The 115,343-nt window shown below is 37.2% G+C and carries 104 protein-coding genes and 2 riboswitches (1 of these 106 running past the window's edge); of the genes, 44 read left to right on the top strand and 60 right to left on the bottom strand.

Annotated features, from left to right (window positions below):
• Positions 1-242, bottom strand: the start of a protein-coding gene (locus ACN9MR_RS10860) for a galactokinase (protein ID WP_426329707.1). Its footprint begins 925 nt before the window's first position; the window shows 242 of its 1,167 coding nt (coding positions 1-242); the start codon lies at positions 240-242; the stop codon falls past the left edge of the window.
• A 76-nt stretch (positions 243-318) separates the two neighbouring features.
• Between ACN9MR_RS10860 and ACN9MR_RS10855 the strand changes: the two genes are divergently transcribed.
• Together ACN9MR_RS10855 and ACN9MR_RS10850 are read left to right on the top strand one after the other, a co-directional pair.
• The gene (locus tag ACN9MR_RS10855) at positions 319-1,368 is read left to right on the top strand and encodes an aldose epimerase family protein (protein WP_426329706.1); all 1,050 of its coding nucleotides are present in this window, start codon (positions 319-321) and stop codon (positions 1,366-1,368) included.
• Between the two features lie 2 nt (positions 1,369-1,370).
• Positions 1,371-1,766, top strand: coding sequence for a DUF1398 domain-containing protein (locus tag ACN9MR_RS10850; RefSeq protein ID WP_426329705.1), 396 nt, complete (start codon positions 1,371-1,373; stop codon positions 1,764-1,766).
• Positions 1,767-1,893: 127 nt separating this feature from the next.
• On the opposite strand, the gene ACN9MR_RS10845 is transcribed toward ACN9MR_RS10850, so the two are convergent.
• From ACN9MR_RS10845 to ribD, 4 genes are all read right to left on the bottom strand, one after another.
• Positions 1,894-2,754, bottom strand: a complete 861-nt coding sequence (locus tag ACN9MR_RS10845) for a nucleoside phosphorylase (protein WP_426329704.1) — start codon at positions 2,752-2,754, stop codon at positions 1,894-1,896.
• Positions 2,755-2,830: 76 nt separating this feature from the next.
• Entirely contained in the window at positions 2,831-3,445 is a 615-nt protein-coding gene (locus ACN9MR_RS10840) for an IMPACT family protein (protein WP_426329703.1), read from the bottom strand.
• Positions 3,432-4,301 (bottom strand): EamA family transporter, encoded by an 870-nt coding sequence (locus ACN9MR_RS10835; protein ID WP_426329702.1) that lies wholly within the window; start codon positions 4,299-4,301, stop codon positions 3,432-3,434. Before ACN9MR_RS10835 ends, ACN9MR_RS10840 begins: the two co-directional genes overlap by 14 nt.
• Positions 4,302-5,354, bottom strand: coding sequence for a bifunctional diaminohydroxyphosphoribosylaminopyrimidine deaminase/5-amino-6-(5-phosphoribosylamino)uracil reductase RibD (ribD, locus tag ACN9MR_RS10830; protein WP_426329701.1), 1,053 nt, complete (start codon positions 5,352-5,354; stop codon positions 4,302-4,304).
• An 80-nt stretch (positions 5,355-5,434) separates the two neighbouring features.
• Between ribD and prmC the strand changes: the two genes are divergently transcribed.
• Complete coding sequence (prmC, locus tag ACN9MR_RS10825; RefSeq protein WP_426329700.1) at positions 5,435-6,295, top strand: peptide chain release factor N(5)-glutamine methyltransferase; 861 nt, start codon at positions 5,435-5,437, stop codon at positions 6,293-6,295.
• Between the two features lie 74 nt (positions 6,296-6,369).
• On the opposite strand, the gene ACN9MR_RS10820 is transcribed toward prmC, so the two are convergent.
• Positions 6,370-6,891, bottom strand: a complete 522-nt coding sequence (locus tag ACN9MR_RS10820) for a hypothetical protein (RefSeq protein WP_426329699.1) — start codon at positions 6,889-6,891, stop codon at positions 6,370-6,372.
• An 18-nt stretch (positions 6,892-6,909) separates the two neighbouring features.
• A complete protein-coding gene (gene xerD, locus ACN9MR_RS10815; RefSeq protein ID WP_426329698.1) occupies positions 6,910-7,809 on the bottom strand; it encodes a site-specific tyrosine recombinase XerD in 900 nt (299 codons plus the stop codon).
• A 49-nt stretch (positions 7,810-7,858) separates the two neighbouring features.
• Here xerD and aroQ point away from each other — a divergent pair, with 49 nt between their 5' ends.
• On the top strand, positions 7,859-8,275 hold the full coding sequence (gene aroQ / locus ACN9MR_RS10810) for a type II 3-dehydroquinate dehydratase (RefSeq protein WP_230149900.1): 417 nt from the start codon (positions 7,859-7,861) through the stop codon (positions 8,273-8,275).
• Between the two features lie 11 nt (positions 8,276-8,286).
• Positions 8,287-9,006 carry a TlpA family protein disulfide reductase gene (locus tag ACN9MR_RS10805; protein WP_426329697.1) on the top strand — a complete coding sequence of 240 codons (720 nt, stop codon included), beginning with the start codon at positions 8,287-8,289 and terminating at the stop codon, positions 9,004-9,006.
• Here the strand turns inward: ACN9MR_RS10805 and ACN9MR_RS10800 are convergent.
• Both ACN9MR_RS10800 and ACN9MR_RS10795 read right to left on the bottom strand, forming a co-directional pair.
• Positions 9,003-10,016 (bottom strand): glycosyltransferase family 2 protein, encoded by a 1,014-nt coding sequence (locus tag ACN9MR_RS10800; protein ID WP_426329696.1) that lies wholly within the window; start codon positions 10,014-10,016, stop codon positions 9,003-9,005. The two genes, ACN9MR_RS10805 and ACN9MR_RS10800, sit on opposite strands and share 4 nt — an antisense overlap.
• A gap of 5 nt (positions 10,017-10,021) precedes the next feature.
• On the bottom strand, positions 10,022-10,894 hold the full coding sequence (locus ACN9MR_RS10795; RefSeq protein ID WP_426329695.1) for a lysophospholipid acyltransferase family protein: 873 nt from the start codon (positions 10,892-10,894) through the stop codon (positions 10,022-10,024).
• 39 nt (positions 10,895-10,933) lie between these two features.
• On the opposite strand from ACN9MR_RS10795, the gene ACN9MR_RS10790 reads away from it, so the two are divergent.
• From ACN9MR_RS10790 to bioB, 4 genes are all read left to right on the top strand, one after another.
• On the top strand, positions 10,934-11,545 hold the full coding sequence (locus tag ACN9MR_RS10790; RefSeq protein ID WP_426329694.1) for a WbqC family protein: 612 nt from the start codon (positions 10,934-10,936) through the stop codon (positions 11,543-11,545).
• A gap of 3 nt (positions 11,546-11,548) precedes the next feature.
• Positions 11,549-12,670 carry a magnesium/cobalt transporter CorA gene (gene corA / locus ACN9MR_RS10785; RefSeq protein WP_426329693.1) on the top strand — a complete coding sequence of 374 codons (1,122 nt, stop codon included), beginning with the start codon at positions 11,549-11,551 and terminating at the stop codon, positions 12,668-12,670.
• Between the two features lie 345 nt (positions 12,671-13,015).
• A complete protein-coding gene (gene mgtE, locus ACN9MR_RS10780; RefSeq protein WP_057935270.1) occupies positions 13,016-14,365 on the top strand; it encodes a magnesium transporter in 1,350 nt (449 codons plus the stop codon).
• A 20-nt stretch (positions 14,366-14,385) separates the two neighbouring features.
• On the top strand, positions 14,386-15,387 hold the full coding sequence (bioB, locus tag ACN9MR_RS10775) for a biotin synthase BioB (protein ID WP_426329692.1): 1,002 nt from the start codon (positions 14,386-14,388) through the stop codon (positions 15,385-15,387).
• 268 nt (positions 15,388-15,655) lie between these two features.
• Here bioB and ACN9MR_RS10770 read toward each other — a convergent pair whose 3' ends face one another.
• Positions 15,656-16,066 (bottom strand): organic hydroperoxide resistance protein, encoded by a 411-nt coding sequence (locus tag ACN9MR_RS10770; RefSeq protein WP_426329691.1) that lies wholly within the window; start codon positions 16,064-16,066, stop codon positions 15,656-15,658.
• Between the two features lie 402 nt (positions 16,067-16,468).
• Here ACN9MR_RS10770 and ACN9MR_RS10765 point away from each other — a divergent pair, with 402 nt between their 5' ends.
• Both ACN9MR_RS10765 and ACN9MR_RS10760 read left to right on the top strand, forming a co-directional pair.
• Entirely contained in the window at positions 16,469-18,886 is a 2,418-nt protein-coding gene (locus ACN9MR_RS10765) for a hypothetical protein (RefSeq protein ID WP_426329690.1), read from the top strand.
• Positions 18,886-19,884, top strand: coding sequence for a PorP/SprF family type IX secretion system membrane protein (locus tag ACN9MR_RS10760; RefSeq protein ID WP_426329689.1), 999 nt, complete (start codon positions 18,886-18,888; stop codon positions 19,882-19,884). Before ACN9MR_RS10765 ends, ACN9MR_RS10760 begins: the two co-directional genes overlap by 1 nt.
• Positions 19,885-19,964: 80 nt before the next feature.
• Here the strand turns inward: ACN9MR_RS10760 and ACN9MR_RS10755 are convergent, their stop codons facing one another.
• Positions 19,965-22,124, bottom strand: coding sequence for an FUSC family membrane protein (locus ACN9MR_RS10755; protein ID WP_426329688.1), 2,160 nt, complete (start codon positions 22,122-22,124; stop codon positions 19,965-19,967).
• A gap of 754 nt (positions 22,125-22,878) precedes the next feature.
• On the opposite strand from ACN9MR_RS10755, the gene ACN9MR_RS10750 reads away from it, so the two are divergent.
• Positions 22,879-24,231 carry a PhoH family protein gene (locus ACN9MR_RS10750; protein WP_426329687.1) on the top strand — a complete coding sequence of 451 codons (1,353 nt, stop codon included), beginning with the start codon at positions 22,879-22,881 and terminating at the stop codon, positions 24,229-24,231.
• Positions 24,232-24,387: 156 nt separating this feature from the next.
• Here ACN9MR_RS10750 and ACN9MR_RS10745 read toward each other — a convergent pair whose 3' ends face one another.
• Positions 24,388-25,599 carry a TCR/Tet family MFS transporter gene (locus ACN9MR_RS10745; RefSeq protein ID WP_426329686.1) on the bottom strand — a complete coding sequence of 404 codons (1,212 nt, stop codon included), beginning with the start codon at positions 25,597-25,599 and terminating at the stop codon, positions 24,388-24,390.
• 599 nt (positions 25,600-26,198) lie between these two features.
• Between ACN9MR_RS10745 and gyrA the strand changes: the two genes are divergently transcribed.
• The 3 genes from gyrA to ACN9MR_RS10730 all read left to right on the top strand — a co-directional run bounded on the left by gyrA (position 26,199) and on the right by ACN9MR_RS10730 (position 31,149).
• Positions 26,199-28,790 (top strand): DNA gyrase subunit A, encoded by a 2,592-nt coding sequence (gene gyrA, locus ACN9MR_RS10740; RefSeq protein ID WP_426329685.1) that lies wholly within the window; start codon positions 26,199-26,201, stop codon positions 28,788-28,790.
• Positions 28,791-28,817: 27 nt separating this feature from the next.
• Positions 28,818-29,906, top strand: a complete 1,089-nt coding sequence (locus tag ACN9MR_RS10735) for a tetratricopeptide repeat protein (protein WP_426329684.1) — start codon at positions 28,818-28,820, stop codon at positions 29,904-29,906.
• A gap of 97 nt (positions 29,907-30,003) precedes the next feature.
• Entirely contained in the window at positions 30,004-31,149 is a 1,146-nt protein-coding gene (locus ACN9MR_RS10730; protein ID WP_426329683.1) for a tetratricopeptide repeat protein, read from the top strand.
• 108 nt (positions 31,150-31,257) lie between these two features.
• Here ACN9MR_RS10730 and ACN9MR_RS10725 read toward each other — a convergent pair whose 3' ends face one another.
• Positions 31,258-32,337: a hypothetical protein gene (locus tag ACN9MR_RS10725; RefSeq protein WP_426329682.1), complete on the bottom strand. Its 1,080-nt coding sequence runs from the start codon at positions 32,335-32,337 to the stop codon at positions 31,258-31,260.
• Between the two features lie 173 nt (positions 32,338-32,510).
• Here ACN9MR_RS10725 and ACN9MR_RS10720 point away from each other — a divergent pair, with 173 nt between their 5' ends.
• Together ACN9MR_RS10720 and ACN9MR_RS10715 are read left to right on the top strand one after the other, a co-directional pair.
• The gene (locus tag ACN9MR_RS10720) at positions 32,511-33,212 is read left to right on the top strand and encodes an endonuclease V (RefSeq protein ID WP_426329681.1); all 702 of its coding nucleotides are present in this window, start codon (positions 32,511-32,513) and stop codon (positions 33,210-33,212) included.
• An 18-nt stretch (positions 33,213-33,230) separates the two neighbouring features.
• Entirely contained in the window at positions 33,231-33,431 is a 201-nt protein-coding gene (locus ACN9MR_RS10715) for a PLDc N-terminal domain-containing protein (protein ID WP_426329680.1), read from the top strand.
• Between the two features lie 47 nt (positions 33,432-33,478).
• Here ACN9MR_RS10715 and hemF read toward each other — a convergent pair whose 3' ends face one another.
• From hemF to ACN9MR_RS10695, 4 genes are all read right to left on the bottom strand, one after another.
• Positions 33,479-34,393: an oxygen-dependent coproporphyrinogen oxidase gene (hemF, locus tag ACN9MR_RS10710; protein ID WP_426329679.1), complete on the bottom strand. Its 915-nt coding sequence runs from the start codon at positions 34,391-34,393 to the stop codon at positions 33,479-33,481.
• Between the two features lie 99 nt (positions 34,394-34,492).
• Positions 34,493-35,725 carry an MFS transporter gene (locus tag ACN9MR_RS10705; protein ID WP_426329678.1) on the bottom strand — a complete coding sequence of 411 codons (1,233 nt, stop codon included), beginning with the start codon at positions 35,723-35,725 and terminating at the stop codon, positions 34,493-34,495.
• Between the two features lie 102 nt (positions 35,726-35,827).
• A complete protein-coding gene (locus tag ACN9MR_RS10700) occupies positions 35,828-36,049 on the bottom strand; it encodes a coproporphyrinogen III oxidase (protein ID WP_426329677.1) in 222 nt (73 codons plus the stop codon).
• A 127-nt stretch (positions 36,050-36,176) separates the two neighbouring features.
• Positions 36,177-36,485, bottom strand: a complete 309-nt coding sequence (locus tag ACN9MR_RS10695) for a phosphoribosylpyrophosphate synthetase (protein ID WP_426329676.1) — start codon at positions 36,483-36,485, stop codon at positions 36,177-36,179.
• 80 nt (positions 36,486-36,565) lie between these two features.
• Here ACN9MR_RS10695 and ACN9MR_RS10690 point away from each other — a divergent pair, with 80 nt between their 5' ends.
• From ACN9MR_RS10690 to ACN9MR_RS10680, 3 genes are all read left to right on the top strand, one after another.
• A complete protein-coding gene (locus tag ACN9MR_RS10690) occupies positions 36,566-37,051 on the top strand; it encodes a DUF4442 domain-containing protein (RefSeq protein ID WP_108198671.1) in 486 nt (161 codons plus the stop codon).
• Between the two features lie 11 nt (positions 37,052-37,062).
• Positions 37,063-37,692 carry an AlbA family DNA-binding domain-containing protein gene (locus tag ACN9MR_RS10685; RefSeq protein WP_230141197.1) on the top strand — a complete coding sequence of 210 codons (630 nt, stop codon included), beginning with the start codon at positions 37,063-37,065 and terminating at the stop codon, positions 37,690-37,692.
• A gap of 296 nt (positions 37,693-37,988) precedes the next feature.
• Positions 37,989-39,353 (top strand): MATE family efflux transporter, encoded by a 1,365-nt coding sequence (locus ACN9MR_RS10680; protein WP_426329675.1) that lies wholly within the window; start codon positions 37,989-37,991, stop codon positions 39,351-39,353.
• 480 nt (positions 39,354-39,833) lie between these two features.
• Here the strand turns inward: ACN9MR_RS10680 and ACN9MR_RS10675 are convergent, their stop codons facing one another.
• The 8 genes from ACN9MR_RS10675 to ACN9MR_RS10640 form a co-directional block, all read right to left on the bottom strand.
• Positions 39,834-40,568 (bottom strand): hypothetical protein, encoded by a 735-nt coding sequence (locus ACN9MR_RS10675; RefSeq protein WP_108198676.1) that lies wholly within the window; start codon positions 40,566-40,568, stop codon positions 39,834-39,836.
• 38 nt (positions 40,569-40,606) lie between these two features.
• Positions 40,607-41,290, bottom strand: coding sequence for a pseudouridine synthase (locus tag ACN9MR_RS10670; protein ID WP_426329674.1), 684 nt, complete (start codon positions 41,288-41,290; stop codon positions 40,607-40,609).
• Positions 41,291-41,331: 41 nt separating this feature from the next.
• Positions 41,332-42,234: a histone deacetylase family protein gene (locus ACN9MR_RS10665; protein ID WP_426329673.1), complete on the bottom strand. Its 903-nt coding sequence runs from the start codon at positions 42,232-42,234 to the stop codon at positions 41,332-41,334.
• Positions 42,234-43,094 carry a bestrophin family protein gene (locus ACN9MR_RS10660; protein WP_426329672.1) on the bottom strand — a complete coding sequence of 287 codons (861 nt, stop codon included), beginning with the start codon at positions 43,092-43,094 and terminating at the stop codon, positions 42,234-42,236. The genes ACN9MR_RS10665 and ACN9MR_RS10660 overlap by 1 nt, the downstream gene beginning before the upstream one ends.
• Before the next feature lie 34 nt (positions 43,095-43,128).
• Entirely contained in the window at positions 43,129-44,418 is a 1,290-nt protein-coding gene (kynU, locus tag ACN9MR_RS10655; RefSeq protein ID WP_426329671.1) for a kynureninase, read from the bottom strand.
• Between the two features lie 63 nt (positions 44,419-44,481).
• Positions 44,482-44,970: a pyridoxamine 5'-phosphate oxidase family protein gene (locus ACN9MR_RS10650; RefSeq protein WP_426329670.1), complete on the bottom strand. Its 489-nt coding sequence runs from the start codon at positions 44,968-44,970 to the stop codon at positions 44,482-44,484.
• Between the two features lie 54 nt (positions 44,971-45,024).
• On the bottom strand, positions 45,025-45,630 hold the full coding sequence (locus ACN9MR_RS10645) for a DNA-3-methyladenine glycosylase (protein WP_426329669.1): 606 nt from the start codon (positions 45,628-45,630) through the stop codon (positions 45,025-45,027).
• Between the two features lie 13 nt (positions 45,631-45,643).
• On the bottom strand, positions 45,644-46,123 hold the full coding sequence (locus ACN9MR_RS10640) for a GAF domain-containing protein (RefSeq protein WP_426329668.1): 480 nt from the start codon (positions 46,121-46,123) through the stop codon (positions 45,644-45,646).
• Between the two features lie 129 nt (positions 46,124-46,252).
• Between ACN9MR_RS10640 and ACN9MR_RS10635 the strand changes: the two genes are divergently transcribed.
• Both ACN9MR_RS10635 and ACN9MR_RS10630 read left to right on the top strand, forming a co-directional pair.
• Complete coding sequence (locus ACN9MR_RS10635; RefSeq protein ID WP_426329667.1) at positions 46,253-46,960, top strand: DUF3291 domain-containing protein; 708 nt, start codon at positions 46,253-46,255, stop codon at positions 46,958-46,960.
• Complete coding sequence (locus ACN9MR_RS10630; RefSeq protein ID WP_057934688.1) at positions 46,961-47,212, top strand: hypothetical protein; 252 nt, start codon at positions 46,961-46,963, stop codon at positions 47,210-47,212.
• A 716-nt stretch (positions 47,213-47,928) separates the two neighbouring features.
• On the opposite strand, the gene ACN9MR_RS10625 is transcribed toward ACN9MR_RS10630, so the two are convergent.
• The 13 genes from ACN9MR_RS10625 to ACN9MR_RS10565 all read right to left on the bottom strand — a co-directional run bounded on the left by ACN9MR_RS10625 (position 47,929) and on the right by ACN9MR_RS10565 (position 62,290).
• Positions 47,929-48,270 (bottom strand): Dabb family protein, encoded by a 342-nt coding sequence (locus ACN9MR_RS10625; RefSeq protein WP_426329666.1) that lies wholly within the window; start codon positions 48,268-48,270, stop codon positions 47,929-47,931.
• 236 nt (positions 48,271-48,506) lie between these two features.
• Positions 48,507-49,001 (bottom strand): YMGG-like glycine zipper-containing protein, encoded by a 495-nt coding sequence (locus ACN9MR_RS10620; protein WP_426329665.1) that lies wholly within the window; start codon positions 48,999-49,001, stop codon positions 48,507-48,509.
• Between the two features lie 129 nt (positions 49,002-49,130).
• Complete coding sequence (locus ACN9MR_RS10615) at positions 49,131-49,856, bottom strand: diphthine--ammonia ligase (RefSeq protein ID WP_426329664.1); 726 nt, start codon at positions 49,854-49,856, stop codon at positions 49,131-49,133.
• Positions 49,846-50,532 carry an SIR2 family NAD-dependent protein deacylase gene (locus tag ACN9MR_RS10610; RefSeq protein WP_426329663.1) on the bottom strand — a complete coding sequence of 229 codons (687 nt, stop codon included), beginning with the start codon at positions 50,530-50,532 and terminating at the stop codon, positions 49,846-49,848. Before ACN9MR_RS10610 ends, ACN9MR_RS10615 begins: the two co-directional genes overlap by 11 nt.
• Positions 50,533-50,540: 8 nt before the next feature.
• Positions 50,541-51,482, bottom strand: a complete 942-nt coding sequence (locus tag ACN9MR_RS10605; protein WP_426329662.1) for an ABC transporter substrate-binding protein — start codon at positions 51,480-51,482, stop codon at positions 50,541-50,543.
• Between the two features lie 208 nt (positions 51,483-51,690).
• Positions 51,691-52,278, bottom strand: coding sequence for a DUF6580 family putative transport protein (locus ACN9MR_RS10600; protein ID WP_426329661.1), 588 nt, complete (start codon positions 52,276-52,278; stop codon positions 51,691-51,693).
• 39 nt (positions 52,279-52,317) lie between these two features.
• A complete protein-coding gene (locus ACN9MR_RS10595; protein WP_426329660.1) occupies positions 52,318-54,183 on the bottom strand; it encodes a TonB-dependent receptor plug domain-containing protein in 1,866 nt (621 codons plus the stop codon).
• Positions 54,184-54,280: 97 nt separating this feature from the next.
• A riboswitch (cobalamin riboswitch) is annotated at positions 54,281-54,472 on the bottom strand.
• A 274-nt stretch (positions 54,473-54,746) separates the two neighbouring features.
• Positions 54,747-55,850, bottom strand: coding sequence for a DUF5074 domain-containing protein (locus tag ACN9MR_RS10590; protein ID WP_426329659.1), 1,104 nt, complete (start codon positions 55,848-55,850; stop codon positions 54,747-54,749).
• Positions 55,851-55,864: 14 nt separating this feature from the next.
• A complete protein-coding gene (locus tag ACN9MR_RS10585) occupies positions 55,865-56,800 on the bottom strand; it encodes a PKD domain-containing protein (protein ID WP_426329658.1) in 936 nt (311 codons plus the stop codon).
• A gap of 8 nt (positions 56,801-56,808) precedes the next feature.
• On the bottom strand, positions 56,809-57,942 hold the full coding sequence (locus ACN9MR_RS10580) for a PKD domain-containing protein (RefSeq protein ID WP_426329657.1): 1,134 nt from the start codon (positions 57,940-57,942) through the stop codon (positions 56,809-56,811).
• A 56-nt stretch (positions 57,943-57,998) separates the two neighbouring features.
• The gene (locus tag ACN9MR_RS10575; protein ID WP_426329656.1) at positions 57,999-59,114 is read right to left on the bottom strand and encodes a YncE family protein; all 1,116 of its coding nucleotides are present in this window, start codon (positions 59,112-59,114) and stop codon (positions 57,999-58,001) included.
• 9 nt (positions 59,115-59,123) lie between these two features.
• Positions 59,124-60,257: a YncE family protein gene (locus ACN9MR_RS10570; RefSeq protein ID WP_426329655.1), complete on the bottom strand. Its 1,134-nt coding sequence runs from the start codon at positions 60,255-60,257 to the stop codon at positions 59,124-59,126.
• On the bottom strand, positions 60,254-62,290 hold the full coding sequence (locus ACN9MR_RS10565; RefSeq protein ID WP_426329654.1) for a TonB-dependent receptor plug domain-containing protein: 2,037 nt from the start codon (positions 62,288-62,290) through the stop codon (positions 60,254-60,256). The genes ACN9MR_RS10570 and ACN9MR_RS10565 overlap by 4 nt, the downstream gene beginning before the upstream one ends.
• Positions 62,291-62,385: 95 nt before the next feature.
• Positions 62,386-62,581, bottom strand: a riboswitch (cobalamin riboswitch).
• Positions 62,582-62,664: 83 nt separating this feature from the next.
• On the opposite strand from ACN9MR_RS10565, the gene ACN9MR_RS10560 reads away from it, so the two are divergent.
• Together ACN9MR_RS10560 and ACN9MR_RS10555 are read left to right on the top strand one after the other, a co-directional pair.
• Positions 62,665-63,912, top strand: coding sequence for a serine hydrolase (locus tag ACN9MR_RS10560; RefSeq protein WP_426329653.1), 1,248 nt, complete (start codon positions 62,665-62,667; stop codon positions 63,910-63,912).
• Between the two features lie 106 nt (positions 63,913-64,018).
• Positions 64,019-65,422: a sigma-54-dependent transcriptional regulator gene (locus ACN9MR_RS10555; RefSeq protein WP_426329652.1), complete on the top strand. Its 1,404-nt coding sequence runs from the start codon at positions 64,019-64,021 to the stop codon at positions 65,420-65,422.
• A 163-nt stretch (positions 65,423-65,585) separates the two neighbouring features.
• On the opposite strand, the gene ACN9MR_RS10550 is transcribed toward ACN9MR_RS10555, so the two are convergent.
• The 6 genes from ACN9MR_RS10550 to ACN9MR_RS10525 form a co-directional block, all read right to left on the bottom strand.
• Positions 65,586-67,376, bottom strand: coding sequence for a chloride channel protein (locus ACN9MR_RS10550; RefSeq protein WP_426329651.1), 1,791 nt, complete (start codon positions 67,374-67,376; stop codon positions 65,586-65,588).
• Positions 67,377-67,450: 74 nt separating this feature from the next.
• Positions 67,451-68,173, bottom strand: coding sequence for an RluA family pseudouridine synthase (locus ACN9MR_RS10545; RefSeq protein ID WP_426329650.1), 723 nt, complete (start codon positions 68,171-68,173; stop codon positions 67,451-67,453).
• A gap of 241 nt (positions 68,174-68,414) precedes the next feature.
• Complete coding sequence (locus tag ACN9MR_RS10540; RefSeq protein ID WP_029274338.1) at positions 68,415-69,104, bottom strand: response regulator transcription factor; 690 nt, start codon at positions 69,102-69,104, stop codon at positions 68,415-68,417.
• Between the two features lie 103 nt (positions 69,105-69,207).
• Entirely contained in the window at positions 69,208-70,320 is a 1,113-nt protein-coding gene (locus tag ACN9MR_RS10535; protein ID WP_426329649.1) for a redoxin domain-containing protein, read from the bottom strand.
• Complete coding sequence (gene gatB / locus ACN9MR_RS10530; RefSeq protein WP_426329648.1) at positions 70,320-71,783, bottom strand: Asp-tRNA(Asn)/Glu-tRNA(Gln) amidotransferase subunit GatB; 1,464 nt, start codon at positions 71,781-71,783, stop codon at positions 70,320-70,322. The genes ACN9MR_RS10535 and gatB overlap by 1 nt, the downstream gene beginning before the upstream one ends.
• A 94-nt stretch (positions 71,784-71,877) precedes the next feature.
• Positions 71,878-73,026: an ATP-binding protein gene (locus tag ACN9MR_RS10525; RefSeq protein ID WP_426329647.1), complete on the bottom strand. Its 1,149-nt coding sequence runs from the start codon at positions 73,024-73,026 to the stop codon at positions 71,878-71,880.
• 358 nt (positions 73,027-73,384) lie between these two features.
• On the opposite strand from ACN9MR_RS10525, the gene ACN9MR_RS10520 reads away from it, so the two are divergent.
• The 3 genes from ACN9MR_RS10520 (at position 73,385) to ACN9MR_RS10510 (ending at position 75,223) form a co-directional block, all read left to right on the top strand.
• Positions 73,385-73,987, top strand: a complete 603-nt coding sequence (locus tag ACN9MR_RS10520) for a hypothetical protein (protein WP_426329646.1) — start codon at positions 73,385-73,387, stop codon at positions 73,985-73,987.
• A 100-nt stretch (positions 73,988-74,087) separates the two neighbouring features.
• Positions 74,088-74,594 carry a hypothetical protein gene (locus ACN9MR_RS10515; protein WP_426329645.1) on the top strand — a complete coding sequence of 169 codons (507 nt, stop codon included), beginning with the start codon at positions 74,088-74,090 and terminating at the stop codon, positions 74,592-74,594.
• Between the two features lie 125 nt (positions 74,595-74,719).
• Positions 74,720-75,223, top strand: a complete 504-nt coding sequence (locus ACN9MR_RS10510) for a hypothetical protein (RefSeq protein ID WP_426329644.1) — start codon at positions 74,720-74,722, stop codon at positions 75,221-75,223.
• Between the two features lie 94 nt (positions 75,224-75,317).
• On the opposite strand, the gene alaS is transcribed toward ACN9MR_RS10510, so the two are convergent.
• Positions 75,318-78,020 carry an alanine--tRNA ligase gene (alaS, locus tag ACN9MR_RS10505; protein WP_426329643.1) on the bottom strand — a complete coding sequence of 901 codons (2,703 nt, stop codon included), beginning with the start codon at positions 78,018-78,020 and terminating at the stop codon, positions 75,318-75,320.
• Between the two features lie 116 nt (positions 78,021-78,136).
• On the opposite strand from alaS, the gene ACN9MR_RS10500 reads away from it, so the two are divergent.
• The 6 genes from ACN9MR_RS10500 (at position 78,137) to ACN9MR_RS10475 (ending at position 86,668) form a co-directional block, all read left to right on the top strand.
• Positions 78,137-78,472: a MerR family transcriptional regulator gene (locus tag ACN9MR_RS10500; protein WP_029274329.1), complete on the top strand. Its 336-nt coding sequence runs from the start codon at positions 78,137-78,139 to the stop codon at positions 78,470-78,472.
• A 401-nt stretch (positions 78,473-78,873) separates the two neighbouring features.
• Positions 78,874-80,859, top strand: a complete 1,986-nt coding sequence (locus tag ACN9MR_RS10495) for a helix-hairpin-helix domain-containing protein (protein ID WP_426329642.1) — start codon at positions 78,874-78,876, stop codon at positions 80,857-80,859.
• A gap of 3 nt (positions 80,860-80,862) precedes the next feature.
• A complete protein-coding gene (locus ACN9MR_RS10490) occupies positions 80,863-82,950 on the top strand; it encodes a ComEC/Rec2 family competence protein (RefSeq protein WP_426329641.1) in 2,088 nt (695 codons plus the stop codon).
• Position 82,951: 1 nt separating this feature from the next.
• A complete protein-coding gene (locus ACN9MR_RS10485) occupies positions 82,952-83,728 on the top strand; it encodes an enoyl-CoA hydratase/isomerase family protein (RefSeq protein WP_426329640.1) in 777 nt (258 codons plus the stop codon).
• 22 nt (positions 83,729-83,750) lie between these two features.
• A complete protein-coding gene (locus tag ACN9MR_RS10480) occupies positions 83,751-84,398 on the top strand; it encodes a DUF4412 domain-containing protein (RefSeq protein WP_426329639.1) in 648 nt (215 codons plus the stop codon).
• A 98-nt stretch (positions 84,399-84,496) separates the two neighbouring features.
• A complete protein-coding gene (locus ACN9MR_RS10475; protein ID WP_426329638.1) occupies positions 84,497-86,668 on the top strand; it encodes a S9 family peptidase in 2,172 nt (723 codons plus the stop codon).
• 32 nt (positions 86,669-86,700) lie between these two features.
• Here the strand turns inward: ACN9MR_RS10475 and ACN9MR_RS10470 are convergent, their stop codons facing one another.
• Positions 86,701-87,411 carry a DUF3307 domain-containing protein gene (locus tag ACN9MR_RS10470; RefSeq protein ID WP_426329637.1) on the bottom strand — a complete coding sequence of 237 codons (711 nt, stop codon included), beginning with the start codon at positions 87,409-87,411 and terminating at the stop codon, positions 86,701-86,703.
• On the bottom strand, positions 87,411-88,022 hold the full coding sequence (locus ACN9MR_RS10465; protein ID WP_426329636.1) for a SatD family protein: 612 nt from the start codon (positions 88,020-88,022) through the stop codon (positions 87,411-87,413). Before ACN9MR_RS10465 ends, ACN9MR_RS10470 begins: the two co-directional genes overlap by 1 nt.
• Before the next feature lie 155 nt (positions 88,023-88,177).
• Here ACN9MR_RS10465 and ACN9MR_RS10460 point away from each other — a divergent pair, with 155 nt between their 5' ends.
• The 4 genes from ACN9MR_RS10460 to pdeM all read left to right on the top strand — a co-directional run bounded on the left by ACN9MR_RS10460 (position 88,178) and on the right by pdeM (position 94,269).
• Positions 88,178-89,206, top strand: coding sequence for a ligase-associated DNA damage response exonuclease (locus tag ACN9MR_RS10460; RefSeq protein WP_426329635.1), 1,029 nt, complete (start codon positions 88,178-88,180; stop codon positions 89,204-89,206).
• Positions 89,207-89,208: 2 nt separating this feature from the next.
• Positions 89,209-90,798 carry an ATP-dependent DNA ligase gene (locus ACN9MR_RS10455; protein ID WP_426329634.1) on the top strand — a complete coding sequence of 530 codons (1,590 nt, stop codon included), beginning with the start codon at positions 89,209-89,211 and terminating at the stop codon, positions 90,796-90,798.
• Between the two features lie 278 nt (positions 90,799-91,076).
• Positions 91,077-93,554: a ligase-associated DNA damage response DEXH box helicase gene (locus ACN9MR_RS10450; RefSeq protein WP_426329633.1), complete on the top strand. Its 2,478-nt coding sequence runs from the start codon at positions 91,077-91,079 to the stop codon at positions 93,552-93,554.
• A gap of 76 nt (positions 93,555-93,630) precedes the next feature.
• Positions 93,631-94,269 carry a ligase-associated DNA damage response endonuclease PdeM gene (pdeM, locus tag ACN9MR_RS10445; RefSeq protein WP_426329632.1) on the top strand — a complete coding sequence of 213 codons (639 nt, stop codon included), beginning with the start codon at positions 93,631-93,633 and terminating at the stop codon, positions 94,267-94,269.
• Here the strand turns inward: pdeM and trxA are convergent.
• The 5 genes from trxA to ACN9MR_RS10420 form a co-directional block, all read right to left on the bottom strand.
• A complete protein-coding gene (gene trxA / locus ACN9MR_RS10440; protein ID WP_426329631.1) occupies positions 94,266-94,562 on the bottom strand; it encodes a thioredoxin in 297 nt (98 codons plus the stop codon). The two genes, pdeM and trxA, sit on opposite strands and share 4 nt — an antisense overlap.
• Positions 94,563-94,768: 206 nt before the next feature.
• A complete protein-coding gene (locus tag ACN9MR_RS10435; RefSeq protein ID WP_426329630.1) occupies positions 94,769-95,383 on the bottom strand; it encodes a hypothetical protein in 615 nt (204 codons plus the stop codon).
• 65 nt (positions 95,384-95,448) lie between these two features.
• Entirely contained in the window at positions 95,449-96,801 is a 1,353-nt protein-coding gene (locus ACN9MR_RS10430) for a dihydrolipoamide acetyltransferase family protein (RefSeq protein WP_426329629.1), read from the bottom strand.
• Between the two features lie 56 nt (positions 96,802-96,857).
• On the bottom strand, positions 96,858-98,102 hold the full coding sequence (locus ACN9MR_RS10425; protein WP_426329628.1) for a competence/damage-inducible protein A: 1,245 nt from the start codon (positions 98,100-98,102) through the stop codon (positions 96,858-96,860).
• A gap of 3 nt (positions 98,103-98,105) precedes the next feature.
• On the bottom strand, positions 98,106-100,766 hold the full coding sequence (locus ACN9MR_RS10420) for a putative LPS assembly protein LptD (RefSeq protein WP_426329627.1): 2,661 nt from the start codon (positions 100,764-100,766) through the stop codon (positions 98,106-98,108).
• 29 nt (positions 100,767-100,795) lie between these two features.
• On the opposite strand from ACN9MR_RS10420, the gene ACN9MR_RS10415 reads away from it, so the two are divergent.
• From ACN9MR_RS10415 to ACN9MR_RS10405, 3 genes are all read left to right on the top strand, one after another.
• Complete coding sequence (locus ACN9MR_RS10415; protein WP_426329626.1) at positions 100,796-101,704, top strand: N-acetylmuramoyl-L-alanine amidase family protein; 909 nt, start codon at positions 100,796-100,798, stop codon at positions 101,702-101,704.
• A gap of 12 nt (positions 101,705-101,716) precedes the next feature.
• On the top strand, positions 101,717-102,493 hold the full coding sequence (locus tag ACN9MR_RS10410) for an N-acetylmuramoyl-L-alanine amidase family protein (protein WP_426329625.1): 777 nt from the start codon (positions 101,717-101,719) through the stop codon (positions 102,491-102,493).
• 168 nt (positions 102,494-102,661) lie between these two features.
• Positions 102,662-103,615 (top strand): MlaD family protein, encoded by a 954-nt coding sequence (locus ACN9MR_RS10405; protein ID WP_426329624.1) that lies wholly within the window; start codon positions 102,662-102,664, stop codon positions 103,613-103,615.
• 214 nt (positions 103,616-103,829) lie between these two features.
• Here ACN9MR_RS10405 and ACN9MR_RS10400 read toward each other — a convergent pair whose 3' ends face one another.
• From ACN9MR_RS10400 to ACN9MR_RS10385, 4 genes are all read right to left on the bottom strand, one after another.
• Entirely contained in the window at positions 103,830-104,735 is a 906-nt protein-coding gene (locus ACN9MR_RS10400) for a ribonuclease Z (RefSeq protein WP_426330224.1), read from the bottom strand.
• A gap of 69 nt (positions 104,736-104,804) precedes the next feature.
• Positions 104,805-105,182 (bottom strand): STAS domain-containing protein, encoded by a 378-nt coding sequence (locus ACN9MR_RS10395; protein ID WP_426329623.1) that lies wholly within the window; start codon positions 105,180-105,182, stop codon positions 104,805-104,807.
• A 43-nt stretch (positions 105,183-105,225) separates the two neighbouring features.
• Positions 105,226-106,170, bottom strand: coding sequence for a phosphoribosylaminoimidazolesuccinocarboxamide synthase (locus ACN9MR_RS10390; RefSeq protein ID WP_426329622.1), 945 nt, complete (start codon positions 106,168-106,170; stop codon positions 105,226-105,228).
• A gap of 134 nt (positions 106,171-106,304) precedes the next feature.
• Entirely contained in the window at positions 106,305-107,264 is a 960-nt protein-coding gene (locus ACN9MR_RS10385) for a PhoH family protein (protein ID WP_426329621.1), read from the bottom strand.
• A gap of 104 nt (positions 107,265-107,368) precedes the next feature.
• On the opposite strand from ACN9MR_RS10385, the gene ACN9MR_RS10380 reads away from it, so the two are divergent.
• The 3 genes from ACN9MR_RS10380 to ACN9MR_RS10370 all read left to right on the top strand — a co-directional run bounded on the left by ACN9MR_RS10380 (position 107,369) and on the right by ACN9MR_RS10370 (position 109,053).
• The gene (locus tag ACN9MR_RS10380) at positions 107,369-108,148 is read left to right on the top strand and encodes an SAM hydrolase/SAM-dependent halogenase family protein (protein WP_057934213.1); all 780 of its coding nucleotides are present in this window, start codon (positions 107,369-107,371) and stop codon (positions 108,146-108,148) included.
• A 181-nt stretch (positions 108,149-108,329) separates the two neighbouring features.
• Positions 108,330-108,854: a hypothetical protein gene (locus ACN9MR_RS10375; protein ID WP_426329620.1), complete on the top strand. Its 525-nt coding sequence runs from the start codon at positions 108,330-108,332 to the stop codon at positions 108,852-108,854.
• A gap of 52 nt (positions 108,855-108,906) precedes the next feature.
• On the top strand, positions 108,907-109,053 hold the full coding sequence (locus ACN9MR_RS10370) for a hypothetical protein (RefSeq protein WP_426329619.1): 147 nt from the start codon (positions 108,907-108,909) through the stop codon (positions 109,051-109,053).
• A gap of 108 nt (positions 109,054-109,161) precedes the next feature.
• On the opposite strand, the gene ACN9MR_RS10365 is transcribed toward ACN9MR_RS10370, so the two are convergent.
• The 4 genes from ACN9MR_RS10365 to rpe form a co-directional block, all read right to left on the bottom strand.
• Entirely contained in the window at positions 109,162-110,112 is a 951-nt protein-coding gene (locus tag ACN9MR_RS10365) for a D-2-hydroxyacid dehydrogenase (RefSeq protein WP_426329618.1), read from the bottom strand.
• Positions 110,113-110,189: 77 nt separating this feature from the next.
• Entirely contained in the window at positions 110,190-111,263 is a 1,074-nt protein-coding gene (gene serC / locus ACN9MR_RS10360; RefSeq protein ID WP_426329617.1) for a 3-phosphoserine/phosphohydroxythreonine transaminase, read from the bottom strand.
• A gap of 211 nt (positions 111,264-111,474) precedes the next feature.
• Positions 111,475-113,901 (bottom strand): TonB-dependent receptor, encoded by a 2,427-nt coding sequence (locus ACN9MR_RS10355; RefSeq protein ID WP_426329616.1) that lies wholly within the window; start codon positions 113,899-113,901, stop codon positions 111,475-111,477.
• Between the two features lie 85 nt (positions 113,902-113,986).
• On the bottom strand, positions 113,987-114,658 hold the full coding sequence (gene rpe, locus ACN9MR_RS10350) for a ribulose-phosphate 3-epimerase (RefSeq protein ID WP_426329615.1): 672 nt from the start codon (positions 114,656-114,658) through the stop codon (positions 113,987-113,989).
• A 257-nt stretch (positions 114,659-114,915) separates the two neighbouring features.
• On the opposite strand from rpe, the gene ACN9MR_RS10345 reads away from it, so the two are divergent.
• On the top strand, positions 114,916-115,281 hold the full coding sequence (locus ACN9MR_RS10345) for a hypothetical protein (RefSeq protein WP_426329614.1): 366 nt from the start codon (positions 114,916-114,918) through the stop codon (positions 115,279-115,281).
• Positions 115,282-115,343: the final 62 nt, after the last annotated feature.

The following is a 115,343-nucleotide window of genomic DNA, read 5'->3' as shown; positions in this document are numbered from 1 at the left end:
TTTGCGATGTTACTTTCAACTACGGTTTGAACTTCAAAGTTTAAGCTTTTAAACCTGAATTTATGATCATTATTTGGGGCAATAGCTACCCAGGTTCCCAGGGTAATGGCACAGGGCATAACCAAACCGCCATTATAATCGATGTGTTCGCCAATGAGGTTAACACGCCCGGGGGTAAAATAAACGGCATCAGCTTTTTTGTGGTATTGCTCAGCAAATTTTTCCTCAAGGTTAATGTTCATTTGGCTAAAATATATTTATAAAAAGCATTAATAATAGTATGTTTGTTTAGGAAACAAAAGCCCTAAGTTACAATTTATGAGCGTTCAGCAAATACCTACCGGAAAAATTATTGATGGCGAAGAAGTTATCGCAATCGAACTAACCAACAGTAAAGGCACTTATGTGAAAATATTCAATTATGGTGCGATTATTAACAAATTTGTAGTTAAAAACGCTAAAGGCGAAAAGCAGGATATCGTTCTTGGCTTCGACACTTTTGATGAATATCTTGATCCGGCTTATCTGGCAAATGGGGCCTATTTAGGTGCTGTAGTCGGTCGTTATGCAAACCGCATTAAAAATGGCAGGTTCACCATTGATGAAGAAACGTACCAATTGGCACAAAATGCAGGTACCGATACCTTACATGGCGGTATAGTAGGATTTGATAAAAAAGTTTGGGATGTTATTGAAATTGGTGATGGACCACAATCGTCAGTTACGTTACAATATGAAAGTGTAGATGGCGAAGAAAATTTTCCTGGAAACCTGATCATTGATTTAACTTTCGAACTTACCGAAAATGATGAATTGATTTTAAGCTATGAAGCAGAAACTGACCAGGCTACTGCAATTAATTTAACACACCATGGTTATTTTAATTTAGCACCAAACGGAGGTAATATTAAAAACCATAAACAACAGATTTTTGCTTCAAATTACCTTGAGCAAGACAGTAACTATTCTGTAACAGGCAAATTGATCCCTGTTGAAGGTACACACATGGATTTTACAAAATCTAAAGCGATAGGTCAGGATTGGGATGAGGAAGAAGGTTACGACCAAACCTACGTTCTGGATAAAATCTATGGCGATTTATCGTTAGCAAGTAAAACAATTGAAGAAGAAAGTGGTTTAGTTTTAAGCGTATATACCACAGAGCCGGTAGCGCATCTGTATACTGCAAAATATTTAGATGTTAAAAATGGTAAAGGTGGAAAAGATTATGGAAGTTACGGGGCTTTTTGTGTAGAAACTCAACATCATCCAAATGCAGTTAATATTCCAACTTTCCCGAGCACTATTTTGAGGCCAGAGGATCTGTATACGCAAACAACTATTTACAAAGTTTCACTAATCAAATAATTATGTTCACCATCGAAGACATCCGGGCAGCAGAATCAAAAATTAAAACTGGTGCAGATTTCCCGCAGTTTATTAAAGAAATTAAGGAAATGGGTGTTAAACGAAACGATGTATATGTATCCAATGGCTTGTCGATTTATTTTGATGATGAAGATAATGTACAGCAGATCAGTCCTGATGAATATCCGGCTTTGATTATAAATGATGAACCATCTGCTGGTAAGTTAACACATGCTTTAAAAATACATCAACAGGGAGAAACCGATTATTTTACCTTTTGCAAGCAAGCTGCAGATGCGGGAGTAGAGAAATGGGTAACCGACCTGGAAGAAATGACCTGTACGTATTTAGATGCTGAAGGCAATGAATTGGTAAAAGAAAATATCCGTAAGGTTTAACCATACATGTAATGGCAATTGTTTGTGGTTTTTTGATTTAATCATTGACCATAAACAATTGCTATTTATATTTAAGCTACTTAAGTGATCTTAGATAGAAACCTCTTAGATTCAATAGATTTTTTATTTAAATTCTTTCAAGCACCATTTCTATCGCTTGCTCTACAATTTTGTTTGGCTCTTTGCTAAATTCGAAATTTACACGACTGGCTAAAATGGCATTTACTGAAATTGCATTGTGACCTAAAACTTTGGCTAGTGCATAAATCCCTGCGGTTTCCATTTCCAGATTGGTAATGCGGTGCTGATTGCTTTTAAAACTGTTAATCAAGCCAATAAAATCGGGAACCGCGTTTGTAGCACGTACAATTCTACCCTGTGGAGCGTAAAAGCCAGGCGCTGTAATGGTTATGCCTTTCGCCATGTCTTTTCCAATCGTATTCAATAATGTTTCACTCGCTGCGGTTAAATAAGGATTGATATTTTTAAGATGCCCAAAGTGTGCTTTGATATCATCCATTAAAATCTGTTCATCACCAGATAATTTTTGAAGGTAATAATTCATTAAGGCATCCATCCCTAGGCCGTAAGAAGAAGCTAAAATCGTTCCCATTGGAATATCCGGTTGAACAGCACCAGAGGTGCCCACTCTGATAATATTTAATGTGGTCAGCTCATTTTTAATTTCACGGGTTTCGAAATTAACATTGACCAGCGCATCTAATTCATTAAAAACGATATCAATATTATCGGTGCCAATCCCTGTTGAGAGTACGGTAACACGTTTTTTGCCTAAATAACCAGTATGGGTGATAAATTCGCGTTTACCTTTTTTAAATTCTATTTTGTCGAAATACTTGCTTACCTCGCCAACGCGGTCAGGATCGCCAACGGTAATTACAGTATCGGCAATATCACCAGGTAAAAGGTTTAGGTGGTATATGCTGCCATCAGGATTGATGATTAAGTCGCTTTCGGATATTTTCATATTTGGTTTATCTTGCCCGTGGATTTTGCTGATCAACACAGATTTTATCTGTGTTCACCCTTTTAATCTGTGGTTATTAAATCGTTTGCAGGTATTTTAATTTAACACCTTCAATTTTATCAAATTTACTTAAAACCTGATTGAGTTGTGCTTTTCTCACTTCAAATTTCAATATACAATCCGTATCAAATTGTTGTCCTAAGATCTGCAAATTTTCTTCTTTACTTAACTTCATCACCTCGTTCATTTGCAGGTATTCGAAATGTGCTTCATAAACGTCGTTAACCGTTTTGTTAATAACTGTAGATGCTTTAATTGCTTCTATACTAGATGTTTTGTATGCGTTAATTAAACCGGGCACGCCAAGTAATGTACCGCCAAAATAACGTACCACAACAATTAGGATATTAGTCAGGTCTTCAGATAATAAACAGTTCAGGATTGGCCTGCCTGCAGTACCAGAAGGTTCTCCATCATCATTCATTCTATAAACAGATCGATCAGGTGTTAAGCGGTATGCATAACAAAAATGATTGGCCTTAACATGTTCTGCGCGAAGTTTGTTAATAATCGGCTTTAATTCTAATTCACTACGGATTGGATAGGCATAAGCAATAAATTTGCTTCCTTTATCTCGAAAGATACCCTCTGAGGCACTTTCGATAGTTTTATAAGAGTCATCGAACAGCATTTTGTGATAATGTAATGAAAATAATAGCAGCAATAGCGAAGATGATGCCTGCGTAATTTAACTTGCTCAGCTTTTCTTTAAAGGCAATAACACCAATTAAAGTGCCTACTATGATTACGCCTAAATTCATCGCCGCAAAAACAGTAGATGGATTTTCTGCCAGCGCTTTATGGGCTTTCATGTAAAAAAGAATATTCCCAAAATTGAACAAGCCTAAAATAAATCCGCAAACTACATTAACCAACTGTAATTTTGTTTTGCCGGCCACTACCATCGAAATTACAATAAGCAATGAAACAATAAATGCCAGGCAAAAAACAGTAAAAAGCGAGGTGGTATAGGGTAATTCTTTATATAATGCAATTTGTTTAAAAAGGACATCGATCACCCCAAAACCGATGAAAACCATAATGGGGTAGAGCAGGTTTCCTTTACGACCTTCTTTTTGATCAGATTTTCGAAGAAAAGTTAAGAAAATAGCCGCAAAACCGATCGCCAGGCCTATAATTTTCAGGTTATTAAAATCTTCTTTAAAGATGAAATAAGCCGCTAGTATCGGGATAAATAGCGATAAACGTTGTGCAATATCGGTTTTAACAATGCCGAGGTTTTTTACAGATGCTGCAAGGAATAAAAATATCGACGGTAATAAAATAGCCAAAGCAATATAAATAGGCCATGGTGCGGCAGGGGTGATCAGTTTAACATCGGGCTTAAAAAAAAGAAAACATAAGCTTAATGCAGTAAAATAGTTAATGGTAACGGCTTGAATAATGCTGATTTGGTACCGTTTTGCCAGCTTTAATAAAACAGCTACGGTAACACTACAGCAAATGCTTAAAATAATGTAGATCATTTATTTGATGTCGTTTAAATAGATAGAGAGTTTGTCATTTCCGATTTGTACTGATTCCTGCAGAATTCCATTAATGTTTGGAGAAGAAATCCCATCGCCCCAACTTGTAGATGAAGTAAAAATACGTGCTTCATCCCATAGGTTAGTATTTAAAAATTGATTTAAAATATTGGCGCCACCCTCAATAATTACCGATTGTATATCCATCAGGTAAAGCTGAAAAGCAATTTTTTGCGCTAAATAAAAGTGCATATCTTCCATCTGGATATAATGGATATTTTCAATAACATCAGTTTTAACCTCATTAAAGATAATGGTTTTGGCTGCTGTATTGAAGATATGGTTTGTTATTGGCACTTGAAGGTTCTTGTCGATTACCAAACGGATAGGGTTTTTGCCTGTCCATTCCCGAGCGGTCAATTGCGGATTATCCATAATGGCAGTTTGCTTGCCGATCAGGATTGCATCTTCTTCACCACGCCATTGATGTGCCAAACGTTTGGCCAAAGCTCCGCTGATCCATTTCTGGTGACCATCTTTTGTTGCAAAATAACCATTTGCAGTTTCAGCCCACTTTAAGATAATATAAGGTCTTTGTTTTTGTATCCTGGTAAAAAACCTTCTGTTGAAATAGCGGCATTCATCATCCAAAATTCCACTCACCACTTCAATTCCTGCATTTCTGAGTTTTTCAATGCCTTTACCATCAACACCCGAAAAAGGGTCTCTATTGCCAATCACTACTTTCTTTAGCTGATGTCTTACCAATAAATCGGCACAGGGTGGTGTTTTGCCAAAATGGGCACATGGCTCTAGGTTAACATAAGCAGTAGCCTGTTTCAAGAGATTTTCGGCCTCATTACCATGTTTATCAAAAACAGCTTTAACGGCATTGGGTTCGGCGTGCGATTTTCCATATTCCTGATGATATCCTTCTCCAATAATTTTGCCGTCTGCAACAATAACACAACCAACCATTGGGTTCGGACTAACATTCCCTAAAGCCAGGGCTGCAAGGTCAAGACAGCGTTTTATATAAAATTCATCGCTCATTAAGGCAAAAGTAGTAAAAAAAGAGTCATGGCCTTATCAAAAGAGAGCCGTTATCATCCCAATTAAGTAATTTTGTAAATATGAAGATAGGAGAATTAGCGGCGCATTACGAACTCGAACTTGAGCCTTTATACGATAGTAATGAAGCAAAAGCATTATTTAGTATTGCGGCCGAGCAAGTTTTGGCTTTATCTTCAGCTAAACTGATCATGCAAAAAGATACTGATATCAGCTTTATCAATATACAGAAACTTTTAAGTATCCTTAACGACCTGCAAATCGGAAAACCCATTCAACATATTTTGGAAGAAGCCCATTTTTATGGCGGTGTATTTAAAGTTAACGAACAGGTGCTTATCCCGAGGCCGGAAACAGAAGAACTTGTAGATTGGATTATTTCAGATAACAGTTCGCAGTTTTCAGCTAACACTAACCATAAAATCAGCATTCTTGATATTGGAACCGGCTCTGGATGCATTCCCATCACACTTAAAAAACATTTGTCAAAGGCTGAAGTAGCTACATTGGATGTTTCTGCTAATGCCATTGCCGTAGCCAAAGAAAATGCGGAACAGATCAATGTGAAGATCAAATTTATTGAAGCAGATATTTTGAATTTCAAATCTGAAGAAAAGTTTGATGTTATAGTAAGTAATCCGCCTTATATCAGAGATTTAGAGAAAGCGGATATGCATAATAATGTGTTGGTATACGAACCACATTTAGCATTATTTGTTCGTGACGAAAACCCCTTAATATTTTATAAAGCTATTGCTGATTTTGCAAGAACAAACTTAAAACCTAGTGGACAACTTTATTTCGAAATCAACGAATATTTAGGTAATGAAACAATTGAAATGTTAGCTGCTAAAGGATTTATTGACATTGAGTTAAGGAAGGATATGCAAGGAAAAGACAGGATGGTGAGAGCAGGGATTTAAGATGCTCTAAGGCTGAGGGTAGAGGTCAGAAGATAACGTTTCCAATTTAACTTTAATGTGGTAAAAGATAATTGTTAAACTTTTTTGAAGTTTAACTTTGACTTAGTTAATTCAATAATGTCATTAAATTGCTGTTCACTTGTTTTAGACTTATGCAACATGAGAAATATTCTGTTGTCAATGAACAATATAAAAAAATCATTGCTAATTGAGTAATTTGAGAATGCTTCCCATTTTAAATAATATCTTTTTTCTTTATCAAAATAATTAAACTCATCATCAGTAAATTCGTAAGTATAAATGAAATTCTGTTTCTCGTGTTTTTCACCCAGGGCATCCATTTCTCTAAAAAAAAGAGTTCGCGCATTTAAGATTCTCAGTATATAATTAAAAGTCAATATGAAAAGTATCATTCCAACTATTCCGTAAAAAGAGGAGGTTGGCCCCTTATCGATGGCAATTAAAATCATTAATCCTACTGTTAGCACAATATAGATGAGCAATTTTATATAGCTCTTCCTAATTTCTAATCTAAATTTTAGTCTATTAGTTTTAATGAAAATTGATTTATCAAATGGAATTGTAATGTTGATCATTTTTAAATTTAATTATCGTTAAGCCCGTGGATGAAATTGCGTAATTACCTCTCTTAAATAATCTCTATCAATGTGCGTATAAATTTCTGTGGTGGTAATACTCGAATGACCAAGCATTTCCTGTACGGCGCGTAAATCGGCACCACCTTCAATTAAATGCGTGGCGAAGGAATGCCTTAACGTATGCGGACTGATCGTTTTCTTTAATCCGGTAGATATAGCCAGACTTTTAATCAGGTTAAAAATCGAAATACGCGAAAGTTTAGCGCCAAAGCGGTTTAAAAAGATGAAATCTTCGTGCCCTTTCTTAATATTGGCATGCACACGTACTTCTTTAATGTAAATATCGAGCAGTTTTAAGGCTACGCTTCCAATGGGAACTAAACGTTCTTTATTGCCTTTTCCAATTACTTTTATAAATTCTATCTGTGGGAACAAATTTGAGATCCGTAGTTCGGTTAATTCTGTTACACGCAAGCCACAGCCGTATAACACTTCCATAATGGCTTTATTGCGCATGCCCTCAGGCTTTGAGGCATCTATGGCCGCAATAAGTTCATTAATCTCGTGAATGTTTAATGTGTCTGGTAGTTTTCTGCTGAGTTTCGGTGCTTCAAGCAATGTTGTAGGATCATTTGAAATTACATCTTCGAGCATTAAGTAGGCGAAGAAAGCTTTTAATCCTGATATTACCCTCGCCTGTGTGCTGGCTTGCATACCCAGTTCATTCAACCAAGAGATAAAGGATTTTAGATCACTTATGTTGATGTCAGTTAGTTTGGGTTCTTCATTTAGAGATTGAAAATACTGGATCAGTTTATCAATATCATTCAGATAGGCATCAACAGAATTACCAGATAACGACCGCTCTAGCTTTAAATACGATTTAAATCCTTTAATATATGATGGCCAAAGCATGCTTTTATTTGAGATTTTTTATAACATTGCAACGTTACAACATTATATTATGAAAATACAAATTATTAACGGCCCAAACTTAAACTTACTAGGTGTACGCGAACCATCTATTTACGGAAACACCAGTATTGAAGATTATATTAAAGAATTAAAAACGGTTTATCCGGATATCGAAATTGAATACTATCAGAGTAATGTTGAGGGCGAAATTATTAATAAACTCCATGAAGTTGGTTTTAGTTATGATGGAGTAGTGCTTAATGCTGGCGGTTATACCCATACTTCCGTTGCCATTGCTGATGCGATTGCAGCTATTAAAACGCCAGTAGTTGAGGTGCACATATCCAATATTTATGCCCGCGAAGAATATCGTCATGTTTCTTTAACCGGTAAAAACTGCCAAGGTGTTTTAACTGGTTTTGGCATAAAAGGTTATCGTTTGGCTATTGAAAGTTTGTTGATCTAGATTTTTATAAAATGCTCAGAAATCTATTATTAATCGCTCTGTTATTTACTTATCTTTTTTCTTCCGCGCAAGATAATAATCCTAAGAAAAATGTACTCAACGAGCAATCGGTTGTGAGGGGAGAAGATGGCTTAGTTTACCCTTATCAAGTTTGGAAAAAGCTGATGGCCACGGGGAAATATGGATTACGCGATCGGAAAACAAAAACCGAAAGCGGAAAGCCAGAGTACGTAATTGTTGAGTTAACCCAATCCCAGAAAGTTGCCTACTTTGAAAATATAACAAAGCCAACGCCAAGCGATGTTTTTATGCTTGATCAGGTTTTTACAGGAGTAAAAGTTACGGATATGAATGGTCAAAAATTCGATCTAAGAAATTTGGACGGAAAGACATTGGTGCTAAATTTTTGGTTTATCGGCGGAAATACAGGGAAAATGTTAATCCCACAATTAAACGATCTTTTTGATGAGTTTAGAGACAATAAAAATGTTGTTTTTTTATCAATCTGCAATAATGATAAAAATCAAATCAAAGATTTTTTAAAAGAAACTCCATTTAAATTTAACATTGTTGATGATGCGCGTAATATAGCTGAAAAATATAATGTTAAGCGCTATCCGACAACTGTTGTAATAGATAAAAATAATCAAATAAAATTTAGTAGTTTAGGTGTTTCTTCAAGTACAGGCTACTGGATAAAAAAGGCCATTGATGAATCGTTAGTACGCTAAGTCAACTTAGAAAAGTATTTAATCTTCTTAATAAAAAATGCCCAAACAACACTGTTGTTATACACTCCAGTATGTTGGCTATACGCTTTTTGAATGGCTTTCCGCTTTTTGTTGGTTTTAGAAAGCGATTTAAGGAAATGCCAATGGCCTTTACTCACCGCCATGGTGAATTTTGGTTTTCCGGTAAGCAAAAAGTGCCACCATGCAATAAAATCTATAAACATCCTAATCGTAATTCGGAAAATGGCATCACCTGCAGGTAGGTTTTTCTGCATGATGATGAGGTTGTTTCTGAAGTTGAGATAAGTTTTAAAAGGATTCTCTGTTTGCAGTGTTCCACCTCCAACATGGTAAACTTCTGCATCCGGACAGTACATAATCTTGTAATTGAGATTCTTTAAACGCCAGCACAGATCTATCTCCTCCATATGGGCAAAAAGATCGGCATCTAAACCACCTGCTTCTTGCCAGCATTTGCTTTTAATAAAAAATGCAGCTCCGCTGGCCCAAAAAACTTCCGTTTTATCATTGTACTGGTCATTGTCAAACTCATATACATTAAACAGTCTGCCACGGCAGAAAGGAAAAGAATAGATGTCCAAATAACCTCCGGCAGCACCCGCATACTCAAATTGTTTCTTATTTAATTGCCACTTAATTTTAGGTTGTGCTGCAGCAATCTGCGCATCGCTTTCCATTAAATCAATTACCGGCTTTATCCAATTGGGAGTTACCTCAACATCCGAATTGAGCAGGATAAAATAATCAGCCTCAACACGCTCTAAAACCTTATTATAGCCTCCGGCAAAACCGTAATTCTGGTCGTTTTGAATAATTTTAACGGTAGGAAAGTTTTCCTGTAAAAATGAAACAGAATCGTCGGTGGAGGCATTATCGCCCACAACAATTTGCAGATTATCATATTCAGAAAGCAAAATTCCGGGTAAAAATTGCTTTAAATATGCTTTTCCATTCCAGTTTAAAATTACAACGGCTACTGAAGGGTTCATTCTTTTTATTCGGGTTTAAATTTCCAGCGTTTATGGCTCCAAAGCCAGTATTGAGGCTGTTCTTTAATGATATTTTCTAAAAACTTAAAATGCAGATTCGTAATTGCGAACTCATCCATGTTAGCTGGATCGAGGCACATAGGCAAAACTTCTACATGGTAATAACCTTTTTTTACTACGTTAACCTTGAAATAGTATACCGGTCTTTTAGTAGATCTCGCAATTTTTTCTACGCCTAAAAGCGCGGCAGTTTGCTGGTGTAAAAAATCTACGAAATATTTGGTTTCTTCTCTGGTTGGTGATTGATCGCTTGCAAAACACAAAAGTGTAGGCTCACTTTTATAGGTGGCCATACCACGGAGCGTTTGCCTCATGGCTATGAAAACATTGCCATATTTTGTACGCATACAATCAAACCAGGTTTCAAAAATTTTGTTGTTGATGGGTTTATAAATCACCATGGTTTTGGCGGAAATACTAAGTCCTAAAGCTAAAGTGCCTAATTCCCAGTTACCATAGTGACCAGTACAGGCAAGTACACTTTCTCCAGTTTTAAAATGAGTTTCTAGTTGTTCTAAGCCCGTAAATTTTACCCGTTTTAAAGTTTCAGCCTTCGAAATGCTGGTCATTTTAATAATTTCGAAAATAAGTTCAGCCAGATAGCGGAAGAATTTTTTCTCAATAGTTTTAATTTCGGTGAATGATTTCTCAGGAAAGGATTGCGTTAAATTCTGTCTGACAACTTTTTTTCTATAGCCTATTACATAATAAAGCAGATAATATAGTAATCTTGCAAAAAAAAAGAGCAAAGACAAAGGCAGCAGCGATAACAGGTATAAAAAAAATACGCCAACGTGCGCAATCCCTCTTTTAATCATTATTTTTAAAACGTTTCAACTACAAACATAAATTTTCAAATGCAGAATACAGCTATACTTCCATTATTTTATCTTCCACCAGTGGGCTATTTTAGTTTATTACAAAAGCTGGAGGTAGATTTTTTAATCGAAAAACATGAACATTTAGCTAAGCAGACTTACCGTAACAGGGCCAGTATTTATTCGCCAAATGGGAAACTCGATATTACAGTTCCTGTGGTTAAAGGTTCAAAAACACATACGCAAATGAAGGATGTGCGGATTAGCTATGATTTTAAATGGCAACGTTTACATTGGTTGAGTTTAGAAAGTTGCTATAGAAGTTCAGCCTATTTTGAGTTTTATGAAGATGAACTTTCGCGGTTTTATAATCAAAAATTTGAATTCCTTTTCGATTATAATCTTGAATTGGTAGAATGGCTCTCCAAGAAGTTAAAGTTCAATAAAAGCTTCGAAGTTACCACCGAATATTTTGATGATATCGCTCCTGAACTTGATTTTCGTACCATTATGAATCCTAAAAAAGAGGAAGATATTGTAAAAAATAAGCCATATTATCAGGTTTTTGAAGATAGACATCAATTTTTACCCAACTTAAGTATTGTTGATTTGTTGTTTAACCAGGGTCCGCAAGCCCGGCTATATTTATAAAGTATGGGAAAAAACAAGCCGCGTAACCGCCATAAACACTATAAAGTTCCAGCCCCGGGTACCAGTCCGGGTTTATACACTATTGATGAAGATGCATTAAAACCAATTATTGTACTTCATATTTATAACGATAAGAGTTATAAAAAAATGGAATTGGAAAACATTAATAATATCGATAAACTGATTGAAAATAAAGACTTCTGCTACTGGTTTGATATCAAAGGATTAGCAGATCCTAATATATTCGAAACACTTTATTCAAAATTAGGTATCAGCAGGCTTGTATTAGAAGATATTACCAGTTCTTACCAGCGGCCCAAGCTGGATGAATATGATAATGACAAGTACATTTTCGCAGTGAGCAGGCATCTGTTTTTAAATGAGGAAAATATTTTAAATAATGATCAGGTCTCTTTTATCCTGTCCGAACGTACATTAATTACCTTTCAGGAAACTTACGCCGATTGTTTTGAGCCCGTAAGAAAACGTTTAGAAATAGGGAAGGGAAACATTCGTATTGGTGGTATTAGTTACCTGATGTATGCCATTATGGATGTGATAGTGGATAATTATTTTTCCTTGTTAAATTTTTGGGGCGAAGAGCTGGATGCTATTGAAGATCGTTTATATGATCATCCTGACCGGAGAATCATGTACGATACACAAGCGATTAAAAGGTCGTTAATCATGATCCGAAAAGTAGCCTGGCCGGAGAGGGATAAGCTGAATGATATTATCCGTACGGATAGTCCGTTAATATCAGATCTCACCAAAACCTACATGAAGGATGCCTACGATCATTGTATCCAGATTATTGATTTTATAGAATCATTAAAGGAGATTGCTTCAGCCAATATTGATATGAATTTATCAATCATCAGTAATCGGATGAACGAAATCATGAAAGTTTTGACCATCATTTCATCCATATTTATTCCATTAACCTTTATTGCAGGGATTTACGGAATGAACTTCAGTAGGGAAGACCCTACAACCGGAAAGATATTGAAAGCTAATATGCCCGAATTATACGCTGAACATGGTTATTTGTACACCTGGATCGTAATGATTGTAATAGCGATTTTGCAGGTGATTTACTTTTGGCGTAAAGGCTGGTTTAAATAGTGTTTCATTCTTTTAAGAATGTGTTTCAAGAATGTTTTAGCCTATATTCGTCATCTTGACCTTTAGCCAAGCGGAAAGCTGCGAAGTAAATTTATTTCAGGGCTATTCTGTAAGAAAGATGCTGCAACAAGTTCAGCATGACGATTGCATCAGGCAAATAGGCTATATTTAATGGTATTGGAAAGATTGAAATCTCTGATCCTAAAGATACCTTGAAATGTGGAAGGCGAAAATAGAGGCCCCATTAAGTTCTTACTTAATAGGGTGGAAAAGATTAAACAGAAATTTTAATAAAAATCAATTTTTAATATTTGTAGCTTTAGGGGATTTTTGGTTAGGTTATAGATGCAGTCATTCGAAATAGATAAAAGCGACGTACTCAAGGTTAAAAATGCAATTTTAGCTGGTGATGAAACTTTAAAAATAGTTTTAGAGGAGTATCATGCCTCAGAAATCGCGATTTTGTTTGAGCGTTTGGATAAATCCGAACAGCGGCATATTATCAACCTGCTTCCGGCAGAAATAGCTTCTGAGATTATTTCTGAGATGGATGAAGAGTCCCACCCGGAGGATTTACTTTTTGAGCTCCACCCCGATAAACGTACCGAAATTGTTGAGGAACTGGATTATGACGATGCAACTGATATCATTTCCCAACTGGAGGATCATGAACAGAAAGAAATTTTAGAAGACCTTACCGAAGATCATGCTTCAGAAATCCGGAATCTTTTAACTTACGACGAAAAAACCGCTGGTGGTTTGATGAATACGGAGCTGATCTGTGTAAATATCAACCTCACTAAAAAAGATGCGATCGACGAGATTATCCGCCAGAGTGAAGAAATGGAGGAGTTTTATACCATTTACGTGGTTGATGATGACGAGATCTTTAAAGGTATTGTTTCGTTAAAAGACATTATTAAAGCAAAGCACAACGCCAAAATAACCGAATTAGTTAAAGTAGATGCGGTTTATGTACATCCCGATACTGATCAGGAAGAAGTGGCGAACCTAATTTCACAATATAACTTAACCAGTATTCCTGTTATTGATGATCACCAGAAATTACTCGGCAGGGTAACATTCGATGATGTAATCGATGTAATGGAGGCCGAAAGTACCGAAGATATCTTGAAAATTTCCGGGGTATCAGAAGACGAGGAATTGAGCGGTAACTGGGTGGAGGCTGTAAAATCGCGTTTGCCATGGTTAATCATTAACCTCGGAACTGCCTTTTTAGCTTCGTCTGTAGTGCGTTATTTTGATCCAACCATTAAGTTAATTCCTTCTTTAGCGGCCTACATGACCATTATTGCGGGGATGGGTGGAAATGCAGCTACCCAGGCACTTGCCGTAACGGTTAGGCGTATTTCACTTTATGATTTGACTGATAAACAGGCTTATCGGACTGTTTTAAAAGAATTTACCGTAGGTTTAATAAATGGTGCATCCAACGGATTAATCGTATTTATTTTTGCTTACTTTTTTGATGGAAACCCAATGCTTGGATTGGTTATCTTCCTGGCTATGACAGGCAATCTGGTAATTGCAGGCATCACAGGTGCTGGTATTCCATTAATTTTAAAACGGGTAGGTATCGATCCTGCCATTGCATCATCTATAATTATTACTACTTTTACCGACGTTTTTGGTTTCCTATTAATTTTAGGATTGGCCAGCAAACTTTTACTATAGATTAAAAAATCCTGATCTCCATGCAAACGACAAGACACGATTGGACAAAAGAAGAAATATACGAAATTTATAACAGACCATTTTTAGATCTGGTTTACGAAGCCGCAAGCATCCACAGAGAAAATAAAGATTACAATGAAGTGCAGGTAAGTTCATTAATCTCGATCAAAACCGGAGGTTGTGCCGAAGACTGTTCATATTGCCCACAGGCAGCCCGTTACCATACCGAGTTAGAAGTTCAGCCATTGATGCAGGTTAGCCAGGTGGTTAGCGCCGCAGTTAAGGCAAAAGAGGGTGGTGCATCACGCTTATGTATGGGAGCTGCATGGCGCGAAGTACGGGATAATCGCGATTTTGACCGTGTGATTGAGATGGTGAAGGCTGTGAATGATATGGATATGGAAGTTTGCTGTACTTTAGGCATGCTTACCGAAAACCAGGCACAACGTTTAGCTGATGCTGGTTTATATGCGTATAACCATAACATTGATACCTCTGAAGATGATTACAAACGTATTATTTCGACCAGAACTTACGACGATCGCTTAAATACTATAAAAAATGTACGTAAAGCTAAATTAACGGTATGTAGTGGTGGTATTATCGGTTTAGGCGAAACAGTAGAAGACCGTGTTTCAATGTTGCAGACTTTATCAAACATGGAAAAGCACCCTGAGTCAGTTCCCGTTAATGCTTTAGTACCCGTAAAAGGCACTCCTTTAGAAAATCAGCCACGCGTTCCAATCTGGGATATGGTAAGAATGATTGCTACAGCACGAATCGTAATGCCAAACTCGGTGGTACGTTTATCAGCTGGTAGAAACGAAATGAGCACCTTAGAACAGGCTTTTTGCTTTATGGCAGGTGCAAGTTCTATTTTTGCAGGCGATAAATTATTAACTACGCCAAATCCTGCATTTGTAGATGATATGGCCATGTTTGAATTGTTGGGACTAAAAACCCGCGATGCCTTTAAAAATGGCAGACCAGCAAACACAAAGATTGAGCAGGAAGCTGTTTAATTCGATCTATCTGTGGTGTCAGTTGTTTCCGATCAACACAAGATAGATTTCAAACCATAATATTATAACTAAAAAAGTCCCGACTAAAATCGGGACTTTTTGTTTTAGGGTAATTGAGGTGTTAGATGCTTGTGGTGTCAGATATTTCTATTTTACAAAGGTAGACTCCTATTTTTGCCTGTGGTGTCAGATATTTCTATCTGACACTGAGTTGAATTCTATTTTGTAAATCTGTTTGAACAGCCAGATGGTAACATCCGACTTCCCTTTACACTGCAGTTACCCTTACTTCAATATTCCCTCTAGTTGCTTTAGAATACGGACATGCCCTATGCGCTTTATCAGCCAAAGCCTGGGCTTCCTCATGCGAAATACCTGGAATGTGTACATCAAGGTCGGCAGAGAGAACAAACGCGTTGCCATCTTTATTAAAAGAAACCAATACTTTCACACTCGCTTCACTAATATCAACACCCTCGCGCTCTGCTACTCCACCTAAGGCGCCCAAATAACATGGCCCCCAGGCAGCAGCGAACAATTCTTCTGGGTTTGTGGCACCTCCTTGTCCGCCAAGCTCTTTTGGCTTTCTTAAATCGAAATCTAAAATTCCATCACTCGACTTAACGTGCCCATCTCTTCCTCCAGTAGCTGTAACTTCAGCTGTATATAGCTTTTCCATAATGTTTCTTATTTGATTAGACTAACAAACTATGCTTGTCTTTGTTTTTAGTCAGTTTAAAGACTGCCTAAACATACCATTAATGGCTTAAATGGACTTAGTGTAAACGATTAATGGCTATTTCATGTAAAAAATACCTACTTCATCCAAAATTAGAGCTGAATTTGAAGTATAATAAAAGCATCTGTTTATAGTTTTTGAGTTGTGAAAATAAACACGTATATGTCTTATAATCAGTGTTTTATTTGTTTTGTTTTTATGTTTGTTTAAGTGTAGTATTTGTAAACACTTCTTTATAAGAAAGCCGTTTCGTGTAAAAAACCATGACTTTAACCTGACACTATAGCTGTGGATATACTAAAACAATATTTTTACTCTGTAACTATTTAAATCGTCCCAACGTTGATTAGTAGATTGTTTTTAATACTGATCGTAGTAAGTTTTGCTTGGTCAGCCAAATTATGTGCACAATCCTGCCCGGAAAATATCGGTTTTGAAAATGGAAATTTTCAGAACTGGAAGATTTATGCCGGTTCTATTGCCATCGAGAATAATCAGAACGTGGTGACGATGAATGAGGTGGCCAAGCCAATTTCTGGACGACATACCATTATCAACAACAAAAATTTAGTAGATGCTTATGGTGGTTTCCCTTTAATTCCACCATCTGGAGGAAACTTCTCCGTTAAATTAGGAAATAATGTAACGGGCAGTCAAATTGATGGAATTTCATACCTGATGACAGTTCCAGCAGATCGGCCTGAATTTACCTTAACCTATCAATATGCGGTGGTATTAGAAGATCCTATACATGAACCCTTCGAGCAGCCGCGCTTTATAGCAAGAATAAAAGATGTTGCAAAAAATGAATATATCCCTTGTGCATCTTTCGAATATGTAGCTACTTCATCTCTGCCAGGTTTTAAAAAATCGGCTGATTATGAAGGAGTGATTTACAAAGATTGGTCGCCGGTAACCATAAATTTATCTGGCTACCAGGGTAAACAGTTGTTAATAGAATTTATCAGTACCGATTGTTCGCGAGGGGCGCATTTTGGCTATGCCTATGTAGATATCAATAATGTTTGTGGAGATCCGATCACAGGAAATACCTATTGTGCCAGTGCTGATGCACTGGATATTTCAGGCCCAAGTGGTTTTCAGACTTACAACTGGTATAACGAAGACCGATCTGTAAAATATGGTTCTGGTCAATCTATTAGTATAAAACCTAAGCCTGCTAACGGATCTAAAGTCATTTTGGATTTAGTTCCTTATGCAGGTTTTGGCTGTCCAAGTACAGTAAGTACGCTCATTCACGGAATAGATTACGAGCTTAAAGTTTTGGCAAAAGATGTGGTTTGCCAAAATGCTGAAATTGATCTTTTGAGTGCGAAATATATTTTAAATAAATCAGATGATTTTACTTATCTGGTTTACGAGGATAAAGATTTAACCAAGCCAATAAGCGGACCGATAAAAATATTGACCGATAAAACTTTCTACATTAAGGCCACCAATTATAAAAGTTGCGAAAGTGTGGTCCCCATAGATATTTCGATATTTAATGTGGCAAATATTTCAGTTAAAAATCCCGTTGCAGTTTGCTATACAGAAAGCGTAGATATTACAAAAGCTGAATTATACATAGGTGAATTAGGTGGGATTACTAAGTCTTATTATACCGATGAGGCTGCTACGCATGCAATTGCAGATCCACAGCATATCGCTTCGCCTGGTAGATATTTTGTTAAATTATCTAATGAATTCGGTTGCAATAAAATCGTTTCAATCGATGTTACCATTAAAGATAAACCTATTTTGAAGGTAAGCAATCCGAAACCTGTTTGTAGTGCTACGAAAGTGGATATTACTGCGGCAAGTTATTTTTTTGGCAGTGACGCTACATTTAAGTATAGCTTTTATGCAGATAAGGAATTAACTAACTTATTAACTAATCCAACGCAGGTCGATAAATCTGGTACTTATTACATAAAAGCAACCAACGCAGATGGATGTACGGTTAGTGATAAAATTGAGGTAACGATTAGCGGTATGCCAGTACTCCATATCAAAGATCCCGAACCAGTATGTTATCCTGATAAGGTTGATATTTCCAATCCAGCTATTTATAAAGGATCAAGCGACGGTTTAAGTTATTCGTTTTTCTACGATGAGGCCCTAACAAACCAGATTGCTTCTCCTAAAGCCATTACAAAAGCAGGAAGCTACTATGTTAAAGCCTCAAATGATGGCGGTTGCTTTACTTCGGGTAAAATACAGGTAAGTTTTAATACCGCACCAACTATCGTACTCAATAAACCAAAGGCAGTTTTTGACAATGGTTTTGTTGATTTAACTGCACAGGAAATAACCAAAGGGAGCAGCGCGTTTATAAAAGCTGGTTATTTTGAAGATGCCGATTTAAAAAGACCTTTACCTAATCCTGCAAAAGTGAACAGGGCAGGGGTTTACTATATTTCTATACAGAACGAAAAAGGCTGCACAGCTTCTGCATCAATAGCGCTGGAAATATTACCACAGCCAAAAATCATCGTTCCAACGGCGTTTACACCACAAAAAGAAACCAATAACCGCTTGTATCCATTTTTGGTAGGTATCCAGAAGTTAATCAGTTTTAAGGTATACAACAAATGGGGAATCTTGGTTTATCAGAGTGCCGATTTGGCCAATGGGGGTTGGGATGGGCAGTTTAAGAGTAAAATGCAGCCGTTAGAAACGTTTTCTTGGTTTGCAGAAGGTATTGATGTGTTCGGCGGGCAAATTCAGTCAAAAGGAAAAACTATACTCATATTATAATGTACAGATCGCTATTCATTTTATGTTTAAGCCTTACTACATTATGTTGTTGGGCACAAGACCCGAAGTTTTCGCAATACTTCGCTGCACCTTTAAGCTTAAACCCCGCATTTACTGGTTTTTTTGATGGCGATTATCGAATTGCAGCCAATACAAGGCAGCAATGGGGCAACCTGGGCGATCCTTACAATACCTACAGTGTATCAGGAGATATAAAACTGGTAGAAGACGAAAACTTCATCAATAGTTATTTCAGCTTGGGCTTAAGCGGTTTGTTTGATGAATCCTTAAATAAAGCCTTAAAATCACAATACATCAGTGCCAGTGTTTCATACTATCAATACATGGATGAAGAGCATCGCTTTAAATTTGGTTTAGCACCACAGCTTTCTTACGTTTCTAAGTATTTAGATTACAATAAACTTACTTTTGCTTCTCAGTATAATGGAGGAGGTGGTTTTGATAGTTCCATGCCAAACTACCTTGATTTAAAGAATGATAAAACATCCTATTTCGATTTAAATATAGGGGCCAATTTTGCTGCTAATTTTGATTACTGGAGTGTTGCAGTAGGTTATGCGCAATATCATTTAACGAAACCTCAGGAGGCGATGTTAAGCAACAGCAGCGATATTGTTTCGGCACGTAAAACCATCAATTTAGGCTTGCTTTATCTATTAAACAATAACATAGATTTAAATTTTACAGGTGTTTATAATGCCCAGAAAAACAACAAGGATATTATTTTCGGTACCGTTTTAGGTTTAAAGCCGGGCGATGAAACTAAAATGAAACTGAATTTTGGCATGTGGTACAAATTTAACGAAACTTCATTTTATCCTTATGTTGGCGTAGCCATGGGAAATATCAGTGCTGGTGTTAATTATACGGTTTATGGAAGTAAATTAATGAGCGCTACGCCACGCACATACGAACTGTCTTTTATCTATAGGCATAACAATTTTAAAGGCTTTAAAGTGCCTTGTCCAAAATTTTAAGATCTGAAATGATTTTGTTTCGTAGCTTTCCACTTCAGCCACAGGGTAGGCAACCGCCTAATGAAATGTTTCTTTGTCTACTAAAGCTTTATTTTTACTGATAGTTTATAAATATCGTAGGCCACTTTCTGGATAAGGTCGAATTGCTCCGGAACCAAATCTTCACCTTTTTTAATGGCTAGGCCATTGTCATTTAGCCTGATTAATGGTACATTATCAATTGTGCTGTTCCCTTGCTCCAGGTTATTAATAGAAGTATCCAATAAATAATTGGTGTTATTGGCAATCGGTTTTAGGGCCTCGAAACTCTCGAAGATAAATTGATGTTCCTTATTGTAGAGTGAAAGCGTTGCAACATAAGAAGACAATAAATGGCTGAGTGCTGTAAACTGATGCACTTCCTTAATAAACAACTGTTTGCTTTTTGGTTCAGAAAACATTCTTTGAAAGAGCGAAGCCAAATTTGCCGTACTTACATACACTTCTTTCCGGGCCAATTTATATTCCGTTCTGTTGTAATTTTTCTCAAAATACAATTTAATCACTTGTTCATAATAAGCTTTATTTGCTTTTAAAATATCAAGCATGGCCTCTTTGAGTTTTTCATGCTCCCAAGTCGGGAATAAAGAATAACTGGCCAATAGCGCAATACCTGAGCCTATAAAAGTATCATAAATCCTTTCGCGTGCCAGTGCTATCGATCCCATACCCAAAAAATCGAATAGGATTAAGATATATGGCGTCATAAAAAGTACACTCACTACGTAATTTTTCCTTTGGAAACTATAACAGCCAATCATGCAGATTAATAGGATCACAAATAAAGTATTCCGATCGTGGATATAAGTAATTACACCCATACCAATGAACGCCCCGACCGTGGTGCCGATTAAACGCTGATAATTACGCTCTTTGGTTAAACTAAATCCCGGTTTCGAAATTACCAGAATGGTAAGGAGAATCCAGTAGCTATGCGAGAAATTGAGAATCTGCGCTACTACAAAACCCAAAAGCATCACCACTGTAACCCGTAACGAATGCCTGAAAGTAGAAGAAGTATAGGTTAAATTCTCTGTAAACAGGTTAAAATCGAATTTTTGTCTGGTGATAAATTTCTCTGTATCTACCTCGGCCTGTCTAATATCCTTGCTATTTCTGATTTTAAAATAGCTAAATATGGTTTTAACCCTTGCCAGTATATTTTCGATGTTTACCTCAATATTTTTCAAGGCAATAATACCCAGGGTATTGTACTCCTGGTTTTGATTGTTCTTTTCCAGATCATTGATTTTGATCTTTAACCGCTCGATCTCAATTAATAAACGCTTCGAAACAACGGGTGTTCCACCGCTTTTTAAGGCAAAAGCAATATCATCAAGGGCATACGAAATCCGCTTAATGGCCATTTCATAATCTGATAATATACCTGCTTTATCAAACTGATCATGCAGCTGCTGGTAATTATAATAGGTAGACATTACCTGCTCGAACAGATCGACCATATCTACAAATACCAATAATAAAAACCTACCCTCAGGAGTAGAATCTCTTACAATTTCGCGGGTTCTAAAAAGTAATTCTCTTACTGCATCTTGTTTTTCGTGTACAGAAACCTGAAGCTGTAGCAAGTCTGAATAGGTTTTTTCGTAATTGTTATTGTGATGGTAAAACTTGGCTTTTTCGCGAAGAAACTCGGCAACTTCCAGAATAGAATCGCTTAATGATTGCTGCACCAAACGGAAGGGGCGTAAGCGGTACACAAAATAACTTAAACCTGTGTACCAAAGGCTACCTGCCAAGATCAGAACCGCATGTAACAATACTTCTTGCCAAGGGCGGACATCATCGATGCTTAATACCATAATTAGTAAAACCGCAGTACCAACCGACGCTGCCCTGATTCCGTAGATGTAAAACATCGAAAATATAAAACTCGATATCGCCAGTAAAAACCCAATAAAATAATGGTTTTTGTTGGTTAGGCCCGTTATGATAGAGAAGGTAAAAATGAGTGCGGTGGTAATCAGCATCGCGTTTCTTCGGTGCACCATTGGCCCCGGACTATCTACCACACTTACACATAAAGCACCTAAAGATAAAGTCATGCCATACTTTAACATGCCAAACTGGGCAAGAATTAAAGAGGGGAGCAGTACACCAATGGTGATGCGGAGACCGTCGGCAAAATACGTACTCAATAAAAAGTCTTGTATATTTCTAATAGGTTGCCTAATCTGCATGGTACAAAAATAACATAATAGCGAAGTTTTTTGTTGCGATTAAAATTAAGTTTTTTGCTTTTTTTAAACTTTTAAGCAGAAAACAGATAAGGGTTTGATTAACAAAATATTATGAATTGTTTGTAAGTATGATTTTGAAAATGTTAGTAACCTGAGCATAAACCTACAATAGCACCCCAAAACGATATTTTTAAAATATTAAGTTGTTGATAACCAGTAATTTTAAGTGGATAACTTTGTTTATAAAAATACACATTTTTCTCTTGACAGATTCGTGTTTTCCTACTAAATTAGATCATATCAAATACGAAGTACTTTGAATTCTGATAAAACAAGCCAAAAGAGATAAAGAACCGAAAGGGGAATTGTTTCGGAGTGTTTACAGGGAAAACGATTAATTTCAGAAAGGGTTAAACCGAGTATGGATATATATAGCCATCGAAAGATTGGATCATAAGAAAATCGCACAGGCCCAAACAGAGATTATTGAAAACTAGGAAGTTTACGGACGGAGGAGTTGGAAATAAATTTTCACGAATCGCAAAAGTTGCAAAACCTAACGATAACGGAAAAATCAAAGTAACAAGAATTAGATGCTTTAAAATGCGACTACGGTTGTTTTTAAAGTTAAAACGGGGAACTGAATCGAAAGAAGAAGGACCCCGTTTTTATTTTGTCCAAAATTTTGATCTTCTGATCAAAAAAGAATAGCAAATCCTTCCACATATTATCCCTAAAATATTAAATTTACCAAATGGCCAAAAAAGGTAAATCAATCTCCAATCCGTCAAAAAAGATATTCGTTTTAGATACCTCGGTTATTTTATACGATCATGATGCGATAAATAACTTTCATGAGCACGATGTAGCCATTCCCATTCAGGTTTTAGAAGAGCTGGATAATTTTAAAAGCGGTAACGATACCCGGAATTTCGAGGCCAGAAGTTTTATCCGGCTTATTGATGAAACTTCAAAACAAAAACTCATCAGCGATTGGATTTCGCTAAAAAGCCCTGATTCAGGGAAATTTAAGGTAGTTTTAAATGAAAAACCTTTAACCATAAATGCAGAAGAAGTGTATGGAAAAGGCAAAACAGACCATAAGATTTTAAACGCAGCCTTAAGTTTAAAAGAAGAATATCCCGATAAGAAAGTAGTATTGGTATCGAAAGACATCTGCCTGAGGTTAAAAGCAAAAGCTTTAGATTTAAATGCAGAAGATTACGAAACAGGTAAGATTAAAAACGTGGATGAACTTTACGCCGGAAAAACCGAAATAGGCAATTTCCCTCTAGAAATTATAGAAGAAGTAAAAAAACAGCCATTTATCGATGCCAGCGAGATCGAACTACCGCCTAAAAATGCCAATCACTTTTATATTTTAAAAAACAAGAGAAAAACTGCGAACGTATTTTATAACAATAGTTTAAAAACAATTTCTGCAGTATCTACCGATCCTATATTTAGAATCAAACCTAAAAATATTGAACAGGCATTTGCCATTCATGCCCTTTTAGATCCTGAAATTAAGCTGGTGAGCATACAAGGGAACGCTGGGACAGGTAAAACACTATTGGCTTTGGCGAGCGCATTAGAACAGCGTAAAAACTTCAGGCAGATTTATGTTACCCGACCGATCGTTTCACTGAGCAATAAAGACATCGGTTTCTTGCCAGGCGATGCAAAATCTAAAACGGATCCATTTATGGCGCCAATTTGGGATAATCTCCGATTTATTAAAGAGCAGTTTATCGGCGATGATAAGATGTCGGAAAAGATTGATGAACTGATTGTAACCGAAAAAATTGCCATTGCGCCATTGGCTTTTATCCGTGGAAGAACCCTCACCAAGATTTTCTTTATTATTGATGAGGCTCAGAATTTAACACCACACGAGGTTAAAACGATAATTTCGAGGGCGGGCGAACATACCAAAATAGTTTTTACTGGCGATATTTACCAAATTGATACCCCATATCTAGATTCAGAAAGTAACGGGCTTTCGTACCTGATTGAAAATGCAAAGAACCATCCGCTTTACGCACACATTACCTTGCATAAAGGCGAGAGGAGCGAACTGGCTAATCTGGCGAATGAGTTACTTTAGGCTTTTGTTCCCTGTTCATCTAGCAGAAAGGACTACAATAGTTAAGTCACCCTGATCCGATAGCTATCGGATTTGTTTCAGGGTCTTCATTCAAACAGGGCAGATCTCTCCGTTCCGCGTTGCTTCAGTCGAGATGACGACCGAGTCTAAAGTATCCTAATGGTATTTCTTCAAGCTCCTTAAACAGATAAACAATCCAATTAAAGTTAAAACTGCACTCAGTATAAATGGTGCACCTGGAAAATAGACAGGAGCCTTACCCTCAATGAAATAGGCGAAAATATGTGTCATTGCCCAAGGCGCAAATATGGCGGCTAAACTTTGTAAACCCGTCAAAACGCCCTGCATTTCACCTTGTGCATTCGAAGGTACCTGGTTCGAAATCAAGCCCTGCATGGCCGGTCCGCAGATTCCGGCTAAACCATAAGGAAGCATAAAAGCAAACATCATCCAGCCCTTGCTTGCAAAAGCGAAAGCTATGAAGCCGATGATGTATAAAATGAGACCAAAATAAACCGCTCTCTTTTCTCCGATTTTGGGAAGGATCACCCTTATTAAACCACCTTGAACAAGGCCCACAACCAAACCCACAAAACCTAGAGAATAGCCTACCCAGGCCGCATCCCATTTAAATTTCTCCATGGTATAAAATGTCCAGTTGGATTGGACAGCGTGACTGGCAAAGTATAATAAGAATAAGGTTGCCATTAAGCCCAATAATGCAGGGTATTTGCCAATGCTTAACAACGAACCGATTGGATTTGCCCTTTTCCAGTCAAAAGCCCTGCGTTTTTCAACAGGTAAGGATTCTGGTAATATAAAATAACCGTAAAGCCAGTTAATTAAAGATAAACCTGCAGCAATCATAAAAGGAACCCGTGTACCAAAATGACTGAAAACGCCGCCTAAAACCGGGCCTAAGATAAATCCAACACCAAATGCTGCACCAACCAGGCCGAAGTTTTGTGCTCTTTTTTCAGGAGGTGAAACATCAGCAATGTATGCCTGTGCGGTTGTAAAACTTGCACCCGTTATTCCAGCAATAATCCTTCCTACAAATAGCCAAACAATAGAAGGAGCGAAGGCTAAAAAGATATAATCGATACCTAAACCGAACAAAGAGCTTAATAACACGGGCCTTCGTCCGTACCGATCGCTCATGGCACCGATAATTGGCGAAAATATAAATTGTACAGATGCATATGCAAGCGTGAGCCAACCACCATATTCTGCAGCTAAGCCAAAGCCTCCACCGGTAAAATCTTGTATAAGTTTAGGTAAAACCGGAATGATTAGCCCAAAACCTGTAAAATCGATCAGGAGGGTAACCATAATAAAACTCATTGCAGATTTCTTTCCGTTTGCCATTACATGTTATTTGAAACGCAAAAGTATCAGAATTAGTTAAGATTGTAAATTTTAGTTCTCTACAAACCTATCAGGTTTAAAAACATTCCATTACAGTTGTTATCGATTTGGTTTTGGAAAGCGGTTGCTGTATCTTATAGGTAAATGCAATCCCGCCCCCGCTTCTGCCGATGAAACCACTACGAAGCAGTAAAAAAATGCTTAAATCGGCATCCCGCTATGGTCGGGTTTAGGTGGCCGCCACGGTGCTACTATTATGGTAAATAAACCCGATTGGAGTGAACATCCTGATCCTTCATCAGGATAAAACGGAAAGCGGGACCGAAGTCGCCTATGGAAACCGAACCTGTCTTTCCATAAAAAGAAAATCCATAAATTGGCGGATAACAGAAAAACGCAAGTTTACTAATTCAGCGAAGTTTAAGCCAAAAACTCTTAAACTGGCCTTCAGTAAATTAAAATTTCGTCAGGATTAAAAAACCTATAACCAAGGTCAAAACTTTTCCACAATGCCTTAATTCGCCTAAATTTTGTTAAATTCGCAAGGTTATAGTAATACCCTTTTTTAATATCGTTTTAAGTAGCGAGAATAATAATTTATGGCAGAAGATTTAGAAAATCAGCAGAACGACAAAATCATTCAAATTAATATAGAGGAGCAGATGAAATCGGCCTACATTGATTACTCAATGTCGGTAATTGTATCGAGGGCTTTGCCTGATGTACGTGATGGATTGAAACCGGTACACCGCCGTGTTTTATATGGCATGCTCGATCTTGGTGTAACCAGTAATAAACCACATAAAAAATCTGCCCGTATTGTAGGGGAGGTTTTAGGTAAGTATCACCCACATGGTGATGCATCTGTATATTTCACTATGGTCCGTATGGCTCAGGATTGGAGCTTACGTTATCCAATGGTTGATGGACAAGGAAACTTTGGTCATATTGATGGCGACTCTCCGGCTGCAATGCGTTATACGGAGGCACGTTTTTCGAAAATAGCTGAAGAGATGCTTGCCGATATCAATAAAGATACTGTAGATTTTCAGTTAAACTTTGATGATACCTTACAAGAACCAACCGTGTTACCTGCAAAAATCCCTAACTTATTGGTTAACGGATCGTCCGGTATTGCAGTAGGTATGGCCACCAATATGGCACCTCACAACTTAACCGAAGTAATTGATGGTGTGGTAAGCTATATCGACAATAGAGATATTACGATCGAGGAGTTGATGAAGTTTGTAAAAGCACCTGATTTCCCTACCGGTGGTATTATTTATGGTTATACGGGTGTAAAAGAAGCTTTCGAAACAGGTCGCGGCCGTATTGTAATGCGTGCAAAAGCCGAAATCGAGAGCATTAAAGACCGCGAGGTAATTATTGTTACCGAAATTCCTTACCAGGTTAACAAAGCACAGATGATTGAGCGTACTGCTGAATTGGTTGGCGAGAAAAAACTTGAAGGCATTTCGAACATTAAAGACGAATCAAATAAAGATGGTATCCGCATCGTTTACGAAATTAAACGTGATGCAAATGCTTCTATCGTTTTAAACAACTTATATAAGTATACCGCATTACAAACTTCTTTCAGTGTAAACAACATTGCATTGGTAAAAGGCCGTCCACAAATGTTAAATCTTAAAGATTTGATTGTGCATTTTGTGGATCACCGCCATGATGTAATTGTTCGCCGTACCCGTTACGAATTGGCAGAAGCAGAAAAACGTGCACACATTTTAGAAGGTTATTTAATTGCTTTAGATCATTTAGATGAAGTAATTAAATTAATCCGTGCTTCCGAAACCCCTGAAGATGCCCGTTTAGGTTTGATGGAAAAATTCGGACTGAGTGATATTCAGGCACGTGCGATTTTGGATATGACGCTTCGTCGTTTAACAGGACTAGAGCGTGATAAGATCAAAGAAGAGTATGCAGAGTTAATGAAAACCATCGAGCATTTAAAATCTATCTTAGCAGATGAAGGTTTACGCATGCAGATCATCAAAGATGAGTTAGCAGAAATCCGTCAGAAATTTGGTGATGAGCGTAGAACAACTATCGTTCACTCAGCCGAAGATATGAGTATGGAAGATTTCATCGATGATGAAGAAGTGGTAATCACCATCTCTCACGAGGGTTACGTAAAACGTACTCCAGCAACTGAGTTTAAGGCACAGGGCAGAGGCGGTAAAGGATCAAAAGGCAGTACCTCAAGAAATGAAGATTTTATTGAGCACATGCTGGTGGCTACTGCTCACAATTATATGCTGTTCTTTACCGAAGCCGGAAGGTGTTTCTGGTTGAGGGTTTACGAAATTCCTGAAGGTTCGCGAACCAGTAAAGGAAGAGCGATCCAGAACATTATCAATATCCCGAAAGAGGAAAAAATTAAAGCCTATATTAAGGTTAAAAACCTGAAAGATCAGGAATACTTAGAGAACAATTTCATTATTATGTGTACTAAAAAAGGTACCATTAAGAAAACTTCTCTTGAAGCTTATTCACGTCCACGTGTAAATGGTATTAATGCCATCAACATTAATGATGGTGATGTATTGTTAGAAGCTTGTTTAACTAACGGACAAAGCGAAATTGTAATGGCATTGCGTTCTGGTAGGGCAATCCGTTTCAACGAAAGTACGGTTCGTCCGATGGGCAGAACTGCTACCGGCGTACGTGGTGTTAGGCTTGCACACGATCAGGATGAAGTTGTTGGCATGATTGCTGTAAACAATCCTGAAGTTACGGTGTTAGTAGTATCAGAAAAAGGATACGGTAAACGTACCGATATTGAAGATTACCGTGTAACTAACCGTGGTGGTAAAGGGGTAAAAACAATTAATGTTACTGAAAAAACCGGACAATTAGTTTCGATTAAAGACGTTACAGATAGCGAAGATTTGATGATCATTAACCGTTCAGGTATTGTAATCAGAATTCCGGTATCAGCATTGAGGGTAATGGGCCGTGCCACGCAAGGTGTTCGTTTGATCTCATTAAAAGGTGACGACGAGATTGCATCAGTTACTAAAATTGATCACGAAGAAGATGAAGAAGAAACAGTAGATTTAACAGATGTTGTAGTTACAGACGGGGAAGAAGTAGAAGCAGATACTACTCCAGAAGCTGATGATACTGAAGAAGAGACTGATTCAGATAACGAAGCGGAAGAAGAAAATTAAACTAAAAATAAGATTAGAATAAAAATTATGAAAAGAGTATTTCTAAGTATAGTTCTAGCAGGTGCGGTAAGCTCTGCATTTGCTCAGAAAAGTGAAATAACCGCGGCAAAAAACGACTGGGGTTTATTCCAGCTAACTTCTTCAAGTGCTACAACTCCGTTGGCAAAAAAGCTTGAAGCGTTAGCGAAAGGCTTGGCCCATACCGACAAAGCAATTGCCGATGAAAAATCTAAAGTAATGCCCGAAGCATGGTCGTACCGCGCTTTATTTGCCTCTTCTGCAGCTATTCTTGATTCAACAAGTACTGCAAATGCTGATGCAAACTTAAAAATTGCTCAGGATGCGGTTGTTGAAGCCAAGAAATTGGATACAAAAGGGAGTGAAAAAGATAATATTAATTTAGCTGAAACCAATATTAGCAATGCAGTTAGAAATGGCGGTGTAATTGCTTACAATAAAAAAGACTACAAAACTGCTTACGCAAAATTCGTGGCAGCAACAGTAATCAATCCAAACGATACCGCTATGTATCTAAATGCAGGTATTGCGGCCAGGCTTAATGAGGATTATCCAAACATGATCAGCCAATTCAAAAAAGTAATTTCTTTGAATTCTCCACAGTCTAAAGATTTATATTCTGAGATTATCACAACCACATTAGCTAAACAAAAAGATACAACAGCTGCTTTGGCCGTTATTAAAGAAGCTTCTGCTAAATTCCCTGAAAATACCGACTGGATTAAAACTGAAACCCAGATTTATATTGATAGGGGTGATGCAGCCAAATCTGAACAGATGTTAGTTGCTTTAGCTGCAAAAGAGCCAAACAACCCTAACTATCAGGTTTTATTGGGCAACATTTATTTCAGTCAGGCTTTAAAATTACAGGCCGATAGAAATAAAATCGATCCTAAAAAAGTGAAAGAGTTTAACGAAGTAACAGGTAAAATGAATGCGTTGTTAGATAAATCTCTTCCTTTTTACAAAAAAGCACTTGAGGTTGATGCTAAAAATCAAGGCGCATTAGAAACCTTGAAAACGATCTATGCTTTTAGAAATGATACTAAAAATTACGAAGATATCAAGAAACGTTTAGACGCATTGCCTAAACAATAATTATTGATCGATCTAAAAAAAGAGCTCTGAAATTTCGGAGCTCTTTTTTTTATGTTTATTTTTATCGTTTATTACGGTTTTACCACATTTTTATATTATGCAGAATTGCCTTAAAATATCATTAACCGCTTTAATTTTCGTTTCTTTTAATGCTGTAGCGCAAAAAAGTCAAATTCTTATCGCCAGAAATGCTGTTGGTAAACTACAAGCTTCAATTGCCAATAAAGAAGATGAAAAAAAGCAGTTGTCGATTATTACAGAAGGCTTAAAATCGATAGAATCAGCTGAGAAAGATAATAAAACTAAAAACTGGAGTGAAACCTGGTCTATAAAATCTTATCTTACTTCTTTCGCTTCATTAATTGATACTGATCCCAATAATGCGAATAAATTTTATGATTCAGCCGTTGAAGCGGTGGCAAAAGCCAAATCTTTAGATCGTTATGATGATAATGGCGGTCTTATTAAAGCCTCTAATCACAATATCCTCATCAAAAAACAGGAAAAAGGTAGTGAAGCTTTTTTTAATAATGATTTTAAAGAAGCATTTGCTGATTTGAAAGAAGTATGTGATAATTTTCCTGCAGATACCACATTGGCGTTAAATACAGCAATTTGCGCATTAAATATTCAATCTTACGACGAATCTTTAACCTATTTTAAACGTGCAAAAGAAAACGGGATTAGAAATCCATCGGTTTTTCAGAAAATGGCGCAGATGTATGTAGTGAAATCAGAAAATGAAACCGCTATTAAAACTTTGGAGGATGGACTTGTGCTTAATCCGTTCAATCGCTTTTTAACAAACGATTATATTAACCTGTTACTTGATACCGAGAATTATAGTAAAGCCCAGGGATTAATTGAAAACAATTTAAAAGTAGAAAAAGGAAACAAGCTGCTTTATTTTCTTTATGGTTACCTGCAACAAGTTGGTGGAAATAATGCTACCGCAATTTTGGCTTATGATAAAGCTTTATCTACAGATCAAAATTATTTTGATGCATTGTATCAGTTGAGTTTGGCTTACATCAATACAGCCAATGAAACCCTGAGCAAAAATGATGCTGATAAAACTGAAAAATATAAAGGCCTGATCAATCGTGCACAGTTTGCTTTGCAGCGCGCGAATGAAATTAATCCGAACGATAAAAAAACTGTACAGTTGCTGATCGATATCTACAACAAAAAAGGCGCAACAAACAAAGTACAGGAACTTAACCGCAAACTTCAGGAACTATAATTTATAGAGAATTTGATGAGGATAGGACAGTGTTCAAAAATACAACTTAACATAATATTAATTATAAGACGAATTTATGTTTTACAATATTTTACCTTTGATCTCATATTACTTGGAAAAACTTAATTTTTCCAACTGATGATTATAGAGATAAACTAAGCTGTTTTCATTGGTACAATAAGGAGAATGATCATCACGTTGAATAATTTTATTTTCATTCGTTTCAATATGATGAATTCTGAATTTGTTATAATCTTCTTTCACTATGGTTTGGTTAATTAAAAAATAATTATTGGCGGAAAAATTAAGGCCATACTTGATATTGATTTTGTTTTCTTCCATAATGGAAAATCCCTGAACCTTTAGTATTACATATTGAATTAGAAATCCTTTTTTATCCTGGCTTTCCCAGCGCCAATACACAATTCGAGTATTATCATTACTGAATTTAATATCATTGCCATAATTATCAATTTTCAAAGAAGATATTAATTCCGGATTTTCACAATCTTTTATATTAAAAGTAGAAAAATTTCCCCGTGGTATTTCTTCATCTTTAAAAAAAAAGCCTAGGCCGATGTGCTTGTGGTCTGATGAGAAAAATAAATCTACAGGATCTCCCATACTAATGCGATTATAATTAAAACTATCTTCTTCAAAAAAGACATCAAAGAAATTAATCAGGTTAATTTCTTTGAACTTCCTCGTATCAAAAAAAACCAAATTTCTGTCGTATGAATAATTGTATTTCTCCTCCAAATCATCAATAACTTTCTCTATTATATTTCCGGAAAAATCAATCCTTAAATGCCATTTATTCCACTTTTCAGCTTGGAAACTAGACATATTAAAATAAAAATGACGATCTGGTAAACATTGAAACTTATTGAATTTATAATCAATGAAAATTTCATCCACTAAACTGATATTTTCTTGGTGATTGCATTTAGCATCACAAATTTCTATAAACAATCTATTGTTATCGGCAACTTTAAGGAGTGCAATTTTATCCGAATTTTCTATAAAATCCATTGCAACTATTTTCTCTACACTTTCTTGCATTTCCTCATTCTCTGAATATGTTACGATCCCATAGCCACGCTTATAGTTTCTGCCCAATCGTCGGGTAAAAAGATAGATTAATATGGCACAGATAATTTTAGCTATTACAAAAGATGTTGTGACCATTGAATGTGGGCTAGAATAATTTGGTTTTTTTTACTTCTATAGACCAATTTAGTTAAATAGATGACGAAGGGAGCAGGCTTGAGAAAATAAATTCTTCACAATTGGTGCAGAATGTCTTTCCTTGGTTGTATGCTAGTAAAAAAACAATTTATCTCCAAATTTGTACTTCACATATGTACGATCATTATAATTTCGACGAAGCGGCCGCTTACCAAATTGAATTAGCCAAACAGTTAAAGTTCCAACCGGTAGGTAAAATCCAAACCATCGCTGGCGCAGATATTTCTTTTAATAAGAACAGCACCACCATGTATGCCGGGATTGTGATCTTAAGTTATCCTGGAATGGTTTTAAAATCATTTGCATTAGAAACTTACGAAACGAGTTTTCCTTATAAAGCAGGGTTTTTAGGATTTAAAGAAGTTCCGGCATTATTGAAAGTTTGGGAATTGATTTCCAATAAACCGGATGTTGTAGTGCTTGACGGAAATGGAATTTTGCATCCACGCCGTATGGGGGTTGCTTCGCATTTTGGAATATTGGCAAATCATAGCACAATTGGCTGTGCAAAAAGTCTTTTGCATGGAAAAAATCATCAACCGGAAAATGTCAGATTGAGCACTGCAGAAATTAAAAATAATACTGGTGAAATGCTTGGCTTTGCACTGCGGACAAAAATTAATTGTGCACCCGTTTATATTTCGGCAGGCCACTTAATTACGCAGGAAGAAAGTTTGCATGTCATTAAAAAATCTGTTCGAAATTATCGTATCCCTGAACCAACACGTCTGGCTCACAACCTGGTAAACGATTTCAGGCTTGGAAAACTAAAAGCTGGCTTTCATGAGGTGGCACCATCTTTAACCTTGTTTTAAAATTGACTATATTTACGTATGAACGCTTATTTAATAATTCTCGCTATTGTCGTAATGCTTATTATGTTGGTAAACATTTACGTTATTTTAGACATTTCGAAATTTCCATACAGCAAAAGACGCCAAAAATGGATGTGGACCAACGTAGTATTGTTCTTACCACTTTTCGGTTCTTTAATTTATTTTTTGATCGGAAAGAAAATACTCAGCGAAAACTAAATAGTTGACTCAAAATGAAACTCTAACGGTTGCTTGGTAGTTTCGATTTAGATCCAGTTGATTCCTTTTTTAAGCAGCTGTTGGGTTTTGTATTCAGCTGAATTAACTTCTGGCTGAACATTATAACCCCAGTTTGCCTGTGGTGGCAAGCTCATTAAAATAGACTCGATCCGTCCGTTGGTTTCTAAGCCGAATTTTGTTCCGGAATCGTAAACTAAATTAAACTCTACATAGCGGCTACGGCGCTGATATTGCCATTGTTTCTGTGCTTCGGTATATTCTTTATCGCGGTTACGATCAATCAGTTCAGTATAAATTGGTAAAAATGTTTCACCTATATTAATGGAGAAATCTAAAATCTGCTCCCATGATAAATTGGTGTTTTCCGGTTTTAATCGATCGTAAAAAATACCACCAATACCACGGGTTTCTTCACGGTGTTTAATAAAGAAATAATCATCGGCGTGTGTTTTGAATTTTGGATAAAATTCAGTGCTGAAATCGTCGCAAGCCTGTTTTAGTTTATGGTGAAAAAAACGAGCATCATTTTCGAACACGTAGTGTGGTGTTAAATCGATGCCACCGCCAAACCAGCGCGTTTCTTCGTTCAGTTCGAAATAACGGATATTCATGTGAATGATCGGAACCAAAGGATGATTTGGATGAATCACAATTGAAACGCCAGTAGCAAAAAAATCATCTTCACTTACATTAAAGGCTTTTTTTACGGCTTCGGGTAATTTTCCATGTACCGCAGAGAAATTTACGCCACCTTTTTCGATAATTGCACCATTCTGCATAATCCGGGTGCGTCCGCCTCCCCCACCGTTTCGCTCCCAAAGTTCCTCTTCAAATTTACCTTTGCCATCGGCAATTTCCAATCCCCTGCAAATTTCATCCTGAATTTGCTTATACCGTTCTGCTACTTCTTCTTTAAACATGATGGCTCTTTCTATTTCCATACAAATTTAAAGCTATTCAGGCAGCTATATTGATTTATGTTTAGATAGTACATTTTATTGACATTGGGTTTGAGTCCTTAATCTGAAGTCAAGAGTCTTTTATTCTTCCAGATAATCTAAATCTTTGTTGAAACTTTCTTTTAGCTGGCTCAAACCAAACATCGCAATCAGGGTTAAGATTCCCATTACTAAATATCCGGCAGTAATTAATCCGTATTTATGGGTTAAAAATTCGAATAAGAATGTAATAGGAATTAATGCACCCCTAACAAAATTAGGAGCAGTTGTGGTTACAGTAGCCCTTATATTTGTACCAAATTGTTCTGATGCAATGGTAACAAATGTGGCCCAATAACCTACAGAGAAGCCCATAAACAAGCAGATCCAGATGAAATTGCTACCCGTTAAGCCGAAACTGGTTAAATAAACAACTACACTCGCAACAGAAAGCAAATGGAAAATAAAGACTGTTTTTTTTCTCGACTTTAATACCTGAGAGAGTAAACCTGTAACCACATCGCCTATTGCAATTCCAAAATAGGTAAACATAATGCCTGTACCTGCTTTTAGTGGTTCTGCTGCGCCTAAAGCTTTACCAAACTCTGGCGCTAAGGTAACCAGGATCCCCACTACAAACCACAATGGAATACCGATTAAGATACAATAGAGGTATTTCGAAAAACGCTTCCAATTGTTAAACAGCATAAAGATATTTCCTTTTGATACTTCTGTTTGGTTAGCGGCGTGTTTAAACATGCCCGACTCGAAAGTGCCAACACGCAATAAAAGTAGTACCAAGCCCATTCCGCCACCTACAAAGTACGAGGTTTGCCAGGTAAATTCGGCTGCTACAGTTGCAGCAACAGCCGCACCCAATAAACCTACGGCACCTACGATCATGGTTCCATAACCACGTTTTTCTTTATCCATGGTTTCAGCAACCAAAGTAATCCCTGCGCCAAGTTCTCCTGCTAAACCTATACCAGCAATAAACCTGATGATGGCGTAGCTGTTAACCGATGTAACAAAGCCATTAGCAATATTGGCCAGTGAATATAAAAGGATTGAACCAAAAAGAACTTTGATCCTTCCAAGTTTATCGCCCAGTACCCCCCATAAAATTCCACCTAAAAGTAGACCGAACATTTGAGAATTGATGATCAGGAAGCCATCAGATTGCATATTTGCCTGGGAAACACCAATTTCAGTTAAACTTTGAACACGAACAACAGAGAATAAAACAAGATCGTAAATGTCTACGAAGTAACCCAGGGCAGCTACAATAAGTAAGAAAATTACATTACGGTTGTTTGCTTTTGCTTGAAGATCCATTTAATTATTTGGTTTAGACGCTGAAAGTACGCAATAACACAAATATTTAAAATAGATTTTTAAAATAAAAGCCACTCTTGTTTTAGAGTGGCTTTTACATTCCTACATAGGAGGATTTTTTTTTGTGGTATCAGGTGGCATTTTGGTGGTGTCAGGCAGTTTTTTTGATGTTGTGTCTGGCATCGTTTTAGTCGTATCCATTACTTTTGTAGAATCCGTCGCAGTACTGTCTGAAGAACCAGCCATATTTTTAGACGAATTGCATGCTGATGTGGCTATCATAAGAGAACCCGCAAAAGCAAGACTTAAGATTATTTTTTTCATAGTTTTTATTGTTATCTATCAACCTAACAACCTTATAATCATTTGGTTTTAATTTTTTTTATTTCATATTGCTTATTTTTTGTCGATTATATTGATTATCAGTTCATTACTAAACAAAATAAAAGTATTATTCATGATGGATCTTTAACTTATTCAGCAATTCTGGCGATATATTTTCAGCATATACGCCATAACCATCTACCAATACCCCTTTTAAATTTCCGGCGTTTGATGAAATGGCATAAACAACAGAGCTATCTGCAGGGTCGGTCATTCCTTCGAAACGGTATACTTCATCAATTTCAAATTCTTCAGGCTTCAGGAATATATTGACTGATTTACATGCTAAACTTTCTGCCGTTAAATTGAAATCTAAATTATAACCACGACTGTCTAAATCTGTTAAAGCGTCGGTAATGGTATCATAAACATGCATAATTCTAATTTACGGAAATATTACTAAAACAAGATCTTCAAAACTTTAAAAGGTGATAAAACTTTCTGATATTAGTGAATATGATTATTTCTCAAAACACCCTGAAATGGGTAATGCGTTTTTACCCACCCCTATTTTTTCAACGCATTTGGGTTCAGAAATTTGAAAATGAATTTAGAAGCTGTACGGTTAAGCTAAGCAAGAGCTTTTTAAATAAAAATTATAACGGTTCTATTTTTGGTGGCACTATTTATGCCGCTACTGATCCGTTTTATGCCTTATTGTTCGATCAGTTAATGCAGCGCCGAGGCTTTAAAGTTCGTGTTTGGCTAAAAAGTGCTTCTATACAATATTTAAAGCCCGGTCGTTCTACATTATATTTTACCATAACAGTAACTGATGAGATGTTGAATGAAGCAGAACAGGCACTAAAAACCGTTGGGAAGTTTGTAAAGGCCTACCCGATGGAAATTACCAATAAGGATGGCGAGCTGTGTGCTACTGTGATGAATGAAGTATATATCCGAAACCTGCATCAGGGCGAAACCCCTAGAGTTGCTTACTAATTTTTTAGATTATGCCGAGTATTAAGAGTTTAATTTTGCAGGGCGAAGGTGTTATGCTCGATTTTAAGAAAACCATTACCAATACCGAGAAAATTGCCAAGAGTCTGGTTGCTTTTGCCAATAACAAAGGTGGTAAACTATTGATTGGTGTAGCTGATGATGGATCCATTAAAGGGGTAAAATCAGAGGAAGAAGAGAAATACATGATTTTAACTGCTGCACATCAGTTCTGTAAACCGGCAATTGAACCTTACTTCGAAGAAATTTATGTGGATGATAAATTGGTATTGGTAGTTAATATTCCTGAAAGTGATACAAAGCCGCACTATGCACTCGATGATCAAAAAAAATGGTGGGCTTATATCCGTATCGACGATAAAAGTGTATTGGCCAGCCGGATTATTTTGGAAGTGTTGAAACAGGAATATAAAAACAATGGAGTGCTCATCTCCTATTCTGAAAATGAAAAAAAACTGCTCGAATACCTGGAAGAAAACGAAAAAATTACGCTGAAAGAGTTTAGCAAACTATTGCGCAGTTCTTACCGTAAGGCACAAAAAGTCCTGGTTAATTTAATATTAACCAATGTGATCAAATCGCATACTTCAGAAAAAGAAGAATATTTTACAGCGGTGAGATAAGGTGCTTGTTATCGATGGTCGTCATCCTGAACCTGTTTCAGGATCTATTTTACCCGCGTTTTAATTATATAAAAAACTAACAGGAAAGGTGCTGACCACTTAGTAGCTATAAGGAAATTGAAAACTAAATCTACTTGTAAAATAAATTACCTGCGGTGAGCTCGCTTAAGGCTCGGTTTACTTCGTAGCTTTCCACTTCGTTACAGGGCAGCATGACGATCGCCTTTGTAAAACAAAACATTAACTTTTTATTACTTCTACTTTTTGAGGCTTAAAAATCCGACCTTTGCAACCCTATGTTTTCTAAAATTTACACCAAGTATAAACCGTATTATAAAGAAAATCTTCATTTGGCACTACCAATTGTAGGTTCTCAAGTTGGTCAGACCTTGGTTCATATGGCCGATAGTATTATCGTGGGCCATTTTACAGATACCGTCCAATTGGCTGCTGTTTCATTGGTGAATAGTATTTTTATGCTTATTCTGGTAATTGGCTTAGGTATCTCCTATGGCTTAACGCCACTTATTGCACAGGAAAACGGTCGTCAGAATTATGATGAATGCGGAAAGCTTTTATCAAACAGTTTAATGATTAATATCTGTGTGGGTATATTTTTATATGTACTGGTTCAATTGGGGATATTTTTTGTGATCGATAACCTCGAACAAACACCCGAAGTAGTGCGTTACGCAAAACCTTATCTGAATCTTTTATCTGTTTCGATTATACCTTTATTGATTTTCCAGACTTTTAAACAGTTTGCTGAAGGTTTAGGCTTTACCAAACAAGCCATGTTTGTTTCTATCTGGGGAAATGCCATCAACATCATTTTAGGAATCATTTTCGTTAAAGGTATGTTCGGTATTAAATCGATGGGTGTTAGCGGTGTAGGTTTAAGTACTTTGATCGACAGGATTTTAATGGCCACGGTAATGTGTTTTTATGTATTGCGTTCTCAGCATTTCAAAAAATACCTGATCAGTTTTAAAGCTACTTTTTTTGATAAAATAAGGGCGATTAAGATTGCTAAAATTGGAATGCCTGTTGCTATGCAATATTCTTTCGAAATCAGTGCTTTTAGCGGTGCTGCCGTGCTTATCGGCACAATTGGTGCGGTAGAACAGGCTGCGCATCAAATTGCGATTAGTTTAGCCGCCATGACCTATATGATTGCCAGTGGTGTAGCTTCGGCGGCTACCATCAAGACAGGAAATAACTTTGGTAAGAAAAATTTCGACGACTTGCGTAAATCTGCCATAGCCAGCTACCATGTTATTTTGTTGTTTATGTCTGTTACTGCAGTGATTTTTGTTTTGGCCAATAACATCATGCCTTTCATTTATACGGAGGATGCCGCTGTTATTCCCATTGCAGCCCAATTATTGATTATTGCTGGCTTTTTTCAGCTGTTTGATGGCACACAGGTGGTTGGTTTAGGTGTTTTACGTGGTGTAGGTGATGTTAATATTCCAACGTTTATTACCTTTTTGGCCTATTGGGTAGTTGGTATTCCAATTGGTTATGTATTGGGGTTTCATTTTAACTTAGGCGTTAATGGCATTTGGTATGGGCTAACCCTGGGATTGTTAACGGCTTCTATCCTATTGTTTATGCGTTTTCAGAATAAAACGAAGGCGCTGAAGGTAGGTGCGTTATAATTTTTAATGGCTGCTTTGCTAGTGGTTAATTTATTTTGCGAAAATCAAAATGAATTACCTTTTCAGCGCCATTAGGTTTTGGAAATGAACGCCAGTGTTTCATGGGATGCAGTGGTCCCGCTATTCGTTCCAGCCGATGAAGAATCGGCATCCACTGCTATCGGGTTTATAATGAAAGGTTTGTGCAAATGATACCTGTTATTGATAGAAAAAACTACAAATAGGAGAAAAATTAACGGATTCTATCCTATTACCTAGGCGTTTTCAGAATAAAACAAGGGCTTTGGTAGGTAATTGTCATTCTGAGCAAAGCGAAGAATCTTTGCTAGTGGTCTTCGACAGGCTCAGACTGACAAATCTTTTTTGAATTGGTGGATTGAATCACCTAGCTAAAATTAATTATTTGTGGTGTCATCCTGAGCCTGTCGAAGGACCTTTACTTATATTCTCTCCATTGCATTCGCATTGACGAAATATTCGTTATTTACCCCCAACATTAACCACAACACCAATGGTGAAGATAGAATTGCCGGCAGACATGTATTTGCGGTTCTTTAAGCCAATATTACTGCTGGTGGTGTATTGTAGTTGAAAAGTTTTGCTGAGCGCCATACGCGTAAAGAAAACAGGTTCAAAGAAAATATTATCCTCCTTAGGCTGCACAATACCGTTTAAAAAGAACCTATCCATCTTAATATGGCTAATCCTCAATGCTGTACCATAGTTAATTGGGAAATCTGTTCCGAATAAACGCAGGTTGTTTTTCTTTTTCGAACTGTAATTAACCTGTAAGAATGTTTTCCGGTAATCTACTTCCTGCAGTTCGCTGCTAATGAGGATATCGTCTTTATAGTCGCGGAAGGTAATATCACTCCATCCCTTCCCTACGCCTGCGTAGACTTCAATAATCCGGTTGTTATCCGGACCAAAAGTATCAAAGTATCCTCCTCCGATTTCAATAAGTTTATGCCCGAAATCTTTGCTTTTTCTTTCACTATTCATTCTGGAACCACTAAAAAGCACTCCAATATGATCAGAAACGGCATAAGCACCATTTACACTGGCATTGCCTTTTAAAGAGATGTGTGCACCGCCACTAAATTCGCCCTGTTTGCTTAACATGGGGGTATTTGGTACGTTTGGCATATAAACAGAAGAACAACTGGCTGCAAAAAGCGCTAAAACTGGAAGTGTAAAACGTAAGTATTTAATCATAGATGCTATATAAACAGATTTTGATGACAAAAATTGTGCTAGGGTTCCATTTTCATGAAATCCATCACTCTTTTAAACTCATCGTGTAAACCGGCTTTTAAATGGATTTTTTCTTTCGTGATGGGATGAGTGAATGCTAACTCAGAGGCATGGAGTAACATGGTGGTCATATTCCATTGATCCTTAAAGAATTTGTTCTGCTTGTTACAGCCATGTGTCCTATCGCCAATAATTGGATGTAAGATATGGCTAAAGTGTCTTCTCAGTTGATGCATCCTCCCGGTTTTAGGTGTGGCTTCTACCAATGAATACCGTGAGGTTGGGTGTTTACCAAAAGCTACGGCTACCTCTGCCCTTTGCAGTGTTCTAAACGAGGTGAAAGCATCTTGCATCGTTCCGTTTTCTTTGGCCAATGGATAATCGATGTCCATTGCATCGGGTGTGAAACCACGCAGGATAGCCAGATATTTTTTATCGGTTTCTGTATTCATAAATTGCTGATGCATAGCAATTTCAGATGCTTTGTCGAAAGCAAATAATAATATACCGCTCGTCTTCCTGTCTAGCCTATGTACCGGACTAACATGTTTGCCAACCTGATCTCTTAGTAGCTGAAGCGCGAATTCTGTGGCATCTCTGGCAATGGAAGATTGATGTACCAATAGCCCATGAGGTTTGTTAATTGCAATTAGGTTTTCGTCCTGATAAATAATCTCCAACATATGGCCGCGAAGATAAGGATATTATGGTTTTGTGGGTGGGCTTATCCAAATAAATCAAAAGCCAGGCGGTAGGTATTGCAATGCGCATCTACAATATCTCTGATATCGATGGAATAGCCGCCGCCCATACTTACTTGCACAGGCAGATTTTTATCTTTACAGGCCTGTAGCACCATTCTGTCGCGTTCTTTACACGCGGCTTTGCTTAATGCCAATTTGCCTAGCTTATCGGTAGCAAGCACATCAACCCCCGATAGGTAAAATACAAAATCAGGTTTGGCCCCTTCGAATGCCTTCTTTAAATTGATGTCTAAAACTGATAAATATTCTTCATCCTGCACGCCATCATCTAAAGGAACATCCAAACTTGAAATTTCTTTTCTGAAAGGAAAATTTTTATCGCCATGCATCGAAAAAGTGAATACCCTTGGCTCATTTTGAAAGATTTCTGCCGTGCCATTACCCTGATGTACATCTAAATCGATAATTAAGATACGTTTAGCTAAATTATTATTTAACAAGTAATTAGCAGCGATTGATTGATCGTTTAATAAACAAAAACCTTCGCCCCAATTGCTGCCTGCATGATGCGTGCCACCTGCTACATTAAAGGCAATTCCGTTACCCATTGCGAAGTGGGCTGCATCAATTGTACCTTGGGTAATTCGCAGCTCACGTTCTACAAGCTGAGCGTTTAAGGGGAAGCCTATCCGTCTTTGGTCTTTCGCAGAAAGTGTTAAATCCCTAAGCTGTTCCCAATATGTTTTTTCATGAGTCAGGAGTATAATATCTTCCGAAGCTGGTTCCGGGCTAAATAAATTCTGTTGTGTTATAGTTCCTTCATGTAAAAGCTGTTCGGGTATCAACTCATATTTTAGCATCGGAAAACGGTGCCCTTCGGGTAAAGGGTGTGCGTAGAGTGGATGCCAGGCAATTTTAATCATCAGCCTAAAATTTCCTCCACGTGTTTTTCAATGTTCGTGCAAATCTGGTCCACAGGAAGGTCGTTGGCATCTTCTCCAAATGGGTTCTCTATTTCTTCAGCTATCAGCTCCAAACTCGCTAATACATAGAGGATAAAGGGAACAATCGGTACCACAAAATAACCTAAACTGAATACCCATCCAATAGGTAAAGTAATGACGTAAATAAAGATAAATTTTTTGATAAAAGCACTGTATGAATATGGGATTGGTGTGTTTTTGATGCGCTCGCAAGCGCCACAGATATCGGTAAATTGATTAAAATCGCTAGAAAGCACAATAAATTGTTCCTGCGAAATAGCGCCTTTTTCGAGTAGTTCATATAACCTGTTAATTAAGCTTCCTGCAATCTGGTTTGGTATATGTTTACCTTCTTCAACCTCTATCAAAAGGCTATTTTTACCAAAATACATTCTTTCGCGTAAATGTTCTTTTAAGGCAAAAGCATATTTTGGAATGCCGTATTCGAAAAAACGGACATCCTCCTCTGTTAATTTAAGTGCTTTTATTTTCATGGCCAGGTTGCGGCTCACATTGGTTAACGATCCCAACAATTTTCTTCCTTCCCACCACCTATCGTATGCTGTATTTGTTCTGAAAACCAGCAGCATGGATAATACAAAGCCCAGTAAGCTGTGCATCATACCGATATTGGTAACATAGCTGCTTTTAGAAAGTTGAAAAAAATTGAGTTCTGCAAATGCCACCAGGCCCGAAAAAATAGCTACTGCAAGCATTAATGGCCACAGCTTTCTAAAGGTATCACTTTTGTGGATATGAAAAATGAAGGTACTCCAATCTTTAGGGTTGTAATTAATCATTTTCTTGCTTTTTTATTTGATGAACCTTTTCTTCTTATCGTAAAACAGCTTTACTTACTTTTAAAAGTGCCTGTCCGGCCAAATAAACATCTTCGAAGGAGTTATAAAGTGGCACTGCGCTTAAGCGGATTACATCAGGTTCGCGCCAATCGCCAAGTATGTGATTTGCCATTAAGCCATCAAAAATCTGTTTGCCATTTTGTTGAGCGATGATGGATAACTGCGCACCCCTATCTTTAGCCACTTTAGGTGTGATGATTTTATATTGCATTACGCCTAACTCCTTATTTACTTCATTTATAATAAATTCAAGATATGCAGTTAAAGCAATACTTTTATTTCTTAATGGTTCTATAAAGCCTGCTTGTTCGAAAATCTGGAGCGAAGCATGGTATAAAGCCATTGGCATTACCTGTGTGCAACTTACCTGCCATCCGTCTGCTCCAGCTTCTGGAATAAAGCCTTTTTCCATTTTAAAACGTTTACTTTCCTGGTAACCCCACCATCCTGCAAAGCGGTTCAATTCTGTATTGCTGAAATGTTTTTCGTGAACAAAGATTCCGCTTATTCCTCCAGGGCCTGAATTTTGATATTTGTACGAGCACCAGCAGGCAAAATCAACATCCCAATCGTGAAGCTTTACAGGAACATTACCTGCGGCATGTGCCAAATCCCAGCCTACAATTGCGCCGATTTCATGCCCTGCCTTTGTAATGGTTTCCATATCGTACCATTGTCCGGTGTAATAATTTATTCCGCCAAATAACACCAAAGCGATTTCATCCCTGTGTTCTTTGATTTTAGCTAAGATATCTTCGGTACAGAGTGTTTCTTCGCCCTCTTTAGGGAAAACCTCTATAATCGCTTCTCTTGGGTCGAAACCGTGAAATCTTACCTGGCTTTCTATTGCGTATTGATCGGATGGGAACGCACCGCCCTCCATAATGATTTTAAAGCGCTTGCCTTTAGGTTGATAAAAGCTGACCATTAACAAATGGAGGTTTACAGTTAAGGTATTCATCGGGCACACTTCCGATGGTAGTGCGCCAACAATCGGGGCCATTAACTTTTTAAGTGCCTTGTGGTAGAACATCCAGGGTTCGTTTCCATCAAACCAGCCTTCTACTGCATAGTTGGCCCAGTTGTTAAGCTGGCCCTTTAAAACCTCACTGGCAACTTTAGGTTGAAGTCCTAATGAATTGCCGCACAGGTAAATAAAATCTTTTCCATTGTGGTTTGGGAATAAGAACTGAGACCTGAAATCACGAAGCTGATCAGTTTCGTCTTGTGTTTGTGCGAATAATAAGTTGTTTTCAAAATTCATTGCCTCAATATTACAAAAAAGCAGGTATTGTTCCCAAGCCTGCTTTCAATTTGTGCAATGAAATTAAAATTTTATGGTATCATGTTTGCCTAAATTGGGTGTATCACCGGTCACTACTGCTTTTAACATACTGAATAGTACGACTATTTTAGATGCTGAAGCATCCCAGTATTCAGCCTCTTCTGGGATAACTTTAATCAGGATTAATCTTGGGTCTTCTATTCCATCCGGGAACCATGCCTTGATAAACGGAGAAAAATAAGCTTCTTTGCGTACTTTATCATCTACCAGTTCGGCCTTACCTTTAACTGTAAGGTAGGTATTGTTGGATGGATCGCTATAGGCTAACAGAACATTGTTTTCTTTAGAAATTTCTTTTGATTTAGGTGAGTATTCATTGGTGTAAAACCATAAACTCCCGTCGTCTTCAATTTTTGCGGTACCCATCGGTCTGCTTCCGAATTCGCCTCCTGAGGAAAGTGTGGTGAAGATACAGGTGCGTACGCTTTCTGCCATTTCCTTAAGGATGGCTATGTTTTTCTCGTTTTTCATCTTTTCAACTGTTTATAATGAAAAACAGGAAGTACGCTAAAAGGTTTACGTTAATTAAACCTTATTTGGTTTACTTACATATTTGTTGCCTTTTACAAAGAATCGCCATGGTAATAAAGCATGCTCTTTTGCGTATGCAATGCCTACACGTGGTGTAGCAGCAATATCTTCATCTTTATAGCGGATAGCATGGTCTTCGATCCAGATTTCATCTCCAGTGAGATTTTTGGCGTTAAAAGTTTTGTCTATTCCCAGTGCTTTTGCGGCAGAGCCGGGGCCAGCCGAAATAGCACCCTTTGTATGTGGCATATTTCTTCTTTGCTCAATAATGTCGATGCCGATCAAAGGTTCTATACCCCTGATTAAAACAGCATGTGGATCGTTTTCTTTAGAACTTACAATATTGAAGAGGTTGTGCATGCCATAACAAAGGTATACATAAGCGATACCTCCATTGCCATACATGGTTTCTGTTCGGTTGGTTCTGCGGCCGCCATAAGCATGCGACGCTTTGTCCTTTATGCCAAAATAAGCTTCGGTTTCAACGATGATGCCTGCGGTAATTTCGTTATCAATTTTGGTATAGAGTATTTTGCCTAACAGATCTTTAGCCAGGCTTACCACGTCTTCATTCAGATAATATTCTTCTCTTAGTTTCAATACCTTATCTTAACTATCTGTTTAATATAATTGATATAACTTGCTCTAAATAAGTTTTATCTGTTTCATCAAATTTGTTTAACACTTCGCTGTCTACATCTAGAACGCCTATCACTTCACCATTAACAATCAGTGGTAAAACAATTTCCGATTTAGAAGCAGATGCACAGGCAATGTGGCCTGGGAATTCGTCAACATCCGGAACGATAATGGTTTCTGCTTGTTGCCAGGATGCCCCACATACCCCTTTTCCTTTTTTTATCCGCGTACAGGCTACCGGACCTTGAAATGGGCCTAATACCAATTCTTCTTGTTTTACCAGGTAGAAACCTACCCAGAACCAATTAAACTGTTCTTTAAGTGCTGCTGCAACATTTGCAAGGTTTGCAATAAAATCTGTTTCGCCATAAAGTAAAGCGTCTATCTGGGGAATAATCGATTGATATTGCTCTTCCTTTGATGTATTTCTAGTGATGGTTAAGTCTTCTGCCATTTTTTATTTTCTATAATCAAAGTTAATTATGATTTGTGAGATGTAGGCTAGTTGTGGATTTAATGACGAAAATTTGAATGATAACCTATTCTTAAAATCACTAGTTTTGGCATCATTAACCGTGAGTTTATGATTGTAGCCTTAACCATTACCAAATTCCGTGGCTTTACCATTCCTTTTGCATTTGTAGGGATGGCTGTTTTACGATTACCATTATGGTTAAATAAGCGCTGCAGGTTCTGGAAGTTAATGGGCAGCGGAAAAGATGCCCGGGTAGATTTAGCTCCTGACTATAAGCATTGGGCTGTGCTCACTACCTGGGATAACCGGAACGATTGTGATAATTTTTATCGCCATTCTTTTGTGCTGAAATGGTTTGGTTTCTTTGGAATAGAAAGTTTTACCATCTTATTAAAGCCTTTATCTAGCCATGGATTATGGTCAGCAGTAGAGCCATTTAAGCCTGGTAAAATAGGTAATGCCCATACGGGTAAGATTGCTGTAATTACAAGGGCAGCGATTAAATTTAACAAGTTGAAAGAATTTAGACGGAATATTAAAAGAGCAGCTGATGCCATGCGTACAGCCCCAGGCTTTATCTTGTCGGCAGGTATTGGCGAAAATCCATTTTTCGATCAGGCCACCTTTTCGGTCTGGGCCGATGCGGATAGTATGAAAAACTATGCTTATAAATCTTTTGATCATTCGGACGTGATTAAACTTACCAGAGAACGCGAATGGTACAAGGAAGAGTTGTTTGCCCGTTTCTCGATTGTGGATAGCTGGGGCACGCTTAATGGTATATCTGTTGAAATTGTAAATAAAAATAAAAAATAAATGAGAGTAGTAGCAGAACTTCCGCACCCGGAATGTAAGATTACCATTTTTTCGATGAATCAAAAATACATTGTAAAGTTTGAGCAGGGTACCTTTGAGCAAAGTTATAAACTTGCAGAACTTGATTTGAGTGGAGGTGGTGTTAATGATGTGTTTGAAATTATTGATGAAGAATTTATTCAAACAGTAGTAGCGCGATTTAAACTCATGCGTTCTGATTTTACAGCGGCCTATAACAGGCATCAGTATTAGTTATGTTGTGTTTGTAACTATTTGATTATTAGTTTGTTTTATTAATTTTCAGAATTATATTCTGAATTTTATGGCATTTTTGACGGTAAATGAGATATTGAGTATTACTTTTTGTTTAGGTGGATAAATATAACTTATTGATATATTGATTTTTAAATGTTAAGACAAAATATAATTCTTAGTGCTTATTTTGCCAAATAAATGGGAGGTTTGCGATAAGTCGTCATTTCGACTGTAACGTAGTCCCGAATTTTAGGGAGAGAAATATTTGAACTTAACTGAAAGATTCTTCGCTACGTTCAGATCGATAAATAAAAAATGCGTTCAGAAGAATTCATCTGAACGCATTTATATATTCTATTTTTCATTATTGAAAGATCTTTCGCTGCCATTGGCAGATTCTATGAACGGTCGTCATTCTCGCGCATGCGGGAATCTTAAAGTTTACGGCATTACTTTATTCATAAACTTTCTTCTCTTTAAAAGCATTTATGAAGCACTACGTGGTTCCCGATCAAGTTGGGAATGACGATATCTTGAGGATTATCATATCTTAAGTCATATTGTCATTCCCTGAGGATGACGAATGAAGTACTTATTGTTTCGTGGCTAAATTACCTTATTCTATTATCTGCGCTTTAAAAGATCCTGAAACAAGTTCAGGATGACGACAGAAAGAAATCTCCTGAGTTAATCTGTGGTTCCCTGGCTAAAGCTTATTGAGCAATCACCGTATCGTGCACCACAACCCTGTACCAGTTGTTAGAGAATTTTTCTACAGCATCTAAATGCACTTTATCTTCCTGATAAGCATTATGATCTGCAATGTTGGCAAAGGTAATGGTGAGCGAATAGGTAAAAGAGTTATCGGTAACAGGGCGTACAGGTGTACCAGCTGCTAAACCATAATTTAACGTTTTAATATATTTTATAGGTTTTAAACTTTCGAAGAAGTTGGCGAAATCTGCGATCTCGGTTTTGGTTAGTTGAGGTTTTAACCAGAACATTACGAAGTGTTGGATCTGTCCTTTATCTGCGGTAGTATTGATATCTGTCATTGCTTCTTTTTTTTGTTAAATATATCGATCATTTTATATTAAGCATAAAAATACAATCGAATTTTATATGGTATATACAATTTTTCTTGAATGTATTTAATGATTAGAAAGATGCTGAAATAAATTTACTCCGTAGCTTTCCGCTGCGCTACAGGTCAGCATGACGACCAGGGACAGGTAAAAACAAAAAAAAGTCCCGATGTAAATCGGGACTTCATATCTTTTAAAAACCTTTTTTAGTTTTTAGGTTGCACACGGCCAGATTTTCTGTCTTCACCTCTACCGATTAAATAACCGCCACCAGCTCCAACTAATCCACCGATAATGGCACCTCTACCTTTTTTCTTATCGATTAAAGCACCACCAACGGCTCCTGCTGCGCCACCAATAACTGCGCCCTTGGCTGCATCGCTCCAACCTTTTTTCTTAGCTGTTGGTTGTGTGCCACCGTAAGCACTGCTAGAACCACCACCTGAGCTTGCATAAGATCTAGATGAGCTTGCTCTTCTTGCTGCAGCTAATTCTGCCTGGTGTTTAGCTTCTTTTGCCTGTTCTGCTTTGGCCACTTCGGCTTTTTTAAAGCTATCTAATCTTAAACTATCTTTAACTGCTTTAATTGCCAATTGTTTTTCGGCCTGTTGTTGTTTTAATGCTGCTTCTTCTTTTGCCTTATTGTTACAAGCAAATAAAACTGAAGAACTTAATGCGATTACTACCAATATCTTTTTCATAACTCTTAATTTTAATATGACGCTTGTTTAGCTACCTAACCTCACTAAACAGGTTTCAATATGATGTGTGATTTAGTTAATTACCAATACTAAAGAAAAAATGATGCCAAAATGTTTTAAATAGAAAAATTATTCCAATAAATCTATATACCAAAAGCCAGAAAGGGCTGTGGTTGAGCAAGGTGAATCATCATTGCCCGTTGTTTTACTTGGTGCGTTATAAGTTCTGAATACCTTCTCTCCGATGGTGAAAGTTATTTTATTCTTGAAAATTGGTCCTTCAAATGCAAAAGTATGAAATTCTCCATTTTCTCCGCAAGGATCAATATGAGAAGGAAGTTGCCTGATTAAATCAAGACTGATTACTTTTCCACAAAAATTTTCGAGATTTTGTTGTGTGCAAACAATGATGGTTTTATAGTTCAGGTTTAGGAATTCTTCAATTAAATGTTGTGTATCTTTTTTCCAAAGCGGGAAAATAGCCTTAAGTCCAATTTCTGCTAATTTGTTTTCGCGATAAGTACGTAAATCCGCTAAAAAGATATCACCAAAAATAGAATGGGTAATACCTTCCTCTTTAAATTTAGAAAGATGATGCTTCATGGTACTGTCGTAGGTTTCCATATCGGGCATTTCGCCCAAACGGATCTGATACAGTGGAATACCAATACTTTCAGCTTGTTTAATTAATAAAGCTTCTCTAACGCCATGCATCGAAACACGGTTGTATTTTTCGGTAACTGTAGTAATCAGGTAACGGATTTCGATAGTAGGATCTTGTAGGGCATAGTGTAAGGCCAATGTACTGTCTTTACCACCGCTCCAATTAAAAATGCAAAGCTTTTTATCTGGCATTGGCTAATATTTCTTTTAATTCTGTAATACCTTCTACAGCGTTTTTCTCAATGTTGATCACGTTTTTATAACGTTTTACATCGGGTGTTCTTGGATCGATAATGTATTTATCGACAAAGGAAGGGACAAAATCAATTAAGCCAGCTGCCGGATAAACGGCCAATGAAGTTCCGATAAGTACAAACAAGTCGGCCTGTTTGCAGAGTTTAGCTGCTACTTCTATCATGGGTACAGCTTCGCCAAACCAAACTACATGTGGCCTGAGTTGAGAACCCAACTCGCAAAGCTCGCCCATTTTGATTTCTGAACCAACGATGGGATAGGTTAAATCTGCTTTTCTATCTGATTGTGATTTGGTGATTACGCCATGAAGATGGGTAACTTTGGTAGAGCCTGCCCTTTCGTGTAAATCATCGATGTTTTGGGTAATAATTTCAACGTCGTAGTCTTTTTCCAGCTCGGCAAGCACATGGTGGGCCAGATTGGGTTTTGCAGCTAAAACCTGTCTTCTTCTTTCATTATAAAATTCTTGCACCAATTCAGGATTTCGCTCCCAGGCTTCTGGGGTGGCTACATCATAAACATTATATCCTTCCCATAATCCATCAGAATCCCTAAATGTTTTTAAGCCACTTTCGGCACTGATCCCTGCTCCTGTTAAAACAACTAATTTCATATATATGATTACACAGATTTAAATGATTTCAGAGATTGACTGTGGTTGATGAATTTTTTGGCTATGTTTTCGTCTGCCATAAATATCTCCGGGTGGAACATACAGGCTAAAGCTTCTATGCCTTCAACCAGTGTACCTACGCTCGGTTGGGTAAACATATCAAAATCGGCAATATAAACCTGATTGTTTTTTACAGCTTCAAGATTGTTCCAGCCTGGTTTTGAAGTTAACAGCTCCATTTCTTCCATGCTTCTTTTCATATCAAAACCACATGGTGCAATGACCAAAACCTCTGGGTTATATTTCAGGATTTTATCCCACTGGGTTACAATAGAGTCGCCACCAGGATTAGACAACATATCAACGCCACCAGCTGCTGCAATCTGAAAAGGAATCCAATGTCCACAATTGTAGATCGGTTCGATCCACTCCATGAGCATAATTCTTTTTAATGGTGCACGGTTTGCCCTTAGCTGATCTAAAATATAATCTGTTTTCTTTTGCAGGCCTGCCAGATAGTTTAATGCTACCTCTTCCTTTCCTAAAGCCCTGGCAATGGTAATGGCGCATTCGAAAACATCCTGCAAGTTATTTGGCGATAAGGGTACCAGTGTTGGCTGCTTACTAAGCTTCATTACGGCTGTTTTGGTACAAACAGTATCGATGTTGCACACCTCGCATATATCTTGCGTGAAAACCACATCGGGTGCGATGCTTTCCAGCAATGCATCATCTACCCAATACAAACTTTTGCCTTGTGCTTTTGATGCCGAAAAGATCCGGTCAATTTCTATACTCGAATAGTTTTTGCCTTCTAATATGCAACGTACAACTTTTGGTTGATCTGCGGCCTCTTTAGGACATTCGAATGTTACGCCATGCAGGTATTCTTGCAGGCCCATATCGTAAATCATTTTTGTAGCGGCAGGTAAAAAGGAAACAACTTTCATATCTATATTTTATGCGTCATCCTGTCCCGATTTTACATCGGGATCAGGATCTATTCTTAACGTCAGATATCCTTAAAGTCATATCATCTTAGTAGATGCTGATCCCGAACATTCGGGACAGCATGACGTAAGCCCTAAGTTAAAAAAAAATCCTCTTTTGAATCAAATCAAAAGAGGATTTCTATGCTATGCCAAACAATGGATATTTCTACAACTCTTGTGTTTGCAGTTTTAATACCGGATATTTTGCTTTTAAAATTTCGAAAGCTCCAAAAAGCAAAGCACCATAAATCATTGTTCCTTCCAAGAATCTGATCTCGAATGGAATGGCTTTAACTAAACAATCTATAAAACCATTTAAGTTTTGTGTATACAATGGGTTCTTATACCATGAGCCGATATCACTTACAATCCAATGGATGAATACAATTACAATTGTAGATAGGAATAAACTGGCGATATTTACCTTCTTTAATAAGAAACGGCCGGCTAAAACCATTAATGCAATTGCAAGGTATGTCCACAGTTCCTGAACTAAAAGTATGTCTACATACTTTCTATAAATGGTTGTATAAAGTACTAAATCGCTTAAAAACAAACTCAATAGCGGAAAAGCAAATGCTTTAAGATGATCTTTAAAATATGCTCCTCCAAATAAAGCTACCGCTCCTATTGATGAGAAATTGGCAAACTTTAATTCATCTGAGTTAAATGTTACCAGCAAACGGAAAGCCGTTATTGCCAATATTATTAACAACAAAATTAAAGTGCGTGGATTAAATTTTAAATGAGACATGCTATTTTTGGTTAATATTTAGGCAAAGTTAAATTTTTATTAGCGGATATTAAAACTTACGCCTGTATTAAAGTTGAAGCCAGGTGTATTGTAGCCAATAATTTCAGTGTATTTTTTGTTCAGGATATTTTTGGCATCAAAAAATAATTTCACACGTTTTTTAGCCAAAGCATATTCTACGTATGCATTTAACAGGTTGTATGATGGCATCTCTTCATTTAAATAAGATATAAAATTGGTATCGAAACGTTTCCCAAAATAACGGAAGTTGACACTTGCATATAAATGGCTAGTTGCCTGTGCACCTGCATTAATGCCAAAAGTGTGTTTTGGCCTGCGGATTAAATAATTGGTTATTCCCGTATTCCCTTCTACGAAAGCATAGTAACCGTTAACATTAAATACACTAAATTTGGTTGCAGGCTCTACTTCAAAACCCTTATATTTCTGGTCGCCTTGATTAAAATAACCTGTGGTATAAACAATGGCGTCAGTTAAATCGCGTTTGAAACCGGTAATACGTAAAGTAAAGGCCTCTTCAGCGATATTTAGGTTTACGCCAGCTTCATAATTTTGAGATTTTTCAGGTTTCAGATCCAGATTGGCGCCATACTGACCGAACAACATATTCAGCGTAGGGATTTTGAATGCAGTAGATACTGTCCCAAATAATTTTATTTCTTTAATGATGTTAATGCTTGGGGTAATCGAATAAGTATAGTTTTCGCCATATTGATCATGTTTGTTGTAACGTCCACCTACTTCGAGGTTAAAAATGCTTAAATCATGTAAAAACAATGATCCGTAAGCGGCGAAGATATTGGTTGTTGGGTTTTTGGTATCGGTAATCAACTTCATTTTTCTATCGTCGATACCTACCAATAAATCTAATTTATTACCTAATTTCTGGTTGTAGAATAAATCAACCACATTAAGTTTACCGAAGTTTAAAAAATTACTTGGAAAACCTGCATAACTAGACTTTACATTGTTAGAGTTACTCTGGTGACTATAATTTAAAGTTATTTTTCCTGTGTTTAATTTATACTCGGCATTAAAACCAGCACTAAACTGTTTTAAAATAGAATTGTTGTCAGGTAAACCATCGGTAAATCCATCCTGATCTATTTTATAATCGCCATAGAAATAACGTAAAAACGGATTAACTGAGAAATTTTTGTCGAGTTTGATCCCGAAATTTGCGTTTAAACCATCAGTTTTAAAACCATCTTTATCAAATATAGCTGCACTTCCTTGTGGTAAAGCGGCTTCAGAAATTCCGTCGGTTTTCAAATGGGTATAATTGATATTGTATGAAAAACCTTCTACGCCACCATTTAAGCCGATCGTTCCTTTGTAAGTTTCGAAGCTTCCGGCACTGGCTACACCGTAAATGGTATTTCCTTTAGGTCCACCCTTTTTAGTGATGATATTGATTACTCCTGCAACGGCATCAGATCCGTAAATGGTAGACTGGCCACCTTTAAGGATTTCGATATGATCAATCTGATCGATAGAAAACAGACGTAAATCGAACGTTCCGCTAATGCTTGCAGGATCATTCTGCACGATACCATCAATAAGCACCAGGGTGTAGCCACCAAGTGCGCCCCTTGTAAATATACTTTTGTCCTTGCCCTGGTTACTATTTCCCCCACTGATAACGATACCAGCTTGCTCGCTTAATAAATCAGGTAATGACTTGCCGTTGCTGCGTTCTAATACTTCGCGGCTGATAATGGTTACCACTTTACCTGTTTGTGATTGTTTTTGATCGTTTTTAGTTGCAGAAATTACAACATCTTTAAGCTGCAGACTGTCTTGTGTCTGAGCATTAGCCACCTGGCTAACCATTAACTGCGCTAGCCCTAGACCGGCTACAGTTAGCATTCTTTTTTTGTTCATTTGATTGTGGTTTTGCCCACAGCCAACAGATAGAAAAGGAAATGAAAATACGAAAAACGTTAAGTATCTCAATCCTAGCTTCAATCCCCGAAAGCTATGAAATTAAATGCTAAAGGCAGGTCTTCTGACTTACTCCCGTTTTTCTGTCTTCCCGTACCGGATAAGCGGAACAGTGACTTATGGATTGAAAAACGTTATAGAGCTTACAGCTGCGGGACAGTTACAGATTTACACTGTATTCCCTTTTAATCCCGATTTTACATCAGGAACCAAAAGCAGCGCAAATGTAGTAAAAAGAGCGGAGAGAAAGGAGAACGATTAGGAAACAGTTTAGCGTCTGAATGGCATATGGTTAAAACGGAGTTGGTTCGGGGTTGGTTCGGACTTAAGACAGGGTTGTGACAATAGTACCCGAACAAAATGCGAGGTAAATGTGAAGCTATTACTTCCTGATACCTAATCAATTGTATAACAGGTTTAGCTTTAGGACTAGCGAAACCATAAAAAAAGGCCTGCACCACTGGCAGACCTTTAACTTCGAGAGGTAATTATTGAATGATATTTTAATGAAATATGGCTAAATCAGGGAAATAGATTTTACTAAAATCAGTTGTTACCCCATCACCACCGTATTTGATTTTTTTAACCAAAGCACCAGTTGATGCATTATAGATGAGTAGATAATTTACAGTAGAAGCTGCGCCATAGCCCTGGATTCCGTTAACTACGATATAATCTTTATTCCGATCGTAACGGATAGCACCGTACACCATAAAAGGATCTTCGGTAATATTGATAAACGGTTGCGATAACGATGTTTTATCACCATCAACGTATTTATAAATTGATTTTCCAGCGTGATAAAAAACTGCATTTTCTTTGGTTGACGCGGTAATACGCGTTGGTGCATCAAGACCGAAAGATCCTAAAGCTACTGTTAAGGCAATACCTGCAGTGTCTAAATTATTGTCGATTGCAATTAAACGGCTACCTGTTGAAGCCCAAATTTTTCCATTTGGTGTTTGTGCGAATCCACGGTTAATGTTCGAGAAACTTTTTACCAACGAATAGTTACTTGCAGATACAATCTTTGCACCATTAGTTTGTAGCAAGTAAACGTAATCACCTTTCTTCCACATATCGCCTGTATTTACAGCCCCTACGGTTGTTAGTTTATTTTGAACAGTAAGCGTATTCAGGTCGATCTGATATACACCATCATTTGCACTTACCAGACCTCTGCTCCCATCAACTTGTATAATACTTCTCCAGTTGCTGGCTTCCTGTATGTATCTGGCTTCTTCTTTTAAAGTTTGTTCATTTATTTTAACAATTGGACCATTTATTTTGCTCATGAGGTAAATACTGCCATTAATTATCGAAGCAAACTGCAAAGTACTTGTTTTAGCTGCATTTGATAAGATTTTTCCTGCGTTTTCCTTCTCATATGCTCTGATGGAAAGGGTATCATCGCCATAACGGTAAAAGCTTACTGCACCTGCACTCTGTCCGTAAGATCCCTCGCCGATTACAAAGAACCCGTTATCATATTTCCCTGCTACCGGATCAATCTGTATATCATTTACACTGTCTTTTTTACAAGCGTAAAGTCCCGTTGTTAAGAGTGCTGCTGCTACAAATATTTGTTTAAAGTTGAATTGTTTCATTCTAATATATGGTGTTATTTATTTTTTAAAAGTTTAAGATCAACCGCTCCGCCAAATTCTGTCGAAATTTCACCGATGTAGCGGGAATGGTCGTTATCATTATCTGGATTAAAAGGATTTCCGTTGCTGTTTTGCCCGGTATAAACCTTTACAAAGTCTATAGTGGCAAGAATTACTTTTTTACCTGTAGCATCAACAGCCCAATCGATATCGAAAGTATTGTATCCCCTGTACAACTGTTCCTGTAAGCTTACATACTCGCTCGATCCATTATCGGCGTAACCAAAACTCAATGGTTTATTGGTAATGATTTCTCCTGGGGTGAGTGTATTTTTAATCAAGGTTCCGGTGAAGGAAATTTCGCTAGCAGTGGCCCACGAAGGAAAATAATCCTGTGTGTGAAATTGATTCCTCAATACCAGCCCCTCTTTGCCCTGGTTATCCTTCCAGCGGATATCATCAGTTAATTTCGTGGGTTTGTAATAGGTGATTTTGTAATTCTTGATGGTCGCCTGGTCGTTATATTCACTTCCGGCTAGTTCGTACCAAGCATCATCAGGCAAACCGTTTTTATTCTGGTCTTGCATTACACATACAATACCAGGCTCAGAGAATTCCATGCCTATACCAATAAGCGGATTGCCATAAATGCCAAGGTCTGCTCCTGTAGTATTGGTTACGCTATGATCGAAGCCGAATACAATGTAGCCCCCAAAGCCTCCAAGTGAAACCAGGCCATTACCTGCACTGCCGATCAGGATATCGGTCTTTACAAGGTCGTTGGTAAACTGTCCGGGAGCTTGCTTAAAATCATATATTTTATTGAGGTACGGCGATTGGTTCGTTGTTGGTTTATCTCCTTCCCCCTCTTTTTCTGCCGCATTTTCCTTCTTGCAGGAAAGAAGTACAGCAGATAAAAGTGCTAAGCTTATTATTGATTTTATTTTCATCAGCATGTTTATTTAATTCCCAGATCTACTGCGCCTTTAACTTCGGTTGAAACTTCTCCAAGGAGTGTATTCCCTTTTTCTCTTTGCCCGGTATAAACTTTTACGAAATCGATGGTTTGCAATACGATTTTCTTTCCGGTTTGATCAACTGCCCAATCAAGATCAAAACTGTTGTATCTTTTAGTGGCATAATCATCCTCTATAGACCAACTATCGGTATAACCCCATGGAAATGCACTGTTAATGAAAATACTGCCATTTTTACCCCATGTTGAAGGAAGTAAGGTGCCTTTTAAGGTTAATTTTTCCTGGTTAGGGGCAAATTCAGGATAGAAATTGTGTTTGTGAAAATTGTTTACATCGTAGGTTCCGCTGCTACCTTGATTGTCGGTCCAGCTTACATTGGCAAAACCTTTCGGATTGGTGTAGGTGATTTCGTAGTTTTTAATAGTCAGCGGGTTGTTGTATTCGCTGCCGGCGAGTTCATACCATTCATCATCAGGTTTGCCGTTTCCGTTTATATCCTGACTCACCATTACGATCCCTGGCTCAGCAAAAGGAGTTGTGCCACCAATCGGATTACCATAAATGGCGAGGTCGGCACCTGTATTGTTTACTACCGAGTGGTCGAAACCGAAAATGATATAACCTCCGAAACCGCCTAAAGTAACCATGCTAGTTTTACTTACATCGCCGATAATTTTCTGAGCACCTGCAAGGCTTCCCAACCCTTCGTTGATAAACTGGCCTGGAGCAGGTAAATATTCAAAAACGGTAGTGATAAATTTGGTGCTGTTTGCGGTAATCTCCACTACTGGAATTGGCACCGTTACCGTATATTTGTGCGAAAAAGACCCGGCGTTGTTGCTTGCGGTATATTCAATTATATAAGTGCCGGCTTTTAATGGAGTAAACTCGTAGTTATAGGCACTGCTTACTACTGTGCCATCAAGTTTCCATTGGTGAGTAAAGCCTTTTCCATTGTTTGTTCCAGCTGCAAAGGCAGTTTTGGTATTCACTTTCCCGGTCATTGTTTCTCCTTTAATGAAGAGGTTAACATCAGGAATGGCTTCATTATCTTTTTTGCAACTGTATACCAGTGTAGAAACACCAAGCATTAATATGAGGTAACTTTTTTTCATGTATGTGTTTTATTAAATTATTTATTCAGTGTGTAGTTTGATAGGAATGATGATTTCTATTCATATTTGTAACTGTAGTTGAATACAGCATGCTGAGGCAGTGCACCAGTTTTAAAACTGAATTTTACCTTTCCATCTGTTCCAACACAGTATGCTGATCCTGTGGTGCTGCCATAACTGTTAGCATCTGCAACGATCACTTCTTTATTGAATGGATTGATTGTTAATCCATAAATTATATTTATGGCCTGTCCGCTTGTTATTAAACTTGCACCAATGGCACCAGTTACGGTATTAAACGATTTAATTTCAGGGTTCGTGTAAATATCTTTGGCTACATAAGCTGTTGATCCGTTAATGGCAATGGCACCGAGATCGTAACTATAGGAACCTGTTTTGGTATCGCTGGCACTACTGATTCGATCGAGGGATGGGGCGTTGTTGATGATATAGTCGTTCCAGCATACCACGAATAAATCACCGTTATCTGCAGTTTGTATTCTTACCGGATTATTGTTTACGGTAATATCTTTTGTTTTGGTAAAGGTTACAAGATCAATTACTGAAACCTTATTTTTAGCTCCATTTTGATAAAAAGGGTGTGATGAATTGCACACATATAGCTTTCCATTAGCTATTGCCAATTGTTCAAGTCCCTCTGAAAGCATTATTTCACCATCAATTGCCATTGCTGCGGTATCGATACGGCTCACTTTACCATCATAACGCGATACATAAGCTTTGTTTTTATAAAAGGCAACAAACCTTGGTATATAACCATCAGTTGCTGAATTGAATGAAATCCTTTTTAGCGATTTGCAGGTTTTGACATCGATAATATCCAGAAAAGATTGTTTGGTACCTTGTATGCCTGCTACAACACAGTACATCTTACTGCCATATTGCTCTAAATCGTTTGCGGTTTCGCCGAGCGATGTGCCATTTACCTGTTTGTAATAATCGGCTACTGTTGCTTTTGTCGCAATATCATAGTAAGAAATGGCACTGTTGCCGTTACCCATTAACCCTTCGCAGAGCATATAAATGCCTTTGGTATCTGTAATGATCTGTTTTTTCTCCACTATTTCAGTTCTATCTTTTTTACAGGCAGAAATGGATACAACTGTTATGGCCAGGATAATTAAAATGTGTTTTTTGTAAAGTTTGCTCATGGTATATATTTAATTTGTGAATGTTATGTGTGCTGGAATATCGCCTGTAGTAACCGACCATTTTAATCGCCCTTCGGGACTATAACAATGTAATTTGCCGGGGCTAACGTAATCTTTGGCATCGGTTACGTAAACATCTTTGCTAGCTGGGTTAACGGCGATTCCGTAAGGGATTTTAATGTCTTTTTCAGTGCCATCACTGATGAATTTACGATCCATCACGGTTTCATCTTTCGTATTGATCATGTTGTACGTAATCTTGTTTTTGCCTTCGATATAGTTCCATTCGGTGCTGTAGATGTAGGCATAATCATCATCTATAACCAGGTTACTGGCAGCAATATTGAATACTTTTTTAATCTGATCGGTTTGGGTATCGATTACAAAAAGCTTAGCGGGAATCGTATAATAATCGCCCCGAGAGGTCACATACAGATCGCCATAACGGTCGGCCTTTACACGGCTGAGATTAATGGCAACTTCGATTCTTTTAATTTCAGTAAAACTGGAAAGATCGATTACGGAAAGGGTGTGTTCGTAATCTGGCGGACTGTATCCTCCAGAGTTGGCTACATAAAGTTTGGTGCCAATAATGGCCATTTCTTCTGGTTGTCTGCCTACTTCAATAGTACGATTTACCCTTAAAGCTGTGGTATCAATTTCAGCTACAATCCCATTAGGTGCTTTCGGATCGCCAACTTTGCCCAGATAAGCGCTTACATAGGCTTTTCCATTACTGAATGTAATGTATCGGCAATTGGTGATGTTAATCTGGCCGATTTTTTTACCGGTTTTAATGTTCAGTACCTCAACTTTGTTCGATATGTTAACCACTACGTAAAGCTTGCTGCCGTATCTGCCAATGTCATTCCCCACATCGCCCAAACCTTTTGTTACGTCGGGATTAACCTGATTGTATAGGTTACGGGTGTAAATGCCGTTTACCAGATCCATATAATCTAACGACGCCTTATTCATATTCATGTTGCCCTCATTTACCAGGTAGAAACCTTTAATGCTTGATGTTGGCTCTGGTTCTACCTTCGTAATTTCGGAGGGTAAAGGCTGCGGATCTTTTCTGCAGGCGCTGATAATCACCATAAGAAAAGCCAATATATATATCGGAAACTTTAAATGCCTCATAATTTATAGCTTAGCGTTAATCTGTAGTTTCTACCCGGCATTGGGAAGTTTGGAATAATATCATAGTATTGGTTAAGCAGGTTATTTACTTCGCCATTGATGTTTATACTTCCTTTTTTTAATTTAAACTCATAACCAATTGCTGCGTCGTGGGTGTACCATGGCTCCATGTAATTGTAAATGTTGTTTGCTTTTTGGTTGTAACGGAATCCGGTGTAAATAAAACCATAGTTGGCATGCCAATTATGATAATCTAAGCGGGTTAAAAAAGAACCGCTGTTTTCAGGAATGTAAGGAATCTGATCTTTATAAGTTTCTTCGAACTTTGAAGTCACATCTACAGCCTTCTGGTAAGTATAGTTGATGCCTATGTTGAGCATGAAATCATTAAGTGGTTCGAATGCTGTTTTTACGTTAAGTTCTAAACCACGTATATCAACCAGACCAATGTTGTACATCATCCAACGGTACAGGTTGGCACCAGGTTGTGCTACAATTTTATCTTTTACCCGGTTGTAATAAACATCCGATTGGATATCGATAAATTTTATCTTCTGGTTTTTAAAGTTTTTGAAATAGGTTACACCAACATCATACTGTTTAGTGTATTCGGGATTTAACAGGGTATTGCCGATGAAAGTATAGTATAGATCGTTAAAGGTGGGCATCCTGAATATGTCCTTATAAAATGCCCGTATCCTGACATCCCGATCCTTTAATAGTTTCCAGGAGAGCATAACGGTTGGACTAAAAACCTGCTTATTACCCGATGAAGAATAAAGTTTTACCCGATCGACTACGGTTGTGCTGAGTAGATTTGCCTGGATATTAAGCTGCTCGAAGGTTAAGGATGAGCTCAAAACATTTAAAAAGGTATTTCTATTGGGATAAGGAAACCTGTAAATATTGGCATCCAAAGTCTGGAAAGTATAATCAGCTGCATAAGCAGCCTCCCAAACCGAATTGATTTTGTATTTGGCAGCAATCGACAGGTAAGCCTCCTGCTCTTTAAACCGGTTATCTAAAAAACCTGTGGTGGTTACATAATCGGGATCGAGGTAACGTTGATATATATAAGCATATTTAGCGTTTACCATAAAGGTGAATTTTTTGGAAAAGCTTTTCTCCGCGCTTCCCTGAACGAAAAAATCGCGATCCCATATTCTTTGCATAAAATCGAACCTGTTGGCTACAATTGCACCTGGCAATCCCCTATCTGATAAAAATGAATAGGCCTGCGCGTGCCATTTCCCATTTCTAAACTTACCAAACAATGCGGTTTGCAAACGGAAACGCCCCACATCACCATTATTTCTTATTGCAGTGGTATCGAAAACACCATTGGTGTACCTGAATTTATATCTACCATCGGCATGTATATATTCGGTATTGATACTCGCCTTTAGCTTTTCGTTAATCTTATATTGATAAACGAGAGAAGGATTGATCAGACCGAACGATCCGCTTTTTAAACCCAGTTCTATTTTTTGATTTTGTTTTTTTTCGAAATCGGGATCTTTGGTTTTGAGATAAATACCGCTTGCAGCCGAATAACCTCTCGCCGGAATCAATAATTCGGGCTTTTGGCCATTATACAAAGAAATTTCTTCGAGATTGTTCAGCGAGAATTTACCTAAATCTACCTGCCCGTTCTGTGCATTACCAATCTGTATTCCATCCAGAAAAACTGCTGTGTGATTGGTACCTAAACTGCGTACATTCACCGTTTTCATCCCACCTATTCCGCCGTAATCTTTCAACTGCACACCTGAAAGGTAGCGGACAGCATCGGCAACAGATAAGCTGTTGATTCTTTTAAGGTCTTCAGCAGATAAAATCTGTACAGGTGTAGGCGATTTGCTTTGCTCCGTTAAGCGGTATTCTATAACCTGAACTTCTTTCAGTTGCGTTGCTTTTTTGGTGCTGTCAGTTTGTGCCCTGGTATTTAAAGGCCATAGAAATCCTGTCCATAAAATGGAAGAATATAGAAAAAACTGCATTGTGCCCGCATAGGCAGAATGTTTACTTGTCATTTTGATTGTGAGTTTAACCCACAGCCAACAGATGGAAAAGAAATGAAATACGAATACGTAAGTACATCACCCCTTAGCTTCAATCCCCGAAAGCTATGAAATATAACGCTAAGGCAGGTCTTCTGACTTACTCCCGGGTTTCCGGCCTTCCCATCCCGACAAGTCGGAACAGTGGCAGATTGATTGGAAATCCGTTAAGGAGATTACAGCTGCGGGACAGTTACAGATTTACACTGTATTCCCTTTTAATTCCGGGTGTAAAGCCGGAAACCAAAAGCGCTGCAAAAGTAGCAAAATTAAACAACATGTAAAATGCATGATGGAAAATGGCGATTTTAATAGAAAAAGCTAAATTAGGAATCAAAATTTCCACTATGAAAAGAATATTAATTGTTGCATTTTCATTTATAAGCCTATCTGTTATGGCGCAAAAAACCGATACTGTTTTTCTGAAGAAACTAATGGAAACCAGGCCAGAACTTTTTTCTGCCGTACTCAATCATCCTGATCAAAACCAGATCCAGATTCTTTATACGCAGGTTAACCGAGATGCGAAGAATAAACCCACGTTTAAAACCTTTAGCTACAATCTGGATCCGCATCATTATTTTTATCCTGCGAGTACGGTTAAACTTGCTGCCGTAATTTTTGCTTTAGAGAAAGTAAACCGGTTAAAAAGTACAGGCTTAACAATTAAAAGTGCTATGATTACCGATAGTGCCTATAAAGGACAAACGAGGGTTTTAACGGATACAAGTGCCAAAAATGGACTTCCATCAATAGAACACTACGTTAAAAAGATTTTGCTTACCAGTGATAATGATGCTTTTAACCGTTTATTTGAATTTATCGGCCGGGCAGAAATTAACGAAAAACTAAGGGCAAATGGATTAAATGATAGCCGCATTTTAAACCGTCTGGCCATTGGCGATGCAGGAGAATCGGCCAAACATACCAATCCCATCAAATTTTACAACGGAGATCATTTGGTGTATGATCAAGCTGCCCAATATGATCCAAAAGATTATGAATTGAAATTAAGCAACCTGGTAATGGGTACTGGATACATGGACAGCACTGACAAGCTGGTAAACAAACCTTTTAGTTTAGCGGGGAAAAATGCCTTCGCCATTCACGATCAACAGAAACTCATGCAGAAATTGATTTTTCCTGAGGCTTTCCCGGTTAAAGAAAGGTTTAACCTTACCAAAGAGGATTATAAACTCATTTATACTTACATGAGCAAGTATCCAACGGAAAGTGATTTCCCTAAATACGATCCGAAAGCGTTTTGGCCAACCTATGCCAAGATGTTGTATTATGGTAGAGAACACGTAACGCCAGATCCCAATATCCGCATTTTCAATAAATATGGTGATAGTTACGGCTACATTATCGATAACTCCTATTTTGTTGATTTTAAAAACGGAATTGAATATTTTTTAACCGCGGTTGTGCAGAGCAATGAGGATGGCATCTTCAACGACAATAAATACGAGTACGAAACGGTTTGTTTCCCTTTTATGAAAAATCTGGGAAGAACCATTTACGAATTGGAACTAAAAAGAGCTAAAAAACAGAAACCCGATTTAAGTAAGTTTAAAATGGATTATACTTATTAAAACCTTTCCTGTCTTTTAAGGTTTATTGCGTATTAATTGTATAAAAAACTATACATTAATTAAAAAATAATATATTCGCATTTCAAAATTAAAGAATACATCTCTAATGGCTAAATTATTAATAATTGACGATGAGCGTGCGATAAGGAGTACCTTACGCGAAATTCTGGAGTACGAAAATTACGATGTTGAAGATGTCGATAACGGTATTGATGGCCTCGAAATGATCAAAAAAGGAAATTTCGATCTGGTACTTTGCGATATCAAGATGAATAAGATGGATGGTATGGAAGTGCTCGAGCAGGCACAGATCATTAAACCCGATTTGCCATTCATTATGATATCTGGTCATGGAACAGTTGAAACTGCCATTGAAGCCAGTAAGAAAGGAGCTTTCGATTTTATTTCGAAACCACCTGATTTAAACCGGTTATTAATTACGGTCCGTAATGGTTTAGACCGTGGAAATTTAGTTACCGAAACTAAGGTTTTAAAACGTAAAGCAAGTAAAACCCGTGAGATTTTAGGCGAATCGGAAAGCATTTCTAAAATTAAAGAAACCATAGAGCGTGTAGCTCCTACCGAAGCCCGTGTGTTAATTACTGGTGCAAATGGTAGCGGTAAAGAATTGGTAGCCCGTTGGTTACATGAAAAATCGAACCGTGCCGATAGTCCTTTAATTGAGGTGAACTGTGCAGCTATTCCATCAGAACTGATTGAAAGTGAGTTGTTCGGCCATGAAAAAGGTTCATTTACCTCTGCAGTTAAACAACGCATCGGTAAATTTGAACTGGCTAACGGTGGTACTTTATTTTTAGATGAGATTGGCGATATGAGCCTCTCTGCCCAGGCAAAAGTTTTACGTGCCTTGCAAGAGCATAAAATTTCGCGTGTAGGTGGTGAGAAGGAAATTGAAGTAAATGTTCGTGTTTTAGCGGCAACCAATAAAGACTTATTGAAAGAAATCGAAGATGGTAACTTCCGTATGGATTTGTACCACCGGTTAAATGTAATCAATATCCATGTTCCGCATTTAACGGAACGTACCGATGATATTCCTGTTATTGCGCAGAACTTTTTAGAAAGTATTTGCAGTGATTATGGAATGCCGGTTAAAAAAATAAATGATGGCGGTATGGCTGCTTTACAAGCTTTGCCTTGGACAGGTAACGTGCGTGAGCTACATAATATGATTGAGCGTTTGATTATTTTGAGCGATAAGGTAATTACCGAAAATGATGTACGTGCATTTGCTAATCCAGGCGGCGGTACAAACATTGGTGCTGCAACTAGTGCACAGATTGCAGGTGCAGGAGGATCAGCCTTAGCTTCCTCTTTCGACTCGTTCAATAATTTTCAGGATTATAAAGACCATGCAGAGCGCGAATTTATTAAATTCAAGCTGGAGAAAAACAATTGGAACGTATCAAAAACAGCTGATGAAATTGATATCCAAAGAAGTCATTTATACAGCAAAATCGAGAAGTTTGGTTTAAAGAGAGCTGAGTAACCCCCAGCCCCTAAAGGGGAGATCGACTATACTTTTTTTTATAATTTAAAGTTGAAATGAACAGATTATCTAATCATTTCAACTTTTTTTATTAAAGAGAATTATGTTAAAGCAAATGATGTACGGATGAGGAATTTGAAGTTCCCTCATGGGGATTTAGGGGTTAGCCCATGTAATCATTCTGTCTCATCAGTAATGCCCGGTATTTGTTAAAAATTGCTGTTTTAGAAACGAAACCCAAATATTGGTTCTGAGCGGTTAATACAGGTAAAATCCATACATTATCTTGCTCCATTTTCTCCAATACCATTTTCAGATCATCATTTTCTGTAATGGCGTTCGGTGCAGATTGTACCAAATAAGAAGCCTGCAAATTTTCCTTATCAGGGTGATTGATCATCTCATTAAATAGTTCTTCTATGTAAATGACACCTTTGAAATCGCCCAGTTCGTCTGTTACAGCACAAATGTTTTTATGCGATTGCATAATCTCAGGCATCTTAACCGAAATCAGATCGTTCATATGTAATTGAGGATAAGTTTTCTCGATTAAATACTTTAGTTTCATCTGGTTTAAGACAGTCGTATCTTTATCATCGTGCGATAATAGTTCGCCTTTATCGGCCAGTGCTTTGGTGTAGATGGAATGTTTTTGAGAACTGCGGTTAATGGCATAAGAAATGGCAGTGGTAATCATTAGCGGTACCATTAAGATATATCCACCGGTAATTTCGGCAATCAGGAAAATACCCGTTAAGGGAGCGTGCATAATCGAGCCTAAAGCAGCGGCCATACCTGCAACAATAAAGTTTGAAACGTTTAATTGCGCCAAACCAGATAGATTTACCACATAGGCAAAGATAAACCCGATTAGTCCGCCCATAATTAAACTGGGTGCAAACGTTCCACCATTACCACCAGCGCCCAAGGTAACCAAAGTCGCTATCGACTTCATGAAAATGGTTACCACTGTAAACAGTACTACTAAAGCCGGAATAGCATTGTAATCAGCAAAAATACTATTATTAATAACCGCTTGGTAATCGCCTTTTAGTAAGCCTTTTATTGTGATGTAACCTTCGCCGTAAAGGGTTGGAAATAGAAAAACCAAAACACCTAACATTAAACCACCCACAATCACTTTGGTATAAGGATGTTTTATTTTATAGAATAATCCTTTTACGGCATAATTGGCTTTTGTAAAGTAAATGGAGAATAAGCCAATGAAACAAGCCAGTATCACATAATAAAACAATGCGTTTACCTTCCATCCTTCTGTAACCAGAAAGAAAAGCTGTTGTGTGTAGAATAATCTAGCTACTACAGCGGCTGTTGCGGCCGACAATAAAAGTGGGATAAATGCAGGAATGGTAAACTCAGGCAATAAAATTTCGATAGCGAAAACAATCCCAGCTACAGGACTATTAAATGCTCCTGCAATACCTGCAGCCGCACCACAGGCCACCAGCATAGTAATTTCGCGATAAGATAAACCGAGTAAACGGCCAAGGTTTGAGCCTATTGCCGATCCACTGGTAACAATTGGTGCTTCCAAACCTGTTGAACCACCAAAACCTACCGTAACGGCTGCGGTAATAATCTGCGAATAAATATTGTGCGCTTCTACCTTGCTCGATTTTTTCGAAATGGCATAAAGTAAAGGGGTTAAGCCCGTTTCGAATTTTGTTTTACGGATAAAGTATTTGATATACAAAACCGTTAAGAAAATACCGATCATCGGAAATATAAAGTACAGGTAGTATTTATATTTCCAGTGCCAGTCTGATTGAAGAAATTCTTCAATATGGTGAGTTAAACTTTTTAAAACGGCAGCTGCGAGTCCTGCTAAAATCCCGACAATTACAGCAAGGATAATTAAGAAATTACGGTTTGATATTTTAGATTTTCGGTACTGGTTAATCTTATCAAGGTAATTTACAAATCTGATGTACATTCTATTGTTTTTTAATAGAGGGCTAATACCAAAAGTAACAAAAACAACGAAACGAGCCAATATAAAGGGCTGTTTTATGCATCAAATTTATCCAATAACTTAATTAAAGTTGCAAAATCTTTTGGATATGGTGCATCAATCACAATATCTTTGTCATCCAATCCTTTAAAAACCAAATGTCTGGCATGTAATGCGAAACGTTTCATAATGGGCTGCTCTTCTTCGCCTTTGGCTAATTTATAACCTCTCTTTATTGACGAAAGAAAAACAGGTTTCCCTTTGTACATATCATCACCAACAATGGCAGCCCTTTGTGTTGCTAAGTGGATACGGATCTGGTGCATTCTACCTGTTATTGGCTTGCATTCAACCAGTGTATAATGTTTGTAGTATTTTAATGAATCGAAAATAGTTTCAGCTCTTTTGCCTTCTGCCCTATCAATGGTTACGTTTTTATTGCCATCGTTCAAGATTGGAAGATCAACTGTTAACTGATCAAAAATGACGTGTCCATCCACTACGGCATGATAGGTTTTACTTACTTTCCTTCTTTCGAACTGCATAGAAGCATGGCGGTAACCTTCAGGATTTTTTGCGATAATTAAAGCACCGGAAGTTTCTTTATCCAAACGGTGACAAACCTGTGCATCATCGCTATACTGTTTGGCCAGGCGTAATACATTGGTTTCTCCAGATCCGCCGCGTTCATCGAGCGAGGCTAAAAATGGAGGTTTATTGATAACAATAAAATCGTTGTCTTCGAAAAGAATAAGGTCTTTAAAATTTGGAAACTTCAAACTGTGCTTCAATTAATGAACCGCAAAAATACGATTTTATTTTTTTAAGGCGGGCGTCACCCTGAATTTATTTCAGGACCACATTCTGGAAAGATGCTGAAATGAATTCAGCATGACGAATTCTTTACGCGTATCGTCCTCCTGAACTTGTTTCACGATCTAATTGAAAATTTTAAGTCCAAAAAAGCCGCTCCGATGTTGATCAGAGCGGCTTAATAACTTTAGCTTTTATAATTATTACTTAAGAAAGCTCAAACTTATAACCTACCCCTTTTACGGTTGATACATAAGTTTCGCCCAATTTTTCTCTTAGTTTCCGGATGTGTACATCAATAGTTCTATTGGTTACCACTACTGAATCTTCCCAGATATTTTTAAGGATCGATTCGCGGGTATAAACTTTTCCCGGTTTTGATGCCAGTAAGTATAAAAGCTCAAATTCTTTTTTTGCCAATACCACTTTGTTACCGCCTTGAAAAACCAAATAAGCTTCACGGTCGATTACTAAATCGCCAATTTCCAATTTGTTTTCAGATACTTCTTCTGTTCCTGTATTTCGTCTTAAAATTGCATTAATGCGACTAACTAAAGCACGTGGTTTAATTGGTTTTGCGATATAATCATCAGCACCTACATTAAAACCTGCAATTTCAGAATACTCTTCACTTCTGGCAGTTAAGAAAACCATAAATGTATTTTTGAATTCAGGTATTGCACGCATTAAACGGCAAGCCTCAATTCCATCCATTTTAGGCATCATAATGTCCAGGATAATCAAATCTGGATGTACCTTTTTCGCAACAGTAATTCCTTCTTGGCCATTGGTAGCTGTGAAAACCTGATAACCCTCTTTTTTTAGGTTATATTCAATAAGCTCCAGAATATCTGGTTCATCATCAACAATTAATATTTTCTGACCTGCGTTGTTCATAGTTAAATATTTGTTACGAAAGTAGTGTCTATGATGCAATATTTAGTTAAGCCTAAGTTAAGAAATTGTTAATTACTTAAATTAGTTTAACATGGAATTTGTTTTAAAGTAACGTTTTGGCTAAAAACGTCTCTAATTGATCGCCACGCAGGTTTTTAGCGATTATTTTTCCAGATGGATCAACTAAGTAAGAAGTTGGGATAGCCTGTACCTGGTATTTTTTTACCGTTGCACCGTTAAAATCTTTTAATTCCGAAACGTGTGTCCAGGTTAATCCGTCTGCTTTCACTGCACCTAACCATGCTGCCTTGTCGGTATCTAGTGAAATACCGATGATATCAAAGTTCTTATTTTTATATTTATTGTACACCTTAACCACGTTCGGATTCTCCTGACGGCAAGGCTGGCACCACGATGCCCAAAAATCGATCAGTACGTATTTTCCTTTATAGTCTGATAAATTTACAGGTTTGTCATCTGCTGTATTAATGGTGAATGCCGGAGCAACCTGTCCCACCTGAACTGCTTTTAAAAGTGCCATCTGTTTTACAAAAGTATCAACTGTAGCATTGCCTTTAATTTCTTCTTTCACTTCATCTGCAAATTGTACCAGTTCGGCTTCAAACTCCTGTGGACTTAAGGTATTCATGGCATAGAAACTGGCAAGCGTACCTTTATTGTCTTTAGCAAATTTTATGATCTGAGTATTCAATTGATTGATGTACGATTCGTACTGAGGTTTCATTGATTCTAGCACAGCTGCCCTGTTTTGAGGTTGCGTTGCTACTTTTGCCTCGAAATCGGCCTGTAGTTTTTCTACCTGTTTGGCAAAGTTGTTTCTAATGGTATTCAGTTCTGATAATTTATCCACTTCATTAGCACCTGAAATTTTATAAGCCATCGTTTTGTCGGCCAAATCAGCCTCTAATTTAATGTCGTCGCCATTTTTTGCAATTAACATAAACTCATGGTTACCTATCGATACCCTAAAGAAATCAACTGATGGGGTTTTACGGATGAATTTAAATTCACCTTTTTCTGATAGATTGGTCGAATCGACCGCAACCATATTGCTATTCTGCATCCCGTATAAAAATACTTTCTTCTCCGTACCCGGGTTTTGGAAAGTTCCGTCAATGGTAAAGCTATCTTTGGGTTTACATGCAGTGAAGGCAATCGCGATCAGCATGATCAGGCTCAATTGTTTTAGTCTCATTATTTCAGTTTTTCAAGTATTAATTCATTCAATTTTTTAGCATCAGCTTTTCCTTTGGCTAGTTTCATTACATCGCCAACAAACAGACCTAAAACGCCCTTTTTGCCTTTCTTGTATGCTTCTACCTGCTGTGGGTATTTATTTAACACTTCATCAATAAAACCAATTAATTCGTCTCCGTTTTCAGAGATCAATAAGTTTAATGATTGTGCCAGATCGGTAACTTTTGCATTTTCCTGTAATTCAACAGCAGGTAATAATTGTTGAATGGCAATTTGCTGAGTGATTTTTTTATCGTCAACCAGGTTAATTGCTTCTGCCAGTTGTGCCGGATTAACTTTGAAATCAGAGATCATAATCCCTTTTTCGTTTAAAACCGCTCTAATTGGGCCAATTAACCAATTAATTAAGCTTTTTTTGTTGTGAACAGCTGATTGAGCCTGGTTAAAGTAGTTTAACAGGTCTAAATCTTCCGCAAAAAGTGCTGCATCAGCTTTACTGATCCCAAAGTCAGCAACCATCTGCTGCGAAATTTCATTTGGTAAAGCCGGCATTAAAGATTTAATCTCAGCTAACCAATCATCAGAAATATAAATGGGTTGCAGATCGGGATCTGAAAAATAACGATAATCATTCGCTTCTTCTTTAGTACGCATCGGCGATGTAGTTCCTTTATCAGCATCAAAATTCAGTGTGCTCTGAATAATTCTTCCTCCATTACTTATCACTTCTACCTGACGGCCAAATTCGAAATCCATTGCTCTACGTACGTTACGCATTGAGTTTAGGTTTTTTACTTCACAACGTGTTCCAAATTCGGTAGTGCCCCTTGGGCGTATAGAAATATTGGCATCGCAACGTAAACTACCTTCTTCCATATTGCCATCGCTTACATTTAAATGCCTCACCAGTTTCCTGATTTCACTTAATAAAACAGATGCTTCTTCCGAACTGCGGATATCGGGTTCGGTTACGATCTCGATTAAAGGTACACCCGCACGGTTCAAATCAACCAGAGAATAGTTATCATCCTGGTCATGGATGCTTTTTCCGGCGTCTTCTTCAAGGTGAATGCGATTGATTCCGATTTTCTTCGTAGAACCATCAGCCAGTTGAAGCTCCAAAAAACCATTAACACAGATCGGTTGGTTATCCTGCGTAATCTGGTATCCTTTTGGCAAGTCGGCGTAAAAATAGTTTTTCCGGTCGAAATGGTTGGTCTGGTTAATGGTACAGTTTAAAGCCAGGCCAATACGAATGGCTTTTGCTACTACTTCCTTGTTTAACTTCGGTAAGGCTCCAGGTAATGCCAGCGAAACCGTAGATATATTTTGATTGGGTAAAGCCCCGAAAGATGCACTGTCAGCAGAAAATATTTTAGTGTTTGTATTTAACTGAACGTGGATTTCTAGTCCTGAAACGAGTTCGAAAGCAGTTTGGGGGCTTGTTTCTTGTAAAGGCATTTAAAGCTTCGTGTTGTTATAAGTTTTATTAACTACAGATTTAATCTGGGGTTAAATATTAATGTGTCAAATATAGTTATTATTTAGTCTTTCGTTAAAAAAGGCTTGACGGAGAAATTTTTAGAAATTCTTGCCAGGGCAATCCGCCGGCTCCCACTAAAAGTATTTTATCAGGCTTATACATTTTGTTAAAAGCATTCATCCCGGAAGTACCCGTAATCTGGCCTGTACTTTTAACTTCTACTCCAATTATTTTACCTCGTTTCTCTAAAATAAAATCTACTTCGTCGTTTCTATGTCGCCAATAAAACACTTTATAACCTTCTACAAACGAAGAATTTAATAAATGCGCACCTATTGATGACTCTACCATTCTCCCCCATTCTGCTGGTTGTTTTTTTATCTCTTCAAAGAATTCATTTCTTTGGGCACTTACCAAAGCATTATTGTGTACCTGAAATTTTGGACTCGATGAACGCTTGCGAATCACATCAGCTGCAAATTTCTCAATGCCTCCCAGTAAACCTGCTGTATCCAATAATTCCAGGTAATGAGACAATGTTGTTGTATTACCTGCATCAGAAAGCTGGCCTAATATTTTAGTGAAAGATAGGATCTGCCCTGAGTATACACAACCTAATTCAAACAAACGTTTCATTAAAGCCGGTTTATCAACACGGGTTAACATTAAAATATCTTTCGAAATACTGGTTTCTATCAAAGCATTTGAAACATAATTTTTCCATCGCTCCTCGTCATTGATTAGACCTGAAGAGCCCGGGTAGCCGCCAAACCAAACGTATTGTTCGGCAGTAAAACCAAAAGCACTCTCCATTTCGGCAAAGCTCCAATGCCCTAAATAAGTTAATTCGAACCGACCAGCCAATGATTCTGTTAATCCCTGTTGAATTAGCAGTCTGGAAGATCCCAATAAAATTACTTTTAAGTTTAACCCATTTCGCATGTCTTCATCCCATAAGCGCTTCACAATTTCACTCCAGTTATCAATTTTCTGAATTTCATCAATCACAAGAATATATTCATCAACCCCTGGTTCTTTTAATAGCGCTCTTGTATTAAACCATATCAGCTCTATCCAAGTTCTATCTGAAGCAGCAGCAGCATCTGCAGATTCGAATATACAAGGCGCACTAATTTCCTTGATCAATTGACTGATCATTGTTGTTTTGCCTATTTGCCTAGGGCCCACAAGCACTTGAATAAACCTTTTTGGTTCATTCATAATCTTTACAAGTTTCTGTAAATAAGACCTTTGGAACATTCTTAACAATTTACTCAATGTGTTGAGTAAAATTACTAAAAGCCTTTAGTAATTCAAAATAATTACAGAATTCTAGTTAAATAATTATAACAAAAATAGCAGTACTTATTAATTACTATATTAAAAATTAGCAAGTAAATAACTGTTAATAAGATGATTATATGTGTTTTTACAATTTACTCAATATCCTGAGTAAAATTACTCAATGGCCTATACAATAGTTAAAGAATGTTAAATGAAATTGCTTTAATTAAACTACCGGGCACAGCTATTGTCTATCTCAGCAACACACACAAGAAACCTTTAATTAAAAAACATTATGAAAAAGTTAGTTTTATTTGCTGCAGTTCTGATGGTTTCATTATTCAGCATAAACAATGCAAAAGCACAGGTTAGCTTAAATATCAATATTGGCTCTCAGCCGGTTTGGGGACCAACAGGATATGATCATGTAGATTATTATTATTTTCCTGACATTGATGCTTATTATTACGTTCCCTCTGGTCAATATATTTATTCAAACGGTGGACGTTGGGTTTGGGTAAACAGTTTGCCTGCTCAATACAGAAACTTTGATCCGTACCGGGCTTATAAAGTGGTCATCAATGAACCAAAACCATATCTGCGAAATAATATTTATGTAACCAGATATAGTAAATATAAAAACTATGGAGGTCATCAAACTATTATTAGAGATAGCCGTGAGACTAAATACTACGTGGTAAAAGGTCATCCAAAATATAATCAAAGACCGACCAAAAATGTAACTGTAGTTCGTAATAATAATAACCGCCCTACCCGTTTGGTACAAAGAAATGTTACCAGACCTGATCAAAATAATGGTCGTCCTCAGGATAATAATGGTAGAGATAACCGTCCTGAAAGAAATAATAATCAGGGCCGCGGTAACGGACGTCATTAATATTTAGTTGTTTAAAGGAGCTCTAAGGGGGCTCCTTTGTTATTTGTTTACTTCTGGCACGTGGTTTGGCTATATGTAATAAACACTAAATGAATTGATTATGAAAAGATTATTTTTAATGGCTGCAGTTATGATGATTTCATTGTTCAGCATCCCAGCGAAAGCACAGTTAAACGTAAATGTTAATATCGGCTCTCAACCGCTCTGGGGACCAACGGGTTATGATCATGTTGATTATTACTATCTCCCTGACGTGGAAAGTTATTATTATGTTCCGCAGAAACAGTTTGTGTACTTAAATGGAAATGATTGGGTTTTTGCCAATTCTTTACCTTCAAGATACGGAAATTACGATTTATATAATGGATACAAAGTAGTCATTAATTCGCCTAAGCCTTATTTGAATTTCAAAAACGATAAGGTAAAATATGCCAAGTATAAAGGCAATAAAGGTCAGCTGGTAATTAGAGATAGCCGTGATCGTAAATATTATGTAGTAAAAGGACATCCTCATGGCATGCCTCCAGGACAGGCTAAAAAGATCTATGGAAAAGAGAATAATGGAAATAACGGAAAAGGCCATGGAAATGGTAAAGGAAAACACTAACCTATAACTTTGTCAGTTATTTAAAGGAGTTTCGAAAGAAACTCCTTTTTTTATATATCTGTTACAATAGAAGTTTTGGCACAGCGTTTGAATTATTGAAGTACACACAAATAAAATAGATTATTATGAAAAAGTTATTTATCATCTCCGCGATTTTAGGTATCGTGGCTTTAACATCTAATCAATCTAACGCTCAGGTAAGTATTAATGTAAATATAGGTGCACAGCCAGCTTGGGTACCTGCAGGTTATGAAAACGTTAATTATTACTATCTCCCAGAAGTTCAATCTTATTATTATGTCCCTCAAAGGCAGTTTGTTTATTTAAGTGGAAACAGGTGGACAAGGTCGAGGTATTTACCAGCCAGATACAGAGGTTACGATTTGCATCACGGAAGAAAAGTAGTGGTTTATGGAAATAGCCCATATCGTAATTATAATACCCACAGAGTAAGTTATTCACACCATAATAATTATTACCGCTCATCTTATGGTGGTGGAAACCGGGTACGTTATAGCTCGCCAAGAAATAATTACAGATCTTACCGTGTAGATAACAGATACCATGATAGAAGAGTAAATTCAAGTTTATTCTCTAGAGGACATAGAGAAAAACACGGAAGACATTAAAATAAAAAAGAGGCTCTAGGGCCTCTTTTTTATTGGTATCTCGTCATGCTGATCCGATAGCTATCGGATTTAGTTCAGCAATATTTCACTTATATTAATGATGAGGAATAAAACTTTCTGCTTTTTCCAACACAGCTTTTAGTCCTGACGGGTTTTTACCACCTGCCGTAGCATAAAACGGTTGTCCACCACCACCGCCTTGGATCTCTTTGCCCAACTCGCGAACAATATTAGAAGCATTTAACCCCTTTTTCACCAGGTGATCGGAAAGCATTACGGTTATTCCGGGTTTGCCGTCAATTTCTGTAGTGAAAACCAGAAATAGGTTATCAACCATATCTTTCAAAGAGAAAGCCAGATTTTTAACTGCATCAGCACTTTGCAGATCAATGTGTTTAGTAATCAGGTTAATGCCATTAATTCCTCTTACATGATGAACGATTTCATGTTTTAAGGTATTTACACGTTCTATTGTCGACTTTTCAATTTCCTTTTTCAGTTTTGCATTTTCATCTAACAAGGCCTGAACAGAGGCCGATAGATCTTTACTTCCGTTTAGTAATGCTTTTAAATGACCAAGTTCCTTTCTTTGATCTAAGAAGAATTGCTCAGCTTTATCAGCAGTGATGGCTTCGATACGGCGAACCCCAGCGGCTACAGCACTTTCGGAAACAATTTTGAATGAACCGATCTGCCCTGTAGCTTTTACGTGTGTACCACCGCAAAGTTCTTTAGAGAAATGGTCGTCAAAAGTAATCATACGAACAAAATCGCCGTATTTTTCACCAAATAAAGCCGTTACACCGCTTTCAATGGCATCTTGATAAGGAACGTTGCGTTGTTCCTTTAATTTAATGTTCTGGCGTATTTTCTGATTCACAATTACCTCAATCTGCGCTAATTCCTCGTCAGTAACTTTAGCAAAGTGAGAAAAATCGAAGCGTAAGTAGTCTGCATTTACCAACGAACCTTTCTGGTTGACATGTTTGCCTAAAACCTGTTTTAATGCCGCATGCAGTAAGTGCGTGGCAGAGTGGTTATCTTCAGTTAAAACACGTTTATCTTCATCTACAACAGCCCAAAATTTACCTTCTAAATTATCGGGCAGGATATCGGTAAAATGAACAGTTAAGCCATTTTCTTTTTTAGTATCGGTGATATCTACCCAAAACTGGCGACTATGGTCTTCTAATCGGCCAGTATCTCCTACCTGACCACCACTTTCGGCATAGAAAGGTGTTTGGCGAAGCACAATTTGATATTGCTCTTTACCTTTAGCTTTTACTTTACGGTATTTTAAAATCTCCGTTTCAATTTCTAAATCATCGTAGCCAACAAATTCGCTCTGTTCTTCGGTGTTTACCACAATCCAATCGCTTGTGTCAATGGCTGTTGCTGCACGAGAACGATTTTTCTGTTCCTCAAGAGCCTTGTTAAATCCCGCCATATCTACATCAAAACCTCTTTCTTTCGCTATTAATTGGGTTAAATCGATAGGAAATCCATAGGTATCAAAAAGTTCAAAAGCAAATTGTCCATCCATTATAATTGGGTTAACTAACTTATCAATTGTATTCTTGCGATTAGTACTAATAGAACTTTGATCATTAATATCATATCCCTTATCAATATATTTAGCATGCTCAAATTCAAGGACTTTTGAAATACCCTTACCTAAGGTTCTCAAGAAAGAAACCTCTTCTTCCAACACTACTTTTTGTACAAAATCCTGTTGTGAAATCAGTTCATCAAATACACCTTTAAATTGCTCAGCCAATAAAGGAACCAATTGATTTAAAAATGGCTCTTTAAAGTTTAAGAAAGTGTAGGCGTAACGTACGGCACGGCGTAAAATTCTACGGATTACATAACCCGCTTTATTATTAGAAGGTAACTGACCATCAGCAATAACAAAGGAAATGGCACGGATGTGATCGGCCATAACACGCATGGCGATATCGGTTTTCTCGTCAGCACCGTATTCAATACCAGATTTTTCTGCGATAAACTGAATCAATGGTTGGAAAACATCGGTATCGTAGTTAGAGGTTTTTTCCTGTAAAGCACGTACCAAACGCTCAAAGCCCATTCCGGTATCAACGTGTTTAGCTGGTAAACTCTGCAATGAACCATTTTTTAAACGGTTAAACTGCATAAATACATTATTCCAGATCTCGATTACCTGGGGATGATCGGCATTTACCAGGGTAGCACCATCAACTAAAGCTTTTTCTTCATCGGTACGGCAATCTACATGGATTTCAGAACATGGTCCGCATGGCCCTGTATCACCCATTTCCCAGAAGTTGTCTTTTTTATTTCCAGGTAAAATATGGCTTTCATCAACATATTGTTTCCAAAGATCGTAAGCTTCCTGATCTTTTTCCAGTCCTTCTTTTTCATCACCTTCGAAGTAGGTGACATATAATTTTTCTTTCGGGATTTTGTAAATCTCGGTCAATAATTCCCAACTCCAGGCAATGGCTTCTTTTTTAAAATAATCGCCAAAACTCCAATTGCCCAACATTTCGAACATGGTGTGGTGGTAAGTATCAATACCTACTTCTTCCAGATCGTTATGTTTGCCCGAAACGCGTAAACAACGTTGTGTATCAGCAACACGAGAATATTTTATGGCGGCCTCTCCTAAAAACAGATCTTTAAACTGGTTCATACCCGCATTGGTAAACATTAAAGTGGGGTCGTTTTTAACCACAATCGGTGCGGAAGGAACAACATGATGTTGTTTCGATTCAAAAAAACTAAGGAATGCCTGTCTAATCTCTTTTGCTGTCATTTCAATATTATTGGAGGGAACAAAATTAAAATTTTATTGCGTTATTAAGGAAAAATCGAGCTACATTTGAATACTTTAATTAATCGATATAAGACACTCATAATCAAGCACAAAATATGCCGTATAAAGAAAGAGACATTAATAAAATGTATTATACCATGGGCGAAGTGACTGAAATGTTTAATGTTAACGCATCTCAGATCCGTTTTTACGAGAAAGAATTCGATATCCTACAGCCCAAGAAAAATAAAAAAGGCAATCGTCTTTTTACTCCAGAAGACATCGAAAACCTAAAGATCATCTTTAATCTTGTTGATGAAAAAGGATTTACATTAAAAGGTGCCAAAGACTATTTAAAGAATAATAAAACAGGCGTTAGAGAGAATCAAAAGATTATCGATTCGTTAGAAAAACTGAAGGGTTTCTTGGTAAACCTGGCAGAAGAACTGTAAACATTTTTATTTGGCTTATAACGATCAATCTTCTTGCATTACTTTTAGGTAATTAAAAAAATACATTTTTTGTAGGTTTTTAATTATTTCTCTATATTAGTATCACAAAAACAATAATCACCCTATTTTTTATTAACCGGTTTAACCCCTGCTTATGAAAATATGGTATGTATTATTGCTTGTCTTTTTCCCCTATTTTTTATTTTCCCAAAACTATTTATGTGGATATTTATCTGCAAAAGTTAATTATTTCTTTCTGCGGGCAGATCCTTTTGGAATTGCATTGACCCCTAACCGAGAAACGGTAACTGCATGGGCTGTTAACCTTTATAGTAAATTTCTAACCGGAGGTAGCTATGCGGTTTAAGACCCTAATTGTTGCATTTGTAATGATTGGATTCATGGCAAATGCTCAAATCATTACTCAGGAAACAGATACACGTGATATTTTGGAGAGTATGGCCGAAAACCTTCCTGATGATTACGATATGACCGAACTTATTGATGTATTGGAGAAATATCGTAAACATCCAATTAATCTGAACCGTACTTCAGTTGAAGAATTAAAGACTTTGGTTTTCCTATCCCCCTTACAGATTGGTAATTTCTTTACACATCTAAAGGAAAATGGTCAGCTTACAGATGTGCTGGAATTACAAAGTATTGACGGTTTTGATATTAAAACCGTGCATAATCTCCTTCCATTTGTAACATTGACCAATATCGCTGAATACGAGCAGCTCAGTTTTAAAAACATCACACATGCTGGTGAAAATGATTTGATGATGCGCTTTGCACAGACCCTACAAAAACAAAAAGGTTATACAGATTTACCCGGGAACAGGTATTTAGGTTCGCCGGAAAGATTTCAGATGCGCTACAGATATCATTATAGCTCAATTCTATCAGCAGCCATTACTTTAGATAAAGATGCTGGTGAAAAATTTATAGGCAAGCCTTTCGATTTTTATTCTGGCAATATCGCGTTATTCAAATTGGGTAAGCTAAAAAAACTGGTAGTTGGAGATTATACACTGCAATTTGGGCAGGGTTTAACATTGTGGTCGGGTTTTTCTTTTGGCAAAGGTCCTGATGTGACCAGCGTAGCTAAAAAAGATTTAGGTTTAAGGCCTTATAACTCTACTAACGAATATTCTTTTTTTAGAGGAGGCGCTGCAACGATTAACTTACTTAAGTATGTAGACATTACCCCTTTTGTTTCGTTCCGCAATCTTGATGCTAGCCAAAAGTTAGATTCAGAAGGAAATTTAGTTCAGGCCACCATTAATCAAACTGGTTTACATAGAACGCCTACTGAGATTAAGAATAAAGGTGTTTTAGCGCAAAGCGTATTTGGTACTACAGTTCAATATGCCAAAAACGAACTTGCTGTTGGTGCGGTTGCTTACCACACTCATTATAAGAATCGTTTTATTACACAAACTGCTGCTTACGATCGATATAGTTTCACTGGCACAGCGTTAACCAATTTGGGGTTGTTTTACAATTATACATATAAAAATATGTACCTCTATGGTGAGGCCGCCAAAGGTTTAGGTGGCGGCATCGCTTATATTAACGGTGTCCTCATTAGTTTGTCGCCAACAGTGTCTGCAGCTTTAACTTATCGCGATTATGCTAAAGATTACCATAGTTTCTTTAATCAGGCAGTATCCGAATCGAGCGAAGCGGTAAATGAAAAAGGATTGTATGCTGGCTTAAATATTAACCCCAATAAACATTGGGCCTTTTCTTTCTATGGTGATTATTTTCGGTTCCCGTGGTTAAAATACCGTGTTGACGAACCCTCCAAAGGTTACGAAGTTTTAGCCCAGGCTGCTTATATACCAAGCAAAACCTTTAAAGTTTTAGTCCGGTTCAAAACAGAACATAAACAACAAAATACGGATTTGGATGTTCCTGTTAACTTTTTAGACCATATAAAGAGAGCGGGTTATCGTGCAGAGGCAAGCTGGCAATTGAATAATAATTGGCACTTTCAGAACAGGTTAGAGATTTCTCAATATAAAAAAGGTAATGCTGACAGAGAATTTGGTTATCTCGTTTATCAGGATGTAGACTATTCGCCAATGTTTGCTAAGCTAACAGGAAATGTAAGGTTTGCCTATTTCAATACCCCAAGTTATAACAGCAGAATTTATGCCTATGAAGATGATGTTTTGTACAGTTTTGCTTTTGGAATGTATAATGGAAGAGGTTTTAGGACTTACTTTAATTTAAAATACAGTATAGTCAAGAAGCTAAATGTTTGGGCTCGATATGGGTTGTTTGTTTATAAGGACGTAGAAACAGTAGGTACTTACCTGGATGAAATTAAGGGCAATAAAAAATCAGAAGTTAAAATTCAACTACGGTATCAATTTTAAACAATGTTTAAGTCCGAATATGTTTTTGTCAGAATCCTGTTTCCATTTCTTCTAGGTATCTGCGTTTTTTATTTTTTTCCAAAAAGCGTATATATTCAATTGTGTGCCTCAGTTCTACTTGTCGTTTTACTGAGCATTTTATTGTTGAATCTTACTTATAAAAAATTGAACGTGTACCGTTACAAGGGAGCTGTTGGTATTTTAATTTTTATACTTTTTCTTAGCCTGGGTGGTTTAATTTGTTTGCTCCATAACCAAAGTTTAAGCCAAAATTACTTTGCAAAAAAGCAGTGCAACTATTTAAAAGTTTGGGTAAACAATGAACTCCAGGAAAGTAGCAACATCATACGTTTTAAAGCAAAGGTAGTATCGGGATATCAAAAAGCTAAACAGATCAGATTATCTGGACAGATGCTTCTTGCCGTAAAATTAGATAGTTTAAAGCCTATTAAATTAAAGTATGGCGACGAAATAATAATCCCAGCTACATATACTGAAATAGAGCCTCCATATAATCCTGCAGAATTTGATTTTAAAGCCTGGCTTGGCAGTCAGAATATTTATCATCAGGCTTTTATAGATCAGGATCATATCGTTAACAACAAAAACAACGTTGGTAATCTCATTATACAGATGGCTTTAAACTTAAGGGAAAAGCAGGTTGCAAAATACCGAAGCTTGATTAAAAGTGATGAAGCTTTTGCGGTGGCCTCTACCCTTATTTTAGGTTACCGTGCTGATTTAAGCAAAGAAACTTTATCGGCCTATTCCAAAACCGGAACTATTCACGCTTTATCTGTATCAGGAGCACATGTAGCCATTATTTATGTCGTTTTGGATCTTTTATTCTTCTTTTTGAACAAGAATCGGGCACTAAGGATTGTGAAACTGTTGTTAATCTGTACTTTGATTTGGGGATATGCTCTGTTAACGGGATTATCTCCTTCTGTGGTCCGCTCGGCTGTAATGATCAGCATTTTAATTGCGGCTAAAGTTTTATCGAAGCAAACCAACAGTTATAATGTTTTGGCCTTTTCGGTATTTTGTCAGCTGGTTTACAATCCATTTTTAATTTTAGATGTTGGGTTTCAGCTTTCCTATCTGGCTGTATTCGGACTAATTTATCTTCAACCTAAAATTTATAACCTACTCTATACTGATCATATTTGGCTAGATAAATTATGGAGTTTCACCGCTATGTCTTTATCCGCACAAGTGGTCACATTTCCGCTAAGCATTTATTATTTTCATCAATTTCCACTTTACTTCCTTTTTGCAAATCTTTTTATCAGTATCCCACTGGTGCTAATGATGTATTTAGGAATTGCAGTATTAATTCCGGCATTCGGGTTTTTAGCACCAGTTTTCGAATGGATAATAAATTTTACAAATGCTATATTAAAATGGATTGCCAATTTACCATATGCTAGCTTTTCATCAATATGGATTAATTTGCCTGAATTTGTATTGTTGAGCCTGTCGCTCGGATTGTTTATTTATGCCTTGGCAAAATTTAACAAACAATTTTTGTTCTCTTCTTTAGTATTATTTGTTTGTTATCAGCTTTTAGTTATGCGCGATGATTTAAACAGCCTGGACCAAAGGAAAATCATTTTATTTTCCCTAAGAAAAAACTATGCGGCTGCTTTTATTAATGGAAGAGAAGCTGTTTTAGTTTCTGATTTAAGCGCCGAAGATAAAAATTATAATTTTTCTGTTGTGCCGGCATTAACGAAATTAAAGGTAGACAAAATACGTTTTATTAGTTTTAACAAGGATACCGTTTTAGGGCAGTTCGTTTTAAAGAACAACCAAATTGCCTTTTTTAATTATAAGATGCTGTTGATTGATGAAAACCTGAATGATAAAAATATAAACGGAAATGCCACCTTTTCAAGCATCTGGTTAAGTGGAAATACCAAATTTAATTTAACCAAAATGGACCTTGGTATAAAATATAAAACCGCAATAATCGATGCAACTAATAAAGATTATAAAATTGAGATCTTAAAAAGGTATATGGAGAATAATGATATAGATGTACATGTTTTAAAGAAAAATAAAGCATATTTGGTGCAACTAACCCAATAACATGGAAAATCTGGTTTTATATCAGGTTGCTGAAAGAATAGCAACGGTAACTATCAATAGGCCCGAAAAAAGAAATGCGCTGAACCCTCAACTTATCGCTGAATTAACTTCCGCATTTATAAATGCATCTGAAGATGACCAGGTAAAAGTGGTAATATTGAAAGCAAATGGCGATACTTTTAGTGCTGGTGCCGATTTAGCATATCTTCAGCAATTACAGCACAATACATTTGAAGAAAATGTGGCCGATTCTAATCATCTAAAAAAACTCTTTACAACCATTTATTATTTACCAAAAGTAGTTATTGCACAGGTAGAAGGTCATGCCATTGCCGGCGGCTGTGGTTTGGCCACGATATGTGATATTGTTTTTGCTACTCCTGAAAGCAATTTTGGATATACTGAAGTGAAAATTGGTTTTGTACCTGCTATTGTTTCCTGTTTTTTAAAACAAAAGGTGAGCGAATCCATCGTCAAGGAAATTTTACTAACTGGAAAAATCTTTTCTGCTGAGCAGGCATTAAAATATAATTTGATAAATTTTGTAACAAATTCATCCGATATTCATCAAATAGTAAGAGAATTTGCACTAAGTTTGTGTAACGGGAGTTCTGGTAATTCGTTAATGATTACTAAACAATTGATTACGCAAACAACCAACCCCCTGTTGGAAAAATGCTTAGAAACTGCTGTACAGATAAATGCCCGTATTAGGGAGAGTGAAGATTTTAAAAAAGGAATCTCTTCATTTTTAAACAAAGAAAAAATTAATTGGTAAAAAACTAAACTGAAATAAAAACATGTTCAAATCAATCAAAACTAGTGTTGTAGCTTTAATCTTAGTAAGTACTGCTATAATTGCTCACGCACAGAAGAAAATCGCTGAAGGTACTTTGGTATTTGCAGTAACTGCTAATGGTACAACAACCGATGTTAAAACTAAATTTAATGGTAGTTTAACCAAAATAGAAATTGAAAATGGCCCTGCCATGGTTAACATCATTTCAAATACGGCAGATAAAACCGGATTATTATTAATTGACGTTCCGGTAGCTCAAAAACAGTTTGCGGTAAAAGTGAGCAAAGCAGAAACAGAAGCACAAGAAGCTTTATTACCAAAATATTCTGATTATAAAGCAACTGGTGAAAAACAGACAATTGCTGGATTTAGTGCTGAAAAATATACCTACAAAGATGACAAAGGTGGAGCTCATGAATTATGGGCAACAAAAGATGTTGATATTGCTTCAATTACCAATGGTGGTTTCTTTAAAGGTTTAGGTGCACTTCCTGTAAAATATTCTGCAGTAATTAACGGTGTAAATTCAGACCTGGTTCTAAAATCTCTTTCTGAAGCCAAAGTTGGTGCCATTAGCACTGAAATTCCTACCGGTTACGAAGTCGTAACTATGGATGAATTGAAAGCCATGCAAGGTGGTGGTGAATAATTAACCAATTCCAGATAATTTACAGCTTTTTAACTGCAGGCTTTTTATTTAAATTAGCCTGAAAGTTGAAAAGCTTTTTTTATGTCCAAAAACTATATATGATTAAAAGATTATTACTAAGATTATCAATTGCTTGTATAGCATTATGCGTGCTAATTGATGCAAAAGCTCAAAGTATCAATTGGGCAAAAGACGGTAACTCCTATTATGAGGTTACCAGAAATGGGGAAATTATTTCTATCACACTACCTAAAAACGACAGAAAAACCATTATATCAAGCGCATTATTAACGCCAGCTGGAAAAAGCGATGCTATTAGAGTAAGAAGTTTCCAGTTATCAGAAGATGGTTCTAAAGCACTAATCTACACCAATAGTAAAAAAGTTTGGCGTTACGATACCCGTGGTGATTATTGGTTGGCCGATTTAACTTCCAATAAAATCACTCAAATTGGAAAAGATAGACCAGCTTCATCACTAATGTTTGCTAAGTTATCGCCTGATGGCAGCAAGGTTGCTTATGTAAGCAAACATAACCTGTATGTAGAAAATATCGATGGAACTGGTGCAAAAGCCTTAACCACTGATGGTACAGACCGAATGATTAACGGTACTTTCGATTGGGTTTATGAGGAAGAATTTGATTGTCGTGACGGTTTTAGATGGAGTCCGGATGGCAAATCTATTGCTTATTGGCAGCTTGATGCAACCAAGATCAAAAATTTCTTGATGATCAATAATACAGATTCTATTTATCCGTATACCATTCCTGTAGAATATCCAAAGGTAGGCGAAAATCCGTCTGCTTGTAAAGTTGGTGTGGTTGATGTTGCAACAGCCAAAACGAACTGGTTAAATGTTCCTGGAGATAATATTCAGCACTATATTCCGCGTATGCAGTGGGTACCTAACAGTAATGACATTATTTTGCAACAACTTAACCGCGAGCAAAACGAGAGTATAGTATTTATCTGTAATGCAGTTACAGGATCGGCAAAAGCTGTTTATACCGAAAAAGCTAAAGCCTGGATTGATGCACAGGATGAGTGGAAATGGTTAAATGATAATAAAGAATTTACAATTGTATCTGAAAAGGATGGCTGGAACCACCTGTATAGAATCAGTTTGGATGGAAAAAAAGAAACATTGGTTACGAAAGGCAATTATGATGTGATTGATGTAAAATTGATCGATGTAAAAAATAACATGGTTTATTTTCTGGCATCACCAACAAATGCCACTCAGAAATATCTTTTTAAAACCAAGTTAGATGGAAAAGGTAAATTAGAGCAGGTTACACCTTCTGTTTTACCAGGAACACACAATTACGATATTTCTCCGAATGCTGCTTTTGCACGCCATTCATATAACAGTTCGCTTGTTGAGCCAATCACAGAATGGATGAACTTTACTACAGGGAATCCATTTACAATGGACGGGAGCATTACTACACAATTAGCTAAGCAAGCGGCAACCAAAAACAAAGTTGAGTTTTTTAAAGTAACTACTGAAGATGGTATTGAAATGGATGGTTGGATGAAAAAACCTGATAATTTTAATCCAGATAAGAAATACCCTGTAGTATTTTATGTTTATGGTGAGCCTGCGTCAGCTACAGCATTAGATACTTATGGTGCAGGGAGAAACCGTTTGTATGCCGGTGATATGGCCAAAGATGGTTATATCTATATTTCAATGGATAATAGAGGTGCCCCTCTTCCAAAAGGCAGTACATGGCGCAAAAGTATTTATAAAAATATTGGAGTGATCAATGTCCGCGATCAGGCGATGGCCGCTAAAAAACTATTGGCTACTAATGCTTTTATGGATAAAGACCGTGTTGCGGTTTGGGGCTGGAGTGGTGGCGGTTCATCTACTTTAAACCTGATGTTCCAATATCCAGAAATTTATAAAACAGGTATTGCAATTGCAGCGGTTGGTAATCAATTAACCTACGATAATGTTTATCAGGAGCGTTATATGGGCACTCCTTTCCCAAGTAAAGAGGCTTATGTTAAGGGCTCTCCGATTACTTACGCTAAAAACTTAAAAGGTAATTTATTGTATATCCACGGTACTGGCGACGATAATGTACATTATCAGAATGCCGAAATGCTGATTAATGAGTTAATTAAAAACGGAAAGGTTTTTCAATTGATGAGTTATCCAAACCGTACCCACAGTATCTCTGAGGGCGAAGGAACCGGCAAACATTTATCCTTAACTTACACTAAGTTTTTAAAAGAAAACTGCCCTCCGGGAGCAAGATAGAAAAATTTAAAAGCAGCTTTCGGGCTGCTTTTTTATGCAATAAACATTTGAATAAGCATGGCCGTTACAATGGCTATGCCAAAGCTTAACAAAGTTCCGATCAATACATATTCAGTTAATTTAAGGTCGTGTGCTTCTTTTAAATCGCCAAACCGAAATATGGATTTGGCTGCGAGTAAAAAGCCAACGGCTTCGAAATGATTGGTTAAGATAAACAAGAAGATCAGCACTCTTTCTAGTATTCCGATATACTTACCTGCATTTTGTAGCGACTGCGGGCTGTCTGGTTGGTTATCTGGAAGCCATTTGGCAATAATTACCCGCATTACAATTGATGTGGGCATCGTTAGGAATAAAGCTCCTGCAATTAAAATCCAGGTTTTGGTTTCATTAAAAAAACTGATATTTAAACTTCCCCTATAAAAAAAGTGCCACACCACTACTATCGAGGTGAAATGTAAAACCTGATCAACAAAAAACAGTATCCGTGCATTTTTTTTGGTCTGAAAAATCGATTTTAAAGCGTCAATCATAAAATGAAGCACTCCTATTGATAGCGCTACCCTCCAAACGCCAAAGTTTAAGAAAATAAGGAAGATCAAAACTATATGGATGGCCACATGCAAATAGAGCTTTATTGATCTTAATTTTTTCCTTTCTTTATCTTTTACCCAGGCATTGGGCTGTAAAAAGAAATCTCCAATTAAATGAACAAGAATGAGCTTGATTAAATAGATATCCATTATTTTAAAATCATTTGATTCAATTTTTTACGGTAAAGCCTGTCCATTTCCATAATTTCTGTATAATGTGCACGCTTTAAAGCTTCGCTTACTGATGATTGCGTTCGGCCCGAAATAGCTGCTAATTCGCTTTGTAACAGGTTATTGTTCTCTAAGGCAAGTTTTACCATTTCGGCAGCTACAACTCCCCAGCTATCCATTGATATTAGCGAAAGCTTTATTAAGACATTAATTTCCTCATCAAAATCAGCGGAATCGGTTTTAATGGCTAAATTAACCTTAGCCTGTTTTAAACTGTCAAATGCCGCTCCTGAATTTACAAAAGCATCTCCGCTTGATTCCGAAAGTTTTTTCCGTTTGTTTTTGATATCTCCAATTCCAATTCCCATTCTTACATCTGCAGGTTTATTTACCCTGATACATGCTTTTAAATAAGCAGCAGCCCTGATGGCGTTTTCTGGCTCAACTTCTACCTGAAAACTATCCCCCCGGTAAATCTCCCACTTACTATTCTGATCGGAAACTATTTTTAAGGCGGTTTTTAAGCTTAATAACCAGCTATCTTTAATCTTCCTTGAGCCTACAATATCACCTGTTATAATGCAAATCATGCTACAATATCGAACTTATTATCCATATTTCAAAACTAATATCGGGTAATTAGCCGATATTTCTATTTATCGGGTAATTAGCCGATATTTTAAATTATCGGGCATTTAGCCGATATTGATCTAAAACTAATCAATAAATTTATTGTTTAATAGCTATGGCATTAATAGAATTTACCAAAAGAGGAATTTATTGTAAGCAGGGCGATTTTTATATAGATCCCTGGTGGCCTGTAGATTATGCGGTCACAACGCATGGACATAGTGATCATGTGCGTTTTGGAAATAAATACTATCTCTGCCATACCTTAACCAAGCCTATCATCAAACGCAGGATCAGCGAAGATTTGAACGTAGAAACATTGGAATATGGAGAAAGCATTACACGTAATGGGGTGAATATTTCATTTTTTCCTGCCGGACATATTATCGGATCCGCGCAGGTACGTTTAGCTTATAAAGGTGAAATTTGTGTCATATCTGGCGATTATAAGATTGAAGATGATGGCATTACCACGCCCTTCGAGCCTATTAAGTGTCATTCTTTTGTTTCTGAGAGTACTTTTGGTTTACCTGTTTACAAATGGCAAAAGCAAGAAGTTGTTTTTAATGGCATCAAGAGTTGGGTGGGCGATAATATTATACAGCAAAAAACAAGTGTATTAATTGCCTATAGTTTAGGTAAAGCACAACGTTTGATTAAAAATTTGGCTGGTGATATTCCTATTTATGTACATAACAGTATTGCTAATCTGAATGAAGTGATTATTGATGCAGGTGTAAAGCTTCCAAAAACCATCAGAATTACTCCTGAAACTACTAAGGATGAATTACAGAGAGGTATTGTAATTGTGCCACCTGCCATGAGGGATAGCCGTTGGATCAAAAACTTAGCTCAGCCTGTAACAGGCATTTGTTCTGGTTGGATGCAGGTGCGGGCACACCGCCGTTGGCAAAGTGCCGATGCTGGCTTTGCGCTGAGTGATCATGCCGATTGGCCTGGCTTAATGGAAGCTATTACTGCAACTGGAGCGGAAAAGGTATATGTTACGCATGGTTTTACGGCTGCCTTTAGTCGGTTTTTAAATGATGCAGGCATAGAAGCTGCTGAAGTATTAACCAAGTTTGGGCAAGAAGATGATGAAGAAAATAAAGTAGATTTAGTTGATCAAAACGAAAATAAATAACGATGAAACGTTTTGCCCAATTGATCCAACAACTCGAACTGAGCAATAAAACCAACGATAAAATTGCAGCATTGGTTAATTATTTTAACCATGCTGATGATAAAGATAAGGTATGGGTTATTGCATTGTTTACAGGTAAAAAACCTAAAAGGCCAATTAAATCAGCCCTGCTTAAATACTGGGCCATAAGCATTACCGAAACGCCAGAATGGTTATTTGCCGAAAGTTATGCCAATGTTGGCGATTTAAGCGAAACCATTGCCCTGTTATTGCCCCCTGCCGAAAACACCTCAGATTTTCAATTGCATAAATGGGTTGAAGATTTGCATGATCTGGAAGGTAAAGATGATGAAACTAAAAAAGAATTTATTCTGGGCGCATGGAACAAACTTGAAACACAGGAACGTTTTATTTTTAACAAATTGATCTCCGGCAATTTCAGGATTGGTGTTTCCAATAAAATGCTGGTGAATGCACTGGCTAAACAAAGCAGTTTAGATAGTGCCCAGATTATGCACAGCATTATGGGGAAATGGAATCCTTATGAAATTACTTTTCACGAACTGATAAATGGTATCCATGTGAATACCGATAACTCCTGGCCTTACCCCTTTTGCCTGGCCTATGCCTTAGAGCAAGAACCAGAGAAATTAGGTGATATTTCTGAATGGCAGGCCGAATGGAAATGGGATGGCATCCGCGGGCAGATTGTAAAGCGGAATGGAGAACTCTTTATCTGGAGCCGTGGCGAAGAACTGGTTACAGAACAGTTCCCCGAGCTGCATTTTATGATCGATGTTTTGCCTGATGGTGTGGTTTTAGATGGCGAAATACTGGCTGTGCAAGATAAACAGGTTTTATCATTCAGTACGCTGCAACAACGTTTAAACCGCAAAACAATAAGTAAAAAACAATTGGAAGATGCGCCCATTGGCTTTTTTGTATATGATATTTTAGAATATGAAGCCAAGGATTTTAGAGAGGAGCCTTTAAGTCTAAGACGAAAAATACTCGAAGGATTGATTGGCGGTTTAACTGAAAGTCCGGTAGTGATATCTCCTGTGATCAGTTGTAGCTCTTGGGAAGAATTGGCCAAATTAAGACAAACTTCTCGCTCGATTAACAGCGAAGGGATTATGCTGAAGAAGTTAAGCTCTCATTATCACAGCGGGCGAAAACGGGGTGATTGGTGGAAATGGAAAATCAATCCATATACGGTTGATGCGGTAATGATTTATGCGCAAAAAGGAAGTGGCAGAAGGGCTAATTTCTTTACCGATTATACCTTTGCTGTTCGCGATGGAGAAAATTTAGTCACGATTGCAAAAGCCTATTCGGGTTTAACAGATAAAGAAATTAAAGAAGTGAATGCCTTTGTAACCCGTAATGCAATTGAGAAATTTGGCCCGGTACGTACGGTAAAACCCGAGCTGGTTTTCGAAATTGCATTTGAGGGAATTGCTGAAAGTAAACGGCATAAGGCAGGTTTAGCTTTACGTTTTCCGCGTATATTGCGGTGGCGAAAAGATAAAAAAGCCGATGAAATTAATACGTTGGAAGATTTGAGGCAATTGCTGCAATCCACTTTGTAAGGGAATCCATGGTCTGTGTCCTCACAGACCATCAAGATTAAAATTTAAAAATTTCGGTTTGTGGCACACAGGTCGAGGAAATGAATTTAGCTTAATAGGTTTGCCTCTCGATTTTAAACCCGACAGCAGCGATACCCTTTTTTGTTATTGATCAATTAACATTTAACGGTAATTACAAAAAAGGTAAAGCGAATGGCGGGACTGCCGTAACCGAAGCATTACTGTTATTGCTTTTCAAAAAATAATTAGAAAACCATCAAAAGCAGCGATATTTAAGCATGGACCAAACCAAAACCAAAGGTTATAAAAAGATAAAAGCCTGGCTAAAGGCCAATAAACGCAAGCCTTTTCAGTTTCAGGAAGATGCCTGGCAGTATTATTTGGATGGTTACAGTGGTTTGGTAAATGCACCTACAGGTTTCGGAAAAACATTTTCTTTATTTTTAGCCGTAGTAATTGAAGCTTTAAATGCAGCTGAAGGCAACAATAAAAAAGCGAAAGACCGGTTACAGTTAATCTGGATTACTCCACTCCGCTCCCTGGCTAAAGATATTGCAAGGGCCATGCGCGAAACCTTATTGGAGCTGGAATTGGATTGGCACGTTGGTGTGCGTAATGGCGACACCTCTCAGGCAGAGAAATTGCAGCAGAAAAAATCGATGCCCGAAATTTTGTTGATTACGCCGGAAAGCCTGCACTTGTTACTGGCGCAAAAAGGCGCTTCAACTTTGTTCAAAAATCTTAAATGTATTGTTGCTGATGAATGGCATGAACTTTTGGGAAGTAAACGTGGGGTATTGGTTGAGTTGGCGGTATCGCGGATTAAGGGCTTACAAAAGTTAGAGAAAAACCAGTTTTTAAGAATTTGGGGAATTTCGGCTACCATTGGTAATATTGAAGAGGCACTGGATGTACTCGAGCCCAATATGGAGGCCAAACGGATTATTGTTAAAGCCGATTTAGAAAAGAAAATCCTAATCAAATCAATTTTACCTGATGATATCGAAACATTGCCCTGGGCTGGGCATTTGGGCTTGAAACTGGCCTATAAACTTTTACCAATTATCGAGAAAAGTAAAACTACTTTAATCTTCATCAATACCCGCGGACAATCGGAAATGTGGTATCAACATTTGTTGAATATCGAACCCGAACTGGCCGGGAGGATTGCCATACATCATGGATCGATAGATTTCGAACTCCGTAACTGGATTGAAGATGCCCTGCACACCGGGCAGCTCAAAGCAGTTATTGCTACCTCATCGTTAGATTTGGGCGTAGATTTTAAACCTGTTGATACCGTTGTCCAGGTAGGCTCGCCAAAGGGTGTTGCCAGGTTTTTGCAAAGGGCGGGCCGATCAGGTCATTCCCCTCACGAAACCTCTAAAATATATTTTTTACCTACCCATGCATTAGAACTGGTAGAAGCAGCAGCGATTAAAGAAGCAGCCAAAACAGACAATATAGAGAGCCGTGAGCCCTTTATTATGGTGTTCGATACCTTGGTTCAGTATTTGGTTACACTGGCCATAGGCGACGGATTTGATGATAAAATCATTTATGAAGAAATTAAGAATACTCATGCTTTTAAACTGATCCTTCCTGAAGAATGGACTTGGGTAATGCAATTTATCACCTCTGGAGGAGATAGTTTAAGCGCTTATACCGAATTTAAAAAGGTGGCTAAGGATGAAGATGGGCTTTGGAAAGTAAAGAGCAGGCAATTGGCTATGCGGCATAGGTTACATATTGGAACAATCGTAAGTGATGCGATGTTAAAGGTTAAATTCATTTCTGGTGGTTACATCGGTATGGTTGAAGAATATTTTGTTACCCGTTTAAAAGCTGGCGATAATTTCCGTCTGGCTGGCAGGGTTTTAGAGTTTATCCAGGTAAAAGATATGACAGTTGTGGTGAGGGTAAGTAAACAGAAAAATGCAATCTCTCCGAGCTGGAATGGTGGCCGCTTACCCCTTTCTTCTAATTTAGGGTCAGTTTTGCGGAAGAAATACAATGAAGCATTAGATAAAACACATCAGGATGAAGAATTAGATGCCGTGTATCCGCTGTTTCTATTACAGGAAAAACGTTCTCATGTACCCAAAAATGATGAGTTACTTATCGAACTCATTAATAATAAAGAAGGTTTTCATCTCTTTGCCTATCCATTTGAAGGGCGTTTGGTGCACGAGGTTTTGGCGGCCCTGGTTGCCTATCGTTTAAGTAAATTGTTACCGATCAGCTTTTCTATTGCCATGAACGATTATGGCTTTGAACTTTTGAGTGAAACAGAAATTCCTATGGACGAATCGATTGCCTACGAGGTTTTTTCACCTGTAAATTTGACTGAAGACATTACGCTGAGTATCAATTCAACTGAAATGGCAAGACGGAAATTTAGGGATATTGCCTGCATTTCCGGACTCGTTTTTCAGGGTTACCCAGGTAAATATGTAGCCAATAAGCATCTCCAGTCATCTGCCGGTTTGTTTTTTAATGTTTTTAGCGATTACGACAAACATAATTTACTTTTGCGACAGGCATACGACGAAGTTTTTTACCAACAACTGGAGGAGCCAAGATTGGCGGCAGCATTGGATCGAATTCAGCATGGAGCAATTGTAATCACCAATCCTAAAAGTTTTACACCGCTTTCCTTCCCGATTAAGGTAGATAGCCTCCGTGAAAATATGAGCTCAGAAGAATTGGAGCAACGCATTGTCAGGATGAAGGCCGAATCGGAAAAAATTAAATAAATTACTTGTCACGCTGAGCCTGTCGAAATGCCTCAAAAGTCCTTCGGCTAGCTCAGGATGACATAGCATAAAATAAATGAACATTACAAGTCAAGGTGAAGAACTGATTTTAGATAAAGAAAGGGCTTTATTTTTACCCAAACATCAGCTTTTAGCCATAAGTGACCTGCATTTGGGTAAATCTGCACACTTCCGACAGGCCGGTTTGCAAGTACCTTCTACCATTGCCCAAACAGATCTTCAACGCTTAAGTTTATTGATTAAACAATACAATCCTAAAACATTGCTAATTAATGGAGATATGTTTCATCATGGTTTAAATACCGATATTGATGAATTTTCTGTATGGAGAAAACAATACCAGGAGCTTAACTTTCTATTGGTAAAGGGGAACCACGATAGGCTTTCAGACGCCAATTATGCTGCAATGAATATCGAAATACATGAACCTAGTTTTTGCTTGGGACCATTTTGCTTTATTCATGATGCTCCAAATGGTATGGAAGAAGAGTTATATCCCATCAGTGGCCATATCCATCCAGGTGTAACCATTGTGGGCAAAGCCAAGCAAAGATTAAAATTTCCATGCTTCTATTTTGGTAAAGATTATGCTGTTTTGCCTGCTTTCAGTCTATTTACCGGACTTTATACGGTTTACCCGAAAGCAAACGAACGCATTTTTGCGGTAACGCCTAAAAGTGTGATAGAAGTTTAGGCATGGGTATCAATTACCTGTTTTAACTGTGATGCCTGTAAAACACCGCTCTGCCTCCACACCTGTTTTCCGTTTTTAAAGAGAATTAAAGTAGGTACGCCTTGAATATTAAAGGAAGAAGCTGCTGATTGATTCTTATCAATATCAACTTTTATGATAGAAACAGCATCGCCAACCTGAGATTTTAACTGCTCCAAAATCGGCTTCATCATTTTACAAGGACCACACCACTCGGCAAAAAAATCAACAAGAACAGGTTTATCACCGTTAATTAAATCTGAAAACTTAGCCATGATATTTATCTTTATTTAGAAACAATGATGAGCTGGATTGGTTTTTAACGAAAAATCGTCATTTCGAACGAAGTGTAACGTAGTTGAGAACCACGTAGTGCTCAGCGAAGCTAAATCTATGATAGATCTCTCCTCCGAAGGAGTTCCTTTGGAACATTCCGCTATACTTCAGTCGAGATGACGAATTTGATAGACTAATTATTCAATTAAGCGCTTATCGGCAGTTCTGCGGCTAAGGCCGCAACCCAGCCTTCAAATAAAGCCTTTTCGATTTTGATTACTTCAGCAGCATGATTTTCCCAGTCATCAGAAAAACTAATCAATTGATTCATCATTTCTTCCAGATGTCCTTCTTCTTCCAAAATAATGGATTTTACGTTTACCTTGCTTTTAGCTTCATCTAAAACGGCTTGATAAATTGGATATAGTTCGTCGGCGCGCACTTCAATGGCGTAAGTCACAAATAAATAAGCCGCGAATTTTAAGTCATAACCAGAAAGATTAAATACAGACTTTAAATAACGGCAAACCGCAATATCTAAAGCATGTAAATAGTACTTGGTATGGTTTGGAGATAACAACTCGGCATTGGTATAAGTTTTACAAAGTGCTTCGTCAATCTTCGAAATCTGTTTTTTTAAATAATAAGCATGACGGTGCTCTTCTGCAGCGTGTTTAAGAATAATCAGGTTTACATTTTCTTTATGCTCTGAAGCTGAAATCTTCTTGGCACCTGCATTCTCCATATAAGATAGCGTATTTAACCATTTGGCATGCAGTACGTTATCTGAAACTATCGATTTTAAATTTGAAGCTAACATTCTTGATTGTTAAACTGGTAAATTGTTGACATTACACCAACTGAAAACTGTTAATTGTAAACTGACTAAATTTCTCTGTTCAGGTCCCAGCTTTCTAAATAATCTGCTACTCTACGCACAAACATTCCTCCTAGAGAACCATCTACAACCCTGTGGTCGTAAGATAAGGACAAGAACATCATATGTCTGATTGCAATCACGTCACCGTGTTCGGTTTCTAAAACAGCTGGTTTCTTTTTAATGGCGCCTACTGCTAAAATAGCCACCTGAGGCTGGTTAATAATCGGTGTACCCATTACATTTCCGAAACTACCTACATTGGTTAGGGTAAAAGTACCACCTTGCGTTTCATCAGGCTTTAATTTAGAGTTTCGCGCTCTTGCAGCTAAATCATTAACAGCTTTTGTTAAGCCAACTAAATTTAACTGATCGGCATTTCTAATTACAGGAACAATTAAGTTTCCACTAGGTAAAGCAGCAGCCATACCAATATTGATATCACGTTTTTTGATAATCTGCGTGCCGTTAACCGAAACATTGATCATCGGGAAATCTTTTATCGCTTTAGCAACTGCCTCTACAAATATTGGTGTAAACGTTATTTTTTCATTTTCACGTTTTTCGAAACTGTTTTTTACTTTATTACGCCACAAAACCATATTGGTTACATCGGCTTCAACAAACGAAGTTACATGCGGTGAGGTTGTTTTACTCATTACCATATGATCGGCAATCAGTTTACGCATTCTATCCATCTCAATAATTTCGTCGCCACCACTAACACTGGTTGTTGACGTTTTATTTACAACTGGTGCAGCCGAAGTTGCTTTATTTTCAGTCGTTTGGTTTGTTGGTGGAGCAGGCGCTGTTATGATAACTGTTTTAGTTGAAATTAGTGATGCTCCGGTTTTATTCGCAATATAATCTAATAGATCATCTTTATTTAACCGTCCATCAGCACCAGAACCTTTAATCGCATCAAGCTCGGCTAACGAAATATTTTCTTGTGCAGCAATACTTTTAACCAGAGGAGAATAAAAGCGATCAGATGAGCTGAAATCAGTTATTACAGTAGTGTTTTCTGATGGCAGCTGTGAAATTCCAGGAATAGTTTCAATTTTTTCTTCAGCTACTGGTTTTTCTGTAACCGGAGCTTCTGTTGTTGAGGTTTCTCCACCTTCAGTTTCAATAATGGCAATTACATCGCCCACCTGCGCAACTTCATCTGCAGCAAATAATTGTTTTACCAATTTACCGGCAACCGGAGAAGGAACTTCAGAGTCTACCTTATCGGTAGCGATTTCCAGAATGGTATCATCTAATTCAATAGAATCGCCTGGTTGTTTTACCCATTTAATCACCGTTGCTTCCGCAACACTTTCACCCATTTTTGGTAACAATAGTTCGTATTGAGCCATATTAAATTACAGTATTTTATATTGGTAACGCCACAAAAATACAGTTTTTATTCTTTCTAAACTGTTTCTTTAAGGAGATTTAATAACATGGCCAGCGCCGATGCTGCAGAACGTTCGATGTTTTGAATGCGTTTATTGCTGAAATTAAACAACTTAGCTACAGTTCTGTGTTTTGAAGAAATTGCAATCCATACCGTGCCAACCGGTTTGTCTTCTGTTCCACCGTCTGGACCGGCAATGCCACTAACCGCAATAGCATAATCTGTTTTGAAATGTTTAATTGCACCTTCGGCCATTTCTGTTACAGTTTGTTCACTCACGGCACCAAAGGTATTTAAAGTACTTTCTTTAACACCAAGAATAGATTCTTTAAGCTCGTATGCATAGGCTACCGCCCCGCCCCAATAAACCGAAGAAGAACCTGGGTGCTGCGTAATCAGGTGCGCTATGTATCCACCGGTGCAACTTTCGGCAGTAGATAAAGTCAAACCCTTACTTTTCATGAGGTTCAGGATCGCTTTTTCTAAGGGAATATCTTCATCTGTTACTACAAACTTATTTACCTTTGAAATGATCTGTTTGGCGTAAAGCTCAACCTCTTTGAGCAACGCCGTTTCGTTATCGCCTTTGGCCGATAAACGCAAACGCACTTGTCCTAATTTTGGCAGATAAGCCAATTTGATGTGTGCTGGCAAACTGTCTTCAATTTCCTCGATCTCTTTGGCTAGGAATGATTCGCCTATATTTGCTGTGAGAATGGTTTTATGAACAATAAACGGCAGCTTAAATCTGCTCTTAATTCTGGGTAGAATTTCGTCATCCATCAGGTACATCATCTCGTAGGGTACGCCTGGCATCGATACAAAAATGGTGTCGTTTTCTTCAAACCACATGCAAGGGGCAGTACCATTTTTATTTACAATAACCTCACAACCATCAGGAACATCAGCTTGCTGAATATTAATATCCAACAAAGGACGCTTGTATTTTTCGAAAATCTGACGAACCATTTCCAGTGCTCCGGGATCATTGCGAAAGCCCATATTAAAATACTTTGCCAAAGTTTTCTTGGTAATATCATCTTTGGTCGGTCCTAAGCCCCCGGTAATTAAAACAATATCTGCACGTTTTTCGGCAAGTTCGAGGGCTTCAATAATATGTTGCTCATCATCAGAAACTGAAGTAATCTGTTTAACGGAAACACCAATTAAATTTAACTGTTTAGCCATCCAGGCAGAATTGGTATCAACGATTTGGCCAATGAGAATCTCATCACCAATGGTAATAATTTCGGCTAGCATAATTTATTGGTATGTGCTGTAAAAACCTTGTCTTTTGCTCAATTTCAAATCCTGCAATATCGATGCCTTAACTTTTATGGTAACAGAATAACTTTTGTAAGCACCGTATGGAACCCAGTTTACACTCATATCCCAGCAATGTAAATCGCGGTAAATCGCTAAATTCATTGGGGTTAAGCCATTGTTCTTAAAATCGTAACCTGAGTTAAAAGTAACTTTCCATTTTGGCGTTAAGTTAACATCGCCATTAAAGTTTAGTGTATTCGAAATTGTACTGTTGTTTCCGTCATTTGAATATTGGAAACTATAAGAGAACGAGAAATTCCATGGAATATTAAAATCAACGAAGGCATTTGGATCACGACTTATAGCTGCTAATTGTTCTGATTGTATATCAGTCAATCCTTTTTTATTGGCTGCTTCACCTAATTTATCATTAGCCTCGTTTTTACGTTTTAATGCTTCTGGATTTAAACTATAATCGAATGAGAAGCCAAAATTGGTTAAACGTGGCAGGAATTTGTTCTTTTGAAAAAATAAACGATCCTCTCTTATTTTAATGGTTTGACCGTTAACCGTTGTGTCTTTTAAAGCATACGGATCTAATGTTCCATTATAATTTATCCCCAATTTATCGGTAAACTGCGACCGGCCACTAAAACCAATGGTTGATAATTTATAAGAAGGAGCCAGGAAATTATATGAACCACTAAAACTCAAACCTTGAATAATCGGGATCTTTTTTGATCCTGTTCCGGTCGTATCGTTTTTATTCCTCACCTTCAGTTCTACGGTATTATCCAATCCAAAACCAATGGATGCATTAGGGCCGCCAAAAGAGCCTGGCTGTGCCATACCATCAAAAATGGAATATTTTAAAGGCTGTCCACTGGTATAGATTTGATTACCATTTTGGTCTATTGCAGGTCTAAAAGGCCCCGCCCCTGCTTTAGTAAAATCAGGAGAATAAGAGAAGGAAACATTTGGAGTCATTACATGTCTCAACGCCTGAATTTTGCCAGCTGGATTAAAATCTCTTCTGCCATAAATTTTGGTCGACATACTGGTTGATAGGCTATAACTGCCTGCTCTTTTAAAACCACTGATGGTATCTTCTCTAAAAGTATAGGTATTATCGGCAAACTGCGTATATCTTCTATTTACACTCTGGAAATTCCAAACCTCATTATAGGTGCCGCCCAAACTAAAGTTTAAATATTTTAAGGCAGTAAAAGACATATTTATAGGAATACTATGCGAAAATCCACTTCTTAATCGCTTTAAACCATCATTTTGAAACAACAAGCTATCAAAAGTGTCTATTCTGTTGGTTCCTTGTAAGCTATAGCCAACCGTTATTTTTTCATACCATTTTTGTTCACCAACAGCATCTTTAGGACGGAATGGGTTAAATGTGGGTACGTTGAATGTCATTTCGGGCAATCTTAACGATATTGCTCTTGTACTTAAAGTCTGATCACTTGATGCGGCCAAAGAGAAGTTCATCCCGTTCGAATAGGCCTTCGCATAACTGATACTACTACTTGTTGAGTTGGTTGCGATGGTGTTAATGTCGTAAGTGGTACCTGCTGCAGTATTTTTATAGTATCCTCTTTTTCCTGTCGATACTAATCTTACGCTGGCACTAAATGTGGTACCTGGATTGGCATTCGCATTTTGACTATGGCTCCAATTAATGCTAAAGTTTTTAGTGGGGTTCCTAAAAGCCTCAGTACCTTCTAAACCATCTTTAAAACTAGAGTAAGCTAAATTAATGTTACCATTATATTTATATCTTTTAGTGTAATTACTCAGCAAACTTGTTTCATAAGAACCATTGGTATATATGGAACCTAAAAGCTTAGCATCCCAATAATCGTTCAATCCTAGGTAATAACCACCATTTTGCAAGAAAAAACCCCTGGTTGCATCTTCGCCTGGTGTAGGAAGAATTACACCCGATGTTCGTTTGTTAGGTTTTGGGAAAAAAGCAAAAGGTAGTCCCAGAAAAGTGGGAATATCTTCGATAATCATGTAAACCGGCCCGGTAATAATCTGTTTCTCTGTTACCACCCCTTTAGAAATCATTAATCCAAAATGCGGGTGCGGAAGATTACAGGTACTGTACATTACATTTTTAATGTGCAATTCATCATCTATTTGCTTTTTACTCTGCCCACCAGAGAAGAAACCTCCTTCTTGTTCAGAAAAAACACCATATACTTTAGCCCGGGTTGTTTCTGAATTGTAAAAAATAGAATCGGCTATGGCTGTTCCATCAGCACCCGATTTAAAGATTGGTTTTCCGGTATATCTACCAGTTTTCGGATCTTTAATGCCACGTGCAAATATGGAATTTTGCTTTTTATCGTATTTGATATAAGCCGCATCTAGCTCAAAATCACCGTATACAACCCTTGCATTTCCGTATAAATAGACAATGCTTTTATCGGCGCTCATTTTTACCGAATCCTCCGCTTTGTATTCTACTTTCTGGTCGATACTGCTATTATTTTTACCTGTCTTTTTAGTCGTATCCTTTTTGGTTGTGTCTTGCTGAATGATTTGTTGCAATGAAAAATGAGAAAATGCGTTAGCTTTACCAACAACAAGTGTTAATAAAATGACAGATATTAGTAAAATAGAGCTCTTAAGAAGTTTCAAATTCGTATTTGAATGTTATTTTTGCACAAATGTTTAATCAAAAACGTTCAAAATTAGTGAAAAATATACCATTGATGTATCTTAAATCCATTTTAACAATTATTATTTATTTAGTGTTATCAAATTCTATTGATAATCAGGTCTTTGCGCAAGAATATAAAATTAAAACAATTGTGATCGATGCCGGTCACGGCGGTAAAGATGGTGCAACCCACGGTGTATATTCTAAAGAAAAAGATGTGGCGCTTAAAACTGCATTGAACCTTGGCCGGGCGCTTCAAGATAGTTTAAAAGATATCAAAGTTATTTATACCAGAGAGTCGGATGTATTTATTCCTTTATACGAGCGTATCAATATTGCAAATAATGCAAAGGCTGATTTATTTATTTCTATCCACTTAAATGATATGCCAGTTAGGGTGTCGAGAGTGGTAGATTATTATAAAAAAGTAAGGGGAAGAAAAGTACCTGTTTATAGAACCATTACTTCTAAAAGCACTTCAACGAGGGGAACAGAAACCTTTGTCTCAGGAACTCGCCGTTTAGGTGAACAGGATGAGGTGATCAAACGAGAAAATGCATCAATGTTTCTGGAAGAGAACTATCAGAAAAACTATGAAGGATTTATTGCGAACACGCCCGAAAGTGACATTATGTTATCGTTAATGAAACAAACCAATAGAGATAGGAGTTTAAAGTTTGCTTCAATGCTTCAACAAGAATATGTTAATGCGGGCCGTATCAACAGAGGTGTGCAAGAAAAGAGTCTTGCGGTATTAGCCCGTGCAGCTATGCCTGCAGTGTTAACCGAAATTGGTTTTGTGAGTAATCCAGATGAAGAAGATTACATGAATTCTCCTGAAGGACAAAATGAAATTGTAAGTGGAATTATTAAAGCAATTAAAAATTATAAACGTATAGCTGAAACATCATTTTAATATCCCTTCTGCATGAAGATTAAACTTCTGATTACAATTCTTTTATTTTCGTTATTAGTTGCTGAAAAAGCACCTGCACAGGGTTATAAGATCAAAACAATTGTTATTGATCCTGGTCATGGCGGCAGAAAACCAGGTGCTTCTGGTAGTTTTTCGAAAGAAAAAGACATTTCGTTAAAGGTTGCATTAAAATTAGGCGCATTATTAAAGGAGGAAATGCCAGATGTTAAAGTAATTTTCACACGTAAAACAGATATAGATGTTGATTTGTACAGGCGGGCGGAAATAGCGAACGAAGCTAATGCAGATCTTTTTATATCTGTACACTGTAATTCAATGCCTCCAGGCAACAAGCATATCAAAGGAGTAGAAACTTTGGTTGCGGGATCGCACAGGCTAAAAGAACAAGATGCTGCCATACGTGAGAACGCCGATATTAAATTGGAAAAGAACTACAAAAGCAAGTACGATGGATATGATCCAAGTAACCCGAGTAGTTTTATTCTTTTATCACTTTTAAAAAATGCCTTTCGGGACAAAAGCATTAATTTTGCCAAATTAATACAGAACAGTTACATCAAGCGGGATGGGCGGTTAAGCCGTGGTGTTAAAGAGCAAGGTGTTTTGGTGTTGCAGCGTTGTGGTATGCCAGCCGTTTTAACAGAAGTAGGTTTTATCTCGAATAAAGAAGAAGAAAAATATATTAATTCACAAAATGGACAAAACGAAATCGCCAATTCTATTTTGGAAGCAATAAAAACATATAAAAAAAATATTGAGGTTAAATAAGTGGCATTATAAATGATAGTTATTTTAACTTTGGAAAAAATATAAAACAGATACCAAACAAATGGTGCAGCCTTTGTGTATTTATAGGGTTTAGCACAAGAATTAATTACGCTCTAACAAGTGAAGAAAAGATACCTTCAGCGCTTGTAGCCATTAAATAAAACACTCATGAAGATTAAGAACGAAACCAAAGTAGGTATTTTAGCTGCATTTGCCATTGCTTTATTGATAATTGGATATAATTTTTTAAAAGGAAATTCGATTTTCTCAAATGAAACTACATTATATGCAAAATATACCAGGGTTGATGGTTTAAGTGTGTCAAAACCTATCCTGATTAATGGTTATCAGATTGGCCGGGTGGCTAAATTGGAGCTTCAGCCAGACGGTAGTATTATTGCTACCTTAAGTGTAAACAGTAAATATGAAATCCCCGAAAATAGTATTGCCCGCTTAGAAGGTACAGATCTTTTAGGCAGCAAAGCCATTGTAATGTCGTTAGGTAATTCAAAAAAGATGGCTGAAGATGGTTATACCTTAAATGCCAATGTGGAAAAAGGCTTAATGGAGCAGGTGCAGCCGGTTCAAAAGAAAGCGGAATTGATTATCAGTAAAATGGATTCTATTTTGAGTAGTGTGAATTCTATTCTGAATCCTAACTTCCAGAAAAACGTCGATAAAAGCTTTAACAGTATAGCGGGTACATTGGCTTCGTTGGAAACTACTTCTAAAAAAGTTGATGGTTTAGTAGGTTCAGAAAGCGCACGTATTGCAGCAATTTTCAAAAACGTTGAAGGCATTACGGCCAACTTAAATAACAATAATCAAAAAATCAGCGATATCTTAACCAACATTAATACGGTTACCGATAAGTTTGCTGCTGCTAACTTTAAACAAACGCTAGATAATGCAAACAATGCTATTGCTGATTTACAAAGTGTAATTTCTGGAATTAAAGATGGAAAAGGTAGTTTAGGACTATTGTTAAACGATGATAAAATGTATCAGAATTTAAATAATGCTTCAAAAAATCTTGATGAATTAATGATCGATTTGAAAGCTAATCCTAAACGTTATGTACACTTCTCCGTATTTGGGGGCGGAAACAAAAAAGACAAGTAATTAATTTTTATAAAATCGAAAGCCTTACAGTTTTAAATTGTAAGGCTTTTTTGTTTTAGCATTCATCATGCTGAATTTATTTCAGCATCTAAACCCTGAAATAAATTACCTTCGGTGAGCTCGCTAAGGCTCGGTTCAGGGTAACCTCAATGCTATATTTATTTATTGCTTAATCCCTATTAAACATAAATGATATTGATAGAATTGACTCGAGTTAAAGATGAAAAGTTCTCCCCTCTACAGCCAGCTCTGTATTTTCAAAAACAGATTGCGCTTCTTCTAAAAGCATTTGTAAGGTTTTATATCGCGAAGAAAAATGGCCGATGAGCAATTTCTTTACCCCATTAATTTTCGCTACCTCTCCTGCCTGTAAAGCGGTTGTATGATGTGTTTCTTTAGCCCTATCCAACAAATCGTGCATAAAGGTAGCTTCATGGTATAAGGTATCGCAATCTTTTATGGTAGCAAAGTAACTTTCATCAAATAAGGTATCAGAGCAATATGCGTAACATCTTGGTGCATCAGCCTCAGTGGTATAATCTTCACTGCGTAAAATATCGCCATTTGGCAGTTCTACATCAATTCCCTTTTTTAAGGCCGTATAATAAGCCATAGGCACTTCATCAGTCTTCTCTTTTATCAGCTTGCGTTGGCGTTTCTTTTGTTGAAAGATAAAGCCTGTTGTGGGGATACGGTGATTTAAAATAATAGTTTTAACTGTTAAATCACTATTCTCGAAGATCTGTCTAGACTCATCGGCTTCGATTGGGAAAAACTCAATTGGATACCTTAATACTGTATCAGAATATTTGAACTGAATCTCTAAAATTTCTAATAAAGGTTTGGGGCCAAATATCTGCATGGGTTTTATCCTGCCGTTTAAATGCAAACTGGAAAGCAAACCTATTAAACCGAAATAATGATCGCCATGTAAGTGGCTGATAAAAATATAATCGATGCGGGCAGCCTTAAGGTTGTATTTGGTCAGTTGTTGCTGTGTACCTTCGCCACAATCGATTAAATAATATTTTTCATTACAATTTAAAAGCTGTGCCGATGGGTTCCTGTTAAATACAGGAGTAGCAGAACTGCTTCCTAAAATTGTAACTTCAAATTTCATCATGATAAGATATAAAAAGCCTCGTAGATTTTTTGAAACTACGAGGCCGAAATGTTATTTAAATATTTGTTATTTAGCGCCTCTAAACTCTTTCTCCAATTCATCCATGAAGATAAAATCAGTTGCTTCGTCTATTGTATTAACAAACGTTACAGATTGAAATATGTTTGATAATTCGATAATCGATGCCAGCTCATCATTAATTCCGGTTACAATAAATAACCCACCTGCCGATTTGCAAAGCCGATCGCCAACCAATAAGCAGCTTAAATCCTGTGCATCGTTACACTCTGTAACATGACTTAAATCAACAATTATATTTTGAAATCCCTCTGCGTTTAGCAAATAGAACTCTGATTTCAAACCAGGAGCATTATCGTTTGTAAACTTAGGCTCTTCTAACTTTAAGGTTACATATTTATCGTGTTTATCTACTGAAAATTTCATCTCTCTAATCTTTATTTTACTAATGTATAAATTTCTTTCGAATTTAAAGTGTTTCTAAAGCCTTTAAAACATTGGTTTCAATGCGGCTAGAAATGGCATCAGCATCAGCTTTTATAAAGGTCTCTCCTACAATTTGTTCGTAAAGTTCGATGTAACGTTCTGAAATTGAATTTACAATTTCAGGTGTCATTTCTGGAACAACCTGACCATCTTTTCCCTGAAAACCATTTTCGATTAACCATTTTCTTACAAACTCTTTCGAAAGTTGCTTTTGTGGCTCACCTGTATTTTGGCGGTCCTGATATCCTTCTGCATAAAAATAGCGTGAAGAATCTGGTGTATGTATTTCGTCGATTAAATAGATTACGCCATCGGCTGAGCCAAACTCGTATTTCGTATCCACTAAAATCAATCCGCTTTTTGCAGCAATCTCAGTTCCACGTTGGTATAGTGCATAAGTATATTCTTCTAACTTTTCGTAGTCTGTTATAGAAACAATACCTTTTGCTAAAATATCTTCTTTTGAAATGTCTTCATCATGCCCTACCGATGCTTTTGTAGTTGGGGTAATAATGGGTTGAGGTAGTTTATCGTTTTCTTTTAATCCATCAGGTAAAGAAACACCACATACCGAACGTTTTCCTGCGCTATATTCGCGCCATGCATGACCCGCTAAGTAACCTCTAATTACCATTTCTACTTTAAATGGCTCACAAATACGGCCAATCGTAACCATTGGATCTGGCACATCCAAAACCCAGTTAGGAACGATATCCTCAGTAGCTGCTAAAAATTTAGCTGCAATCTGGTTTAATACCTGTCCTTTAAATGGAATAGCTTCAGGTAATACTACATCAAAAGCAGAAATACGGTCTGATACCACCATAACCATAAATTGGTCAGCTATAGTGTATACATCGCGAACTTTACCTTTGTAAAAATTACTTTGATTTGGGAAATTGAAATGAGTTTCTTTTAGTGCTTTCATGAGGGGATAAAAATAGGAAAAAAGTCCGAAAGTCCGAAGACCGGAGTCGGATGATAAAGTGTAAAAAACAAAAGTCCGAAGTAGCTCTATTGTAAGAGCTAAACTTCGGACTTTTCTGGCTTCTGACCTCCTACTTACTGAATATCGCCGTAAGCTTTCAGGATATCTTTCACCAATTTATGTCTTACCACATCTTCGCCACTTAAGTAAATAATATCGATACCTTTGATATCTTCTAAAATCCTTAAGCCATTAAATAAGCCCGACATCTGTTTTTTAGGTAAATCGATCTGTGTAACGTCGCCGGTAACAATAAATTTAGCTGTTGGTCCCATACGGGTTAAAAACATTTTTAACTGCATATCGGTGGCGTTTTGCGCCTCATCTAAAATCACGAAACAGTTGTCTAAGGTACGTCCGCGCATAAATGCCAAAGGCGCAATTTCTATCGTACGGTTTTCGATGTAGAATTTCAATTTCTCTGCCGGGATCATATCGTCCAATGCATCGTATAGCGGGCGTAAATACGGATCTATTTTTTCTTTTAAATCCCCAGGTAAGAAACCCAGGTTCTCCCCTGCCTCAACCGCCGGACGGGTTAAAATAATCCTTTTAATTTCTTTATTCTTTAATGCCCTAACTGCCAGTGCTACTGCGGTATATGTTTTTCCTGTTCCTGCAGGGCCAATGGCAAAGAGGATATCATTTTTAGCAATACTGCTCACCATTTTGCGTTGATTTGCAGTTCTTGCCTTTACCAAGAGGCCATTTGTGCCAAACACAATCACCTCACCACCGCCACCAGTTGGTTGTTCTGCATCTTTTTTTACTACGCCGGCTGCTTTTGCACCCAGTATAGATTCTACGTCGTTATTAGTAAGTGAGCTATATTTCTCGAGGTGTGCTATAAGCTGGTTAAACTTATCTTCGAAAGTCTTAAGTTCCTGTTCATCACCGAGAACCTTAACATCACTACCTCTCGCTACCAGTTTCAACTTCGCAAAAGCACCTTTAATCATTTCGTAATTCTCGTTATTCGGCCCCCAAAAGTGAGCAGGATTTACGGTATCCAGAGTTAATTTTAATTCGTTCAAACTGTAGTATTTTAAAAAGTTATCGGGGTATATTAATTAAAATTTGAATATTTGCAGACGCTTAGTGCCTGTACACAAGAATAAGCAATAATAATGAATTTTTAATGGGGATAATTACTTTAACAACAGATTTAGGTTCAAAAGATTTTTACCAGAGTGCTCTTAAAGGTAGCCTGTTGAGTCTTATGCCTAATGTTAATTTAGTTGATATTACCCACGAGGTTCCATCATTCAATATTTCGTACGCAGCCTTTGTGCTAAAAAACGCTTATCCTTACTTTCCGAAGAACACGGTACACTTAATCGGTATTGATTCTGTATACAGTGAAAATACCAAATATATTGCTGTAAAGCACCGCGATCACTTTTTTGTAGGCGCTGATAATGGTATTTTTTCCCTTCTTTTTGACGATATTCCGGAAGATGTGGTAGAGCTGAACATTATGCAGGACTTGAAATATCTACACTTCCCTTTGGTTGATATTTTTGTTAAAGCAGCAACGCATTTGGCCAAGGGTGGCAAACTGAAAGACATCGGTTTACCTGTAGCAGAGATTGAGCAAAAGATGCTTTTACATCCTGTGATTGAGCGGGATGTGATCCGTGGTAGTGTGGTGTATATCGATACTTTTTGTAATGTAATTACCAACATTACTAAAGATCTTTTTACCAAAATACAAAAGAACAGAGACTTTACTTTATACTTTAGAAAAAGCGAAACCATTACGCAGTTGAGCTGGCATTACAATGAAGTACAGGAAGGTGAAAAACTTTGCCTGTTCGGGATTAGTAACCACTTGGAGATTGCAATTAATAAAGGTAAAGCAAGTGGTTTATTAGGTTTGCATTTAGGTGATATTGTACGGGTGGAGTTTCATCCTTAAGAAAGTTCAGTAGTTCATTGGCTCAATGGTTCATTTGGAATAGTGCGTAAACAAACTAAAGCTATCTTCGTGTGTTCTCAATGGCAAAAGCAGAATAGTCACTTTGCAAACCAGTGAACTAATAACTAATGAGCCAATAAACTGGTCCAAACAACTTCCACCCTTTTCGCGTTTATACCGCATGAAGAAATATTTTTATCTGCTTACTATTTTATTGCTGAACCTGCATGCCTTTGCACAGCAAGATACTGCTGCCTATGCTGCACAGCGTGCTAAAGTAAATTCATTACTTGTAGAAAGAAGTAACAAGTTTGGTCAGTATGATGAAAGTTTAAATCAACGAACTGGAATATTCGGATGGCAAACCAAACGTGATATTAAAAATTCCAATGAAATTCTTCGTCAGGTAGTTTTAACCGACAACAATATTTTCAAAGAGCTGAAAGTATTGATGGATTATAAAGATTTGCAGAATCAGCAGAAAGTAGCTGTGGCTGATAATTCTCAGGAGCGCATGGAACGTTATATGCAAACCATTAAAAAACTGCAGGATCAGAATGCACAGCTGAAAGAAGATTTAGAGAAAAAGAATAATGGAGGTTTATCAACCTACATCATCGCCTTTTTAATTTTAGTAATGGCAGGTGGATTTTATTTTTTTAGTAAAAAAATCCAGGTGTATAAAGCCGCTAAAATCAGCTCTTAAAATTAAAATAGGATTTTAACAGCTTCGTAACCATTAAAAGCATAGACAAATTATGAAAAAAGGACTATTTAAAATCTTGGTGAAGATAAATAAGGTACTTTTACCAAGTTTGTATAAAAAAGATCCGAATAAACTTACTGCTTTTCAGAAAGCGGTTTTGGGTTACCGCTATTGGGTGCTGACGAATGCGTTAGATTAAAAAAGACCAATCTGAGATTGGTCTTTTTATAAAACTCGTCATGCTGAATTTATTTCAGCACCTGTTTTGAAAGACCCTGAAACAAGTTCAGGGTGACGGCACTAATTTTTATTTCTTAAAATGCTCGATAATCAACGTTGCTAATTCCGTACCGATACGTTCCTGGGCTTCGTTGGTTGATGCACCAATATGTGGTGTTAAAGAGATTTTTGGATGGGTTAAAATTTCTGCCAATGGTGTAGGCTCGTTATCGAAAACATCTAAACCAGCAAAAGAAACTTTACCAGAATTTAGTGCCTCAATTAAAGCTGGCTCATCAATTGTTCCACCACGAGAACAGTTTACAATACCTACTCCGTTTTTCATTTTAGCAAATTCTTCTGCACCTAAAATTGGTTTATCAGCAAATGGAGTATGTAAACTAAAGAAATCACTTCCTGCAATAACTTCATCTAAAGAAACCGTTTTAATTGGAATACTTACTGATTTTCCACCTTGGAATTCTAAAGTGATTTCAGATTCTGAAGGATATAAATCGTAAGCCAAAACATTCATACCTAAGCCTAAAGCCACTTTTGCAGTAGCACGACCGATACGTCCAAAACCGATAATACCAATGGTTTTACCACTTAATTCAGTTCCTTTAGCATAAGCTTTTTTCAAGTTATTGAATTGAGTAGAACCTTCTACAGGCATTTTACGGTTAGCATCCTGCAAGAACCTGATACCTGTAAATAAGTGAGAAAATACCAATTCAGCAACAGATAATGAAGACGCAGCTGGCGTATTTACCACATTAATGCCTTGGCTACGTGCATATTCTACATCGATATTATCCATGCCTACTCCACCTCTACCAATTAATTTGATGTTGGGTACAGCGTCAATTAATTCTTTTCTAACTTTTGTTGCACTACGTACAGTAATGGCATCATAGTTTTTTAATGCTTCAGCTAATTTATCCTGAGGAACGGTTTCAGTATCAACCTGGAAACCTGCTTTTTCTAATAATTCTTTTCCGATCGGATCAATCCCATCGTTTGCTAATATTTTAATCATCGTATGTATGATAGCACAGATTAAATTGATTACACTGATTGAATAATCACTATAATCATCTGTGGTTAAAATTTAAGTTAATTTGCTTTTGCTTGTTGTTCTTCAAATACCTGCATGGCATCTACCAAAGCATGTACGCTTGTAATTGGCAATGCATTATACATCGATGCACGGAAACCGCCAACACTTCTGTGTCCTTTAATACCCACAATACCTTGCTCTTCAGCATATTTCAAGAATGGTTTTTCCAATTCTGGGTTTTCCATTACGAAACAAACATTCATTCTAGAGCGGTCTTCAACTGCACAAGTTCCTTTAAATAATGGATTGCGGTCGATTTCTCTGTAAAGTGCTTCTGCTTTTTGTTTGTTTTCTTTTTCAATCTCAGCAACGCCACCTTTCGATTTTAACCAACGTAGGTTTAATAAAGCTACATAGATTGAGAAAACAGGAGGTGTATTATACATCGAATCGTTATCGATATGCGATTGATAGTTCAACATAGATGGAATTTTACGGTCGATTTTACCTAAAACTTCATTCTTAACAATAGCGATGGTTAAACCGGCAGGGCCTACATTTTTTTGAGCTCCGGCATAAATTAAATCGAATTTAGAAACATCTATTACACGGCTCATAATATCAGAAGACATATCGCAAACAACCGGAACGTTTGTTTTAGGTACTTCGAAAAGCTCAGTTCCGTAAATGGTATTGTTTGATGTATAGTGGAAATAAGCACTATCAGCTGGGATTTCAAAATCCTTTGGAATAAAAGTGTAGTTTGCATCTTTAGAAGAAGCAACGACATTTACATTTCCGATAAATTTAGCTTCTTTTAATGCTTTGGTTGCCCAAACACCAGTATCTAAATAACTTGCTGTTTGTCCATCGCCCAATAAGTTCATCGGAACCATTGCAAACTGTAAACTTGCACCACCTTGTAAAAATAAAACGGAATAACCCGACGGCACATTTAATAATTCCTTTACCAACTTATCAGCTTCAGCAACAACTGCCTCAAATTCGGTTGTTCTGTGCGAAATTTCTAAAATTGATAATCCATCGTTAAAATCTAAAACAGCCTGAGCTGCTTGTTTAAACACTTCTTGAGGTAAAATACAAGGGCCTGCGCCAAAATTATGCTTCATCTTATTATATAATGTTTTATGGGCGTAAATGTAAAATTTTTAAAGCAGTTATGCCCATAAAATCGTATTATAAAAAATTAAATTTTGTTAAAAATCTCGACAAAATTGAGCGTTTTGTTGCAGTTTTTGCAAAAGAATTCGTCAATCAGAAAGGCAAAAAGATAAATACTGATTTTTGTCAAACCTATCAGGTTTTTAAAACCTGGTAGGTTTAGGACTTATTCTTCAACTTCACAATCAACTTCAGGTTAAACTGCCTACCGGTTAAATAATTTGGAATGGCATATTGCACATTATCTACATCTTTTAGCCATAAGTATGAAACTGTATTGTCGATATTCAGCATATTAAAAACCTCAAAGAACAGAATAACCGAACTGAAATTTTTGTCCAAAAATTTAGGTTTGTGCAAAGCGGCGTCATCAAGGAAATCTTTAGAGAAACCGATATCTACCCGCTTATATGATGGAATAAAAAACTTATCTAAATACCGTGGTGTTTGCGATGGACCAATTGGTAAGCTTGAGCCGTAAAGCGCGTTTAAGTGTACTTTATAAGTTGGACTATTTAATAATCTATCCTGGAAAAATATAGAAAAATTTAAACGCTGATCAGTTGGTCTTTTTAGATAGCCAGGATAAACCGTAGTTCCATTCTGGATATAACTATCTCCGATAATATCTTCATTGGCGTGCATAACCGACATTCTGAAATAAGAAACCAGATCCTTAACAAACTCGCCGCCTATACTAAAATCGGCACCGTAAGCATAACCGCGCGAAACTTCATTCGCAAGATATTTAATTCTCAGGTTATCTATTTTATATGGTATCAATCGGTCAGAATATTTAAAATATGCCTCAGAAGTAAACTTCAATCGTGTTCCAAAAGCATCAAAAGCATATTCATAACCTAACGAAGTATTGTAAGAACTTTGCGCTTTTTGGTCGATATTTAGTATGCCAGAAAAATCACGGATAGTACGATATGAAGGTGGTTGTTTGTAAACGCCAGCAGAAAACCTTAAAATTTTATTGTTCGAATTGGGCCTGTAAGCAATTAACATCCTCGGACTGATTAACAACTGTTTGCTCAATGAACTGTATGTAGCACGTGCGCCCAATTGCAGTTCTGCTGAATTTGAAAGCGAATAACTATCCTGAATGTAAGCGCTGTAGTTTTTGATATCGATATTATTCTGCACGTTAATTACATTCTGCAAAGTGATGTTTTTCAAATTGTTTGGCAAAATGAAGCCAGCTGAATCGGTATAATTGTATTCATTCAACTGGTCGTCGTACTTAGATTGATCGAATTTTATTCCCCAGGAAAAAACATGGCTGTTAAAGTTCTGATCTACCTTAATCTCTGATGCAAAAACCTGCGTATTCAAGCTGTTTCTTCCGTAGTTATAATAGCTGCCAATCCCTCTGTTTTTCTTGATCACACCAAAATTTTCAGGAGAAAAAGTATTGTCTACTTCATCGAATGTATAACTTCCATTAATATCGAAACGCTCCCTTTCAATGGTGTTGAAATAGCTGTTGATAAACTTGATTACCAGGTTGGGCTTTGGAGAATAAGTAGCGGTTATGGCACTGCCTAAAGTTTGATAATCATCAATTTCTTGTCCCGTATAATCAACATTTAATCGTAGAGTCGTACTTAAAGTTCCAAACTGTGTTTCTCTATTGGTGGGTACCAATTTAAACTGACCGAGGTTAAAGTTCCCCAAAAAACTGATATTGAATTTTGATGAAAAATCATATTGATATAGCAATTGAGCGTCGGCAAAATTGGGGTTATAGCTCCCTTTTTCATCCTGTTTAATCAGTACACTCGAATTGTTTTTATAGCGTAAACCTGCCAATAGGAAGCTGTTTTTGAATATCTTTTTGTTTGTTAACGAGGTATTTAAAAGACTGGTACTAAAGATGGTTTGATTACTATCCGGCTTATCGTATTTAATATCTAAGATTGAAGAAAGTTTGTCACCATATTTCGCTTCAAAGCCACCTGCAGAGAATTTTGCTTTACTCACCAAGTCTGAATTGATAAAACTTAGTCCCTCCTGCTGTCCGTTGCGGATCAATACCGGTCGGTTAATTTCTACATCGTTGATGTAAATCAGGTTTTCATCGAAGTTACCCCCTCGAACGCTATACTGTGCACTTAATTCGTTATTTGTAGATACACCAGGCAGGGTTTTGAGCATGGTTTCAAAATTGCCGGAAACCAAAGGCATCGAAGATACATCGGCAATATTAATAGTTGTAGTGTTACTTAACTGGTTTTGTTTATTGGTGATGTTAACCTGTTCTAACTCATTGATATTGGCTATTAAATTTACCTGTTTGATGATCCGTGCGCCGGAGCGTTCACTAAATTTTACTGTTTGTGGTTGATAGCCCAAAAGCGAATATTTAATGCTAAACGTTTTCGATTTTGAATAAATGGTATATACACCAAATTCATCAGTAACTGTTGATTGCGCCTGGCCTAAAACGATTACGGTAACCTGTGATAAGGGTAATTTTTCATCACTATAAACTATTCCTGAAACCCTAACTAAAGGCTGGGCAACCGCAAAACTGCAACCAGCAATTAAAAGGAAAAGGATTAGCCGAAATTTGAGCATTTTTAGTATCAAGACAAAAGTATCAGGTATTAAGACTGTATGCGCCTCACCCTAAAAACAATTTAGCAATAAAACATTTAACAATTTAAATATTTATAGCGCTAGTTGTCAAGCTTTTCATTTTAGAAATCGTTTCCGTCGGATTATCTGTTGCGAAAATTGCATTTCCGGCCACAAAAGCATTGGCACCTGCTGATACTAATGTAGCAATATTTTGTAAACCAACACCACCATCGACCTCAATAATTAAGTTTTCGTTTACCCCTTTAATTAAAGCCTTTAAATCCTTTATTTTCTTGTAAGTATTAGGAATAAAAGCTTGCCCACCGAAACCGGGATTAACCGACATAATCAGCACCAGATCAAGATCTTCAATTACATCCTGTAATAATGTTACCGGAGTATGCGGGTTCAAAGCCACACCAGCCTTACAGCCTGATGCTTTGATTAACTGAATGGTTCTATGCAGGTGTGTGCAGGCTTCGTAATGTACCGTGATTCTATCCGCTCCTGCTTTGGCAAATTCACCGATAAATTTATCCGGCTCAACAATCATTAAATGTACATCCAAAGGTTTGGTCGCATGTTTTTTTACAGCAGCCATTATGGGGAAACCAAAAGAAATATTCGGAACGAAAACACCATCCATCACATCAACATGGAACCAATCGGCCTCGCTGTGGTTAATCATTTCAATATCGCGCTGTAAATTGCCGAAATCGGCAGAAAGTATGGATGGGGCAATGATGTATTTCATATTTATTATATTTCCTCATTGCAAGGCACGAAGTAATCTAATGCAACTGCGGTGCCAAAAGAGATTGCTTTGTGCCTTGCAATGAGGATTTGTTTATACGATTTTCTAAGAATGCAAGTTACAAAATCATTTTAAACAAATTAGGTTGAAACAAAAACCATTTCAATCAAACTGAATAATACTATCTGCTCTGATTTTCAAGAATAGCTTTGTTGAAAAAAACAGTTATTTTAGTTAAAAATAAAAACAATATTCTTATGAAAACAAAACAATTAATTTTTACTGGTCTCGCGATTCTTATCATGAGCGTAGCTTTTGGTTTTACCATGAACAAACCTAAAACAGTTCTCAAAGTTGGCACTATTAAAAAAACAGTATGTCCACCCGGACCAGGCATTCTCATTACTGCAATGGCAGGTAGCGATTATGGCGATTACCACTGTGCAGAAGTTGTATCTGTCTATGTAACTAGTGCAGAACACAAAATTATAACGGGTACACCTATATACACGGATTCACATTTAACAACTCCATGGCCTAATGGAATAATAACAAATATTACAACAGGCAATTCTTATTTTGTCATCAATGGTATTGTTATGGGGGCAGCCACTCCTTGTTAAAGAAATACATTTCCTAACAAAATGCCCTTCCAGTAAAAACTGAAAGGGCATTTTTATTTGTG

The sequence above is a fragment of the Pedobacter sp. R-06 genome (assembly GCF_049913135.1).
GTDB lineage: Bacteria > Bacteroidota > Bacteroidia > Sphingobacteriales > Sphingobacteriaceae > Pedobacter.
The sequence above is the reverse complement of the archived record's forward strand: the minus strand, read 5'-3'. Positions and strand labels throughout refer to the sequence as shown.

What these genes read in the sequence shown, in the direction of transcription:
- ACN9MR_RS10570 (WP_426329655.1), bottom strand. Translation starts at nt 60,257, where the DNA reads ATGAGGCATTTAAAGTTTCCGATATATATATTGGCTTTTCTTATGGTG.
- ACN9MR_RS10620 (WP_426329665.1), bottom strand. Translation starts at nt 49,001, where the DNA reads ATGAAAAAGATATTGGTAGTAATCGCATTAAGTTCTTCAGTTTTATTT.
- ACN9MR_RS10760 (WP_426329689.1), top strand. Translation starts at nt 18,886, where the DNA reads ATGTACAGATCGCTATTCATTTTATGTTTAAGCCTTACTACATTATGT.
- ACN9MR_RS10680 (WP_426329675.1), top strand. Translation starts at nt 37,989, where the DNA reads ATGTTTTCTAAAATTTACACCAAGTATAAACCGTATTATAAAGAAAAT.
- mgtE (WP_057935270.1), top strand. Translation starts at nt 13,016, where the DNA reads ATGCAGTCATTCGAAATAGATAAAAGCGACGTACTCAAGGTTAAAAAT.
- ACN9MR_RS10625 (WP_426329666.1), bottom strand. Translation starts at nt 48,270, where the DNA reads ATGACAGATATCAATACTACCGCAGATAAAGGACAGATCCAACACTTC.
- aroQ (WP_230149900.1), top strand. Translation starts at nt 7,859, where the DNA reads ATGAAAATACAAATTATTAACGGCCCAAACTTAAACTTACTAGGTGTA.
- ribD (WP_426329701.1), bottom strand. Translation starts at nt 5,354, where the DNA reads ATGAGCGATGAATTTTATATAAAACGCTGTCTTGACCTTGCAGCCCTG.
- ACN9MR_RS10580 (WP_426329657.1), bottom strand. Translation starts at nt 57,942, where the DNA reads ATGAAAAAAAGTTACCTCATATTAATGCTTGGTGTTTCTACACTGGTA.
- ACN9MR_RS10550 (WP_426329651.1), bottom strand. Translation starts at nt 67,376, where the DNA reads ATGTACATCAGATTTGTAAATTACCTTGATAAGATTAACCAGTACCGA.
- ACN9MR_RS10605 (WP_426329662.1), bottom strand. Translation starts at nt 51,482, where the DNA reads ATGAAAGTTGTTTCCTTTTTACCTGCCGCTACAAAAATGATTTACGAT.
- alaS (WP_426329643.1), bottom strand. Translation starts at nt 78,020, where the DNA reads ATGACAGCAAAAGAGATTAGACAGGCATTCCTTAGTTTTTTTGAATCG.
- prmC (WP_426329700.1), top strand. Translation starts at nt 5,435, where the DNA reads ATGAAGATAGGAGAATTAGCGGCGCATTACGAACTCGAACTTGAGCCT.
- ACN9MR_RS10640 (WP_426329668.1), bottom strand. Translation starts at nt 46,123, where the DNA reads ATGGCAGAAGACTTAACCATCACTAGAAATACATCAAAGGAAGAGCAA.
- ACN9MR_RS10435 (WP_426329630.1), bottom strand. Translation starts at nt 95,383, where the DNA reads ATGTTAGCTTCAAATTTAAAATCGATAGTTTCAGATAACGTACTGCAT.
- ACN9MR_RS10695 (WP_426329676.1), bottom strand. Translation starts at nt 36,485, where the DNA reads ATGCATGTTTATGATACCATTACCGACGCTTTAACAGATTTAGACAGT.
- ACN9MR_RS10470 (WP_426329637.1), bottom strand. Translation starts at nt 87,411, where the DNA reads ATGGATATCTATTTAATCAAGCTCATTCTTGTTCATTTAATTGGAGAT.
- ACN9MR_RS10490 (WP_426329641.1), top strand. Translation starts at nt 80,863, where the DNA reads ATGTTTAAGTCCGAATATGTTTTTGTCAGAATCCTGTTTCCATTTCTT.
- ACN9MR_RS10690 (WP_108198671.1), top strand. Translation starts at nt 36,566, where the DNA reads ATGATTATTTCTCAAAACACCCTGAAATGGGTAATGCGTTTTTACCCA.
- ACN9MR_RS10355 (WP_426329616.1), bottom strand. Translation starts at nt 113,901, where the DNA reads ATGCTCAAATTTCGGCTAATCCTTTTCCTTTTAATTGCTGGTTGCAGT.
- ACN9MR_RS10770 (WP_426329691.1), bottom strand. Translation starts at nt 16,066, where the DNA reads ATGGAAAAGCTATATACAGCTGAAGTTACAGCTACTGGAGGAAGAGAT.
- gyrA (WP_426329685.1), top strand. Translation starts at nt 26,199, where the DNA reads ATGGCAGAAGATTTAGAAAATCAGCAGAACGACAAAATCATTCAAATT.
- ACN9MR_RS10685 (WP_230141197.1), top strand. Translation starts at nt 37,063, where the DNA reads ATGCCGAGTATTAAGAGTTTAATTTTGCAGGGCGAAGGTGTTATGCTC.
- ACN9MR_RS10735 (WP_426329684.1), top strand. Translation starts at nt 28,818, where the DNA reads ATGAAAAGAGTATTTCTAAGTATAGTTCTAGCAGGTGCGGTAAGCTCT.
- ACN9MR_RS10395 (WP_426329623.1), bottom strand. Translation starts at nt 105,182, where the DNA reads ATGAAATTTTCAGTAGATAAACACGATAAATATGTAACCTTAAAGTTA.
- ACN9MR_RS10375 (WP_426329620.1), top strand. Translation starts at nt 108,330, where the DNA reads ATGAAGAAATATTTTTATCTGCTTACTATTTTATTGCTGAACCTGCAT.
- ACN9MR_RS10635 (WP_426329667.1), top strand. Translation starts at nt 46,253, where the DNA reads ATGATTGTAGCCTTAACCATTACCAAATTCCGTGGCTTTACCATTCCT.
- ACN9MR_RS10670 (WP_426329674.1), bottom strand. Translation starts at nt 41,290, where the DNA reads ATGTTGGAGATTATTTATCAGGACGAAAACCTAATTGCAATTAACAAA.
- bioB (WP_426329692.1), top strand. Translation starts at nt 14,386, where the DNA reads ATGCAAACGACAAGACACGATTGGACAAAAGAAGAAATATACGAAATT.
- ACN9MR_RS10410 (WP_426329625.1), top strand. Translation starts at nt 101,717, where the DNA reads ATGAAGATTAAACTTCTGATTACAATTCTTTTATTTTCGTTATTAGTT.
- ACN9MR_RS10805 (WP_426329697.1), top strand. Translation starts at nt 8,287, where the DNA reads ATGCTCAGAAATCTATTATTAATCGCTCTGTTATTTACTTATCTTTTT.
- ACN9MR_RS10425 (WP_426329628.1), bottom strand. Translation starts at nt 98,102, where the DNA reads ATGCTAGCCGAAATTATTACCATTGGTGATGAGATTCTCATTGGCCAA.
- ACN9MR_RS10850 (WP_426329705.1), top strand. Translation starts at nt 1,371, where the DNA reads ATGTTCACCATCGAAGACATCCGGGCAGCAGAATCAAAAATTAAAACT.
- ACN9MR_RS10520 (WP_426329646.1), top strand. Translation starts at nt 73,385, where the DNA reads ATGAAAAAGTTAGTTTTATTTGCTGCAGTTCTGATGGTTTCATTATTC.
- ACN9MR_RS10665 (WP_426329673.1), bottom strand. Translation starts at nt 42,234, where the DNA reads ATGATTAAAATTGCCTGGCATCCACTCTACGCACACCCTTTACCCGAA.
- ACN9MR_RS10630 (WP_057934688.1), top strand. Translation starts at nt 46,961, where the DNA reads ATGAGAGTAGTAGCAGAACTTCCGCACCCGGAATGTAAGATTACCATT.
- ACN9MR_RS10560 (WP_426329653.1), top strand. Translation starts at nt 62,665, where the DNA reads ATGAAAAGAATATTAATTGTTGCATTTTCATTTATAAGCCTATCTGTT.
- ACN9MR_RS10460 (WP_426329635.1), top strand. Translation starts at nt 88,178, where the DNA reads ATGGCATTAATAGAATTTACCAAAAGAGGAATTTATTGTAAGCAGGGC.
- ACN9MR_RS10465 (WP_426329636.1), bottom strand. Translation starts at nt 88,022, where the DNA reads ATGATTTGCATTATAACAGGTGATATTGTAGGCTCAAGGAAGATTAAA.
- ACN9MR_RS10590 (WP_426329659.1), bottom strand. Translation starts at nt 55,850, where the DNA reads ATGAAACAATTCAACTTTAAACAAATATTTGTAGCAGCAGCACTCTTA.
- ACN9MR_RS10365 (WP_426329618.1), bottom strand. Translation starts at nt 110,112, where the DNA reads ATGATTAAAATATTAGCAAACGATGGGATTGATCCGATCGGAAAAGAA.
- ACN9MR_RS10575 (WP_426329656.1), bottom strand. Translation starts at nt 59,114, where the DNA reads ATGAGCAAACTTTACAAAAAACACATTTTAATTATCCTGGCCATAACA.
- ACN9MR_RS10725 (WP_426329682.1), bottom strand. Translation starts at nt 32,337, where the DNA reads ATGGTCACAACATCTTTTGTAATAGCTAAAATTATCTGTGCCATATTA.
- hemF (WP_426329679.1), bottom strand. Translation starts at nt 34,393, where the DNA reads ATGGAAATAGAAAGAGCCATCATGTTTAAAGAAGAAGTAGCAGAACGG.
- ACN9MR_RS10600 (WP_426329661.1), bottom strand. Translation starts at nt 52,278, where the DNA reads ATGTCTCATTTAAAATTTAATCCACGCACTTTAATTTTGTTGTTAATA.
- ACN9MR_RS10845 (WP_426329704.1), bottom strand. Translation starts at nt 2,754, where the DNA reads ATGAAAATATCCGAAAGCGACTTAATCATCAATCCTGATGGCAGCATA.
- ACN9MR_RS10720 (WP_426329681.1), top strand. Translation starts at nt 32,511, where the DNA reads ATGTACGATCATTATAATTTCGACGAAGCGGCCGCTTACCAAATTGAA.
- ACN9MR_RS10730 (WP_426329683.1), top strand. Translation starts at nt 30,004, where the DNA reads ATGCAGAATTGCCTTAAAATATCATTAACCGCTTTAATTTTCGTTTCT.
- ACN9MR_RS10515 (WP_426329645.1), top strand. Translation starts at nt 74,088, where the DNA reads ATGAAAAGATTATTTTTAATGGCTGCAGTTATGATGATTTCATTGTTC.
- ACN9MR_RS10565 (WP_426329654.1), bottom strand. Translation starts at nt 62,290, where the DNA reads ATGACAAGTAAACATTCTGCCTATGCGGGCACAATGCAGTTTTTTCTA.
- ACN9MR_RS10555 (WP_426329652.1), top strand. Translation starts at nt 64,019, where the DNA reads ATGGCTAAATTATTAATAATTGACGATGAGCGTGCGATAAGGAGTACC.
- ACN9MR_RS10500 (WP_029274329.1), top strand. Translation starts at nt 78,137, where the DNA reads ATGCCGTATAAAGAAAGAGACATTAATAAAATGTATTATACCATGGGC.
- ACN9MR_RS10700 (WP_426329677.1), bottom strand. Translation starts at nt 36,049, where the DNA reads ATGAAAAAAATAATCTTAAGTCTTGCTTTTGCGGGTTCTCTTATGATA.
- ACN9MR_RS10650 (WP_426329670.1), bottom strand. Translation starts at nt 44,970, where the DNA reads ATGAAAAACGAGAAAAACATAGCCATCCTTAAGGAAATGGCAGAAAGC.
- ACN9MR_RS10705 (WP_426329678.1), bottom strand. Translation starts at nt 35,725, where the DNA reads ATGGATCTTCAAGCAAAAGCAAACAACCGTAATGTAATTTTCTTACTT.
- ACN9MR_RS10840 (WP_426329703.1), bottom strand. Translation starts at nt 3,445, where the DNA reads ATGCTGTTCGATGACTCTTATAAAACTATCGAAAGTGCCTCAGAGGGT.
- ACN9MR_RS10595 (WP_426329660.1), bottom strand. Translation starts at nt 54,183, where the DNA reads ATGAACAAAAAAAGAATGCTAACTGTAGCCGGTCTAGGGCTAGCGCAG.
- ACN9MR_RS10660 (WP_426329672.1), bottom strand. Translation starts at nt 43,094, where the DNA reads ATGATTAATTACAACCCTAAAGATTGGAGTACCTTCATTTTTCATATC.
- ACN9MR_RS10480 (WP_426329639.1), top strand. Translation starts at nt 83,751, where the DNA reads ATGTTCAAATCAATCAAAACTAGTGTTGTAGCTTTAATCTTAGTAAGT.
- ACN9MR_RS10405 (WP_426329624.1), top strand. Translation starts at nt 102,662, where the DNA reads ATGAAGATTAAGAACGAAACCAAAGTAGGTATTTTAGCTGCATTTGCC.
- ACN9MR_RS10820 (WP_426329699.1), bottom strand. Translation starts at nt 6,891, where the DNA reads ATGATCAACATTACAATTCCATTTGATAAATCAATTTTCATTAAAACT.
- ACN9MR_RS10400 (WP_426330224.1), bottom strand. Translation starts at nt 104,735, where the DNA reads ATGAAATTTGAAGTTACAATTTTAGGAAGCAGTTCTGCTACTCCTGTA.
- ACN9MR_RS10370 (WP_426329619.1), top strand. Translation starts at nt 108,907, where the DNA reads ATGAAAAAAGGACTATTTAAAATCTTGGTGAAGATAAATAAGGTACTT.
- xerD (WP_426329698.1), bottom strand. Translation starts at nt 7,809, where the DNA reads ATGCTTTGGCCATCATATATTAAAGGATTTAAATCGTATTTAAAGCTA.
- gatB (WP_426329648.1), bottom strand. Translation starts at nt 71,783, where the DNA reads ATGCCTTTACAAGAAACAAGCCCCCAAACTGCTTTCGAACTCGTTTCA.
- ACN9MR_RS10495 (WP_426329642.1), top strand. Translation starts at nt 78,874, where the DNA reads ATGGCAAATGCTCAAATCATTACTCAGGAAACAGATACACGTGATATT.
- ACN9MR_RS10535 (WP_426329649.1), bottom strand. Translation starts at nt 70,320, where the DNA reads ATGAGACTAAAACAATTGAGCCTGATCATGCTGATCGCGATTGCCTTC.
- ACN9MR_RS10510 (WP_426329644.1), top strand. Translation starts at nt 74,720, where the DNA reads ATGAAAAAGTTATTTATCATCTCCGCGATTTTAGGTATCGTGGCTTTA.
- ACN9MR_RS10795 (WP_426329695.1), bottom strand. Translation starts at nt 10,894, where the DNA reads ATGATTAAAAGAGGGATTGCGCACGTTGGCGTATTTTTTTTATACCTG.
- ACN9MR_RS10455 (WP_426329634.1), top strand. Translation starts at nt 89,209, where the DNA reads ATGAAACGTTTTGCCCAATTGATCCAACAACTCGAACTGAGCAATAAA.
- ACN9MR_RS10750 (WP_426329687.1), top strand. Translation starts at nt 22,879, where the DNA reads ATGGCCAAAAAAGGTAAATCAATCTCCAATCCGTCAAAAAAGATATTC.
- ACN9MR_RS10745 (WP_426329686.1), bottom strand. Translation starts at nt 25,599, where the DNA reads ATGGCAAACGGAAAGAAATCTGCAATGAGTTTTATTATGGTTACCCTC.
- ACN9MR_RS10415 (WP_426329626.1), top strand. Translation starts at nt 100,796, where the DNA reads ATGTTTAATCAAAAACGTTCAAAATTAGTGAAAAATATACCATTGATG.
- ACN9MR_RS10585 (WP_426329658.1), bottom strand. Translation starts at nt 56,800, where the DNA reads ATGAAAATAAAATCAATAATAAGCTTAGCACTTTTATCTGCTGTACTT.
- ACN9MR_RS10800 (WP_426329696.1), bottom strand. Translation starts at nt 10,016, where the DNA reads ATGAACCCTTCAGTAGCCGTTGTAATTTTAAACTGGAATGGAAAAGCA.
- ACN9MR_RS10345 (WP_426329614.1), top strand. Translation starts at nt 114,916, where the DNA reads ATGAAAACAAAACAATTAATTTTTACTGGTCTCGCGATTCTTATCATG.
- ACN9MR_RS10790 (WP_426329694.1), top strand. Translation starts at nt 10,934, where the DNA reads ATGCAGAATACAGCTATACTTCCATTATTTTATCTTCCACCAGTGGGC.
- ACN9MR_RS10675 (WP_108198676.1), bottom strand. Translation starts at nt 40,568, where the DNA reads ATGATTAAATACTTACGTTTTACACTTCCAGTTTTAGCGCTTTTTGCA.
- ACN9MR_RS10475 (WP_426329638.1), top strand. Translation starts at nt 84,497, where the DNA reads ATGATTAAAAGATTATTACTAAGATTATCAATTGCTTGTATAGCATTA.
- pdeM (WP_426329632.1), top strand. Translation starts at nt 93,631, where the DNA reads ATGAACATTACAAGTCAAGGTGAAGAACTGATTTTAGATAAAGAAAGG.
- ACN9MR_RS10485 (WP_426329640.1), top strand. Translation starts at nt 82,952, where the DNA reads ATGGAAAATCTGGTTTTATATCAGGTTGCTGAAAGAATAGCAACGGTA.
- trxA (WP_426329631.1), bottom strand. Translation starts at nt 94,562, where the DNA reads ATGGCTAAGTTTTCAGATTTAATTAACGGTGATAAACCTGTTCTTGTT.
- ACN9MR_RS10525 (WP_426329647.1), bottom strand. Translation starts at nt 73,026, where the DNA reads ATGAATGAACCAAAAAGGTTTATTCAAGTGCTTGTGGGCCCTAGGCAA.
- ACN9MR_RS10430 (WP_426329629.1), bottom strand. Translation starts at nt 96,801, where the DNA reads ATGGCTCAATACGAACTATTGTTACCAAAAATGGGTGAAAGTGTTGCG.
- ACN9MR_RS10715 (WP_426329680.1), top strand. Translation starts at nt 33,231, where the DNA reads ATGAACGCTTATTTAATAATTCTCGCTATTGTCGTAATGCTTATTATG.
- ACN9MR_RS10855 (WP_426329706.1), top strand. Translation starts at nt 319, where the DNA reads ATGAGCGTTCAGCAAATACCTACCGGAAAAATTATTGATGGCGAAGAA.
- kynU (WP_426329671.1), bottom strand. Translation starts at nt 44,418, where the DNA reads ATGAATTTTGAAAACAACTTATTATTCGCACAAACACAAGACGAAACT.
- ACN9MR_RS10755 (WP_426329688.1), bottom strand. Translation starts at nt 22,124, where the DNA reads ATGCAGATTAGGCAACCTATTAGAAATATACAAGACTTTTTATTGAGT.
- ACN9MR_RS10380 (WP_057934213.1), top strand. Translation starts at nt 107,369, where the DNA reads ATGGGGATAATTACTTTAACAACAGATTTAGGTTCAAAAGATTTTTAC.
- ACN9MR_RS10540 (WP_029274338.1), bottom strand. Translation starts at nt 69,104, where the DNA reads ATGAACAACGCAGGTCAGAAAATATTAATTGTTGATGATGAACCAGAT.
- corA (WP_426329693.1), top strand. Translation starts at nt 11,549, where the DNA reads ATGGGAAAAAACAAGCCGCGTAACCGCCATAAACACTATAAAGTTCCA.
- ACN9MR_RS10835 (WP_426329702.1), bottom strand. Translation starts at nt 4,301, where the DNA reads ATGATCTACATTATTTTAAGCATTTGCTGTAGTGTTACCGTAGCTGTT.
- ACN9MR_RS10615 (WP_426329664.1), bottom strand. Translation starts at nt 49,856, where the DNA reads ATGCCAGATAAAAAGCTTTGCATTTTTAATTGGAGCGGTGGTAAAGAC.
- ACN9MR_RS10450 (WP_426329633.1), top strand. Translation starts at nt 91,077, where the DNA reads ATGGACCAAACCAAAACCAAAGGTTATAAAAAGATAAAAGCCTGGCTA.
- rpe (WP_426329615.1), bottom strand. Translation starts at nt 114,658, where the DNA reads ATGAAATACATCATTGCCCCATCCATACTTTCTGCCGATTTCGGCAAT.
- ACN9MR_RS10390 (WP_426329622.1), bottom strand. Translation starts at nt 106,170, where the DNA reads ATGAAAGCACTAAAAGAAACTCATTTCAATTTCCCAAATCAAAGTAAT.
- serC (WP_426329617.1), bottom strand. Translation starts at nt 111,263, where the DNA reads ATGAAGCATAATTTTGGCGCAGGCCCTTGTATTTTACCTCAAGAAGTG.
- ACN9MR_RS10610 (WP_426329663.1), bottom strand. Translation starts at nt 50,532, where the DNA reads ATGAAATTAGTTGTTTTAACAGGAGCAGGGATCAGTGCCGAAAGTGGC.